At 52.8% G+C, this 115,343-nt stretch carries 93 protein-coding genes, 3 tRNA genes, 1 pseudogene and 1 riboswitch; of the genes and pseudogenes, 64 read left to right on the forward strand and 33 right to left on the reverse strand.

The genetic code is table 11. The features are described 5' to 3' along the window. Nucleotides 1-338 precede the first annotated feature (338 nt). The 3 genes from KDC22_RS09940 to KDC22_RS09950 form a co-directional block, all read right to left on the reverse strand. Nucleotides 339-641, reverse strand: coding sequence for a YtpI family protein (locus KDC22_RS09940; RefSeq protein ID WP_211722906.1), 303 nt, complete (start codon nucleotides 639-641; stop codon nucleotides 339-341). A 94-nt stretch (nucleotides 642-735) separates the two neighbouring features. Beyond that, nucleotides 736-1,239: a sporulation membrane protein YtrI gene (locus KDC22_RS09945; RefSeq protein WP_173141210.1), complete on the reverse strand. Its 504-nt coding sequence runs from the start codon at nucleotides 1,237-1,239 to the stop codon at nucleotides 736-738. Nucleotides 1,240-1,293: 54 nt separating this feature from the next. Then, nucleotides 1,294-1,614 (reverse strand): YtrH family sporulation protein, encoded by a 321-nt coding sequence (locus KDC22_RS09950; RefSeq protein WP_211722907.1) that lies wholly within the window; start codon nucleotides 1,612-1,614, stop codon nucleotides 1,294-1,296. A 144-nt stretch (nucleotides 1,615-1,758) separates the two neighbouring features. Between KDC22_RS09950 and KDC22_RS09955 the strand changes: the two genes are divergently transcribed. From KDC22_RS09955 to pyk, 6 genes are all read left to right on the forward strand, one after another. Next, nucleotides 1,759-5,517, forward strand: a complete 3,759-nt coding sequence (locus tag KDC22_RS09955) for a DNA polymerase III subunit alpha (protein ID WP_211722908.1) — start codon at nucleotides 1,759-1,761, stop codon at nucleotides 5,515-5,517. A gap of 598 nt (nucleotides 5,518-6,115) precedes the next feature. Beyond that, entirely contained in the window at nucleotides 6,116-6,616 is a 501-nt protein-coding gene (locus KDC22_RS09960; protein WP_173140393.1) for a phosphatidylglycerophosphatase A family protein, read from the forward strand. A 148-nt stretch (nucleotides 6,617-6,764) separates the two neighbouring features. Continuing rightward, nucleotides 6,765-6,953 (forward strand): hypothetical protein, encoded by a 189-nt coding sequence (locus tag KDC22_RS09965; protein WP_036700684.1) that lies wholly within the window; start codon nucleotides 6,765-6,767, stop codon nucleotides 6,951-6,953. Between the two features lie 84 nt (nucleotides 6,954-7,037). Continuing rightward, entirely contained in the window at nucleotides 7,038-7,931 is an 894-nt protein-coding gene (gene accD, locus KDC22_RS09970; RefSeq protein WP_173140391.1) for an acetyl-CoA carboxylase, carboxyltransferase subunit beta, read from the forward strand. A gap of 1 nt (nucleotide 7,932) precedes the next feature. Further along, nucleotides 7,933-8,934 carry an acetyl-CoA carboxylase carboxyltransferase subunit alpha gene (locus KDC22_RS09975; RefSeq protein WP_173140389.1) on the forward strand — a complete coding sequence of 334 codons (1,002 nt, stop codon included), beginning with the start codon at nucleotides 7,933-7,935 and terminating at the stop codon, nucleotides 8,932-8,934. 375 nt (nucleotides 8,935-9,309) lie between these two features. Beyond that, the gene (gene pyk / locus KDC22_RS09980) at nucleotides 9,310-10,734 is read left to right on the forward strand and encodes a pyruvate kinase (RefSeq protein ID WP_173140387.1); all 1,425 of its coding nucleotides are present in this window, start codon (nucleotides 9,310-9,312) and stop codon (nucleotides 10,732-10,734) included. Nucleotides 10,735-10,981: 247 nt separating this feature from the next. Here pyk and KDC22_RS09985 read toward each other — a convergent pair whose 3' ends face one another. Next, on the reverse strand, nucleotides 10,982-11,719 hold the full coding sequence (locus tag KDC22_RS09985) for a G1 family glutamic endopeptidase (RefSeq protein ID WP_246553434.1): 738 nt from the start codon (nucleotides 11,717-11,719) through the stop codon (nucleotides 10,982-10,984). Between the two features lie 100 nt (nucleotides 11,720-11,819). Here KDC22_RS09985 and KDC22_RS09990 point away from each other — a divergent pair, with 100 nt between their 5' ends. The 4 genes from KDC22_RS09990 to KDC22_RS10005 all read left to right on the forward strand — a co-directional run bounded on the left by KDC22_RS09990 (nucleotide 11,820) and on the right by KDC22_RS10005 (nucleotide 14,501). After that, the gene (locus KDC22_RS09990; protein WP_173140385.1) at nucleotides 11,820-13,001 is read left to right on the forward strand and encodes an MFS transporter; all 1,182 of its coding nucleotides are present in this window, start codon (nucleotides 11,820-11,822) and stop codon (nucleotides 12,999-13,001) included. 46 nt (nucleotides 13,002-13,047) lie between these two features. Next, nucleotides 13,048-13,560 carry an acyl-CoA thioesterase gene (locus KDC22_RS09995; protein WP_173140383.1) on the forward strand — a complete coding sequence of 171 codons (513 nt, stop codon included), beginning with the start codon at nucleotides 13,048-13,050 and terminating at the stop codon, nucleotides 13,558-13,560. Between the two features lie 28 nt (nucleotides 13,561-13,588). Next, nucleotides 13,589-13,987 carry an FxsA family protein gene (locus tag KDC22_RS10000; RefSeq protein WP_173140381.1) on the forward strand — a complete coding sequence of 133 codons (399 nt, stop codon included), beginning with the start codon at nucleotides 13,589-13,591 and terminating at the stop codon, nucleotides 13,985-13,987. 262 nt (nucleotides 13,988-14,249) lie between these two features. Beyond that, complete coding sequence (locus KDC22_RS10005; protein WP_211722909.1) at nucleotides 14,250-14,501, forward strand: hypothetical protein; 252 nt, start codon at nucleotides 14,250-14,252, stop codon at nucleotides 14,499-14,501. Between the two features lie 371 nt (nucleotides 14,502-14,872). Here KDC22_RS10005 and ytvI read toward each other — a convergent pair whose 3' ends face one another. Further along, nucleotides 14,873-15,988 (reverse strand): sporulation integral membrane protein YtvI, encoded by a 1,116-nt coding sequence (ytvI, locus tag KDC22_RS10010; RefSeq protein ID WP_211723978.1) that lies wholly within the window; start codon nucleotides 15,986-15,988, stop codon nucleotides 14,873-14,875. A gap of 387 nt (nucleotides 15,989-16,375) precedes the next feature. On the opposite strand from ytvI, the gene citZ reads away from it, so the two are divergent. The 4 genes from citZ (at nucleotide 16,376) to KDC22_RS10030 (ending at nucleotide 20,371) form a co-directional block, all read left to right on the forward strand. Beyond that, the gene (gene citZ, locus KDC22_RS10015; protein ID WP_173140377.1) at nucleotides 16,376-17,488 is read left to right on the forward strand and encodes a citrate synthase; all 1,113 of its coding nucleotides are present in this window, start codon (nucleotides 16,376-16,378) and stop codon (nucleotides 17,486-17,488) included. A 90-nt stretch (nucleotides 17,489-17,578) separates the two neighbouring features. Next, nucleotides 17,579-18,874: an NADP-dependent isocitrate dehydrogenase gene (icd, locus tag KDC22_RS10020; protein WP_211722910.1), complete on the forward strand. Its 1,296-nt coding sequence runs from the start codon at nucleotides 17,579-17,581 to the stop codon at nucleotides 18,872-18,874. 106 nt (nucleotides 18,875-18,980) lie between these two features. Next, complete coding sequence (mdh, locus tag KDC22_RS10025) at nucleotides 18,981-19,922, forward strand: malate dehydrogenase (protein ID WP_211722911.1); 942 nt, start codon at nucleotides 18,981-18,983, stop codon at nucleotides 19,920-19,922. A 23-nt stretch (nucleotides 19,923-19,945) separates the two neighbouring features. Then, nucleotides 19,946-20,371, forward strand: a complete 426-nt coding sequence (locus KDC22_RS10030; protein ID WP_173140371.1) for a hypothetical protein — start codon at nucleotides 19,946-19,948, stop codon at nucleotides 20,369-20,371. A 134-nt stretch (nucleotides 20,372-20,505) separates the two neighbouring features. Here KDC22_RS10030 and KDC22_RS10035 read toward each other — a convergent pair whose 3' ends face one another. Continuing rightward, nucleotides 20,506-21,033: a GNAT family N-acetyltransferase gene (locus KDC22_RS10035; protein ID WP_211722912.1), complete on the reverse strand. Its 528-nt coding sequence runs from the start codon at nucleotides 21,031-21,033 to the stop codon at nucleotides 20,506-20,508. A 335-nt stretch (nucleotides 21,034-21,368) separates the two neighbouring features. On the opposite strand from KDC22_RS10035, the gene KDC22_RS10040 reads away from it, so the two are divergent. The 5 genes from KDC22_RS10040 to thiH all read left to right on the forward strand — a co-directional run bounded on the left by KDC22_RS10040 (nucleotide 21,369) and on the right by thiH (nucleotide 25,392). After that, entirely contained in the window at nucleotides 21,369-22,241 is an 873-nt protein-coding gene (locus KDC22_RS10040; RefSeq protein WP_211722913.1) for an SDR family oxidoreductase, read from the forward strand. Nucleotides 22,242-22,299: 58 nt separating this feature from the next. Beyond that, nucleotides 22,300-22,402, forward strand: a riboswitch (TPP riboswitch). 95 nt (nucleotides 22,403-22,497) lie between these two features. Further along, the gene (locus tag KDC22_RS10045; RefSeq protein ID WP_211722914.1) at nucleotides 22,498-23,187 is read left to right on the forward strand and encodes a thiamine phosphate synthase; all 690 of its coding nucleotides are present in this window, start codon (nucleotides 22,498-22,500) and stop codon (nucleotides 23,185-23,187) included. Continuing rightward, nucleotides 23,184-23,387: a sulfur carrier protein ThiS gene (thiS, locus tag KDC22_RS10050; RefSeq protein WP_211722915.1), complete on the forward strand. Its 204-nt coding sequence runs from the start codon at nucleotides 23,184-23,186 to the stop codon at nucleotides 23,385-23,387. The genes KDC22_RS10045 and thiS overlap by 4 nt, the downstream gene beginning before the upstream one ends. A gap of 90 nt (nucleotides 23,388-23,477) precedes the next feature. Further along, nucleotides 23,478-24,242: a thiazole synthase gene (locus KDC22_RS10055; RefSeq protein ID WP_211723979.1), complete on the forward strand. Its 765-nt coding sequence runs from the start codon at nucleotides 23,478-23,480 to the stop codon at nucleotides 24,240-24,242. Nucleotides 24,243-24,270: 28 nt separating this feature from the next. Continuing rightward, nucleotides 24,271-25,392 (forward strand): 2-iminoacetate synthase ThiH, encoded by a 1,122-nt coding sequence (gene thiH / locus KDC22_RS10060; protein WP_211722916.1) that lies wholly within the window; start codon nucleotides 24,271-24,273, stop codon nucleotides 25,390-25,392. A gap of 538 nt (nucleotides 25,393-25,930) precedes the next feature. Here thiH and yfbR read toward each other — a convergent pair. Next, nucleotides 25,931-26,575: a 5'-deoxynucleotidase gene (gene yfbR, locus KDC22_RS10065; RefSeq protein WP_173140411.1), complete on the reverse strand. Its 645-nt coding sequence runs from the start codon at nucleotides 26,573-26,575 to the stop codon at nucleotides 25,931-25,933. Nucleotides 26,576-26,679: 104 nt separating this feature from the next. Here yfbR and KDC22_RS10070 point away from each other — a divergent pair, with 104 nt between their 5' ends. Then, nucleotides 26,680-28,383 carry a fumarate hydratase gene (locus KDC22_RS10070; protein WP_211723980.1) on the forward strand — a complete coding sequence of 568 codons (1,704 nt, stop codon included), beginning with the start codon at nucleotides 26,680-26,682 and terminating at the stop codon, nucleotides 28,381-28,383. An 84-nt stretch (nucleotides 28,384-28,467) separates the two neighbouring features. Here KDC22_RS10070 and KDC22_RS10075 read toward each other — a convergent pair whose 3' ends face one another. Beyond that, complete coding sequence (locus tag KDC22_RS10075; protein WP_211722917.1) at nucleotides 28,468-29,418, reverse strand: hypothetical protein; 951 nt, start codon at nucleotides 29,416-29,418, stop codon at nucleotides 28,468-28,470. A gap of 322 nt (nucleotides 29,419-29,740) precedes the next feature. On the opposite strand from KDC22_RS10075, the gene KDC22_RS10080 reads away from it, so the two are divergent. The 12 genes from KDC22_RS10080 (at nucleotide 29,741) to KDC22_RS10135 (ending at nucleotide 48,814) form a co-directional block, all read left to right on the forward strand. Then, complete coding sequence (locus tag KDC22_RS10080; protein ID WP_211722918.1) at nucleotides 29,741-32,740, forward strand: alpha-amylase family glycosyl hydrolase; 3,000 nt, start codon at nucleotides 29,741-29,743, stop codon at nucleotides 32,738-32,740. 84 nt (nucleotides 32,741-32,824) lie between these two features. Continuing rightward, a complete protein-coding gene (locus KDC22_RS10085; RefSeq protein ID WP_211722919.1) occupies nucleotides 32,825-36,679 on the forward strand; it encodes a carbohydrate binding domain-containing protein in 3,855 nt (1,284 codons plus the stop codon). Nucleotides 36,680-37,031: 352 nt separating this feature from the next. Next, nucleotides 37,032-38,048 (forward strand): IS4 family transposase, encoded by a 1,017-nt coding sequence (locus KDC22_RS10090; protein ID WP_211722920.1) that lies wholly within the window; start codon nucleotides 37,032-37,034, stop codon nucleotides 38,046-38,048. Nucleotides 38,049-38,772: 724 nt separating this feature from the next. Beyond that, on the forward strand, nucleotides 38,773-40,566 hold the full coding sequence (gene pnpS, locus KDC22_RS10095) for a two-component system histidine kinase PnpS (RefSeq protein WP_211722921.1): 1,794 nt from the start codon (nucleotides 38,773-38,775) through the stop codon (nucleotides 40,564-40,566). A gap of 119 nt (nucleotides 40,567-40,685) precedes the next feature. Further along, the gene (locus KDC22_RS10100; RefSeq protein WP_173140339.1) at nucleotides 40,686-41,414 is read left to right on the forward strand and encodes a response regulator transcription factor; all 729 of its coding nucleotides are present in this window, start codon (nucleotides 40,686-40,688) and stop codon (nucleotides 41,412-41,414) included. Nucleotides 41,415-41,561: 147 nt separating this feature from the next. Then, nucleotides 41,562-42,317, forward strand: a complete 756-nt coding sequence (gene pstB / locus KDC22_RS10105; protein ID WP_216857490.1) for a phosphate ABC transporter ATP-binding protein PstB — start codon at nucleotides 41,562-41,564, stop codon at nucleotides 42,315-42,317. A gap of 59 nt (nucleotides 42,318-42,376) precedes the next feature. Then, nucleotides 42,377-43,036, forward strand: a complete 660-nt coding sequence (gene phoU, locus KDC22_RS10110; RefSeq protein ID WP_173140335.1) for a phosphate signaling complex protein PhoU — start codon at nucleotides 42,377-42,379, stop codon at nucleotides 43,034-43,036. Nucleotides 43,037-43,167: 131 nt separating this feature from the next. Next, nucleotides 43,168-45,840: a DNA polymerase I gene (gene polA / locus KDC22_RS10115; RefSeq protein ID WP_211722922.1), complete on the forward strand. Its 2,673-nt coding sequence runs from the start codon at nucleotides 43,168-43,170 to the stop codon at nucleotides 45,838-45,840. A gap of 51 nt (nucleotides 45,841-45,891) precedes the next feature. Further along, a complete protein-coding gene (gene mutM, locus KDC22_RS10120; RefSeq protein WP_211722923.1) occupies nucleotides 45,892-46,743 on the forward strand; it encodes a DNA-formamidopyrimidine glycosylase in 852 nt (283 codons plus the stop codon). Nucleotides 46,744-46,919: 176 nt separating this feature from the next. Continuing rightward, a complete protein-coding gene (locus KDC22_RS10125) occupies nucleotides 46,920-47,645 on the forward strand; it encodes a manganese efflux pump (protein ID WP_173140405.1) in 726 nt (241 codons plus the stop codon). Between the two features lie 9 nt (nucleotides 47,646-47,654). Next, nucleotides 47,655-48,251 carry a dephospho-CoA kinase gene (coaE, locus tag KDC22_RS10130; protein ID WP_211722924.1) on the forward strand — a complete coding sequence of 199 codons (597 nt, stop codon included), beginning with the start codon at nucleotides 47,655-47,657 and terminating at the stop codon, nucleotides 48,249-48,251. Then, the gene (locus KDC22_RS10135; RefSeq protein ID WP_211723981.1) at nucleotides 48,251-48,814 is read left to right on the forward strand and encodes a lytic transglycosylase domain-containing protein; all 564 of its coding nucleotides are present in this window, start codon (nucleotides 48,251-48,253) and stop codon (nucleotides 48,812-48,814) included. Before coaE ends, KDC22_RS10135 begins: the two co-directional genes overlap by 1 nt. A 102-nt stretch (nucleotides 48,815-48,916) precedes the next feature. On the opposite strand, the gene KDC22_RS10140 is transcribed toward KDC22_RS10135, so the two are convergent. Continuing rightward, nucleotides 48,917-49,135 (reverse strand): alpha/beta-type small acid-soluble spore protein, encoded by a 219-nt coding sequence (locus KDC22_RS10140; RefSeq protein WP_211722925.1) that lies wholly within the window; start codon nucleotides 49,133-49,135, stop codon nucleotides 48,917-48,919. 126 nt (nucleotides 49,136-49,261) lie between these two features. Here KDC22_RS10140 and nrdR point away from each other — a divergent pair, with 126 nt between their 5' ends. From nrdR to KDC22_RS10170, 6 genes are all read left to right on the forward strand, one after another. Further along, entirely contained in the window at nucleotides 49,262-49,738 is a 477-nt protein-coding gene (gene nrdR / locus KDC22_RS10145) for a transcriptional regulator NrdR (protein ID WP_173140325.1), read from the forward strand. A gap of 248 nt (nucleotides 49,739-49,986) precedes the next feature. Then, a tRNA-Ala gene (locus KDC22_RS10150) sits at nucleotides 49,987-50,062 on the forward strand. 9 nt (nucleotides 50,063-50,071) lie between these two features. Then, nucleotides 50,072-50,144, forward strand: a tRNA-Lys gene (locus KDC22_RS10155). Between the two features lie 576 nt (nucleotides 50,145-50,720). Beyond that, the gene (gene ltrA, locus KDC22_RS10160) at nucleotides 50,721-52,013 is read left to right on the forward strand and encodes a group II intron reverse transcriptase/maturase (protein WP_211721745.1); all 1,293 of its coding nucleotides are present in this window, start codon (nucleotides 50,721-50,723) and stop codon (nucleotides 52,011-52,013) included. Between the two features lie 221 nt (nucleotides 52,014-52,234). After that, nucleotides 52,235-52,903 carry a helix-turn-helix domain-containing protein gene (locus KDC22_RS10165; protein WP_211722926.1) on the forward strand — a complete coding sequence of 223 codons (669 nt, stop codon included), beginning with the start codon at nucleotides 52,235-52,237 and terminating at the stop codon, nucleotides 52,901-52,903. Next, nucleotides 52,896-53,330 carry a hypothetical protein gene (locus KDC22_RS10170; RefSeq protein ID WP_211722927.1) on the forward strand — a complete coding sequence of 145 codons (435 nt, stop codon included), beginning with the start codon at nucleotides 52,896-52,898 and terminating at the stop codon, nucleotides 53,328-53,330. The genes KDC22_RS10165 and KDC22_RS10170 overlap by 8 nt, the downstream gene beginning before the upstream one ends. A 106-nt stretch (nucleotides 53,331-53,436) precedes the next feature. Here KDC22_RS10170 and KDC22_RS10175 read toward each other — a convergent pair whose 3' ends face one another. Beyond that, the gene (locus KDC22_RS10175; protein ID WP_211722928.1) at nucleotides 53,437-54,312 is read right to left on the reverse strand and encodes a LysR family transcriptional regulator; all 876 of its coding nucleotides are present in this window, start codon (nucleotides 54,310-54,312) and stop codon (nucleotides 53,437-53,439) included. Nucleotides 54,313-54,422: 110 nt separating this feature from the next. Between KDC22_RS10175 and KDC22_RS10180 the strand changes: the two genes are divergently transcribed. The 3 genes from KDC22_RS10180 to KDC22_RS10190 all read left to right on the forward strand — a co-directional run bounded on the left by KDC22_RS10180 (nucleotide 54,423) and on the right by KDC22_RS10190 (nucleotide 60,222). After that, on the forward strand, nucleotides 54,423-54,809 hold the full coding sequence (locus tag KDC22_RS10180; protein ID WP_211722929.1) for a tautomerase family protein: 387 nt from the start codon (nucleotides 54,423-54,425) through the stop codon (nucleotides 54,807-54,809). A 29-nt stretch (nucleotides 54,810-54,838) separates the two neighbouring features. Next, nucleotides 54,839-55,180 (forward strand): carboxymuconolactone decarboxylase family protein, encoded by a 342-nt coding sequence (locus KDC22_RS10185; RefSeq protein WP_211722930.1) that lies wholly within the window; start codon nucleotides 54,839-54,841, stop codon nucleotides 55,178-55,180. A 713-nt stretch (nucleotides 55,181-55,893) separates the two neighbouring features. Next, nucleotides 55,894-60,222, forward strand: coding sequence for an Ig-like domain-containing protein (locus KDC22_RS10190; protein WP_211722931.1), 4,329 nt, complete (start codon nucleotides 55,894-55,896; stop codon nucleotides 60,220-60,222). A gap of 71 nt (nucleotides 60,223-60,293) precedes the next feature. Here KDC22_RS10190 and KDC22_RS10195 read toward each other — a convergent pair whose 3' ends face one another. The 5 genes from KDC22_RS10195 to KDC22_RS10215 all read right to left on the reverse strand — a co-directional run bounded on the left by KDC22_RS10195 (nucleotide 60,294) and on the right by KDC22_RS10215 (nucleotide 65,805). Then, on the reverse strand, nucleotides 60,294-61,610 hold the full coding sequence (locus tag KDC22_RS10195) for a TerD family protein (RefSeq protein WP_211722932.1): 1,317 nt from the start codon (nucleotides 61,608-61,610) through the stop codon (nucleotides 60,294-60,296). 55 nt (nucleotides 61,611-61,665) lie between these two features. Continuing rightward, nucleotides 61,666-62,226 (reverse strand): hypothetical protein, encoded by a 561-nt coding sequence (locus tag KDC22_RS10200; RefSeq protein WP_211722933.1) that lies wholly within the window; start codon nucleotides 62,224-62,226, stop codon nucleotides 61,666-61,668. Nucleotides 62,227-62,452: 226 nt separating this feature from the next. After that, on the reverse strand, nucleotides 62,453-63,595 hold the full coding sequence (locus tag KDC22_RS10205) for an asparaginase (protein WP_173140297.1): 1,143 nt from the start codon (nucleotides 63,593-63,595) through the stop codon (nucleotides 62,453-62,455). Nucleotides 63,596-63,931: 336 nt separating this feature from the next. Then, nucleotides 63,932-64,699, reverse strand: a complete 768-nt coding sequence (locus KDC22_RS10210; protein ID WP_211722934.1) for an ABC transporter ATP-binding protein — start codon at nucleotides 64,697-64,699, stop codon at nucleotides 63,932-63,934. Further along, nucleotides 64,699-65,805 (reverse strand): FecCD family ABC transporter permease, encoded by a 1,107-nt coding sequence (locus KDC22_RS10215; protein WP_211722935.1) that lies wholly within the window; start codon nucleotides 65,803-65,805, stop codon nucleotides 64,699-64,701. The genes KDC22_RS10210 and KDC22_RS10215 overlap by 1 nt, the downstream gene beginning before the upstream one ends. A gap of 206 nt (nucleotides 65,806-66,011) precedes the next feature. Here KDC22_RS10215 and KDC22_RS10220 point away from each other — a divergent pair, with 206 nt between their 5' ends. Beyond that, complete coding sequence (locus KDC22_RS10220) at nucleotides 66,012-67,079, forward strand: ABC transporter substrate-binding protein (protein ID WP_211722936.1); 1,068 nt, start codon at nucleotides 66,012-66,014, stop codon at nucleotides 67,077-67,079. A gap of 42 nt (nucleotides 67,080-67,121) precedes the next feature. On the opposite strand, the gene KDC22_RS10225 is transcribed toward KDC22_RS10220, so the two are convergent. The 8 genes from KDC22_RS10225 to KDC22_RS10260 all read right to left on the reverse strand — a co-directional run bounded on the left by KDC22_RS10225 (nucleotide 67,122) and on the right by KDC22_RS10260 (nucleotide 76,607). After that, the gene (locus KDC22_RS10225) at nucleotides 67,122-68,129 is read right to left on the reverse strand and encodes an ABC transporter ATP-binding protein (RefSeq protein ID WP_246553436.1); all 1,008 of its coding nucleotides are present in this window, start codon (nucleotides 68,127-68,129) and stop codon (nucleotides 67,122-67,124) included. Further along, nucleotides 68,129-68,911: an ABC transporter permease gene (locus KDC22_RS10230; protein WP_211722937.1), complete on the reverse strand. Its 783-nt coding sequence runs from the start codon at nucleotides 68,909-68,911 to the stop codon at nucleotides 68,129-68,131. The genes KDC22_RS10225 and KDC22_RS10230 overlap by 1 nt, the downstream gene beginning before the upstream one ends. Before the next feature lie 32 nt (nucleotides 68,912-68,943). Beyond that, nucleotides 68,944-69,762, reverse strand: a complete 819-nt coding sequence (locus KDC22_RS10235; RefSeq protein ID WP_173140287.1) for an ABC transporter permease — start codon at nucleotides 69,760-69,762, stop codon at nucleotides 68,944-68,946. After that, complete coding sequence (locus KDC22_RS10240; protein ID WP_211722938.1) at nucleotides 69,762-70,955, reverse strand: serine hydrolase domain-containing protein; 1,194 nt, start codon at nucleotides 70,953-70,955, stop codon at nucleotides 69,762-69,764. Before KDC22_RS10240 ends, KDC22_RS10235 begins: the two co-directional genes overlap by 1 nt. A 206-nt stretch (nucleotides 70,956-71,161) precedes the next feature. Further along, entirely contained in the window at nucleotides 71,162-73,531 is a 2,370-nt protein-coding gene (locus KDC22_RS10245; protein WP_246553438.1) for an ABC transporter permease, read from the reverse strand. Nucleotides 73,532-73,563: 32 nt separating this feature from the next. Beyond that, nucleotides 73,564-74,328 (reverse strand): ABC transporter ATP-binding protein, encoded by a 765-nt coding sequence (locus KDC22_RS10250; RefSeq protein ID WP_173140281.1) that lies wholly within the window; start codon nucleotides 74,326-74,328, stop codon nucleotides 73,564-73,566. A 101-nt stretch (nucleotides 74,329-74,429) separates the two neighbouring features. Beyond that, entirely contained in the window at nucleotides 74,430-75,884 is a 1,455-nt protein-coding gene (locus KDC22_RS10255) for a HAMP domain-containing sensor histidine kinase (protein WP_211722940.1), read from the reverse strand. Nucleotides 75,885-75,908: 24 nt separating this feature from the next. Beyond that, nucleotides 75,909-76,607 carry a response regulator transcription factor gene (locus tag KDC22_RS10260; protein WP_173140277.1) on the reverse strand — a complete coding sequence of 233 codons (699 nt, stop codon included), beginning with the start codon at nucleotides 76,605-76,607 and terminating at the stop codon, nucleotides 75,909-75,911. 160 nt (nucleotides 76,608-76,767) lie between these two features. Between KDC22_RS10260 and KDC22_RS34005 the strand changes: the two genes are divergently transcribed. The 3 genes from KDC22_RS34005 (at nucleotide 76,768) to KDC22_RS10275 (ending at nucleotide 78,644) form a co-directional block, all read left to right on the forward strand. Further along, nucleotides 76,768-77,052, forward strand: coding sequence for a serine hydrolase (locus KDC22_RS34005; protein WP_173140395.1), 285 nt, complete (start codon nucleotides 76,768-76,770; stop codon nucleotides 77,050-77,052). Between the two features lie 53 nt (nucleotides 77,053-77,105). Then, entirely contained in the window at nucleotides 77,106-78,425 is a 1,320-nt protein-coding gene (locus tag KDC22_RS10270; RefSeq protein WP_211722941.1) for an APC family permease, read from the forward strand. Nucleotides 78,426-78,571: 146 nt separating this feature from the next. Further along, nucleotides 78,572-78,644 (forward strand) — tRNA-Lys (locus KDC22_RS10275). Nucleotides 78,645-79,020: 376 nt separating this feature from the next. Here the strand turns inward: KDC22_RS10275 and KDC22_RS10280 are convergent. After that, a complete protein-coding gene (locus KDC22_RS10280; protein ID WP_211722942.1) occupies nucleotides 79,021-79,386 on the reverse strand; it encodes a VOC family protein in 366 nt (121 codons plus the stop codon). A gap of 86 nt (nucleotides 79,387-79,472) precedes the next feature. Here KDC22_RS10280 and KDC22_RS10285 point away from each other — a divergent pair, with 86 nt between their 5' ends. From KDC22_RS10285 to KDC22_RS10300, 4 genes and pseudogenes are all read left to right on the forward strand, one after another. Beyond that, nucleotides 79,473-79,838, forward strand: coding sequence for a DUF4180 domain-containing protein (locus KDC22_RS10285; protein ID WP_173138985.1), 366 nt, complete (start codon nucleotides 79,473-79,475; stop codon nucleotides 79,836-79,838). Nucleotides 79,839-79,969: 131 nt separating this feature from the next. Further along, complete coding sequence (locus KDC22_RS10290; RefSeq protein WP_211722943.1) at nucleotides 79,970-82,900, forward strand: insulinase family protein; 2,931 nt, start codon at nucleotides 79,970-79,972, stop codon at nucleotides 82,898-82,900. A gap of 12 nt (nucleotides 82,901-82,912) precedes the next feature. Then, complete coding sequence (locus KDC22_RS10295) at nucleotides 82,913-83,578, forward strand: class I SAM-dependent methyltransferase (RefSeq protein WP_211722944.1); 666 nt, start codon at nucleotides 82,913-82,915, stop codon at nucleotides 83,576-83,578. A gap of 27 nt (nucleotides 83,579-83,605) precedes the next feature. After that, nucleotides 83,606-84,655 (forward strand): annotated as a pseudogene (locus KDC22_RS10300) (Atu2307/SP_0267 family LLM class monooxygenase). 187 nt (nucleotides 84,656-84,842) lie between these two features. Here the strand turns inward: KDC22_RS10300 and KDC22_RS10305 are convergent. Then, the gene (locus KDC22_RS10305; RefSeq protein ID WP_211722945.1) at nucleotides 84,843-85,730 is read right to left on the reverse strand and encodes a fructose bisphosphate aldolase; all 888 of its coding nucleotides are present in this window, start codon (nucleotides 85,728-85,730) and stop codon (nucleotides 84,843-84,845) included. Nucleotides 85,731-85,903: 173 nt separating this feature from the next. On the opposite strand from KDC22_RS10305, the gene KDC22_RS10310 reads away from it, so the two are divergent. The 4 genes from KDC22_RS10310 (at nucleotide 85,904) to KDC22_RS10325 (ending at nucleotide 90,677) form a co-directional block, all read left to right on the forward strand. Further along, nucleotides 85,904-86,551, forward strand: coding sequence for a hypothetical protein (locus KDC22_RS10310; protein ID WP_211722946.1), 648 nt, complete (start codon nucleotides 85,904-85,906; stop codon nucleotides 86,549-86,551). 544 nt (nucleotides 86,552-87,095) lie between these two features. After that, nucleotides 87,096-88,328: an IS110 family RNA-guided transposase gene (locus KDC22_RS10315; RefSeq protein WP_211722947.1), complete on the forward strand. Its 1,233-nt coding sequence runs from the start codon at nucleotides 87,096-87,098 to the stop codon at nucleotides 88,326-88,328. Between the two features lie 573 nt (nucleotides 88,329-88,901). After that, nucleotides 88,902-90,146, forward strand: a complete 1,245-nt coding sequence (locus KDC22_RS10320) for an RICIN domain-containing protein (protein WP_211722948.1) — start codon at nucleotides 88,902-88,904, stop codon at nucleotides 90,144-90,146. A 144-nt stretch (nucleotides 90,147-90,290) separates the two neighbouring features. Further along, a complete protein-coding gene (locus KDC22_RS10325) occupies nucleotides 90,291-90,677 on the forward strand; it encodes an iron chaperone (protein WP_211722949.1) in 387 nt (128 codons plus the stop codon). 109 nt (nucleotides 90,678-90,786) lie between these two features. Here the strand turns inward: KDC22_RS10325 and KDC22_RS10330 are convergent, their stop codons facing one another. After that, complete coding sequence (locus tag KDC22_RS10330) at nucleotides 90,787-92,478, reverse strand: M3 family oligoendopeptidase (RefSeq protein ID WP_211722950.1); 1,692 nt, start codon at nucleotides 92,476-92,478, stop codon at nucleotides 90,787-90,789. A gap of 312 nt (nucleotides 92,479-92,790) precedes the next feature. Here KDC22_RS10330 and KDC22_RS10335 point away from each other — a divergent pair, with 312 nt between their 5' ends. Together KDC22_RS10335 and KDC22_RS10340 are read left to right on the forward strand one after the other, a co-directional pair. Beyond that, the gene (locus tag KDC22_RS10335) at nucleotides 92,791-93,066 is read left to right on the forward strand and encodes a CD3324 family protein (protein ID WP_211722951.1); all 276 of its coding nucleotides are present in this window, start codon (nucleotides 92,791-92,793) and stop codon (nucleotides 93,064-93,066) included. 126 nt (nucleotides 93,067-93,192) lie between these two features. Then, nucleotides 93,193-94,515: an amidase gene (locus KDC22_RS10340; RefSeq protein ID WP_211722952.1), complete on the forward strand. Its 1,323-nt coding sequence runs from the start codon at nucleotides 93,193-93,195 to the stop codon at nucleotides 94,513-94,515. A 218-nt stretch (nucleotides 94,516-94,733) separates the two neighbouring features. Here KDC22_RS10340 and KDC22_RS10345 read toward each other — a convergent pair whose 3' ends face one another. Beyond that, nucleotides 94,734-96,002 (reverse strand): S8 family peptidase, encoded by a 1,269-nt coding sequence (locus KDC22_RS10345; RefSeq protein WP_211722953.1) that lies wholly within the window; start codon nucleotides 96,000-96,002, stop codon nucleotides 94,734-94,736. Between the two features lie 212 nt (nucleotides 96,003-96,214). Here KDC22_RS10345 and KDC22_RS10350 point away from each other — a divergent pair, with 212 nt between their 5' ends. The 4 genes from KDC22_RS10350 (at nucleotide 96,215) to KDC22_RS10365 (ending at nucleotide 101,513) form a co-directional block, all read left to right on the forward strand. Next, the gene (locus KDC22_RS10350; protein ID WP_211722954.1) at nucleotides 96,215-96,532 is read left to right on the forward strand and encodes a hypothetical protein; all 318 of its coding nucleotides are present in this window, start codon (nucleotides 96,215-96,217) and stop codon (nucleotides 96,530-96,532) included. Between the two features lie 198 nt (nucleotides 96,533-96,730). Continuing rightward, nucleotides 96,731-97,732, forward strand: a complete 1,002-nt coding sequence (locus KDC22_RS10355; protein ID WP_211722955.1) for a hypothetical protein — start codon at nucleotides 96,731-96,733, stop codon at nucleotides 97,730-97,732. 293 nt (nucleotides 97,733-98,025) lie between these two features. Continuing rightward, a complete protein-coding gene (locus KDC22_RS10360; RefSeq protein WP_211722627.1) occupies nucleotides 98,026-99,246 on the forward strand; it encodes an IS4 family transposase in 1,221 nt (406 codons plus the stop codon). Nucleotides 99,247-100,109: 863 nt separating this feature from the next. After that, complete coding sequence (locus KDC22_RS10365; protein ID WP_211723983.1) at nucleotides 100,110-101,513, forward strand: flavin-containing monooxygenase; 1,404 nt, start codon at nucleotides 100,110-100,112, stop codon at nucleotides 101,511-101,513. A gap of 215 nt (nucleotides 101,514-101,728) precedes the next feature. Here the strand turns inward: KDC22_RS10365 and KDC22_RS10370 are convergent, their stop codons facing one another. Then, on the reverse strand, nucleotides 101,729-102,817 hold the full coding sequence (locus KDC22_RS10370) for a low temperature requirement protein A (RefSeq protein ID WP_173139016.1): 1,089 nt from the start codon (nucleotides 102,815-102,817) through the stop codon (nucleotides 101,729-101,731). Nucleotides 102,818-103,004: 187 nt separating this feature from the next. On the opposite strand from KDC22_RS10370, the gene KDC22_RS10375 reads away from it, so the two are divergent. Further along, nucleotides 103,005-104,843 (forward strand): UbiD family decarboxylase, encoded by a 1,839-nt coding sequence (locus KDC22_RS10375; protein WP_211722956.1) that lies wholly within the window; start codon nucleotides 103,005-103,007, stop codon nucleotides 104,841-104,843. 317 nt (nucleotides 104,844-105,160) lie between these two features. Here the strand turns inward: KDC22_RS10375 and KDC22_RS10380 are convergent, their stop codons facing one another. Further along, nucleotides 105,161-106,558, reverse strand: a complete 1,398-nt coding sequence (locus KDC22_RS10380) for a transcriptional regulator (protein WP_211722957.1) — start codon at nucleotides 106,556-106,558, stop codon at nucleotides 105,161-105,163. A gap of 203 nt (nucleotides 106,559-106,761) precedes the next feature. Between KDC22_RS10380 and KDC22_RS10385 the strand changes: the two genes are divergently transcribed. Both KDC22_RS10385 and KDC22_RS10390 read left to right on the forward strand, forming a co-directional pair. Further along, nucleotides 106,762-106,950, forward strand: coding sequence for a hypothetical protein (locus tag KDC22_RS10385; RefSeq protein ID WP_173139022.1), 189 nt, complete (start codon nucleotides 106,762-106,764; stop codon nucleotides 106,948-106,950). A gap of 494 nt (nucleotides 106,951-107,444) precedes the next feature. Next, nucleotides 107,445-108,563 (forward strand): IS4 family transposase, encoded by a 1,119-nt coding sequence (locus KDC22_RS10390; RefSeq protein ID WP_211722958.1) that lies wholly within the window; start codon nucleotides 107,445-107,447, stop codon nucleotides 108,561-108,563. 210 nt (nucleotides 108,564-108,773) lie between these two features. Here KDC22_RS10390 and KDC22_RS10395 read toward each other — a convergent pair whose 3' ends face one another. Next, nucleotides 108,774-109,760, reverse strand: coding sequence for a zinc dependent phospholipase C family protein (locus KDC22_RS10395; protein WP_211722959.1), 987 nt, complete (start codon nucleotides 109,758-109,760; stop codon nucleotides 108,774-108,776). 222 nt (nucleotides 109,761-109,982) lie between these two features. Here KDC22_RS10395 and KDC22_RS10400 point away from each other — a divergent pair, with 222 nt between their 5' ends. After that, a complete protein-coding gene (locus tag KDC22_RS10400; protein WP_211722960.1) occupies nucleotides 109,983-110,990 on the forward strand; it encodes an AraC family transcriptional regulator in 1,008 nt (335 codons plus the stop codon). Between the two features lie 146 nt (nucleotides 110,991-111,136). After that, the gene (locus KDC22_RS10405) at nucleotides 111,137-111,931 is read left to right on the forward strand and encodes an SDR family NAD(P)-dependent oxidoreductase (protein ID WP_211722961.1); all 795 of its coding nucleotides are present in this window, start codon (nucleotides 111,137-111,139) and stop codon (nucleotides 111,929-111,931) included. An 85-nt stretch (nucleotides 111,932-112,016) separates the two neighbouring features. Here KDC22_RS10405 and KDC22_RS10410 read toward each other — a convergent pair whose 3' ends face one another. Genes KDC22_RS10410 through KDC22_RS10420 form a run of 3 tightly spaced genes read right to left on the reverse strand, consistent with a single transcriptional unit; the run spans nucleotide 112,017 to nucleotide 115,068 of the window. After that, nucleotides 112,017-112,496: a GNAT family N-acetyltransferase gene (locus KDC22_RS10410; RefSeq protein WP_211722962.1), complete on the reverse strand. Its 480-nt coding sequence runs from the start codon at nucleotides 112,494-112,496 to the stop codon at nucleotides 112,017-112,019. Continuing rightward, nucleotides 112,496-114,307: a family 20 glycosylhydrolase gene (locus tag KDC22_RS10415; RefSeq protein WP_211722963.1), complete on the reverse strand. Its 1,812-nt coding sequence runs from the start codon at nucleotides 114,305-114,307 to the stop codon at nucleotides 112,496-112,498. Before KDC22_RS10415 ends, KDC22_RS10410 begins: the two co-directional genes overlap by 1 nt. Further along, nucleotides 114,304-115,068: a sugar isomerase domain-containing protein gene (locus tag KDC22_RS10420; protein ID WP_211722964.1), complete on the reverse strand. Its 765-nt coding sequence runs from the start codon at nucleotides 115,066-115,068 to the stop codon at nucleotides 114,304-114,306. Before KDC22_RS10420 ends, KDC22_RS10415 begins: the two co-directional genes overlap by 4 nt. Nucleotides 115,069-115,343 lie beyond the last annotated feature (275 nt).

Below are 115,343 nucleotides of genomic sequence, written 5' to 3' on the forward strand. Positions count from 1 at the left end.
TTTGCGTCTATTTGCGTCCATTTTGCGTTCGGCGGCAGGCTGCAGGTCTAAGGGCCGGGGGCCAGCGCCGCTGTGGAACACCCGTAGTTGGCTTAAGAGTATTTAGTAAACAAAACAGCAAGTGGAAAAAGAGCATCTGTTGGTTCTGAATTCACCGGTTTTGGAACAGCAAGTGGAAAAAGGACATCTAATTCGCCTCCATCTGCCCCAGGCCGGTGAAATGGACGCAAGTAAATGCCTTTTTTCCAACTACTTCCTTGAAATGAACGGTTGGGCCGAATTTAAGTGTACAATTTCCACTTCTCATAGATGCTCTCAGAGAGCGGGGCAGGGAAATCTCAGCTTCCGCTCCGAATCCGGCTGTAGTAGCTGTAGCTGCGCAGTCCCGAGAAGATATTGAAGATACCCAGCAGCAGAAAAGCTGCTTCAATCACAACATTAAGCGTCGAGCCGCGGAAAATGAACATCGACATCAGGGAGAGCGTGACCAGCATTCCCCCCAGCAGCATATTCATGACCGAGCGCTTGCTTCCTTTTACAAGCGGGTCGGCGGCCCGGCGCGAAGCGATGCTGTAGACGGCGGCGCACACCATGAAGATCACGAGCAGAGCAAACAGCAGATACTTAATGAGCATAACCATGAACAGCAGCCCCTTTGCGGAAGACCGGCCAGCGGTGATTCAGCCGATATTCTGTATTCTGTGATTTGTCCACTATTGTATCATGATTCCTGGCTCAGCTGCGCTTATACGGGCTGATTTCCACCCAAATCTGCAGCACTCCCTCCATTACCAGCATCGTGCGGATTTTGACGGTGTATTCCTTCTCGCGGACCAGATAGATTTTGCTGTCCAGCAGCAGGCGCGCCAGCTTCCCGTCGGAGTCGATATCGAACATGCTGCGTCCGCGCATCGGCTCCAGATCGCCCGCCAGCTTGCTGAGGACTTCCTTGGCGGTTACAGGGTCCAGTGCAGCCGTGCCCTCCTTAACCTTGCTGTCCTCGCTGCGCACCTTAATCTCCCGGATGACGGTGGAGGTCTTATTGTATTTTTTGAGTGTGAGAATGTCATTCCGGTACTGTTCAATTTCCAGCCGCAGATCCTGATTGTTGACCCAGAGCATGTTGTAGCCCATGTGATAAATCGCGTTATACAAGGCGGCTCCCACAATCATCCCGAGGACAAATACAGCAGCAATCTGCGAGAAACGGCGGTAGCGGTCAAACGGAGGAAGTCGCATTTATCTGTTCACCCCTTGAACTATAGGCAGTATGGAATGGCTGGTGTAACAGTTCTACTTGCCGCATACCCACTTGACCAGCTCGCTGCCCATATGAGCGCCCAGGAAGGCGAACACCAGATAGAGAATCTGCTTGATCGCCGGGGAGAGATTGCCTCCCAGCATGTTGCTCTCAATGACGCGCATCGGATCGATCGTTCCGCCTACGGCGGCGGCCAGCGCCCAGATTTTGATCCGGTCGGCAATTTCCAGCATGGTGTTTGTTGGAGGCTGCAGAGAGACTGCCGCACCGATCCCGCCCAGCATCGCTCCGCCCAATACAATCCCGAAGGCGATGAAGAAATCGAGGACGGCTTTGCTTAAGAATATATTCATGACAAGCTCCTTCCTTGGATCAGGCGATAGCGTGTCGCTGCCTGTCCAGATGCTCTTAATCCATTCTATGGGCGGCTCCCCCTCTAATATGATAAAATAGTTTCATCTTATGTTTTGATTTGGAGCTGAAGGGAAGTGGGGAATATGAGCCCATTCGTGCATTTGCATGTGCACAGCGAATACAGTTTACTGGACGGGGCGGCGCGCATTACGGATCTCGTGCGCCGGGCCGGCGAATACGGCATGAAATCGCTGGCGCTGACGGATCATGGTGTGATGTACGGGGCCATCCCTTTCTATAAAGCCTGCCGGGAGCAGGGCATCAAGCCGATTATCGGCTGTGAAGCCTATTTGACCGCAGGCTCCCGCCGTGAGCGGGGAAGCCGCAAGGATCAGCCGATCTACCATCTGATTCTGCTGGTGAAGAATATGACCGGCTACAGGAACCTGATGAAGCTGATCTCCATCGGCCATCTGGAGGGCCAGCATTACAAGCCGCGGATCGACATGGAGGCGCTGGCAGCACACGCTGAAGGCATTATCTGCCTCAGCGCCTGTCTGGGAGGAGAGGTGCCGCAGCATCTGCTGCACGGGCGGGAGGACGAAGCGCGCAAGGCGGCGCTGCGGTATAAGGAGATTTTTGGCGGAGACTTCTATCTGGAGCTGCAGGATCACGGGATGCCGGAGCAGAAGCGGGTGAATCCGAAGCTGATCGCGCTGGCTGCCGAGTGCGGGATTCCGCTGGTGGCCACCAATGATGTCCACTATATGGACAAGGAGGATGCCGAGGTTCAGGATGTGCTGATCTGCATCGGCACAGGCAAGTCTGTGGACGATGAGGACCGTCTGAAGATCGGCACGGATCAGCTGTTCTTCAAAAGCGGCGAGCAGATGGCTTCGCTGTTTCCGCATGTGCCGCAGGCGATAGAGAACACGCAGCGGATTGCCGAAGCGTGTAATCTGGAGCTGACCTTCGGCCAGCATATTCTCCCGGAATATTCGCCGCTGCCGGAAGGGCTGGATGCCGCCGCTTATTTGCGTGAGCTGTGCCGCAGCGGGCTGGAGCAGCGCTACGCGGACACGCCGCTCTGGGAGTCACCGGAGCAGAAGGAGACCGCTGAGAAGCGGCTTGACTATGAGCTGGGGGTCATCGAGAGCATGGGGTTCAGCGATTACTTCCTGATTGTCTGGGATTTCATCGCTTTTTGCCACCGTAATGGCATTGTTACCGGTCCGGGCCGTGGATCCTCGGCAGGGAGTCTTACCGCTTACACGCTGAAGATTACCGATGTAGACCCGCTGAAATATAACCTGCTGTTCGAACGTTTCCTTAATCCCGAGCGGATTACGATGCCCGATATTGATATTGACTTCAGCGACGAACGCCGCGATGAGGTCATTGCTTATGTGGTTGATAAGTACGGCAAGGAGCATGTGGCCCAGATCATCACCTTCGGAACGATGGCGGCAAGAGCTGCGGTCCGGGATGTGGGCCGGGCGCTGAATCTGCCCTATAACGAGGTGGACAAAGCGGCGAAGCTGATTCCGGGCCAGCTCGGCATCAGTATTACCCGGGCGCTGGAGAGTACACCTGAGCTGAAGGCGCTGTATGAGAGTAATCCGAAGACCAGAGGCCTGCTTGACATGGCGATGAAGGTGGAGGGGATGCCGCGACATGCTTCTACACATGCTGCCGGTGTGATCATCTCCAAGGGCCCGCTGACCGATGCCGTTCCGCTTCAGGCGGGCAATGAGAGCACGGCACTGACCCAGTATTCCATGGAGCATCTGGAGAGCGTCGGGCTGCTTAAGATGGACTTCCTGGGACTGCGGACTTTGTCGATTATTGAACGCTGCATGAACTGGGTGAAGGAGATGACCGGCAGTGTTCCGGACTTCCGCTTCATCCCGGATCATGATCCGCTGACGTATGAAATGCTGGGGGCGGGTGAGACCACCGGCGTGTTCCAGCTGGAATCAGCGGGTGTCCGGCGGGTGCTGAAGGATCTGAAGCCAAGCGGATTCGAGGATATTGTCTCGGTGGTCGCTCTGTACCGTCCGGGCCCGATGGAATTCATTCCGAAGTTCATCGGGGGCAAGCACGGGGAATTCGAGGTGGTCTATCCTCACGCGGATCTGAAGCCGATTCTGGCTGATACGTACGGGATTATCGTCTATCAGGAGCAGATCATGCAGATTGCTTCCCTGATGGCCGGATTCTCGCTGGGCGAAGCGGACCTGCTGCGCCGTGCGGTATCCAAGAAGAAACGGGAGACGCTCGATCAGGAGCGCAGCCATTTCGTGGAGGGCAGTCTGAAGCAGGGCTATCAGGAGGCAGATGCCCATGCGGTCTATGACATGATTGTGCGGTTCGCCAACTACGGCTTCCCGCGCGCTCACGCTGCCGCCTATGGGGTCCTCGCTTTCCAGACCGCGTATCTTAAGGCGCATTATCCGGTGCAGTTCATGGCCGCTATGCTTACCGCCGTGATGGGTAACCACCGCAAGGTGGCGGAGTACGTACTGGAATGCCGCCGCTCCGGGATTGGCGTGCTGCCGCCTGATGTCAACGAGAGTGGTGTGCTGTTCACGCCGGTGCCGGACCAGGGGAGCGGGCATATCCGCTTCGGGCTGGGAGCGGTCAAGAATGTGGGGACGCAGGCTGTAGAGAATATTATAACCATCCGCAAGGAGCGGCCGTTCGACAGCCTGCTCGATTTCTGCCGCCGGGTCGACTTACGCGTCTGCAACAAGCGCGTGATCGAATCGCTGCTGCAGGCCGGGGCCTTCGACGGGCTGCCCGGACACCGGGCCCAGCTGCTGGCCATGCTGGATGAGACCGTGGATGCTGCGGTGAAATGGCGCAAGGAGCGCGATGAGCTGCAGATCCAGCTGTTCGATGATCTGATTGAGACGCCGAACTGGGAGATCCGTTACCCGGATATCCCGAAGTTCAGCGGGACTCAGCAGCTTGAATTGGAGCGCGAGCTGCTGGGCCTCTATCTCTCCGGCCATCCGCTGGATGACAGTGCGGCGCTGCTCGAGGAGCCGGGGATGCAGAAGCTGATGGATCTTGGCGAAGCGGCGGACGAGAGTATGACGGTGACCGCCGGTATGGTCGTATCGCTGAAGGAGATTACGACAAAAGCCGGCAAGGCGATGGCCTTTGTCGAATGGGAAGATCAGATCGAGCGCTGCGAGGTTGTCCTCTTCCCGGAGGTGTGGAAACGCAGCCGCGCCCTGATCGAGAAGGGCGCGCTGCTGGCCCTGCGCGCCAAGGTGCAGCAGGAGGATGAGGGCTTCAAGCTGCTGGCCGAGGAGGTGGCGCCGCTCACCTCGGACAGCGTGCGCGCGCTGCTGCAGCGCCGCAGCGCCGGGGGCCGGCCCGCCTACGGCGCGGGCCGCAGTTCCCCCGCAGGAGCGCCTGCGGCCGCTCCTGCAGCCCGTGCGGGCGCCGGTGGCCCCGGCGCCCGGCCCGGCGGTGCAGCTGGCGCCGCCGCTGCACCGGGCACGCGCACACCGGCGGCACAGCCGCCCGGTGCGCGAGCTGACGCGGCCGCTGCGCAGGCCGCGCCTGGGGCCCCGGCCGCGTCAGCCGCGCGGCCGGACAGCCCTGCCCCGCTGCGCGCGGGGCAGCCGGCTTCTGCTGAGCGCGCAGCAAGCTCAGCGGAGAGCACCGGGCGTGTCTTCATCAAGATCACGCCGGGCGCCGAGCTGAAGGGTCTGCTGCCGCGCCTTCAGGCGCTGCTGCAGACCCACCCGGGACCCGCAGCCACGCTGCTGTTCTACGAGCGCAACCAGAAGGTGCTGGCGCTCAGCGACAGCTACCGGATCGAGCCTTCAGAGGAGCTGTTCGCAGCCATCGAAGGTATGCTGGGAGCCGGGACCGTCCGGATCAAGTAGGAGCGGAGCTGCTGTGCGCTAAGGGTATGTATTCCTTGTGAAGCAGCGGGACGGGACTACGTATCGACTTCAGGTATCCGCTTTAGCATGCTGTGACCGCAGCCGGAGGACTGATTCGTGTAATGTACTTAAGACGACAAGCTAATAAGTTGCGGATCAATCGCTGTGGGAGCTTACACGTGATTCGCTGGGGGCAGTGCGGAGACTTCTTGGCAAGCAAGGCAGCCAGGCAAGCCCGGCAGACATGAATGTTGTACATTTTGCAGCTTTGATCCATAGATCACCGGGTGGACGGAGAAGTGTTGCATGAATTGCATGTATTCCTCCAATAAGCCGCTTGGAAGAGCCAGAATGCTGCCTTTTGTGCAACAATTGTAGACTTGCCCCGATTCATTGAGGGAAATGTTGCATGCTTGGCAGGATTCTGAGAAGTTATCAAGCTTAAACCTATTTTCTTAGATTTAAAGTTAGCACATCTCCGCCCTTTTCCGCATACATTAGGGAACCAATAGAGTGAACTTGGGAATCTGCCAGTCAACCTTCTTAAGTTCAGTTTATATAGCGGGACATGGTCCCGTGCGGAAAGGGGAGGAACAGGATGTCCTATCAAATGGCAGAGAATCTGCTGGAGCGCCGGGGAGTGTCGCTTGCTTCTATTGCGGAGATCGTCTATACTCTGCAATCGGTCTATTACCCGGATCTGACTGAGGATGAGTGCCTGACCAGCGTCAAGTCGGTGCTGAACAAAAGAGAGGTGCAGTACACGCTGATGACAGGGATTGCGCTGGATGAGCTGGCGGAGAAGAAGCTGCTGCCCCAGCCGCTTCAGGCCGTTATGGAAGCGGATGAATCGCTCTACGGGGCGGACGAGACTCTGGCCCTGGGCATCACGAGCGTGTACGGAATGATCGGCCTGACCGGTTTTGGCTATCTGGATAAAATAAAGCTTGGAATTATCGGCAAATTGAATGATGATAAGGAAAGCATTCATGTCTTTCTGGATGATCTTGTGTCCGGAATAGCGGCTGCAGCTTCAGCCCGAATCGCCCACCGGCATGAGGGTGCGAAGGTATATCCGCATGTTACGGGGACGGAATAACCGCTCTTCCGGCATTCGCTCTGTACGGCCTTCCGGTCATGCCTCCTTCCTGCCAGGCTTGCTTGCGGGAAAAAAGAAAACTGTGTTATCATAATTTCATTATATTCAGGATACGGCTGGATTCGAGATTAGGGAGGCCTTGCAGGGCATGTGGACGGTAATCTATATAGCGCCGACCGCCAAAGTGGCGGAGATGATCCAGAGGAAGCTTACGGAAGAAGGATTTCTGATCAAATGCCGTCCAATCAATATGTCCAAGCAGCAGTTTGAGATTCTGGTTCCTTCGGGAGAGCTTGAAGAAGTGCAGGAGGTCCTGAATCTGATTCTGCATCCATGAGAGTACAACTTTAGAGAGATAAGAGTATTCATGACAGCGGCAAGCTGCTATTTACGCAAATAAACGGCTGAAGAGGTGCGACCCTTGTTCAAAGATTTATTTCAGAAAAAACGGAAGTACGCGATCATTCCTTCAGAACGTCTGGAGCGAAGCGGCGGACCGGCGGAAGGCGAGCGCCCCAAACGTGAGATTCCCGAGGGCCTCATGAACAAATGCAACAAATGCGGAACGATCCAGTACAGCAAGGAACTGGAGAAGAACTTGAAAATATGCCCGTCTTGCGGCTATCATATGCGCCTGAATGCATCGGAACGGATTGCGATGACGCTGGACCCGGAAGGGTTCATTGAATTCGACAGCGAGATGGCTTCCGTTGATCCGCTGAAATTCCCCGGCTATGCCTCCAAGCTGGAACAGCAGCAGTCCAAAACTGGACAGGTTGAAGCCGTCATCACCGGCCAGGGAAGCATCGGCGGACATCCGGTTATTGTTGCCGTGATGAACTTTGAGTTCTTCACCGGCAGCATGGGGTCCGTAGTTGGCGAGAAGATTACAAGAGCGGTTGAAGAAGCTACGGAACGAAGACTTCCGATGCTGATATTCTCCACATCCGGCGGAGCCAGAATGCAGGAGAGCATTCTCAGTCTGATGCAGATGGCGAAGACAAGTGCAGCGCTGGCCCGGTTCAGTGAAGCGGGCGGCCTGTATATTTCCATAATTACTGATCCGACCACAGGCGGGGTATCGGCGAGTTTCGCCAGCCTGGGTGATATTATTATTGCCGAGCCGGGAGCGGTATTCGGCTTTGCGGGACGGATTGTCATTGAGCAGACGATCCGCCAGAAGCTGCCCGAGGATTTCCAGACGGCAGAATTCAATCTGCAGCACGGACAGCTGGATCTGGTCGTGCACCGTAAGGAAATGCGCTCCACGTTGACCAAGCTGCTGGAGCTGCATGATGTGAAAGGGGGATTTTAGGTTGGCAGGAGAGATGCCTTTTGAAATGCCTCTGGTAGAAATGCGCAAAAAAATCGCCGAATTGAAGCAGTTCGGCGAAGAGAAGGGCATAGATTTCAGCGATGAGGTAGCCCGGCTTGAGGAACGCTACAGCGAGCTGGAGAATGAAATCTATTCCAATATATCCCCGGCCCAGAAGATGCATCTGGCCCGTCATCATGTGCGCCCGACCTCGCTGGATCTGATCGGGCTTATCTTCACGGATTTCATAGAGCTGCATGGCGACCGCCTGTACGGTGATGATCTGGCTGTAGTCGGCGGGATTGCCAAGCTGAACGGCCGTCCGGTCACGGTCATCGGACAACAGCGCGGCAAAGATACGAAAGAGAACATTCTGCGCTTCTTCGGCAGTGCGCACCCGGAAGGCTTCCGCAAGTCACTGCGCCTGATGAAGCAGGCGGAGAAGTTCGGCCGTCCGATTATAACCTTTGTTGATACCAAAGGCGCTTATCCCGGCAATACCGCAGAGGAACGCGGACAATCGGAGGCGATCGCCCGCAACCTGTTCGAGATGTCGCAGCTTGCCGTACCGGTTATCTGTGTGATTATAGGCGAGGGCGGCAGCGGCGGAGCCTTGGCGATGGCCGTAGGCAACCGGGTCCTGATGCTGGAGAATGCGATTTATTCTGCGATCTCTCCCAATGGCGCGGCGTCTATTCTCTGGAAGGATGCCACCAAGGCGGAGCAGGCAGCGGAGGCCATGAAGATTACGGCGACGGATCTGCTGGAGATGCAAGTGATCGAGGAGATTATTGCTGAACCCAGAGGCGGCGCGCACCGTAATTATGAATCGACAGCGGAGGCGGTTAAGGATGCGCTCTGGCGTCACCTGGAGGAGATCTCCGTCATGGATGCAGCAGAGCTTAAGGAAGACCGTTACCTGAAATTCCGCAAGATCGGCGAGTTTTCCGAGTCGGTACTGGAGCAGGATTCCGATCAGGAAGAAGTGCAGATTGTAGAATGAACGCTAGCCTAACCTCAGGGTAAGGACTGCTTAGACGATACCGCTGGTTTGCACTTTTCGACATATCCCAGCTTATTCCAGTCCATAAGTGGAACAGGACCTATTATACATTTTTTCCCACTCTAATCATCCTGTGCTTCTTGCGGGATGATTTTTGTTTTAAGGGCAATCCTAATATTATTCGACTTTAATTTACAGCAAAAACAGGCACTAACATTGATTTTGTCTTCAACTTGCAGTAATATTCATAAGGGCGCAACAAAACGTGCATGTCTTTACATGTGATAAAGTTCCTATACAGAGAGCGAACCTTATAGTAGATTTTGTAGTTGGAAAAAGTGAGACAGAGAGAACGAAAAAACGGAGGAAAACCTAATGCGGAAAAGTAAAATTGTATGTACGATCGGACCTGCAAGTGAATCGTTGGAGAATATCAAAAAATTGATTTTGGCTGGTATGAATGTGGCCCGTCTGAATTTCTCCCACGGTGATTTTGATGAGCATGGAGCCCGGATCAACACGATCCGTCAAGCTTCCAAGGAACTTGGCAAGACTGTTGCCATCCTGCTCGATACCAAAGGACCTGAGATTCGTACAGGCAAGCTGGAAGTTGAACCGATTGAACTGGTACAGGACGAGTATCTGACATTGACTACGGAAGAGATCCTTGGCGACCAAAACCGTATCTCCATCACCTACAGCGACCTTCCTAATGATGTTCAAGTGGGATCAACCATCCTGATCGACGACGGCCTGATCGGCCTTACTGTTGTTGACATTCAAGGCACCGAAATCAAGACCCGTATTGTTAACGGCGGTACTATCAAGAGCAAGAAGGGCGTTAACGTACCAGGAGTTTCCATCTCCCTGCCGGGTATTACGGAAAAAGACACCAGCGATATCATTTTTGGGATCGGACAGGACATTGATTTTATTGCCGCTTCTTTCGTCCGCAAAGCCAGCGACGTTAAGGAAATCCGTGAATTGCTTGCGAAGCACGATGCTTCCCACATTCAGATCATCTCCAAGATCGAGAACCAGGAAGGTGTCGATAACCTGGATGAGATTCTGGCGGCTTCCGACGGCCTCATGGTTGCCCGTGGCGACCTGGGTGTAGAGATTCCAGCTGAAGATGTGCCTTTGGCGCAGAAGCTGATGATTCAGAAATGTAACATCGCCGGCAAACCGGTAATCACAGCTACCCAAATGCTGGATTCCATGCAGCGCAACCCGCGTCCTACCCGCGCTGAAGCGAGTGACGTAGCGAACGCAATCTTCGACGGAACAGATGCAATCATGCTGTCCGGTGAAACGGCTGCCGGGAAATATCCGGTAGAATCCGTACTGACCATGTCCCGCATCGCTGAGAAAGCGGAATCTGCCCTGAACCACCGTGAGATCTTCATGAAGCAGCAGATTGCTCAAGAAACTACTGTAACTGAAGCGATCAGCCAATCCGTAGCGATTTCCGCTCTGGACCTGAATGCCAAGGCGATCATTTCTTCGACAGTAACGGGCCACACGGCACGCGTGGTTTCCAAATACCGTCCGAAATCACAGATCATTGCTGTAACTACCCAGGAAAGAACAATGCGTCAGCTGGCGCTGGTATGGGGCGTAACTCCTGTATTCGGTCCTGAAGCTCATTCCACTGACGAATTGCTGGAAACTGCCCTTAACGGCGGTAAAGCTTCCGGTCTGGTCAAAGCAGGCGATCTTGTAGTGATTACTGCAGGTATCCCGCTTGGACGTTCCGGTTCCACTAACCTGGTGAAGGTAGACACGATTCCAGCCGACTAGGATTTGGAAGAATGCTCTGCAGCACGAATTGAATAGATAGATAAGAGCAGCGGTGCCTCATGCCGCTGCTCTTTGATTTTTAAATAGATGAAATTGTATGTTTTAAGTAGATATTTTGTGGATGGGTATTACTGCAGGTTGATGTAAATGCTGCTATTGTATATATTGGATTGAGGGTTTTTACGGGAAGCGGATGATCAGGCTTTTTAAGCGAATGCCGTCCTTTAAGGGGACGGCGTAGCCGTTTTTACCTGGCGGCAGTTTTTCTGGACTTTCCGGCGGGCTGGCTTTTGGGATAGAGCCGTCTGACCGAGAAGGCATCTCCGCAGGAGCGCGGGGCTGAAGGCAGTGCCAGCAGGACATTATTCTGGATCATAATGCCGCCGTCGGAGGCTTTAAGTCCGGGGCTGCGTCCGTTGATCCGGCAGCAGGTGAAGCAGACCGGAGAGATTTTGGCCAGCGGTGCAATATCGAAGCCAATCTGCGGAGCCTCCACAATCCATTCGGCGGAGCTTTGCGGCCCGTTATAGCGCTGTACGGTGCGGAATACCCAGCACTTGCTGAGGTTGCGCAGGGTGATGCACCATTTGCCGGGACTGAGCTTGACGATGGAAGCCCGCATGTGGTCACCGGGAGATACCGGCAAGGGAATAACAGTCTCCGAGGCAGGAAGGATTTCCCACCAGGCATAATAGCGGACCTTCCCGTTTACCGATTCGTGGCCGGTTCCGGTCTGAATCAGACTGCTGTTCTTGAAGCCGTCGATGCCGATCCAGGCCGAGGAGAACGTAGCTTTTACTGTTGGCTTTACATAAGGGACGATCCAGTCGGCGGATATCCGCCGGTAGGTGCCCTTTTTGCCGGAGATCGCATAACCGCTCCAATTACTGGAGGTCCAGCCGAAGCCGGAATGGGCGGCTCTACCCGTATTGAGTTTATCCGTTAGACAGGGTTTGCTCCGTTTCAATCTATTGATTTGGCCCACTTGTCCACCGCCTTAATAGGTTTTGCTCTATTAAATGCAGCACTTGGCCAGGAAGGTTGGGTATTCTGTTAAAAAGAATGAGAGAGGACTTGTAATCCCCATGGAAAAAATAACAAAGCTGCGCGGGTTCTATCTGTTTCTGGGACTGGCCGGGGGCTCCTTCGGCTCTTATCTGTCGCTGCTGCTGAAATCGAACGGACTTGAAGTCAGCCAGATCGGCGTGCTGATGGCTATAGGAACCCTGATCGCAATCTGCGTCCAGCCCTTATGGGGAATGGTGTCCGACAGATATAACCAGGCGCGGCTGGTGCTTATTCTGAGTGTAGCGGTTCCGGCTGTGCTCGCTGTAATGTACCGCTCGGAGTATTTCATTGTGCTGATGCTGGTGTATACCGTGTCCACGATCTTCTCCTCCACACAGGCGCCTATTGCCGACTCCTACGCCATAGCAGCCGCGAACAGAGCCGGAGCGACTTACGGCAGCATCCGGATGATGATGAGCATAGGCGCTGCCGTAGGGGCCATTGCGGGGGGACAGTATGTGTCCAAATTCTCCGTATCGACGATCTGGCTGCCGTTCTTGCTGCTTAACAGCATTGCGGTGGTGATCGCCTTCACCCTGCCTAAGCAGGCCGAGGAGAATCACATGATGAGCCAGTCCTTCTCCCAGGGCGTCAAAAAACTGCTGGGCAACCGCATCTTTCTGGCTTTTTTGGGCGGGAGCTTCCTGGTCAACCAGACCATGACGGCGTTTGGCACGTATTTTGTCATTGCTTTCCAGTCTGTCGGGGGATCGACCGGCACTGCCGGAATCGCCCTGTTTCTGGCGTCGATTACCAATGTGCCTTCCATGTTCTTCGCCTCCAAAGTGATCCGCAGACTGGGGATGGAGCGGACGCTGCTGCTCGGCGCAACGATCTATGTGCTGCGCTGGGGGATTCAGGTGGCCTTCCCATACCCTTCGGTAATGATCGGGGTGCAGGTGCTTCATGGCCTTTCCTTCGGCTTTTTCTATATTGCAGCGGTTGAATATGTATCGAAGATTACCTCGGCGGAGATGCAGGCGACCGGGCAAAGTGTATTCAACATCGTATTCTCCGGCTTAGCCGGCATTCTCGGGAATCTGCTGAACGGAATGCTGCTGAATCAGGGCGGTGTTGGCCTAATGAACCTGTCGTGTATGCTGAGTGCGGCAGCGGGGGCGGCCCTCTTGTTCTATGTCGCCCGAAGCTCGCGGCGCAAGCTGCCGCTGAAGTCGGCATCCGGCGGTGTCAGCGCGTAGCTGTCTGATGATTGACGATGAAACTTTGAGAGAGAGGAGCATAAATATGAATCCACATCAACCGGGGTGGACCAGCCGCTGGCACAGTACCTCCCTGCGTGTGCGTTATCAGGAGACAGATCAGATGGGCGTGGTCTATCATGCCAATTATTTGATCTGGTTTGAGTGCGGCCGGACGGAGATGTTCCGCGAGCTGGGCTTCGACTACCGGAGGCTGGAGAGCCTGGGGCTATTGTTGCCTGTAACCTCTGCAGATTTGCAATTTAAAAGCCCGGCGCGATATGATGATCTTATCACCGTGTATGCGCGGTTAACGACCTTCTCGGCTCTGAGGGTTGTCTATGAATATGAAATCCGCCGTGTGGCGGCAGGCAGTGAAGGCGAAGAGTCCGGGACCGTTAAGGCGCATCCGGCGGACAGCGGCACTCTCCCCGGCGAGCTTCTGGTCAGCGGATCGACGAGCCATGTCTGGCTGAACGGGGAATGGAAGCCTGTGCGGATCGACCGGGCACAGCCTGAGCTGTTCGTTGCTATCCTGGCTGCGTTACAGGAAGAATAGCGTTAATGGAAGAAGAAGGAGGAGCAGTATGATCAGGAACAAATGGCTGTGGGCCGCACTTTTTGCAGTCCCGGCCGTGGAATTATTCGGTTTCATCTATGTCTCAAGTCTTCTTGGAGCGCCCAAGACACTGCTGATCATGCTGGCCACTTCGGTGATCGGTTTGCTAATGATGCGGTTCGAGGGCAAAAAAGTGCTGCAGGACAGCAAAACACATATGCAGGAGGGACGGGTGCCGGGACGGACGATGCTGGACGGCTTATGTATCTTTTTTGGCGGCCTTCTGCTGATTCTGCCGGGATTCGTTACGGATCTGATCGGCTTTACCCTGGTGTTTCCGCTGACCCGGCCGCTGTACCGGGTTTTTCTGCTGAAATGGATCGAGAAGAAAATGAAAAACGGGACGTTCACCTTCTACCGCAGGTAGAGCAGGGGAGCGCTGTAAGAAACATAGGAAAGAGAAGTGTGTGAAAGCGTTCGGCTGCAGTTGCTGCGGCTGGGCGCTTTCTGTGCTTGGACCGGAGATCGCGCGGATAAGTGACGGTGAGGAGCAGAAGTGCACCCGATGCCGCTGGGTTGCTCCCTAGTCCGCCTAATCTCGTAACTTACACACATTAAGTAATTTTATTTTAAGTTTGTTGTCTGAATAGAGCGACCTCATCTTTATATGCTGAGTTCTTGCGTGAAAAATGAAAGGGATAAATCCCTCTGATCCAGCCGAAAGTGGGCTATATGAGAAAATGAAAGGGATAAATCCCTCTGGTGCCGCCGAAAGTGAGCTATATGAGAAAATGAAAGGGATAAATCCCTCTGATCCAGCCCAAAGTGAGCGATATGAGAAAATGAAAGGGATAAATCCCTCTGATCCAGCCGAAAGTGAGCTATATGAGGAAATGAAAGGGATAAATCCCTCTGGTGCAGCCGAAAGTGGGCTATATTAGAAATCGAAAGGGATAAATCCCTCTGATCCAGCCGAAAGTGGGCGACATGAGGAAATGAAAGGGATAAATCCCTCTGATTCAGCCGGAAGTGGCCGGGAGGGGAAGCGGCGGCAACAAATCGCATCCATAGGTGTGTTGATGGGATGGATAGCCCCGGCAATACTGTTACAGAAGTAAATTAGTTTTAAAAAGCGTGCCAACTCCAGTGTAGCCGCACCATTCCCAACTGTAGCCGCATAAACCCCACTGTAGCCGCCCCACGCCAATCCCGATCTTAGCCGTGCAAACCCCATTGCAATCGCACCGCGCAATCCCGCGAGCCACGCGTTACTCCGATGTACGCGCCCTCTCTTTGAAGCACGCACCCCGCCCTAATGCAGCCTGCCGCTAAGAATATAGCTGCGCAGGGCGCGGAACACACCGGCGCGGGCGAACGCATCCAGAATAACGAGCAACACCGGGCCGAGAATCAGGCCGAGCATGCCGAAGAGCTGGAGCCCGGCGAACATGCCGATCAGCATGGCGAGCGGATCGACTCCGATACTGCTGGCGAGCACCTTGGGCTCCAGCACCTGGCGGGTGATCAGAATGATGCCGTACAGCACCAACAGGCCGATCGCCAGAGCCATGTTCCCTGTCATATAGGAATATAGTGCCCAAGGCAGAATCACGATACCGACCCCCAGATAAGGAATGAGATCAACGATGCCGATGGTCAGACCGATGGCGAAGGCGGAGTGAACTCCCAGTAGCAAAAGCCCGATAATTACAATCACCGCAGTTACGGAGATCAGCACCACCTGGGCACGGAGATATCCGAACAGCGCCTTACGCAGATCCTTCCAGATCTCCGACACCGGCCTCAGCAGCGGAGCAGGGAGCAGGGAAGTCAGCCTGGCGTTATGCCGTTCCCAGCCGGTGCTGAGGAAGAAGGCGGCCAGCACGATCACAATCAGAATGGTGCCCAGGCTTGGCAGCGAGGAGATCAGCTTCAGAATGAAATTGAAGAATCCCGTGATCATCTGCGTCATGGCTTGGCCTACGGTTTCTGTTGTTCTGCTGATATTGCTGTCAATGGTGGCATGATAGCCCGGGTTATCGTGGTAAAATTGGTTGATTTGGTTAATGATATTCTGAATGCTGGCATTGCGGCTTAAGGACAGCAGCAGCTCCCGCCATTGGTCGGTATGCAGATCGAAGGTCTGGAGCAGGCCGATCAGCTCTTTTACGAGCCGCGTGATCAGGGCAGTCAGGACAAGGACCGTGCCGCCCATATAGAACAGCAGCGAGAGGGAGACGGCCAGCCAGCCGGGAAGCTTCATTCCCTTCAGGATCAGCACCAGGGGATGCATAAGATAAGCCAGCATCCAGGCGAGCAGCAGAGGATACAGGAGCGGCAGTAATACATATACAGCCAGCAGGATCATTGCGGCAGCAAGCACGACCCATAGGCCGCGCAGCATTCTTTTAAGCACAAGTGTGTCGATCTTCGGTCCCTCCCACTCTGACGGATTGCCGGGAATCACTGCTCGTCTTATGTATATTCATAGGGAATATGAAAAGACTAGAAGCGGCACAAAAGGCAGATTGCGGCCCTGTCTGTAACCTGGAAGCGTAATCATGAAACAGTTATTGCGTTCGTTTTTTTCTATCTCTCCGATAAAATCATTTGATCCCCTTCATAGCTTCCACGTTGTTCACATAACCGTCAAAATCCGGTATGATAATTAAAGGATAAACAGCAGAAATTTAGTTGCAATCTCCACAGCCAGTCCTGATGCGTTTTTTCAGAGAGTTGAAATATTTGAAAATGTAAATGTTTACATGAGCTTTGAAGCGGCACTATATACCCTTGTTGGCAAAGGAGAGAGACTATGACAGCTACTAAAGGACTTGAAGGCATTGTTGCAACGACCTCCTCGATCAGCTCTATTGTGGATGGAGTGCTCACTTACCGCGGCTATGATATTGACGACCTTGCGGATAATGCCACGTTTGAGGAGACCGCTTATTTGTTGTGGTTCGGCAGTCTGCCGACGGTGCCGGAGCTTGAAGCTCTGCGGCGTGACCTCAGCTCATATGCTCCCATCCCGGAGCAGGTGCTCACTCAGATGAAGCTGTATCCCAAAGAAGCCAACACCATGGCCGCCCTGCGCTCAGCCGTATCCAGTCTGGCCCTGTATGATGAGGCTGCTGACGACATGAGCCGCGAAGCGAACCAGACCAAGGCGCTCAAGCTTCAGGCGCAGATTCCAACCGTAGTCGCCGCACTGGCCCGCATCCGCAAAGGTCTGGAGCCGGTGGCACCCAAGGAAGGCTTAACCATCGCCGAGAACTTCCTCTACATGCTGTGGGGAGAACAGCCGGACGCTGTATCGGTGAAGGCGCTGGACACGGCGCTGGTGCTTCATGCCGACCATGAGCTGAATGCTTCGACTTTTGCAGGACGGGTAACGGTTGCTACCCTGTCTGACATCTATTCCGGCGTTACTTCGGCCATCGGCGCGCTTAAGGGACCGCTGCATGGCGGGGCGAATGAAGCCGTGATGAAGATGCTGGAGGAGATCGGCAGCCTGGATGCGGTTGAACCGTATATTCAAGGCAAGCTGGAGCGCCGTGAGAAGATTATGGGCTTCGGTCACCGGGTATACAAGAATGGCGATCCGCGCGCCAAGCATCTCATGAAGATGTCCAGCGAGCTGGGAACCATGAAGAATGACACCAGTCTGTATGATATGTCGGTCAAGGTGGAAGAGCTGATTACCAGCCAAAAGGGGCTGAAGCCGAACGTGGACTTCTATTCAGCTTCGGTCTACACACAGCTGGGGATTGAACGGGAGCTGTTCACCCCGATCTTCGCGATCAGCCGGACATCAGGCTGGACGGCCCATATTCTGGAGCAGTATGAAGATAACCGTATCATCCGTCCGCGTGCGGAATATACAGGCATGTCCGACATGAAGTATGTCCCTGTGGACGAACGATAACAGGGCAGCCCTTGCGGGCTGCTCCACCCCTTTAGTACAATGAACTATATTAATGCTTGTACATCATACTTTTAGGAGGAATTCCCACAAATGTTGAAACTGGAACAATACGATCTGCCCACAGAAGGCGAACAAATTACAATCGAAGATGGCAAGCTGCTGGTTCCGGATCATCCGATCATTCCATTCATTGAGGGTGACGGTACAGGCCGTGACATTTGGAAAGCCTCCAAGCGGGTGCTGGATGCAGCTGTAGAGAAAGCCTACGGCGGTGAAAAAAAGATTGCGTGGTACGAAGTTTTTGCCGGCGAGAAAGCCTTCAATACATATGGTGAATGGCTGCCGAACGACACGCTGGAAGCTATCCGCGAGTATATCGTGGCTATCAAAGGCCCGCTGACTACTCCCATTGGCGGAGGTATCCGTTCTCTGAACGTGGCGCTGCGCCAGGAGCTTGACTTGTATGTATGTCTGCGCCCCGTGCGTTACTTCGACGGTGTTCCTTCTCCGGTGAAGCATCCTGAGCTGGTCGATATGGTTATTTTCCGTGAGAACACAGAAGATATCTATGCCGGAATTGAGTATCAGGAAGGCTCCGCCGAAGTGAAGAAGGTTATCGAATTCCTGCAGAAGGAAATGGGCGTTAACAAGATCCGCTTCCCGGAGACATCCGGTATCGGCATCAAGCCTGTATCCGAGGAAGGCTCGAAGCGCCTTGTCCGCTCCGCAGTAGAATATGCCATCAAGCACGGACGCAAGAGCGTTACACTGGTACACAAAGGCAATATCATGAAATTCACCGAAGGGGCATTCAAGAACTGGGGCTACGAAGTGGCTGAACAGGAGTTCGGCGACAAGGTCTTCACCTGGAACCAGTATGATGTCATCAAAGAACGCGACGGTGAGGCTGCGGCTAACGCTGCCCAGAAGGAAGCTGAAGCAGCAGGCAAAGTAATCGTCAAAGACGCTATCGCAGACATCGCGCTGCAGCAGGTCTTGACACGCCCGACTGATTTCGATGTCATTGCGACGCTGAACCTGAACGGCGACTATCTCTCCGACGCGCTGGCTGCACAGATTGGCGGTATCGGTATCGCTCCGGGAGCGAACATCAACTATATTACGGGACATGCTATTTTTGAAGCTACTCACGGTACAGCACCGAAGTATGCAGACAAGGATGTTGTGAATCCGGGCTCCGTGATCCTCTCCGGCGTAATGCTGCTTGAGCATCTGGGCTGGCAGGAAGCTGCTGACCTGATCTACAAGGGAATGAGCACGGCGATTAACAATAAGACGGTTACTTATGACTTTGCCCGCCAGATGGAAGGCGCGACAGAGCTTAAATGCTCTGCTTTTGCCGACGAGATCATCAACCATCTGTAATTAGGCCAGGACGGATAGCACGACAAGTATAAGCTGCACATCTGTGTAGCTTATACTTGCGTCAGGCCGCCTCAAGGTCAGCATTATATTCGGAGGGAGGGGTACTATGGCCATCAGACGCTCAAAAATAACTGTCGTAGGTGCCGGATTCACGGGTGCAACTACAGCGCTTATGCTCGCTCAGAAGGAGCTTGGCAATGTGGTGCTGCTCGATATTCCGCAGCTTGAGAACCCGACCAAAGGCAAGGCGCTGGATATGCTGGAAGCGGGGCCTGTGCAGAAATTCGATGCTCAGATCACCGGGACCTCCAGCTATGAGGATGCAGCAGGCTCGGATATTGTCATCATTACGGCAGGAATTGCACGGAAGCCCGGCATGAGCCGTGATGATCTGGTCAACACGAATGCGGGTATCGTGAAGTCGGTCTGTGAGAATGTGAAGCGTGTTGCTCCGGAGTCCATTGTGATCATTCTGAGCAATCCGGTGGATGCTATGACGTATGTGGCGTACCATGCGCTCGGCTTTCCCAAGAACCGCGTCATCGGACAATCCGGTGTGCTGGATACGGCCCGTTACTGTACATTCATCGCTCAGGAGCTTAATGTGTCGGTGGAAGACGTACGCGGATTCGTGCTTGGCGGCCATGGAGATGATATGGTGCCGTTAGTGCGTTATTCCAGCGTAGGCGGCATTCCGATCGACACCCTGATTCCGGCAGAACGAATCGCCGAGATTGTGCAGCGTGCCCGTGTCGGCGGCGGCGAAATTGTCAGCCTGCTGGGTAATGGCAGCGCTTATTATGCTCCTGCCGCCTCGCTGGTTCAGATGACGGAAGCCATTCTCAAGGACAAGAAACGTATCCTTCCGGTCATCGCTCTGCTTGAGGGTGAATACGGCTACGATAACTTGTTCATGGGAATTCCTGCACTGCTGGGTGCGGAGGGCATCGAGAGAATTTTTGAACTGGAGCTTACGGCGGAAGAGAAGGCGGCACTGGATAAATCCGCTGATTCTGTCCGTGCAGTAACTTCTGTAGTTACCTTGTAACATTCGAATTGGAGGAGATTACGATGGGTCACATTTTCTTTTTTCTGCATATGATCGGGACACTGGCGCTCGGCTTTTATCTGGTGCTGCCGTTTATTCTGAGCGGGACAGCTAAGTTATCTGCTCCGGCCAAGGAAGGTACCCTGAGTGCTATTGGCGGGTTTAACCGTTTTGCCCAATACGGGCTTGTGATCCAGCTGCTGACCGGCGGCTACATGATGACTAAGGGCGAATATTCAGTGCCCTGGATGATCATCGTTACTGTGCTGCTGCTGGCTATGTTCGCCTTCGGCGGGATCATGAGTAAGCCTCTGCGCCTCGCTGCGGCTGGGATGAGAGAGAACCGCGATGTCTCTGCGGAGACGTCCAAAATCCGTACCATGAGTATGCTGCTGATGCTTTCGCTGGTAGTCATGATCTTTTTCATGGTGTACAACACGATTATTTAAGCTGCTGCCCGGTCAGATTATCCGGGGATAGTTATTAAATAGCTCTGGAGGCTTCGGCTTCCGGGGCTTTTTGTTGTATGGAATGTGATCGGGAGCTGTTCCCATTTGTTAGATATTCAGCATCGTTCACCCGTCTATTTCCCGGAAATCACCCGGTACTCCCGGTCCAGTATCGCGTAGAAGTATTGATTCACCCACTTGTCCTGCCAGAATAATTCCTCCCGGAATACGCCTTCGCGGACCATGCCTAACCTGTCCAGCACCCGGGATGAAGCCGTATTGAATTCATTACACATGGCAACCACTCTATGAGCCTTCCACTCTTCAAAAGCAAACTTCAAGGCTATCTGTGCAGCCTCTGTACAATATCCCTGTCCCCGGTATTCGGGAAAGAGGGAGTAGCCCAGCTCCCAGCTGTCGCGCTCTTGGACATACCAGTGGATACTCAGCTCCCCTATAGGTGTGGCCTCGGGATTATTCAGCCTGATGACGTATTGCTTGTGCCAGTCACTGTTGATTTTCTCCGCTACCTCCTTCTTGACGGCTTCCTTATCGGTTGGAATGATCTCCTCGAAGGGCCAGAGGGAGGGGCTGGTAGTGATATCAACGATGTAATCTACATCGTCTAAGGTTGCCGGGGATAAAGTGAGTCTTGCGCTCATTTTGTGTTACCTCCTAATTTAGCTTTGATCTTGATACAAACTGAATCTATTTCAAGCTTAAGATAGAACCCCAACCGGGTATAGATAATGTTCTTTTTGGCAACGTTCCTTACTTACCGTACTATCGTTCGGCTATCCGGCTCTCAGGAGAGAATGACGTAAGAGTATGGGAAGCATTGAATGAAGATTTGTTGTTTGGCTGGCTCCCGAGTGTGGTAAGTAACATAACGTAAAGCAATTCAGGCAAACTACCAGGATGCATAAACACCAGACCTTAAGCCATGCTAACAAGAATGAGTTCAACATTATTGTGAACCGCGAAAGGAGAATGGATTATGCCAGACACAAGTAATCAGCCTACCAAAACCCTGCCTCCGCAGGTACAGGATCAGCAGCCCGGAATTGAAAGTGAGATGAATCCGCTTCCGGAGTTTGAGACACCGGCTTACAAGGCAGCAGGCAAGCTGCTGGGTAAGGCTGCGCTCATTACGGGAGGCGACAGCGGGATCGGGCGTGCAGTTGCCGTTCATTTTGCCAAAGAGGGTGCAGACGTTGTGATCTCTTATCTGAACGAGCATGAGGATGCGGAAGAGACCAAACGCCAGGTGGAGCAGGAGGGCAGAAAGTGCATTCTAATCTCCGGCGACATCGGGGTGGAGGCCTTCTGTCAGGAGCTGATTAATAAAACCGTGGAGGGGCTCGGCAAGCTGGATATCCTGATCAATAACGCCGCTGAGCAGCATCCGCAGGACAAGATCGTGGACATTACAGCCGAGCAGCTGGAGCGTACGTTCCGGACGAATATATTCTCCATGTTCTATCTGACCAAGGCAGCGATGCCTCATCTCAAAAAAGGCTCCACGATCATCAACACCACCTCCATCACGGCGTATCGCGGTAGCCCGCAGCTGCTGGACTATTCGTCCACCAAGGGAGCGATTCTCAGCTTCACCCGTTCCCTGTCGATGAATCTTGCGGAACAAGGCATCCGAGTAAATGCCGTTGCACCGGGCCCGATCTGGACACCGCTAATTCCGTCAACGTTTGACGCGAAGAAGGTCAGTGAGTTCGGCGCCACCCAGCCGATGAAGCGCCCGGGACAGCCCGAAGAGCTGGCACCGGCTTATGTGTATCTGGCCTCTGACGATTCTTCTTACGTGAGCGGACAGGTTATACATGTGAACGGCGGCGAGGTCGTCAACGGATGATAGCTTTCACAGGAATAATATGCTAATATACAAAAGGCATAAACATACAATAGCATAGAACGATCACTAGGGGAGCCGCAAGGCTGAGACGGGCAGATCTGCTCGGACCCTTTGAACCTGATCTGGGTTATACCAGCGTAGGGAAGTGGAGAAACGAATAATGCAGCGGGGGTTCCGGCCAGCCGGTATCCCTGCTTATATTCCAGACTGCTTCCTTATGGGGGCGGTCTTTTTTGTGTTTGTGTGTTTATGGAGAATGGAGCGGAAGAGAGGGGCGAAGGCGTTGCACGAACTTCATGTCATCTCAGACGGGCGGCTCCATCCTGAGGCGTTGGCCGAACTGGCTGCGGCGGTACATCCTATGGTGGATTATATCCATCTCCGGGAAAAATCCCTGTCTGCCCGGGAGCTGTTGGCGGCAGCGGGGATGCTGCTCCAAGCCGGAATTCCACCGGCGAAGCTGGTTATTAATGACCGGGTCGATGTCGCGTTAGCCGTAGGGGCTGCCGGAGCCCAGTTAGCCTGGCACAGCCTGCCGCCAGCCGGAGTGCGCGGGATCGCACCAGGCCTGCGCCTGGGCAGGTCGGTACATTCCCGGGAGGAAGCGGCGGAAGCCGGGCGGCAGGGGGCGGACTTCTGCCTGTATGGGCATGTGTTCCCGACTGCCTGTAAACCCGGGCAGCAGGAACGGGGCCTGGAGCAGCTGGCGGAGGCCGTCCGCTGGAGCCGAATTCCGCTGATTGCGCTCGGAGGAATTACACCGGACAATGCCGGGGCTGTTCTCGCTAAGGGAGCTGCGGGAATTGCTGTCATGTCCGGGATCTGCGGGGCCCCGGACCCTGCGGCTGCGGCCCGGGCCTACAGGGCAGCCGTTCATCAGGCTGCGGCGCAGGCTGAAGCACTGAATATAGTTCCAGCACCGGGTGAAGGAGGTGAACAGGCATGAATTTGACCGTGAACGGGACCGTGCAGCGGTATGAAGAGAGCTGCCGGACGCTGGCTGATCTGCTGGCCCGGCCGGAGTGGGCCGGTAAGCTGGTGATTGTCGAACTGAACGGTGAGCTTGCCGGCAGAGAGGCTTACGGGGATACGCTGCTGAACGAAGGGGACCGGGTGGAGCTGGTTCATTTTGTAGGCGGAGGTTAGGGATAGCGGGCAGAGGAGAAGCGAACGAGCAAGCAGGCAGGCAGATTGGCGGTTTAGATACAGGCGATAACTTATCCAGGAGGCGGTATGATGCAAGACCCTTTGATGATTGGCGGAGTGACTTTAACCAGTAGACTGTTCATAGGCACCGGAAAATACAGCCGAAACACCCTTATTCCCGAGGTCATTGCGCGTTCAGGCTCGCAGGTTATTACAGTGGCCCTGCGCCGGGTAGACCCGCAGAGCAAGGACAATATTGTCAGCCATATTCCTTCCCATATGACCTTGCTGCCTAACACCTCCGGTGCGCGTACCGCAGAAGAAGCGGTGCGGATTGCCCGCCTGGCAAGGTCGGCCGGCCTGGGCAATTGGGTGAAGATCGAGGTGATCAATGATCAAAAATATTTGCTGCCCGATAATATCGAGACGATCAGGGCTACGGAGATTCTGGCCGCAGAGGGCTTCGTGGTTCTTCCTTACATGAGCCCGGATCTGTCAGCCGCGCTCCGGCTGAAGGCGGCCGGGGCCGCAGCCGTTATGCCGCTGGGAGCGCCGATCGGCTCTAACCGGGGACTGCAGACGAAGGAGCTGATCCGCATTCTGATCTCGGAAACAGATCTGCCTGTCATTGTGGATGCCGGAATCGGCAGGCCATCAGAGGCAGCGGAGGCGATGGAGATGGGCGCAGCGGGTGTTCTGCTGAACACTGCCATTGCCACCGCGAAGGACCCTCTGCTGATGGCAGAGGCCTTCTGCGAGGCCGTATCCGCCGGACGCAAGGCCTACCTGGCCGGACTGGGGCCGGTGGAGGAGACCGCCGCGGCCTCTTCGCCGCTGACCGGATTTCTGGCCTGATGGATGGAATGGGGAGGGGGAGAAGGGCATGAGCTTTTATGAAACGATGACCCGGCTGGAGCAGCTTCCTTACGGGATGCTGTGGAACCGCTATACGGCGGAGGATGTGAAGCGCGCGCTTCGTGCAGAGCGGGTCGATGAAGAAGGGCTGATGGCTTTGCTGTCACCGGCAGCGGAGCCTTATCTGGAAGAGATGGCACAGAAGGCGCAGAGATTGACACGTGCACATTTCGGTCATGTGATGCAATTATTTACACCGATGTATCTCGCTGATTACTGTGTGAATCATTGTACCTATTGCAGCTTCAGCTCCATTTATGATTTTCCGCGCAAAAAACTCACGCTGGAAGAGGTTGCCCGCGAAGCGGAGACGATCGCGGCCACAGGCCTGCGCCATATTCTGATCCTCACCGGGGAATCCCGCATGGACAGCCCGGCCAGCTACGTAAGGGATTGCGCCGAGGTGCTTCGCGGTTATTTCTCTTCCGTCAGCATTGAAGTGAACCCGCTCTCTACGGAAGAATATGCTGAACTGAGAGGGGCAGGCGTAGACGGTCTGACGCTCTACCAGGAGGTCTATCACCAGGAGACTTACCGCGAGCTGCATGTGAAGGGTCCGAAGCGGGTGTACCGCAACCGTCTGGACGCGCCGGAGCGGGGCTGCCTTGCCGGCTTCCGTTGGGTCAATATCGGAGCCTTGCTCGGCATGTACGAATGGCGCCAGGAGGCTCTGGCCACTGCGCTGCACGCCAGGTACTTGCAGGATAAGTACCCGGAATGCGAAATCGGATTCTCCATTCCAAGGTTCCGGCCGTACCTGGGGGAATTCAATCCCGCAAGTGATGTGACTGACCGTGCACTGGTGCAGATTATCCTGGCGTACCGTCTGTTTCTGCCGCGTTCCGGGATTTCACTGTCCACCCGGGAGCCGGCGGCTCTGCGCGATCATTTGGTCCATCTCGGCATCACGAAGATGTCGGCAGGAGTATCCACCGAGGTGGGCGGACATTCCTTGGAGGGCGGAACCCCGCAGTTCGAAATCTCGGACAACCGCAGTGTGGAGGAGATCGCCGGGATGCTGCGCTTGCAAGGGCTGGAGCCAGTGTTCAAGGACTGGGACATCCTGTCCGAGCCGGTTTGCTTGACTTAGCCGAAAAGAATTGGATGGATGTAGTCTGGAGTAACGGACTGGATTGACCAGACTGACGAAACTGACCGGACGCAAATAACCCGCCGTGAGGCGGGTTATTTGCATAATCTAAAGATTACAGGGCTTCTCGCGCCGACTTCTCCTTCTATCGTGAAGACGTATGGCCGGATGTAAGCGAAAAACGGAACACATTGTGCTGACGCGAAGATAGATGGCCGGATGTGTGCGAAAAACCAAACACATTGTGCTGCGCGAAGGTGCATGGGCCGGATGTGTGCGGAAAACCGAACACAATTGGATTGGGAGCGCCACGTAGGCGTTGCGTTTATCGCAGGTTGTGCCAGAAGTATTTTCACAGAATAACCGAACACAATAGTAATGAAGAGCATTAGCGGTGCTCCTCATGGCTAACACGGGATGCAGCCAGAAAGCAGGCGGATGAAGCAAATGTGGTGCCACTTGCGTAAGAGGGGCACAAGGCATCAGCATTGTTCACTGTAAGGATATCAGCCCACGCAAAGCAAATGCTGTATTCCATTCACTCTACAGAATCGGGCTGTCCGGCGGACTGTCCCCGGCTCACGCTTGAAGACAGCTCGTCCAGGGACATCTCGAAGCCCGGTGCCATGTGGGCAAGGAAATACTCCATCTCCGGCATTGCCAGAGCATGCAGCCTGTCTGCGGTCTGCTCTTTGGCGGCGGCAAATTCGCGGTTGCCTGCGGCGACTTCCCAGACGCATTTGAGGTAAGCGTCCAGCACATCCGCTGCCTTGACGTAGCGGAGCAGTCCGGCATCTTCGGAGCCGGGCGGGCTGGTCTGCGGCTGCAGGAGCGGCGCGTAGACTGCGCTCAGCTCCGGCGGGATCATGGCGGCCAGCCGGTCGGCAGCCACCTGCTCCATCTCGCGGAAGCTGGACAGCAGCTGCGGGTTGTTATGCTTCACCGGCGTAGCGATGTCGCCAGTGAAGACCTCGGTGGCGTCGTGGAACAGCGCCATCGCGGATGCGCGGTCGGCGTTCAGCGAACGGCCGAAGCAGGCATTGCCGATGGTGCACAGCATGTGCGCCAGAAGGGCGACCTGGAACGAATGCTGCGCTACGTTCTCCGGGGCGGTGCTGCGCATGAGGCTCCAGCGCTGGATATATTGCAGCCGGTAGAGATATGCTGAAAAATGGAAGTTCAATTTTGAAGTAACCCCTTTCATGAGCGTCCTAATATGATATTATAGTAACTAATTGTACCAGAGTTAGGGCAGCTTGAACCAGATGGAGAGGAGACTGAATGAAGATGCAGCATTTTGAAGAGAGCATTTATAATCTGATCGTAGAGACCTCCACGAATTTGCCGGGGGATGTGCGCCGGGCGGTTGCCAAAGGCCGGGCGCTGGAAGACCGCGCAACCCGCTCCGGGCTGGCACTAACCACCATCGCCCAGAATATTGGCATGGCTGAGCATCAGGTATCGCCGATCTGCCAGGATACAGGGATGCCGACTTTTATTATTCATACGCCGGTGGGCGTGAATCAGATAGAGATGAAGAAGGATATTCATAGTGCGATTATCCGCGCTACGAAGAACGGTAAGCTGCGGCCCAACTCCGTAGATTCGCTTACCGGCGAGAACAGCGGGGACAATCTGGGGGCAGGCACTCCGGTGATTCATTTTGAGCAGTGGGAGGAAGAAGGCATAGATGTCCGGCTGATCCTGAAGGGCGGCGGCTGCGAGAATAAGAATATTCAGTACAGTCTCCCGGCAGAGCTGGAGGGACTCGGCAAAGCCGGACGCGATCTTGACGGTATCCGCAAATGTATTCTGCATGCCGTATACCAGGCGCAGGGCCAGGGCTGTAGTGCGGGCTTCATTGGAGTAGGCATTGGCGGCGACCGTACCACCGGCTACGAGCTGGCTAAGAAGCAGCTGTTCCGCAAGGTAGAGGATGTGAACCCCAACGGGGATCTGGGCAAGCTGGAAGATTACATTATGGAGAATGCCAATAAGCTGGGGATCGGCACGATGGGCTTCGGCGGTGAGGTTACGCTGCTGGGCTGCAAAATCGGGGTCATGAACCGGCTCCCGGCCAGCTTCTTCGTCTCGGTGGCCTACAATTGCTGGGCCTTCCGCCGCCAGGGGATTCTGGTTCATCCGGCCACCGGAGACATTAAGGAATGGCTCTATGAGAGCGGCACCGGAATATCGGTGGAAGGAGAACAGGCGCCGCAGCCTGTAGCGGAACCGGTGGGTATAGCTGCCGCAGACCGGGCAGCCTCCGGTATTGTTCCAGAGGATGCGACGATTCCTGCGGCACCGGCCATTGTATCCGGTACGGGTGAAGCAGCTTCCGAACCGGCTGTTCCGGGACATGGAGCGGCCTCCGAACCGGCTGCGGCAGCTTCCACCGGCTCAGGCGGCTCGCGTGAAGTCCGCCTGAGCACACCGATCAGCGAGGAGGACATCCGCAGCCTGCGTGTCGGTGATGTGGTGATCCTCTCCGGAGAGATGCATACCGGCCGCGATGCGCTGCACAAATATCTGATGGATCACGACACCCCGGTGGATCTGAACGGGGCCGTCATCTATCACTGCGGTCCGGTTATGCTGAAGGATGACGAGGGCTGGCATGTGAAGGCGGCCGGACCGACAACCAGCATCCGCGAGGAGCCGTATCAGGGAGATATTATTAAGAAGTTCGGTATCCGTGCCGTAATCGGCAAAGGCGGTATGGGCCCCAAGACCCTCAAGGCATTAGGCGAACACGGCGGCGTCTATCTCAATGCTATTGGCGGAGCGGCGCAGTATTATGCAGAATGTATCAAGAAGGTTAATGCGGTAGACTTCATGGAATTCGGCATACCCGAGGCGATGTGGCATTTACAGGTGGAAGGGTTCGCAGCAATTGTGACCATGGATGCCCATGGTAACAGCCTGCATGCCGATGTGGAGAAAGATTCCGCCGCCAAGCTGGCCCAGTTCCGGGAGCCGGTGTTTAAGTAACAGGACCTCAAACAAACCAAGAAACAGCGTCAGTCATGGACGAGTAAAGTCCATAGACTGACGCTGTTTTTAAATATAAGAGGTTTATTGAATTAGCGTATACCGGAATTTTTCAATATAGGATTCTTTCTTATGCTCGACACGTTGTAAATGGTCATAGAAGCTGTGGGTGAATTTAAACACGTGACCATAATCCCAATCCTGCCCGCTATAGTCCTTTTCCCAAAACTTAATGTCGGTCGGCAGTACGTCCGCACGCTCAGCCGGCTTCAGGGGCAAATGATCGACAGGTGAAACCAGCTTGATGGGTTCTCCAGGTACAAGGTTACGGCTGTGGCGCAGAACTTTAATCAATTTCATCAGAGGCGGTAATCCTCTTTGGAAAAAGGAGATATGGCCAAGGTCATACAGGATGTTTAACGCGTGGGAGAAAGTCAGCATATGACCCATCAGATCATGATGTGCTTCTGCCCGGTAAATGACAGGGAAATCAGCTAGTTCTTCCAAGACAAGCGAAGAAAGCTCACCGGGATTCGATATAACCGGAAAGCCGTCCTCGTTAGTAACCTCCATCCTCTTCACCTCGGAAGCAGAGAACCCAATCCATGACCGCCCCGGAATTGTCCGCTCAAACGAGCGGATAAGATCGGTTATTCCTGCAAGATCCTCCGCACTTCCCCAGCTCTTAAGTTCATGAATGGCCAGCAGACACGATGCGCTGTAAATCACATTATGACCGACCCAGTGTAACTGATCAATCGTTGTATCAAGGGCCTCAAGTATGGCAGTTACAGCAATTTGCTCGTCACAAGCGGCACGATGCTGTATGCCGTTCTCCCCAAGAACCCTTTGGATCATCGCTTCGGTCTGTAAAGCTACAAGTCGGGCAAGCTCTGGAGCCGGATTATTCGTTCTAACAAAAAAATAACTGCCGATAGCGGCAGCACCAAAGTGAGCCTGCCAAATATCCCCTGTTTCTTTTTTACATGAAGAGATGATTCTTAATCCGTCCCTCAGAATGGATGGGTTCATCATAAATCTCAGTCCCCTTATACGCAGCATTTCCTTTTATCAGTCTAACATTATATTTTCTGGAGGCAACAGCTTCCTGAAAAGCACAAACAGGTATAAAGCTGTGCTGAATAATGATTTTTCTATGTATTGCAGAGTCGGCAGCCCATATAGGATGCGGCTTGTCGAAGTTATAAATTATATGTCTTGACAGCGCATACAGGGACATGTTAATTTTTAGTGGGGAAACCGGTTTCCCTGTAATGCAAAGATTGGAGCTATTGACGGCAGCTTATTCCTTGCTGAAAGTGTGTTGCATCCGTTTTTTATGAGAGGGAGATGAGGAATGAAAAGTAAACGTACACGTTGGCTAGTTCCCGTTCTAATCACATCTATTGTACTGTCGATCACGATGAGCATGTTCGTTCTGCCCCCAGCCAAGGCTGAAGCAGCAAGTATTGGTACAGTAACCGAGAATGACACCATCTATCAGATTATGGTTGACCGCTTCCATGACGGAAACACTTCCAATAATGCCACAGGAGCAGCCATCCGCTACGGGGAGAACTCTGAGGAGGATTTCCGTTACATGAAGGGCGGCGACTGGCAGGGGATCATTGACAAGCTCCCGTATATTCATAATATGGGCTATACTGCGATCTGGATCTCACCGGTAGCCGAGCCGCAGATGACCAACCGCGAGAACAACGGCACAGGTAAGAACACGGCCTACCACGGCTATAATGTAAAAGATCCCAATGCGGCCAATCCTTACTTCGGCACTAAAGAGAAGCTGAAGGAGCTGGTAGATTCTGCACATGCACTCGGGATCAAGGTAATTATTGATGTCGTTCCCAACCACATCGGTGATTACATGCTCGGCACTCAGGCCTATTATGATATCCCGTCCCTGCAGCCGGCTGCTCCGTTCAATAATCCGGCCTGGTATCACCATAACGGGGATATTAACTGGTCACTTGCCGATGGACGGTACGATCAGTGGGCCCAGGATTATCTGGAGAACCATGATCTGGGCGGTCTGGATGATATCGACTTCGATGTTCCTGCCGCCAAGCAGGCCATCTTCAGCTCCATTAAAGGCTGGTTCGACTATACGGGGGCAGACGGTGCCCGTGTAGATGCGGCCAAGCTGATCAAGCCGACAGATATCGGCGAACTTCAGAACCTGCTGGGCGTGAATACCTTCGGGGAGAACTTTGACGGCAATGCCGAATTCGTCTCCCGCTGGGTCGGCACCAATAAGGAGTGGGGGATGCTGGACTTCCCGCTGTTCTTCTCCGTGCTGAACAGCTTCGCGTACGGGCAGTCTTTTGACGCGAATATTAAAGGTACCCTGGCTCAAGACTCCTACTACGGCGGCAATGCCAACCATATGGTTACCTTCATCGACAATCATGACCGCAACCGCTTCCTGACAGAAGCCGGGGGCAGTGTAGAGAAGCTGCAGAATGCTTTGTCCTTTATTTTCACCGTGCGCGGAACGCCTGTGGTCTTCCAGGGAACGGAGCAGAACAAGGGCAACGGCAACGGACAGATCATGACGGGCGGCATCGCTGATACTTGGAACCGCTGGTCGATGGTGAAGCGGGATACAAGCGGTAATGTGCTGGAGAATTATTTCAATGAGAATGCAAGTACCTTCAAGCATGTAGCCAAGCTGAACGAGATCCGCAAGAACAATCCGGCCCTGCGCACCGGCACCCAGCGTGAGATGTGGTCCGCCCAGAATCTGTACGCGTTCTCGCGGCGGATTGACAGTGGCACGAATGTCGGCCAGGAGGTCATCTCCGCATTCAGTAATGCATCCGGCGGATCACAGACGGTAACGCTGCCGCTGCGCGCCGAAAGCACGCTTACCGCAGGTACGGTTCTGATTAACCAGTTGAACCCCTCCGATACTGTAACGGTGCAGGCAGGCGGTGTCACCGGTAAGCAAATTACAGTTACCCTGGGCGCCAATTCGGCCAAAATCTACTCCAAGACTCAGTCCATCGTTGATACGAAGGCTCCGACTGTTCCGGAGAATGTAACGGCTACGGTCCAGAATGCCTCCAGTGCACTTGTGTCCTGGTCGGCCTCCACGGATAATGTCGGAGTTACAGGGTATGAGATTTACCGCAATGGAGTCAAGATCGGAACCTCTGCGACTACATCGTATACCGATAGCGGATTATCCGGCAGCACTAATTATTCTTATACGGTAAAAGCGTATGACGCAGCCGCCAATCTGTCGGCACTTAGCGCAGCGGCACTGATTGTCACACCAGCCGGGAACAGTGTAACGATATACTACAAGCAGGGTTACACCAATCCGTACATTCATTACCGCCCGGTGGGCGGGACTTGGACGACATCACCGGGTGTGGCCATTCCGGCCGCCGAGGTAGCAGGCTATAACAAAATCACCATTAACATCGGCGCAGCCACCCAGCTCGAAGCCTGCTTCAATAACGGCAGCGGCACCTGGGATAGCAATGGCGGCAGCAATTATCTGTTCGGCACCGGCACCTGGACCTACACGCCTACAGGCAATATCCAGGCAGGTGGCCCGGTAACGCCAACGGCATCGCCGACTGCTACGCCAACCGTAGCACCAACAGCGACACCAACCGTGGCGCCGACCGCAACACCGACCGTAGCGCCAACGGCGACACCTACTGTAGCACCGACCGCAACACCAACGGTAGCGCCTACGGCAACACCTGTGCCAACCGCCACTCCGGCGGGTAACACTGCGACAATCTATTACAAGAATACGGCGTTCAGCAACTCCTATATCCATTACAAGCTGGATGGGGCAACGGTCTGGACGACTTCACCGGGCGTGCAGATGCAGGCCTCGGACTTCAGCGGCTACAAGTCCATTACCGTTCCGCTGGGCAGCGCCACAGGTCTGACCGCAGCTTTCAATAACGGCAGCGGCACCTGGGATAGCAATGGCGGCAACAATTATCATTTTGGCACCGGCAGCTCCAGTCTGGTGGGGGGGAGCTTGACCTCCGGCGAACCTCAGGCAGACAGCGTGACCTTCCGCGTCAGCGTTCCGGGGTCCACTCCGGCGAATGCACCTGTCTATCTGACCGGATCGTTCAACAGCTGGAATGCGGCAGACTCAGCTTACCTGCTGACTCGTGGCAGTGATGGTGTCTATTCTGTCACCTTGAATCTTCCGGCAGGCACCGCCGTGACGTATAAGCTGACGCGCGGAAGCTGGGGCACGGTAGAGACTACATCCAGCGGCGCAGAAATTGCCAATCGGACGCTTACGCCGGCAGGCGGAGCGCAGACAGTGACAGTAAGTGTACAGCGCTGGAAGGATCAGTAAGCAGCTAGAGGGGGCGCAGGATGAATGTCCGGCGCCCCCGTTTTTTAACGAAGAAGAATGAACCTGATGAGAAGGAGTTGACCAATGACCAAGAAATCTACCTCCCTGCGCAAAATTACAGCCCTGCTTCTGGGCGGGCTTCTGAGCATTCCGGCAGTATTGTCTCCTGTCTCGGCAGATATTGCTGCTACGCATGTCTACCATAATCATATGCCGAATTTCTGGGCCTACTATGACCTAAACACTTACAATTCAACACCTGTAGGCAGCCCGATCCGCTATACCTACGATGGAGAAGTCATCCAGCTAAAGCAGAATCCGCCCTCAGGATATCCTTATTATCTGCCGAATGGATCTCCGATGCCCCACGATGACCTAGTCTCCTATTATTCGCATCACGCCAAGACCGGTGCGTATTTAACCTGGCCCTGGAGTGTAGCGAATGCGCTGAACAGTAATCATCCCCAGGCGCAAATGCATGTTACCATGTCGGGGTCTGTAGTGAACAATGTGAACAGCATTATTCAACAAGGAAATGTAAGCGGATACAATAATCCGGCCTGGGGAACTCCGTGGAAGAATGCCGTGAATCAGCTCAAAACCACGGGCGGCGACAACATGCTCGACCTGATTCATTTCTCCGGGCATCATTCGATGGGACCGCTGGTCGGCAACGATTATTTGCTCAAGGATATGATCTATCATGGAGCATCAATGGCCCAGCCGTATTTCCTTGGCAGCAGCTATAAGTCATCGAAGGGATTTTTCCCGACAGAGCTGGGGTTCTCGGAGCGGATCATCCCGGTGCTGAACAAGCTCGGCATCCAGTGGTCCGTGATCGGCAACAACCATTTCTCCCGCACACTTAAGGATTATCCGCTGCTGGACAGTCCCGGCACAGATACGATGGTCTCACCGCCTAACCGCAGTGATCTGCAGAATGTCAGTACGGCCGGGGCCTGGGTGAGTGAACCGATGTTCAATGAGCAGCAGGTGGTCTACAACAAATACCCTTTTGCTTCCACGGCCCATTGGGTCCGTTATGTGGACCCGGCAACCGGGGCTGAGTCCAGGGTGGTCGGCGTACCAGTCGCCCAGGCGCAGTCCTGGGAGGAAGGATACCTGGGCCAGGTAAAAGCAGATGTGCTTAAGCCGTATGAGAATCTGGTCGCGCAGAAGCAGATTTTTGTCGTGGCCCATGACGGGGATAATTCTTCGGGCCGGGCCGGCTCCGAGGAGACTTGGCGTAATGCCGGGAATGTCACCTATGCAAGCAGCGGTGTGACCGGAATGGGGATTGATGAGTATCTGCGCAGCAATACACCAGCAGCTAGCGATGTGGTTCATGTACAGGACGGCTCCTGGATCGATACCCGGGATTCGTCCTCTGATCCGACCTGGTACCACTGGCATCTGCCGTTCGGAATCTGGAAGGGACAGTTCACGGCCTTCAATCAGGTGAATGGAACCGCGTACGCTCCGAAGAAGAATCTGGCGGGTGTCCAGGAAGGTATGACCGTCTCCTTCGAGAAGGGCTATCATTATCTTGAGCGGAACTTTGCCCTGCTCCAGGCTTCTCTGAATTATGCCAAGACGGCTGAGCAGATCTGGCTGGATGAGCATCCGAATTATTGGAAGCCGGGGAATCCGCTGGACCGGGAGGTGACCTACGAGGGCAACCAGTTGAATCCTTGGATGCTCTCCTATCCTGTGAAGGGGAACGCCGCGAATGATTACGCAGGAGGTGCCAATCCCGCTGAGCTGGCCTGGTATTTCCTGCTTCCTGCGATGGACTCGGGATTCGGCTATTATGATGAGAATGTGGATGACAGTGTGAAGCCGGCGTTGTCCTTCAATCAATCGCTCTATTTCTCCAAGCCCTATGTATCACAGAAGCAGGCCAAAGATAAAACCGGCCCTTCCGTCTGGTGGCCGCAGCGCTACCCGTACAATCCGGGCAGTGCCAATGTCAGCAAGGCAGAAGGCTGGACTCTTCAGCATTACAATAATGCTTTTGCCATTTATACGTATGCGTTCGATACGAGCGGGATCAGTGAGATTAAGGTTAAGGTCCGGGCTCACCGCGATAAGACGGCAGATGCAGCGGATAATACCTTCAAAGTATATGATCCCGCTGCTTTGGCTGCAGCCGGTGTACCCGGCATTGATCCCGTCAAAGTCGGTGCGTGGACGGAATACCCGATGAATGTCCGTGACCTGAGCGCGGATATTAACGGTGTAGACTGGCAGCCAAGCAGCAAGACGATCATGCAGAAGGTTCCGGCCACGGATATCGGGAATCTGTATTTCTCCTACATCTCCGATTACCGCAATCAGCTGTTAGACTACTATATTGAAGCCAAGGATGCCAAAGGCAACGTCACCAAAAGCGATATCCAGCAGGTCTATGTCGGTGCCGGAAAATATACGCTGGCGAACGGCAAGTATACGGAAAGTATGCAAGGCACTATTGAAGGAACGCATCCGTTCATCACCGATGTGCCCGCTGTCCCGGATACCGAAGCTCCGACTGTCCCGGCCAATCTTCAGGTTACGGTGGTTAATGCTTCCTCTATCGGGCTAGCATGGGATGCCGCTACAGATAATATCCGTGTTACAGGCTATGAGATCTACCGCAATGGTGGCAAAATTGGAACAACTGCCTCTACCTCATATACAGACAGCGGCTTGTCAGCCAGCACTGCATACGAATACAGAATTAAAGCCTATGATGCGTCCGGCAACCTCTCCGGCTTCAGTGCCGCAGCAGCTGCCACCACCCCGGCAGGCAATAATGTTACGATCTACTATAAGCAGGGTTATTCCACTCCTTACATCCATTACCGCCCGGCTGGGGGGACATGGACGAGTGCACCAGGCGTAGTGATTCCGGCATCGGAAGTGGCAGGCTATAACAAAATCACCATCAACACCGGCGCAGCTACCCAGCTCGAAGCCTGCTTCAATAACGGCAGCGGGACCTGGGACAGCAACGGCGGCAGCAATTACCTGTTCGGCACCGGCATCTGGACCTATAGCGGGGCAGGTAAAATTCTGCCGGGCGCTCCGGCTGCGCCAACGGCGACACCGACCGTGACGCCTGGGGCGACGCCAACGGCGACGGTGATACCAACGCCAACGGTGATGCCGAGCCCAACGCCCACGGTGGCACCAACTGTAGCGCCAACGGCATCACCGACCGCAACGCCTATTGCAACTCCAACAGCTACACCAACTGTATCGCCGACCGCAACACCGACTGTAGCTCCAACGGTAGCGCCAACAGCTACACCGAGCGTAGCGCCAACGGCAACACCTGTGCCAACCGCCACTCCGGCGGGCAACACTGCGACAATCTATTACAAGAATACGGCGTTCAGCAACTCTTATATCCATTACAAGCTAGATGGGGCAACGGTCTGGACGACTTCGCCGGGCGTGCAGATGCAGGCCTCGGACTTCACCGGCTACAAGTCCATTACCGTTCCGCTGGGCAGCGCCACAGGTCTGACCGCAGCTTTCAATAACGGCAGCGGCACCTGGGATAGCAATGGCGGCAACAATTATCATTTTGGTACCGGCAGCTCCAGTCTGGCAGGGGGGAGCTTAACCACGGGTGAACCTCAGGCAGACAGCGTGACCTTCCGGGTAAGCATTCCGGGGTCCACTCCGTCGAATGCCCCGGTCTATCTGACGGGATCATTCAACAGCTGGAATGCGGCAGATCCAGCCTACCTGCTGACACGCGGCAGCGATGGAATCTATTCGGTCACCTTGAATCTTCCGGCAGGCACCGCCGTGACGTATAAGCTGACGCGCGGAAGCTGGGGCACGGTAGAGACTACATCCAGCGGCGCGGAACTTGCCAACCGGACGCTTACGCCGGCAGGCGGAGCGCAGACAGTGACACTAAGTGTGCAGCGCTGGAAGGATCAGTAACGTTCAGTATAGTGGCGCAATTAAGTCTGAGTAGTACCGGTCAACTGCTGGGGAGTTAGCGGAAGAAAGATGATTTCTAAAGACTCCCCGACGGATGGAATGATGCTGGCAAGAAGGAGCTCAAGTAAGCCTGCGGCCATAAATGTTGCATTTGTTGCAGCTTCGATCCCTAGATGCCTGGGTGTGCGGGAGGATTGTTGCATGGATTGCAGGAATTATTCCGCAGATCCGCCTAGAGATAGTGAAAAGCTGCTTTTTTAAGCGTGTTGATTTCCCAAAAAAAGGGACAAAAAAGGCCGCCATTTCGGGTAATGGTAAGTACGACCAAACCAAACCGAAATGAGGCGACCTCATGAATAATAATACCCCATTCTTGGCCGTGTTCAAACAAGTATTAACTCCGGAAGAAGTTGAAATGGTGACCGGACAGACCGAGGACTATACGGATACAGCAACCAAAATGACGGTCGGGTTACTCCTCGACTACTTTGTCCAAGCCAGCTACCACAAATGGGACGGCTTTCGGCAAAGTGCCCGCTTAGGCCCAAGCGTTGACTTGCCTGAGATTCATTACTCCACGTTTTCTGGCAAAGCCGGTGAAGTTCCTTACGATATTTTCAAACGTTTGTTTCAAATGCTCGTCCAGAAATGTAACCGGCAAACCCAGCGGCACCTGAATCTGCCTAAAGATCTTCTGCTTATTGACTCTACGACGATTACGGCGGCAAACTCCCGCATGTCTTGGGCTCCGTATAAAAAATTCAGAGGAGGCATTAAGCTGCATGTGGCTCTTTCGCATGGACAGCATTCACCCGTGAATGTGGTCGAATCGTTTGCCCGGCGCAATGACGCTCCATTTGGAGAAGTCTTGGCCGATAAGGACTACCTTTTAGTCCAGGATCGAGCGTATGGAAAAATCGGTCGATTGGATCAATATGTGCAGCAAGGTCAGTCCTTTGTGATTCGTCTGAAGGACAATCTCCATTTGGTGATGCCGCGAAAGCTTCAGCGACCGGCGGAGGGAGATAGCAAAATTGTACGCGATATCACCTGTTATATCGGTCAAGGGAAACACCAATCCGCCCAGCGCCACCGCGTCGTTGAATTTGAAAATGACCGGGGTGAAGTCGTAAGGGTCGTGACCGATTTGAGGAAAGAGTCCGCTCATGTGATTGCTGAAATTTACAAAGCACGCTGGGAGATTGAAGTCTTTTTCCGCTGGGTGAAACAGCATTTGAATGTCCCTTGTCTCTTTGGAACCACCGAAAATGCGGTATATAGCCAATTGTTTGTGGCCCTTGCCACATATGTGCTTTTGAAGTACATTTTTGATGAAATTCATCGAAGGTACCGGTCTTCACTCAACTGACTCTTTGGGAATTTATGCAGTACTGGCGTATATTTAATCTTCCGCTGGAGTGGCAGGTTCAGTTTAGTCTGCTCAGGCGTAAAGGTCATCTAGGCGCTTTTGTCATCCCATAATATGGGTAATCAACACGCCTGCTTTTTGTGCAACACTTTTGGTTTTGGGCCGAGCTAATGAGGAGAATGTTGCATATTGGGCAGGATTTCAGAAGTAACCGGATCTCTCCCGCGAATAGCGAATAAACCAGTAGATGATACGCTGAAAGTTAGTGGGAGACCAAAGAGTCATTGGTTATAAGTATATACAGAATTGCTCTTTATTTAAGTGGCATGATACTGCCCTTTAATAAAGGGCGATTTCTTTTTTAATTCATTATATGGACTGGGTTTAGGGTTAAGGGTTTAAGGTTTTCCGTAACTCCCACTCTAAAACAGCGGAGCGGACGGACTGATTGTGGAGAAGCGCAGCGTTCGCCTTTGTGTCCGGATTTTCACCGCTAAGGTAAAAATAATAAAATCTGGACTGGGCAGCGATCGGAACAACAGGCCGTTTGCGGAGTGTCCACAGTGAGTTCTAACGTTACTGCTACTCCAGGCCCTCTTCATTTTACGCTCGCATGACAATCACCTTACACTCCGTTGATAATCACCGCCGGAACTGGTATTTTGACGAGAATGAAGGTAGAGTGTTCTCAAGGACATAATGACAAGGAAGAGGACTACTGCTGATGAAACCATTCCGCATTCGACTTACCATCATACTTATGGCTTTGATAGGGATATCAATGACCGGGGCCGGAATAACCATGGCTCAGTTGTTCAAGGACTCACATATTTCCGTACTGGAAGAGAACATGTCCCGGGAAATAAAGCTGCTCTCCGGCACCTTTTCATTCCTCAACACCAACAGTCCGGACGCCTTGAATTACTATACCGAACAGGCAGAGAAGATCTCTTCATTGACCGGATCACGGATCACCTTCATTACCAAGCAGGGCCGGGTGATTGGCGACTCGGAGAAAAATCCGCTGGATATGGACAATCATTCCACCCGTGAAGAGGAGCTGCTTGCCGCGAAGGAAGGGATTGGCCGGGCGATCCGCTACAGCGATACACTGGACCGCGAGATGCTGTATGTTGCCGGTGCGGTTGTGTCTGATCAGGGGTTCGACGGATATATCCGGCTGTCCATGGGTCTGGATACCGTATCGGAAGGATTGAACCGGGCGTGGATGATCATGGCAGGGGGACTTGTGCTGCTCTTTATCGCGGCCACCCTGGTGAGCTACAAGGTAGCCTCCAGTATGACTTCACCGCTGGAGCAGATCACCAGAGTGGCCCGGCGGATTACCGATTTGGACTATGACGCCCGCGTGCCTATGAAGCGCAAGGATGAGATCGGCCAGCTGGCAACGGCAATCAACGCGATGGCCGACAGCCTGCAAGCCCAGCTCAAGACGATCCGCGATAATGAGGACCTTTTGCAGAGCGTACTTGATAACATGACCGGCGGAATTGTGATGATCAACGCAGAAGGGGAGATCGCCTTGCTTAACCGGGCGGCCGAACGCTTGCTCGATGTGAAGCACAGCGAGATGACCGGGCATTCTTATAAGGAGATCAAGCATCATTATGAGCTTACCCGGCTGATTGATGACGGGGTATCCGCAGGCGAGCCCATTCATGAGGAGCGCAGCATCTATAACCCGGTGGAGCGGATTGTACGTGTGGACGGGGTGCCGATGATACAGGACGGCTGCTCCCGGGGAATGCTGTTCCTGTTGCAGGAGGTTACGGAGATCCGCCGTCTGGAGAAAATGCGCAGCGAATTCGTCGCCAATGTCTCCCACGAGCTGAAGACCCCTGTCGCTGCCGTAAAAGGCTTCGCCGAGACCCTGCTGGGCGGGGGGGTTACGGATGAGAAGACAGCGCGTTCGTTCCTGCAGATCATATACGACGAGAATGAACGGCTGAACCGCCTGATCGGCGACATCCTGGAGCTGTCCAAAATCGAATCCAAACGCGTTCAACTGGAATGCTCTCCGGTCCATCTCATCGAATTCTTCGATTCTGTCCTGGAGACACTTAGTAAGGTAGCGGAGAAGAAGAAAATTACACTCAGCTCTGATGTGCCAGCCGAGCTGTTCATTGAGGGAGATGAGGACAAGCTGCGCCAGATCTTCATGAATCTGCTCTCCAATGCAATCAACTATACCCAGGACGGCGGGAATGTAAGAGTCACCGCCATGAACATTCAGAAGCCGGATGGAACAGAGAGCGTACGCTTTACCGTAAGTGATACGGGGATGGGAATTCCGCGCAAGGATCTGCCGCGGATCTTTGAACGCTTTTACCGGGTGGACAAAGCCCGCTCCAGAAGCTCCGGCGGAACCGGTCTCGGGTTATCCATTGTCAAGCATCTGGTAGAGCTGCACCGCGGCTCCATTAATGTAGAGAGCGATCTTGGCATCGGCAGCTCGTTTATCCTGGAACTGCCGCTATTGCAGGAAGATCATCAATAGGGATCATAGGGATCAGCTTAATTTAATTCGTATTTTTACACTAAGTTAACATTGTGGTGCTATGATGTGCATATGTGCAGTTTTGTAAATTAATAACCTATGAAAAGACGGGGGAACCTATGGCACAACGATTGCTTGTCATTGAAGACGAACCGACACTGGCCCGGCTGCTGTCGTATAACCTGACACAGGAAGGCTATGAAGTGACGGTGGAGGATCATGGAACGGCAGGATACGACCGTGCGACTAGAGAACCTTTTGACCTGATCGTACTGGATCTTATGCTGCCCGGCATGAACGGCATTGACATTCTGGATAAATTGCGCGGACAAGGCATACGGACACCGGTCATTGTACTGACGGCCAAGAATGCCGAAGAGGATGTCGTGCGGGGACTGAAATCCGGGGCCGATGACTATATTACCAAGCCATTTGGCGTATCCGAGCTGCTGGCCCGTGTCAGCGCCGTGCTGCGGCGGATCTCCGGCATTGCCGAGGAAGCCCCGCCGGAGACGGCCGTGTCTTCATCGACGATTATTCTGGGACAACTTGAGATCTACCCCGAGCGTTATGAGGTCTCCCTGGGCGGACAGAGCATCAATCTGCGTCCCAAGGAATTTGAAGTGCTGCTGTATCTGGCCCGGAAGCCGGGCGTAGTCCTGACGCGGGATGATCTGATGAATGCAGTCTGGGGCTTTGACTATATCGGGGGGCAGCGTACCGTAGATGTGCATGTCAGCTCGCTGCGTAAGAAGCTTGAGCTTGATCCTGAATCCGTGCATATTGATTCCATTCGCGGCGTAGGATATAAGCTGGTTGTGAACAAGAAGAGAACACCGGTCACTTAAAAAGATAATATATAAGCTTCATATGATAATTGATCCTTCTGTTTCTCACTTTGATTTTACATTGTGTTAACAATTCTCTGGAGCTCTATTTACACTGAAGGCTTATCATGGGGAACGAAGATGATGAGAAGGAGACAACAGAAACCAATGAAATCCATCATTGACATAGAGAAGCTTGATCTCTACTATGAGTCGTTTCACGCACTGAAGAATGTGGATCTGCAAATCCCAGAGAAGCAGGTAACTGCTTTTATCGGCCCTTCCGGCTGCGGGAAATCCACCCTGCTGCGTACCCTTAACCGTATGAACGACATGATTCCCGGAACACGTATTGAAGGCAAAGTGAACATCGGCGGCAAAAATATTTACAGCGACGAGGTTGAAGTGGAGAGTCTGCGCAAGCAGGTAGGGATGGTGTTCCAGCAGCCCAATCCTTTTCCCAAGTCGATCTATGACAATGTGGCTTATGGTCCGCGCCTCCATGGGGTGAAGGGCAAAGCCGAGCTGGATGTCATTGTGGAGCAAAGCCTGCGCCAATCCGCGCTCTGGGAGGAAGTGAAGGATTTCCTCAAGAAGTCTGCACTCAGCCTGTCCGGCGGCCAGCAGCAGCGTCTCTGTATTGCCAGAGCCCTTGCAGTACAGCCGGATATTCTGCTGATGGATGAGGCGACCTCCGCACTTGACCCGGTGTCCACGCTGAAGATTGAGGAGCTGGTACAGGAGCTGCGGGATAAGTATACGATTGTGATGGTCACGCATAATATGCATCAGGCTGCACGCGTATCGGGCCGCACCGTATTTTTCCTGAACGGCGTAATTGTGGAGGCTGCGGATACAGAACTGCTGTTTTCGAACCCGAAGGACTCCCGCACAGAAGATTATATCTCCGGCCGTTTCGGCTAAGTGAGGCTTAGGTTCATGCTTGGATGACCATATGTTTTGGAGGAGGATCGTTTACCCATATGATTCGCAGAAAAGAATTCGATAAAGATCTGGAAGAGCTGCGCACGCTGCTGCACCAGATGGGCGAGCATGTAACGGATGCCCTGGATGGTGCGGTATTGGCACTGCAGACTCTGGATACCGTAAGGGCCCAGGAGATTGTCAAAGCCGATCTGCGGCTGAATGCCATGGAAGACCGGATTATGGAGATCGGCTCACGCCTGATCATTACCCAGCAGCCGGTAGCGAAGGATCTGCGCCGCATTATTGTGGCCTTCAAAATCTCCAGTGACCTCGAGCGTATGGGGGATCTGGCACTGGATGTAGCCAAGGTGACAATGCGCATCCAGGGGCAGCAGCTGATCAAGCCGCTGGTGGATATTCCGCGGATGGCTGAGCTTGTCACTGTAATGACCACGGAAGCCATTCAGTCTTATCTGGACGAGAACACGGATCTGGCCTACAAAATGGCGCAGGATGACGATCAGGTAGACGGGTTGTACAGTGCGATGATCAATGAACTGTATGCCTATATGGTTGAGAAGCCGGAGTCCCTGAATCAGGCCATGCTGCTGACCCTGGTGGGCCGTTATATCGAGCGGATCGCCGACCACGCAACCAATATTGGCGAGAGCGTTGTCTATCTTGTTACAGGCAAACGCCCGGATCTGAATCAATAAAAGCACAGCTTACGACAACAAGCCTTCCTTTCCCCGGGGGCTTGTTTTTTTTGCGCTACACGATTTCAACTTGGTGCAGGGCATATGGTACTATATATAAGAAGTAAGAAAGACAAAGGCGAGGTGCTAGTGTGGACAAGCTGATACTGATTGATGGAAATAATATCATTTACCGGGCGTTTTTTGCGATGCCCCCGCTGACGAATACGGCGGGCCAGCAGACGAATGCGGTATACGGATTTACGACCATGCTCCTGCGTTTAATCGACGAATACAAACCGAGTCATATGATTGTTGCCTTCGACGCCGGGAAGATTACCTTCCGGCATGAAGGCTATGAAGATTATAAAGGCGGACGTCAGAAGACACCGCCGGAGCTGTCCGAGCAGTTCCCGCTGCTGAAAGAATTACTGAAGGGCCTGGGGGTTCCGCAGTTTGAGATCGGCGGCTATGAGGCCGATGACATTATCGGCACGATCTCCCGGGAGGCCGATGCCGCCGGGCGTCAGGTCATGATTGTGTCCGGGGACAAGGACATGCTGCAGCTGGCTTCCGAGCATACCACGGTGGCCCTGGTGCGCAAGGGCGTTACAGAAGTGGAGCTGTACGGTCCGCAGCAAATCCGGGACAAATATGATCTCACCCCGGAGCAGATTATTGATCTGAAGGGGCTGATGGGCGATGCCAGCGACAATATTCCCGGAGTTCCGGGAGTAGGGGAGAAGACGGCGCTTAAGCTGCTCCAGCAATTCGGATCGGTGGAAGGGGTACTGGCTGGAACCGGTGAGCTGAAGGGGAAAATGAAGGAGAAGCTGGAGGAGCACGCAGACAGCGCCATCATGAGCAAGAAACTGGCGACGATCTATAGGGAGGTTCCACTTGAACATGCCTGGGAGGATATGGTCTTCAGCGGAATCCATACGGATACGGCCGGTCCGGCCCTTGCCAAGCTGGAATTCAAATCCCTGCTCGAACGTCTGTCCCTGAGCGCTTATTCCCATGCAGCAGGCAGCAGCGGTTCAGATCCCGCAGAGGTGGAAGCAGCAACGCTTACCATCACGATTGTGGACGAAGCGGGGCTGGCTGGCCTGATTGCCGCCTTGCCGGACATCTCTGCGCTGCATGTGGAGTCGAATGGTGAGAATCCGCACCGTGCGGAGGTCATTGGCCTCGGGCTGTCTTCGCCGGAGCAGCATTATTTCGTGCCGTTTGATCTGCTGAAGAGTCCCGCGGCGAAGCCGCTGCGGGATTGGCTCGGCGATGAGCAGGCGCCGAAGAGCGGGTATGACCTGCACCGTGCCGATCTGGCGCTGCATTGGCACGGGATTGCTTTTGCCGGAGCGGCGAATGATGTTCAGCTTGCTGCCTATCTGCTGGACCCGACGGAAGCGAGCCAGAACCTGAATGATCTCACCAGCAAATACGGCCTGCCCCGTCTGTCGCCGGATGAAGATGTGTTTGGCAAAGGGGCTAAATATAGAATACCGGAGCTTGAGATTCTTGGGAACCATGTCGCCCGCAAGAGTGCAACCGTGCTTGGGATCGTGCAGAAGCAGCAGGAGGAGCTGGACAAGACGGGAATGACCGGACTGTTCCAGGATCTGGAGATGCCGCTCTCGCGGATTCTTGCCGATATGGAGAAGCAGGGAATTGCCGTCAACAGAGACGACCTCCTGGAGCTGGGCAAAGAATTCGAAGCTCAGATCGCCAGGCTGGTGGCCGAGATCTATTCCATCTGCGGTACGGAGTTCAATCTCAATTCACCGAAGCAGCTGGGCGAAATCCTGTTCGTGAAGCTTGGCCTGCCTGTGGTGAAGAAGACAAAAACTGGGTATTCCACCGATGCCGAGGTGCTGGAGAAGCTTGCGCCTTACCATGACGCCGTGCGTCTGATTCTGCAATACCGTTCCATTGCCAAGCTGCAATCTACCTATGTGGAAGGCCTGCTGAAGGAAATCTCGCCGGAGACCGGCAAGGTGCATACCTTCTACCGGCAGACCATTGCCGCAACGGGCCGGTTGAGCAGCCAATTCCCGAACCTGCAGAATATTCCGATCCGGCTGGAAGAGGGCCGCAAGATTCGCAAGGTGTTCGTGCCTTCCGAACCGGGCTGGTCAATTCTGGCAGCGGATTACTCGCAGATCGAGCTGCGTGTGCTGGCGCATATCTCGGGTGATGAGCGGATGAAGGAAGCTTTTGTAGAGGATATGGACATTCATACCAAGACAGCCATGGATGTCTTCGGAGTCACAGCGGACAGTGTCGACAGCAATATGCGCCGCTCCGCCAAGGCGGTTAACTTCGGCATTGTGTATGGCATCAGCGATTACGGCCTGTCACAGAACCTGAATATTCCGCGCAAGGAAGCGTCCCGGTTCATCGAACAATATTTCGAAGTGTTCAAGGGCGTCCGCCGTTATATGGATGATATTGTCGTGGAGGCCCGCAAGCAGGGGTATGTCACTACACTGCTGGAGCGCCGCCGTTATCTGCCGGAGATCAATGCGAAGAATTTCAATCTGCGTTCATTCGCTGAACGTACGGCGATGAATACGCCGATTCAGGGAACGGCTGCCGATATCATTAAGCTGGCCATGGTTCACATGGACAAGGCGCTGCATGAGCGCGGTCTTAAGAGCCGGATGCTGCTGCAGGTGCACGATGAGCTGGTGTTCGAGGTGCCGGAGGATGAACTGGAGCAGATGAAGCTGCTCCTGCCGGAGGTGATGGCGGGTGCGCTGGAGCTATCCGTTCCGCTGAAGGCGGAGGTAAGTTTTGGCAGCAACTGGTACGAAGCGAAATAGGGTCCCCGCATCCGCTGTATATCCGGTATAATGGAAGGGAGGTGAGCCATTATGCCGGAACTGCCGGAAGTCGAAACAGTCAGAAGAACACTTAATGATTTAATTACAGGCAAGCAGATAGAGCATGTCACGGTCCGGCTGCCGCGGATTATACAGCGCCCGGATGATATTCAGGCCTTTGCCCATATGCTGGCAGGCCATACAGTAGTAACGGTTGAGCGCAGAGGCAAGTTCCTGCGGTTCGTGTTCGATGGTCTTGTGATGGTCTCCCATCTGCGGATGGAAGGCCGTTACGGGATGTACCGTAAGGACGAGGTGCTGGACAAGCATACGCATGTTATTTTCCATTTCACGGATGGTACGGAGCTGCGTTATACCGATGTCCGCCAGTTCGGAACGATGCATCTGTTCCAGCCGGGCGAGGATCTGCTGCTGAAGCCGCTGAACAAGCTGGGACAGGAGCCGCTGGACGCGGGGTTCACGCTGGACCGGTTCAAGGAGATAGTCTCGAAGCGCAGCACCAAGATCAAGCCGCTGCTGCTGAATCAGGAATATATCGTCGGGATCGGCAATATTTATGTAGATGAGTCCCTGCACCGTGCAGGAATTCACCCTGAGGAAGCTGCGAAGTCACTCTCGGAAGAACAGCTCGCCAGGCTGCATCATGCCATTGTCGCAACGCTGACAGAAGCAGTGAATGCGGGAGGTTCCTCAGTGAAGTCGTATGTCAACGGCCAGGGAGAGAGCGGGAACTATCAGGATCAGCACCGCATATACGGACGTAAAGATCAGCCTTGTGTGACCTGCGGCACGCTGATTGAGAAGAGTGTTGTCGGCGGCCGGGGTACGCATTATTGTCCAAGCTGCCAGCCTCTACCCGTGCTGATTCAACAGCCGCGGTGAAGCCTGCGAAGCTCCATTCTGAGTAAGTTACACCTTAAGTTATCCATGTTACATCAAATGGCAGGCACTCACTGCCCGTCCCGCCCATATAATGTGTGAAGATTGCTGATTATGGCGAAGCGGAGCGCGGATCGTATGATCCGTCAGGCTCCGGTTCTTCACGGGAGGGATTGCGGGTGCTTAGCCCATTGTTGTCACTGCTGCTGCTTGCGTTTGCTCTAAGTTTAGACGGATTTGGTGTTGGCATTACATATGGACTGCGTAAAATGAAAATCCCCTTGCTCTCCATTATGATTATCTCGCTCTGTTCGGGAGTGGTCATCTATGGTTCGATGCAGGTCGGCGTACTGCTGGCCAAGGTGGTCTCGCCGAATGCCGCTTCCAGTATCGGAGCGGTTATTCTGGTCTTAATGGGCTGCTGGTCCTTGTTCCAGATGCTGACCCAGAAGGAACAAGAGCAGGAAGAATCAGCGCCCGGGGCGGCAGAGGGAACTTCCGGCCGGGAAGCCATGCAGGAGACTGCTGCCGCTGCGGCTCTTGCAGATTCAGAGCTGCCAAAGCCGGCCGTGTTCTCTCTGGAGCTGCGGCATCTGGGTGTGGTCATCCAGATCCTCCGCACACCGTCTTCGGCCGATATGGATGCTTCCGGGAGTATCTCCTCCATGGAAGCCATGATCCTCGGCATAGCGTTGTCGCTGGATGCCTTCGGCGCCGGTCTCGGTGCTGCGCTGCTTGGATTCGGTGCATTATCAACCTCGCTGATGATCGCCTTGTTCAGCGGAACCTTTCTGCTGCTGGGGATGAAGACCGGACTGAGATTGTCCGGCAGCTACTGGATGAAGCATGCGGCTGTTCTGCCGGCGATATTATTAATAGCAATGGGTATAATGAAGTTATTATGAGGTGAGTACATGATTATAGGCTTAACCGGAGGAATTGCTTCGGGCAAAAGCACCGTGTCTGCAATGTTTGTCCGGAAGGGAGCCGCTCTGGTGGATGCGGATGTCATCGCCAGAGAGGTTATGCTTCCGGGGCATCCGGTATTGGCCGCTGCTGTGCAGGCATTTGGAGAGCGGATTCTGCAGCCTGACGATTCACTGGACAGGGCGGTGCTGGGTGAGATCGTTTTCCGGGATCCGGAGGCGCTTAAGACCTTGAACAACCTGACCCATCCGGCGATCCGCAGGCAAATTAAGGACCGGATGTATACGCTGGAGCAGGAAGATCCGCAGCGATTGGTGATTGTGGATATTCCGCTGCTCTATGAGTCCGAGCTGGATTCATTATTTGATCAGATCATTGTGGTGTATGTTCCCAGGAGGGTGCAGCTGGCCCGCCTCATGGAGCGGAACGGAATGAAGCTTGAACAGGCGGAGGACCGGCTTAGATCCCAGATGGACATTGAGCTGAAACGCAGGAAAGCCAGTCATGTGATCGACAATAGCGGCAATCTCGAAGCTACGGAGCGGCAGGTTGCCGGTCTGTGGGACAAGCTGGGTCTGCTATGATGAAGTGGCTGCGCAAAAAAAGAGTACTGCTGTTGCTATTCGTAGGCTTCACTGCCATTCTGTTCCTGGGTACCCACTGGATGTCGTGGTTTTATCCGATCCATTATAAAGAAGAGATCCGCCAGCACAGCCTTACTTATGAGATGGACCCGTTCCTTGTAGCGTCAATCATTCGAGTAGAGACCAATTATAAGACCGGACGCGAATCCAAAAAGGGAGCGCTCGGGCTCATGCAGCTCATGCCGGATACCGCCAAATGGGCACTGGAAAAGGCCAAGCTTCCCAAGGTGTCGCTCGAGCGGCTCAAGGAGGAGCCGTCGTCGAACATTGAGCTGGGTACCTGGTATTTGTCTACGCTGTCCAAGCAGTTTGACGGCAACCGCATAGCAGTCATAGCCGCATACAACGCCGGACCAGGCAAAGTGCAGAGCTGGCTGGATGATGGACAATGGGACGGAACGGAGGCTTCGGTGAAGGACATTCCGTTTGGCGAGACCCGGCACTATGTGCAGCGTGTGATTTATTATTACGACCAGTACACAGAGCTTTACAGCGAGTTCTGAGGCGCTCTGCCCCTTAATTATTTGCTGCACGTTAAAAAGAAGCATCAAACGGCCCGGAGGCCGTTCGATACTTCTTAGGCAAGCTTATGTCGTTTGGGCAGGTTATTTGAACTGACCTGCCAGTTGCTGTTCAGCCAGGGTTACAAGACGTTTAGTGATGTAACCACCGATCGAACCGTTTTCGTAAGAAGTTTTATTGCCTTGGTATCCGTCTGGGGAGAGGGTAATACCGAGTTCTTGGGCAACTTCAAATTTCAGTTGTTCCAAGGCACCGCGTGAATTTGGAGCTACCAGGTTGTTGGAGCTGTTGTTTTGGCTCATTGCTGTTCACCTCCTATCGGTTGGTAACAGTATTATGTGCCGGACATGCCATATTCATAACAACAAATAAACGGTGATTTCTGGAAATTAACAATCCATTCTTAAGATGAGGAAGTGAAGAAGCTTATGAAATGCCCTTACTGCGATCACACCAATACCAAAGTGCTTGATTCGCGTCCAGCCAACGAGAATAAGTCGATCCGCCGCAGGCGTGAATGCGAGCTGTGCAGCCGCCGGTTCACCACCTTCGAGATGATTGAAGAGACCCCCCTGATTGTGATCAAAAAAGACGGCAGCCGTGAAGAGTTCAGCCGGGATAAAATCCTCCGCGGCCTTATCCGCGCCTGCGAGAAACGTCCCGTTCCTGTAGAGCGTCTGGAGGTCATTGTATCCGAGGTCGAGAAAAGTCTGCGCGGCATTGCCCTGGCCGAGATCGAGAGCCGCCAGATCGGCGAGCTGGTCATGGAGCAGCTATACCCTGTAGACGAGGTGGCCTACGTGCGCTTCGCGTCCGTGTACCGCCAGTTCAAGGACATCAACATGTTCATGAAGGAACTCAAGGGACTGCTCTCCAAGAACACGGAGGAGCTGGACGGCTTGTAAGCGCATAAGAAGCTGGGTCATGCTGGTAGCGGCTTGAATGGGACTTGCCTTGAGTTTAGGGGTCAAGTCCCTGTGTAGAGTGCCGTCCCAAGTTACCATCAAATTAATTTCATAAAATGGTTGACACTAACGATGAATTTCTGTATTATATAGAAGTCGCCTACGAAACATATTGATTTATAAGTGACTAGAACACACTGCTCTAATTGGATTTTAGAATACATAATGTCATTCTAAATCAAGCTTGTGGGGCCATAGCTCAGCTGGGAGAGCGCATCGCTGGCAGCGATGAGGTCAGGGGTTCGATCCCCCTTGGCTCCACCAATTTCATACGGACTCTTAGCTCAGTTGGTAGAGCAGTAGACTCTTAATCTATTTGTCCAGGGTTCGAGCCCCTGAGAGTCCATCACAGAAGAACGGCAGATGCCGTTCTTTTTTTGTTTTCTGGCGTGCCCAGAGGCACGCATTATCTAGTTGGTGAAAGTCCAACCAAAGGAGGGACCAAGCTACCTTTGTAGCTAGGATGCTTGCACATGGCGAAATCTGTGTGTAAAAGCGCATCGACAAAAGTACTGGTCAGAGACCGGGCGAGCAACAATTCAGGCCGCAACATCAAGTGAATCCTGCCGCGTCGTCAAAAAGGCCCTGCAAAGGGGAACAGAGGGAGCCGAGTCCCGCTATTATGGACGAAGGCCAAGGAAACTGTGCAGAACTTGGAACAGCAGTGAAGAATCCTCCGGCGTAATGGGAACGGCATGGATTGAAAGATAATGCAGTGAACTGGGGAGACCCTCCCCCACACGGAAAATTTTTTTTTTTTAGGAACCCGTAAAGAGACGCTCTATAAGTCCAGAAGACGAAGTGAACCGTCTGTGGGAAGGGAGTCCGAGGGGCTTATAGTACCGAAGAACCTAAGGACAACATAACCTTAGGGAGGGAAGGAGCCCTGCTTTGTTTACGCTTTTGGAGGAGGTACGAGTGAGTGAATGCCAAACGGCTAACGACACCCAAGGAAAAAGTTCAAGAACTCCAAGAAAAGCTAGGTCATGCGGCCAAGGAGAACAACAAGCGTAAATTCCACGCCTTGTACGACAAAGTCTACCGGTGGGATGTGCTATGCGAAGCCTGGAAACGGGTGAAAGCGAATAAGGGAGCTGCGGGAGTGGATGCCGTAACGCTCGTTGAAATCGAGAAACAAGGAGTCACGAGATTTCTCAAAAGCTGTGAGCGAGAATTGAAAGAAGGCAGCTACCATCCGCAGCCCGTACGGCGGCACTATATCCCGAAGAAAGACGGGAAGCCAAGACCACTAGGCATCCCTACGGTACGAGACCGAGTCCTACAGATGGCAACCAAACTGGTGATTGAACCCATCTTTGAAGCAGATTTTAAAGAAGTCTCCTTCGGATTTCGCCCGAAGCGAGGTGCAAAAGGAGCACTGGAACGAATCCGGAAAGCCTGCAACCGCAAAGGAAATTGGGTAGTCGACGTCGATATCCAAGGTTACTTCGACAATATAAATCAAGAGAAACTCATGAAATTGGTACAGATGCGTATCAATGACAGACGGATTTTGAAGCTTATACGGAAGTGGCTTCATGCGGGAGTGATGGAAGAAGGAAAGGTACGGCGCTCCGATCTAGGGACACCCCAAGGTGGTGTCATCTCGCCACTGCTGGCGAATATCTATTTGAACTACTTTGACCGGTTATGGGAGAAACACGGAAGTGGGCTGGGAGAACTGACGAGGTATGCAGACGACTTCGTTGTGGTCTGTAAAACCAAAAAGGATGCAGAACATGCGTATGAACTCATCCGCACCATTATGGAACGTCTAGAACTCACGCTGCATCCGACCAAAACCCGCATTGTAGGTCTGTGGACAGGAGACGAAGGCTTCGACTTCTTAGGAATGCACCACCGAAAAACGAAAGCAGAAACCTCTCAAGGGAAGGTGTACTATACCACTCAGCAGTGGCTAACGAAGAGGGCAGAGGAACGCATCCGAGGCGTGGTCAAAGACAGATTAGCACCGCCTGGCATGCGCTGGAAATCGTTTGAGGAACACGTGGAATGGCTCAACCCAAAGATTCAGGGATGGAGAAATTACTATTACACGAACTACAGCCAAAAGAGGTTAGCGAAGCTGGATTGGTATATTCTGCAGCGATTTACCCGGTGGTATGCAAAGAAGAGACAACGGAGGAGATGGATGAGCTCATTCCCGGAGGTCAAGTATATGGCCAATAAGTGTGGACTAAAAACGCTATTGTAATCTGCATGCCCATGAATGACAAACATCGGAAAGCCGTATGAGGGAAAACCTCACGTACGGTTTGATGAGGAGGGGCTGGGTTGTACCAGCCCTTTACTCTAGTTGAAGAGTATTTTCATGGTCAATGGGATAATCTATACGTAAATGTTGATTTAACGTTGATTTATTGAGAACTATTTTTATTTTAATGTCATTTTTCATGGTAAAATGGGGGAGAGGTGATGAGTATGGCGATACAGGATATTTTGGAAGTACGGGAACGTCAAGCGACATATGCGAGCAATATTTTTTCTTCGCGCCAATTACGAGAAAATATTATTACCTACCAAATGCTGTGTGATGCTGTAGAGGCTTCAGGAATCAAGATTCAACGGTTATCCGATGATGAATTACTTGTCCCTGAGAAATTTCGGGTCGGCCAGCAGGACATCGTATACCAACTTACTCAAGTTCAGCATTCATCACAGGCTGTCTCCTCCAAGGTCAAGCATTATCCTACCAGGGAAGTAGCGCGTATGCTGGGAGTATCTCATCAGACGATTTCCCGCTGGATTGCCCAGGGACGGTTCGACGGTGTTACTCGCACAGAGCCAGGAAAACATGTTGATATTCCTGCCAATTCGATTTTGGAGTATCCGAGTGGTGAGACTGTAAGAATTAGTGAGGTAGCGGAGTCCTATCAAGCACGTATGCAAACTGCTGTAGAGACAGAGTCTGAAGATGAATTACAGTTTATAGCTCAAAAGCTTAGTGCTTACGAAGAAAAGTATGGACCTATTGAACGTTTCATGCATAAGAGTGAATCCGGGGAACTCGTTACTTCTGATGAAGATATTGATTTGGATGTATGGACCTATTTGCTAAAAAGAAAAGAGAGCCTGCTTGGCTGAGTTCACACAGGAAGTTTTCACCTCAAATCCAGGAAACATCAAAAACGTACATCCGGAAATCGTTTTAGATGTCACGCAAGATCATCCGTCTGCGTATAATCCGAAGTTCACCATCAAACTTAATGGATTGAATTCTTATTTGAAATGTGAAGAACACGGCGATAAGCGAGGCAATCTACAGGCTTTTTTCTACAATTGGTATAACAAGGATCATTCATTAATTATGAAGTTTCATAATCATACCCATGAGAATTACCCCGATGCGGCTGAGGAGATTACCGAGTTCGATCCCGTTCACCTTCAATTTCCGTTACTTGGGGTAACTGATTATGAGGGGAAAGTCAGGGATCATAGCATCTATCAATCGCTGGATGATGTACTGAACTTTTTGCGTCATTTGCAATGGATCGAAGCGAGGAAAGCTTGAAATGAGAAGCTAAACCAATGCACATTTTTCAATGAAGAAAACATTATTATCCAACAGACAACCATCTGCAGTTGCAAAGGGTTGTCTGTTTTCTTTGTATATATTTCTAAAAGTGGAGCAGCTCCTCTTTTACAATTTGCATCAAAAGCTTCTTGGATGAAGATAGATACTCATCGTTGCGTGATTGCAGCAGGCCTACCGGAATGGCGGTGTCCTTCAGCGTGACCTGGAGTCTCACCACATTCGGCGGTAATGGCGTAGATTCGAGGACGGCTCCTATGGAAGGGATCTGCCGGACGAAGCCCGCAATGGCTGAGATTTGACTTACGGTATGCAGAAAAGGAGTATCGGTATAACGGGAGAAATGCTTCGCTAATTGGGAATAATACAAACAGGTAGCTCCCCCGGAAAAGATTGGATAACCAAATAGTTCCTCAAAGGCGATCTCGTCTCTTACGGCCAAAGGATGGTTGTTCCCTGCGATAAAGGCGATCCGCTCATGGTACAACGGTTCAAAGTGAACCGAAGAGAGATCAGCAGGCTCTCCGCAAATGGCGAAATCCAATTGATTCTGAAGCAGGGCATGCGAGAGCGAAGCGGTGTTACCGATCACAAAATGGCAGGATACATTAGGCTTATGCTCCATGAAACGCAGCAGCGACTTGGGCAGTACCTGCTCCGTCAACGATTCCAGCCCTCCGACTCTAAGCGTTCCGATCTCCTCTTGTTGCAGAGCCTTTGCCTGGTCCGCAACATAGTTCCAATGTCGAATCAGACTGTCGATCTCAGCGGCAAATATTCGGCCTGAAGCTGTAAGCTCGGAGTCCCAGCCCCGTTTGAACAGCTTGATGCCCAGTTCCTTCTCCAGACGTTGAACCTGATTGGTGATTGTAGACTGTGCGTAGTTCAGTTTGGCAGCGGCTCGTGAGAAGTTTCCTTCTTGCAGGATAGTTTGAAATGTAGTGAGCTCTTTTAGGTCCATAGCAGATATCTCCATCGGATAATTTGAATTTATTTATCATATAATTCAATTATACAGAACAAGATGCGGAGAGTACAATGAGGTTACACCATAGAAGGAGTGAAGTGAACATGCCCTTTGTCAGAGTCAGTTACTTGGAGGACAAATATGATGACCAGCAGCTACCCGTCATTAGCCGTGAAATTATGAGCGCTCTCGTGGAGCATTTTAACGTGCCGCCAGATGATTTTTTTCAGGTATTCCATGCCCATAAAGCAAGCGAATTTTATTACAGTCCGAGTTACTTAAACATAGAGCGGAGTGACGGGCTGCTCTTTATTCAAATTACGCTCAAATCCGGGCGAAGCAAGGAACAGAAAAGAAGCTTTTACAGCAAGCTGGCTGAGACGATGTCTAGCACACTGGGCATCAGGAAAGAAGACGTCTTCGTCGTGCTGGTCGATACAGAATTCGAGGATTGGACGTTTGGCAATGGCATTACTCAAATGATTGAATGAATGTCATTGAAAGATATGGAGGTGTTGGAATGAAGCATCCGAAAATTGCATCGAATGCGCTCGAAGCCTTTGGGGAGATTGCTCCTTCGTTCGCCCGCTATTCGGAGGAAGTGCTCTTCGGGGAGGTATGGAGAGGGGAGCAATTATCGCTGCGGGAACGCAGTCTCTTGACGATCTCGGCACTAGTCGCCGGTGGACTTACCGAGCAGTTGCCCTTTCATATCCGTCTGGCTCTGGAGAACGGTCTATCCGAAGAAGAATTGATTGAGGCTATAACTCATCTTGCCTTTTATGCAGGCTGGCCGCGTGCCGCATCCGCGATACTGGTTGCCAAGGGGGTTTTTGAGGAAGCCAGAAACAATAAGCGTTAAGCGTTAAAGTTAAAGAGGAAGGGTCAATTAAGATTAACAATTACGCATGTGAGCGAAAGCTCCGTGCGTTTTTTGTTTAGACAATTTTTTTGAAAAAACGTTAGAAAATCCAGACGTTTTCGTTTTTTTGAGAAAATTACCCTATTTAGGTCCTGTTGAAACGGTTTTTGTCGAGAATTGTTAAGAGTTTGTTTAGAGCTGTCTGATAGAATGAACCGCAGATATGAAAAATTTCTATGTGGAATTATTGAATAAGGGGGAGCGATACATTGTTTATGGGCAGGAGATTGAAAAGGTATTTCTCGTTGTTACTCGTGATCAGTTTGGTTTGGACTGGAGCTTTTCCTGTATATGCTGGTTCAACAGATACAGATCCGGCAATTTGGGACAGGCTCAGTCCCGTGCCAAACGGCACTAATCTAAATGCAGTAGCTGTAGGCACCGGGATAGTTATGGTAGGTCAAGGAGGAAGCATTGGTACGTTAAGCAGCTCTATGTCCTGGACAGACCGTATGTCAGGTGTAGAAGATCACTTGAACGATATTATTTATACAGGCACAAGTGGCGGATATGTTGCTGTAGGCGACAATGGGACAGTCCTAACGTCCGCAAATAATGTGGACTGGACATCCCAAACTACGGGCACAGATGAAAAGCTGAATGCAATCGCATATGGCGATGGGAAATTGGTCGCAGTCGGCAATTCTGGTAGCATGCTTACTTCTGTTGACAGCGGAATCAATTGGGTTAAAACATCCGTTCCAGGCGTTACTGTTAATCTTAACGCTATTGCCTATGGCAACAACAAGTTTGTAGCAGTTGGCAATAACGGTACAGTGTTAACGTACACGATAGATAAGGGTTGGGAAAAGGTAAACCGCAAAATAACCGATAACTCAAACCTGAACTTGAACGGAATCACCTTTGGCGGCGGTATATTCGTAGCGGTTGGTGCATCAGGAATCATTGTAATCTCACCAGAGAGTTCGAAAGGCGTGGAGAGGCTCCTTGAATCGAAAGTGAATCTGAATGGAGCGGCTTTCGGAAACGGCGTATTTATGGCTGCAGGAGACGGAGGGAAGGTGTTCTCCACTGCTGATATGGGGCAGAATTGGCTGCCTGAGACTACAGGCACGACTGCTAAGCTTAACGGCATCGGGTTCAATCCCAGTCACAAACGTTTTATTGCAGTTGGCGTCTCGGGCGTGATGATTGTGTCTAATATGGTTCCCGACATTCCGCGGGTTATGGGTCTGACTCCAGGCAATGATGAGACCGATGTGGCAATCAATGCAGATCTGGTATTGACCTTCAATCAGAAGGTGACGGCTGCCAGTGGGGAAGCTGGTATTCAAATATTCAAGGCTGCGGATCTGTCCACTCCGGTTGAAACGATTCCGGCGGATGACACCAGCAGAGTGACAGTAGATCCCGCTACCAATTTGGTAACCATTAATCCCGGCCAGGATCTGAAAGTAGATACTAAATATGTCGTTACAGTGGACGCAAATGCGTTCATCAATGAGAGCGAAAACGGAAACGCAGCGATTGCAGCGGGTGACTGGAGCTTTACGACAGTTGCTGGAGCAGCAGATACGACAGCTCCAACCGTAAGTGATTATTCCCCTGTGCAGGGTGCGACAGGAGTGGCTATTGACGCGGATCTGACACTTACGTTCGATGAGAATGTAACGAAAGATAGCGGCAGTATTCTACTTTACGAAAGTACAGATGAAATTTATCCGGTAGCGGTAATTCAAGTTGATTCTGACGATGTTGCAGTTCTTAATAATGTGGCAACCATTGATCTGTCTGATAAATTAGAGCATGGTACAACCTACTTTGTGAATATCGGAGACGGAGCATTCAAAGATCTGTCAGACAACTATTATGCCGGTATCGCAGACAATGACACCTGGCAGTTCACAACAACTGATGCGCCGGATACTGCACCACCGGTGGTGAGCGGTTATTCCCCTAAGGATGGAGCTAAGGAGGTAGCCACTGGCGCCAACCTGACGCTTACCTTCAGTGAGGATGTTATTAAAGGTGAAGGCGACATTGAGATTTACAGCAGTGTTGCGGACAGCAATGAACTGGCTGTGACTATTCCTGTCTCTTCCGACAGTGTGACCACGGATGGCAACGTGGTAACGATCAATCCTGAGGTTGACCTGGATTACAGCACAAGCTACTATGTACAGATTGTGAACGGTGCATTTAGCGATATGTCCGGTAACAATTATGCAGGAATCACGAACAATACAACCTGGCGGTTCACAACAACCAGCCAGCCGGATACGACGGCACCAATCGTAAGCACATACTCGCCTAAGAATGGGGCAACAGAGGTAGCTATTGGAGCGAATCTTGAGCTTGCTTTCAGCGAGAATGTAATGGCAGGGGAAGGCAGTATTGTGATCTATAACAGTGCGACTGACCAACCGGCAGCTACAATATCAGCTCAGGACGTAAACATCCTGAATAATGTAGTAACGATTAATCCGGCCCACAATCTCGAATATGGTTCAAGCTACTATGTGCGGGTTACGGAAGATGCATTTGCAGATCCATCCGGCAACTACTTTGCTGGTATCCCGGATAGCACCACCTGGCAGTTTACAACAACTGCTGCGCCGGATACAACCGCACCCATATTAAACGATTATATGCCTATTAATGGTGCAGTACGTGTAGCTACAGACGCTAATCTTACTCTTACGTTCAGCGAGAATGTAATGGCAGGGGAAGGCAATATTGTGATTTACAATAGTGCGAATAATGCACCATCAGCTATGATTCCTGCTGCTTCCGGGAATGTAACCATCCTGAACAATGTAGTGACGATTAATCCTGCGGATGATCTGAAGTATGGCACTAGTTACTATGTGCGGATTGGAGCCGGGGCATTTACAGATAACGCAGGCAACAGCTATGCCGGTATCGCAGACAGCACCGCCTGGAACTTCACAACAACCGATGTACCGGATAGAACCTCACCAACAGTGAGCACCTATTCTCCGGAGCCATGGGCAACAGAAGTAGCCATTAACGCTAATCTGGTCCTTACCTTCAGCGAGAATGTGCTGGCGGCGGCCGGGAACATTGAGATCTTCCGCAGCACAGATGAACTTCATCCGGTCATAACGATTCCTGCGAATTCAGATAGGGTAACGATTTGGAATCATGTAGTAACGATTAATCCGGCTGACAATTTGGAGCAGGGGACAAGCTACTTTGTACGTATTACAGAAGGCGCGTTTACAGACACCGCAGGCAACAGCTTCGCGGGCATCGCAGGCATCACTGCCTGGCGGTTTGTAACAACCAGCGGCCCGGATACAGCTGCGCCACTAGTAACAGCATACCGTCCGGCAGCCAATGCAACTGATGTACCTACAACCGCAGCGCTCTCGCTGATTTTTAACGAGAATGTATTAGCCGGGGCTGCCGATATTGAACTTGTAAATGCAGTGAATGATGAGCCCGTAACGAAGATTACAGCAGGTAACCGGGCGCTAGTCACCATTACGAACGATACCGTCAGCATTAATACTAGCGGCGGTCTGCTTAAGCAAGGCGTCAGCTATTATGTGCTGATTCAGCCGGGTGCATTTACAGATGAATCAGGCAACGGCTATGCAGGGATTGCGGATAAAACACTCTGGAGCTTCTCCACCGTTCCTGTACCGGTCACGCCTACAGATCCTCCTCCACCGGGCGGCGGTTCAGGGCCGGGACCAGTAGCGCCGGGTCCGGTAGCAACACCAAGCCCCCAGACGGAAACTATTAATGCGAACGTTGAAAATGGTGCCACCCAAGGCTCCACAGTATCCTCGGTTGTCATTAGCCGTACGAAGGATGCTAACGGTGTGAAAAAGGATGCCATCTCGTTCACACTAGAGCAGGCCATCCGGGCGATCAATGAACTTAAGGCTGCCGGTTCCGGTATTGCCAGAATCATCGTACCGGATAAGAATGATGAGGTTGCGGAGACCCGGTTGACCATTCCGGCAGCTTCCGGTAAGCAGCTTGCCGATAACCAGATCACACTGGATATCTTCACGGTTAATGCGGAAGTGAAGGTACCGGCCAGCTCTCTGGCTGGATTCGGTACAGATATTTATTTCAACCTGGTTCCATTGAGAACGCAGCAGCAGAGTACAGAGGCTGAAGCCCGTGCAAAAGCACAGGTGCAAAGTGTATCCCGCGGTGCAGCGGTCACTCTGGTGGGCCGTCCGGTAACGATAGAGACCAACCTGCAGAGCCGCCCGGTTACGCTGGTGTTGCCGCTTAACAACACTTCGTTAACAGCGGAGCAGCTCAAGGCGCTGGCGGTATTCATTGAGCATAGCGACGGCACCAAAGAACTGGTCAAGGGTGAAATTGTACCGTTCGGCCAGGCAGGCAAATCCGGGATTCAATTCAGTATCAATAAATTCAGTACATTTACCGTTGTTCTGGCAGAAGATTCTGCGGTACAAGTGAAGGCTTATATGACGGGGTATGCCGACGGTACCTTCAGACCCGGCAACAGCATCACCCGGGCGGAAGCCGCCAGCATCATCGCCCGCACCTTCAGCCAGTCCGCAGTCACTTCTGGCGTATCTTACGCTGATCTCGCTACCGGACATTGGGCGGCGAATGCAATTGATCAAGTGACCAGAAGCGGCATTATGAAAGGTTATGGAGACGGCAGCTTTAAGCCTAACCAGACGATTACAAGAGCCGAAATGGCGACCCTGTTATCCCGCTTGATTCCAGGCGCCCAGGGCAACGCAGCCAGCTTCAGTGATGTGGCCGGACACTGGGCCCAGGCAGCCATTAATAGAATGTCACAAGCAGGCATCATTACAGGCTATGAAGATGGCACCTTCCGTCCGAACCAGACGTTAACACGCGCGGAAGCCGTAACCATCGTTAACCGTGCTCTTGGCATCGCTCCGCTGACGGGTGCGGTCCAGAAATGGAATGATGTGCCGGCGAGTTATTGGGCATTCGGCAATATCCAGGCAGCATCTGTGGATTATACTGTAGAATAGCCTTAACACAAACAGCCCTTCCTACCGTCTTCTGACGGGGAAGGGCTGTTTGTTGATGATAGGGCCGTATATTATTTACTTCCAGCCTCCCACCTTAGATTCCAGTGATAACGCTGATCCAGCTCCTCATGTCCGGCAAAATACTCTACCAGCCGCTCCACGCTGAAGGTCTCATCCTGCTGGTTGCGGAGCATGGCAATGGCGCACATACCCTTATTGTTGTTATGCTCATCCAGTCGGACTTCGATTTCCGGCCCGCTCTGCTGCTTGATGGTTACAATGGCGTCAGCCTCCGCCCAGTTCGTGACCCCTTCATAGATGAAGGCGAAGATCACCACCCGGCTGATCTCGGAGAGATAATGACCGTTAATCCGCAGATTCTCACCCGTGGCGATCGACCCGGTACGGTCATCCCCGTCCAGAGAGATGTAAGGCGGCCGGTTCAGGCTGCCGAAGGATTCGCCGAGCGCCTGGACCGTGCCTTTCAGTCCGTTTTTTAATTCAAACAAACAACCCAGATCCAGATCGACACCTTTGCTTCCGAACCAGCCCGGGGTTTTCTTCTGGAACCAGTTGAGATTAATCAGGATCTCGCCCAGAGAGCCCATCCCTTTCTGGAGGCTGATCACCTCCCCGTGCTTCTTGAGCTGGATGGTGCCCGGATTCAAAGGAGGAGCTGGAGGTGAGACTGGTGCTGCTGGTGAAGCAGGAGGCAAACTGTCGGCAGACTTGGGCCGTGACCGCAGCTCCGGTAGAACAAGGCGGGACGGCTGTGCTTGAATTACCCGTTCGGCGGGTGGGGCGGGCAGCGGGATGTCATTGACCTGTATCCCATAACTGTTGCACAAGGCAGCCAAGCCTCCGGCATACCCGGAACCTACAGCGCTGAATTTCCATTCGTTCCGGTATCTGTAGATTTCTCCGGCGACAATGGCGGTCTCCACAGTGTAAGCATTACCCAGCGTATAACGCACAAGCTCTGTTCCATCCGCAGCGTTGATCATCCGTATATAGGCATCCTGTAACAGCGAGAAATTCTGCTGCCGCTTCTCGGCCTCATAAATCGTAAGCGCAAATGCAATCCGCTCATAGGCTGCAGGAATTTGACTAAGCTCTACAACGATTTGTATGTTGTCGGTCAGCCCTGCGTAAGCCGCTTGATCGGACAGGACTACAGTTACAGATTGGTTCGGTGTTGAAGGATTGCCGTAGTAAATAAGGTCCTCATCTGCAGAGACCGTCTGGGCCGGTGTAAGTAAAAAGGCAGAGCCATCAAACTCCACCTCAGGCCGTGTATTGTGCCAGCCCATGCCTACGATGATCCGGGTAAGGCCGGGGGCGTCTTTGGTTAAGCTGCATTTTTGTCCCTTGATTAGCTCAAGTGTCATTAGAACCAGCCTTTCAATAGATTAGTAGAGTCTCCGTCCATACGTGAGGAGGTTATCATCTGCCGCGCCGCCCGAAGTCCAGGCTTGGACCATTCAGGCTGGATAACTGGTCCAGGGTCTGTTCGTAGATACGGACAATATCCTGCACCTTCTGGAACTCCGGATCTGAGGGGCCGAGATTATCCATGAACATCCGCTGCAGGATTTCTCTATAGAAGGAGATGCGGTTATCGACAAGGCTGCATTCGTAATCAATGACCTCTTCAATGGAGTGCTGCTGCACGAAGTCCATCAGGTCGTCGGCCGGGTTCCCCTGAACCTCCCGCTCATTGCGCGCAGCAATCGGAGTGTTCACATTATCTAGGTTAACGGTGGAACGGATGTCGGTGAAGAGAATGCCTTCTTTGGCCAGCATCACCTGAAAAGGCTTGTGCTTGAACAACTCCTGTGCGACAAGCGTGCACATCGCCGGATTCCTCAGCAGGATGCCGTCAAAAGGATGAAGCACCCAGCCTCGGTCATCCCGGTACAGGCTGAACGTGAAGTATTCGCCGCCATACTCATATTTCAGATTAATGTCAGTCTCTGAAGTAAGCTCATATTGAAATCCATCCATGCAAATGTACGCCTCCTGCTTCTACTTTTAGGTTTCTACTAGCATAGCAGAAGTTGGGGAATGTTGGAGAGAGGATTTTTTCCTAAATTGAGGCTGAAATATAAGCATGTGGCCTGAGATCTGACGGGCAGGCAGAACACGAGAAAGCGGAGGCCGGCGGCCTCCGCTTGTCTTTGGTATCATTATGGGATGGATGATACGTGGAACTTCCTCAAGCCGCGGCTTCCTATTTGCTCATATCGAAATCCGGCATGCCGATGGTAGAGAACCACTGGCGGATCTGCTCCTGATCCTTGGAGAAGGTGAGGCCCAGCTGAAGCAGGATTCTTGCCTTCTGCGGGAGTAAATCGCCTGCGCCGATGATTCCTTTGGCCCCGGTGTCATATACCGCCCCTGAGCCTGCACGCGTAGCGTTTACGAACAGGACGCCCTTCTCAATTGCCGCTGTGCGGGCGGCTTGCTGCGCGGTGGAGATGCCTCCGGCACCGTGACCCGCAGTTACAATTCCCTTAACCCCTTCATCCGCCAAGGCAGTGATGGGAGTCGCGGAGGCTTCGGTGTAGCTGTACACAACGTCAACCTTAGCCAGATCCTCCGGCTGGATCGTGCTGAGATCAAATGGAGTTTTCCACTTCTCGGTTCCGGCATCCTTGACGCGGGCTGGCGCACGAACCGCGCGAATCCGGTTCTCATCTACCGTCCCCAGAGCGCCGTACCGGCCCCCGTCGAAGGTATCCAGGCGCAGAGCATCGGTCTTGGTAACTTCTCTTGCGGCGAAAAATTCATCGTTCATCATCAACACTGTTCCGTAATAGGCCGTTTTCTTGCTTGCGGCCAGCCTGATCGCATTCAGCAGATTGGCTTCCCCGTCGAAGGAGATAGTATTAGATTGTCTCATGGAGCCGGTGAAGACAACGGGCTTCGGACTGCGGACGGTGAGGTCGGTCCAGTAGGCCAGCTCTTCCATGATGTTAGTGCCGGTGGTAACCACTACGGCATCGACAGCAGGATTGCTCAGTTCCTTATCCACAGCAATCGTAAGATTGTATAAGTCCTTGGAGGTGGTTTGCGCCGAGCTGATATTGCTTAGCTCCGTGCTGGTGACATTAGCTACTTTGGATAGCTCAGGCTGTAATCTTTGGATAATATCCTTAATCGGTACCTTGGGTGTGCCGTAAGTCTGAAACAGCTCTCTGGAAGGTGAAGTGGAGGTGATCGTTCCGCCGACGCCTACCACTACGACATTAGGAATGATCTTCCCGGGTACGCTGACCTCGGCGGCCTTCGTGAGGGAAGGGAATGACAACAGGGTGAAGAGAACAAGCAGGGCGGTGAAGAGATTTAGACTTCTTTTGGGAATGAAATTCATAAGTGACCTCCTTTTAATTTAAATTCAATGTAATTATAGATGACATAAATCATAAATGTCAAAATGATAATTTTACTTATATGTAAAATAAATCTATATTTATGCAATTATAATGTATAAATATTAAAAATATTTATTTTTAATGTTATTTTATATAACATTAAATTGCATTTGGTTCCAAGTAGATGTGAATTAAGCTATACGCAAAAAAAGCCGCCTTCCTGCTGAATCCCTCCGTAAAACTAATTCGGATGGGACAGAGCGTGGAAGACGGTCTTAGCTTCACAAGCTGCTGGAATGAAGGTGACAGTGAAGCTGTATGTCACCTGGGCCAAGCTAACGGGTCTGCAGATAGGCAATTCCCAGCGCCCCGGTTACCGGGTTGCGGTAGGTCTCGCAGGAGACATCGAACACCTCGCCGATTAGTTCCTTTGTTAAGATATCTTCGGGCTTCCCGCAGGCGGCCACCCGGCCTTCTTTCATGACATACAGGTAATCGCAGTATTCTGCTGCAAGGGTGAGATCATGGAGAGCAGCGAGAATGCCGATGTCCAGCCTTTTGACAATATTCAGAATTTGCAGCTGATATTTAATATCCAGATGGTTGGTCGGCTCATCCAGAATCATGAATTCAGGCTGCTGGGCGAGAACCCGCGCGAGAATGACACGCTGCTTCTCGCCGCCGGATAAGGAATTATAGCTGCGGTCAGCATGTCCCTCCAGATTGACCTTACGAAGAGCGGCAGCGATTAGTTCAGCGTCCTCCTGATTGTCGGTCTCCAGCATCCCCTTGTGGGGAGTCCGGCCCATCGCAATCATCTCCCGCACCGTGAAGTCGAAGCTTAGCTCGTTGAACTGGCCGACTACGCCCAGCTTCTGGGCCACGGCCTTCGGGCCAGCCTTCAGCACATTGAGTTCGGACAGGAAGACATCCCCCTGGCGCGGCTTGATGACTTTATAGATACTTTTGAGCAGCGTAGACTTGCCGCAGCCATTCGGGCCGATCAGGCCTACGAATTGTTTGTTGCTCACTCTCAGAGATACATCCTGCACGATGTTCGCCTCTCCGAAGGATACACTCAGATGTTCGACATTCAGGTTCATCAGCTTTTCCCTCCAAATGCATAACCTTTTCTGATCAGCATGTACATGAACATCGGTGCGCCAATCAAGGCGGTAATGATCCCGATCGGCAGCTCTACATTCGGCACAATGGTCCGGGCAATAACGTCAGTCCAGATCATGAAGATGGCACCGAACAGGATGGAGGCCGGCAGCAGCCTGCGGTGGTCGGAGCCGACCAGCCCGCGGACCAGATGGGGGATAATGAGTCCCACGAAGCCGATCATTCCGCAGCTGGCGACCATTACCCCGGTAATCAGCGCGGTGAGGATCATGTAGACTCTGCGGTATGCCCCCAGATGAATCCCCAGGGTGACCGCAGCTTCATCCCCGAGCAGCATCGCGTTCAGGACGCGGAATTGCGACAGAAACAGGATAACAGCGAGCAGGATCGTGATCGCAATCAGCGGGAGCTTGTCCCAGCTTGAGGCAGCCAGGCTGCCCATCGTCCAGAAGGTGACGGTCTTGATGCCTTCTGCGTTGCTTGCGAAATATACAATAAAGTTGGCAAAGGCGGTACATAAGGCGTTAATCACCATCCCGGCGAGAACCAGCTTGACGGAGGTCATTTTGCCGCCTGCGCTGGCCAGCATGAGTACAAGCAGCGACGCGCCAACTGCTCCCGCGAAGGCCCAGAAGGCAACGCCGGTCTGGCCGAGCAGGCCCATGGAGCCGAAGCCGATCAGAATGGCAAAGGTTGCGCCCAGTGAAGCGCCGGAGGAGATGCCTAGTATGTATGGATCAGCCAGAGGGTTCTGCACAGCGGCCTGCATAATCGTTCCGCACAGCGTAAGTCCGGCGCCGATGAACAGGGCCATCAGGACACGGGGGAAGCGGATTTTCCAGATAATATCGACAAAAGAGCCGGACGTCAGCTCCTGAACATCTCCGATCTGGAGGCCGGTAATGTGGTGAAGCAGAATCCGGTAGGATTGGGAGACCGGAATATCCACCTGCCCGAAGGAGACCGCGGCCCCGGCGGACAGCAGGGTAAGGATGAACAGGACGCCTATCACTGCCATAAATCCGTAACGTGTATGAAGGACAGATGGCTTCGGGGGTGAGGGTATGGCTAGATCGGTTTGCATGACAATAAGCAGGCTCCTTTTAGTTTAAATATTAAGTTATTTTTAAATATAAGCCACATTGAGAATGATTGTCAATGATAATAATTCTCATTGACATACAGCCCGACTTTCTATATTCTACGGTTGTATCCCCTGCATACCTACCCGTCTTCATGCAATTCCTGGCAGGATACACAAACGTACATACAGAAAAGGGGACCAAGAGAATGAAGAAAATATTCAAAAGATACGCGTCACCGCTGGTGATGCTGGTCATGGCGTTCATGTTGGCGGCTTGTTCATCAGGCACAGGCAATACGAAGGAGGCAGCGGGAACAGCTGCGCCTGCATCCAGCAGCCCGGCACCGGCGGAGACTGCACAGCCTGCCAAAACTGTATATCCGCTGACGATCGAGAATCACACGAACAGCGGGGAAGGCACCGAATGGAAGGCGAAGCCGCAGATCTTCGACAAGGCTCCTGACAAGGTGGTGGCGAATACCCAGGGCGCAGCCGAGCTGCTGATTAAGCTGGGTCTTACCGACAAGATGGTCGGAGTAGCGGCCCTTTACGGTGCCGGTGATCCGGCGGTTCAGGAGGAATTCAAGAAGATTCCTGTGATCTCCCAGGAGTATGCCAGCAAAGAGCTGGTTGTAGGCAGAGGCCCGGATCTGGTGCTGGGGCGCGGCGGCCTGTTCGCAGATGCGGATTGGGGAGTGGGGACGGTAGAGGGACTCAATGAGCTGGGAATCAGAACCTTCGTGCAGAGCACTAGTCTGGCCGGGGCTACGCTTGACAGCCTGTACAAGGATATTGAACAGCTGGGTCAAATCTTCGATGTGCAGGAACGGGCTGCGGCATATATCGCTGAGTTGAAGGAGCGAGCGCAGAAGCTGAAGGATGGAGCGGCAGCAACAGGAGCCAAGACCTTTGCTTACGTATCTGACGCGGGCAACGGGGCGATTGCTGTCTATAGCGGCAATGTCGATACTTTTGCGGGAGATGTGCTGGGGCTGCTGGGACTGACTAACAGCTACGCTGATGTTACCGGTGAGATCAGCAAGGAGCAATTAATCGCTACCAATCCGGATGTCATGCTGATCTCGGTGTATACAGGCGGTGTAGACCCTGAACAGACGCTCAAGGCCTTCTATGCCGATCCGTCGCTGCAGAGCCTCAAGGCCATCCAGAACAAGGCGATTTATAAGATTGACTTCAACCAGTTCTGGGGCTATAGCTACTCCATCTTTGACGGGGCCGAGAAGCTTGCGTCAGAACTGGCAGCTGCGAAGTAGCTCTCTATCATTCCATTAAAAAAGCAGCCTGAGCTGTCACGATCAGAGTGACGGTTCAGGCTGTTTCTTGGTCTCATAAATATTCATAACCACCTGCTGGATAGGCAGTTCCTTAACTGAAATGTCCGAGAAGCTATGCTTCCGGGAGATATTCTCGATGAATTCACTGATGGAGATCTGAGCCGTGTCCACCTCCAGCGTAATCTGGAAGTCGGAGGGGCGCTCAACCACGCTGGTGCAGGCGTTGTCGAAGACGGTGCCCTGCACAGACTCTGCGAAAGTAAAGCTTACCCGCTTCTTCTCCCCCAGGAACAGCTTCAGCCGCTGCAGCGAATCATCAAAGACCTTCTCGCCATGGTTAATGACAATCACCCGGTGGGCTAACTCCTCTACATCCTCCAGATCATGAGTAGTGAGGATACAGGTCATGTTCTGCTGCTTGTTCATCTGGCGGATGAACTCGCGGATTTTGACCTTGGCGATCACATCCAGCCCGATGGTCGGCTCATCCAGGAACAGGATCTCCGGCTGGTGCAGCATAGCCATGACGAATTCACATTTCATGCGTTCACCAAGGGACAGTACCCGGGTAGGCTTCTCCATCACTCCGGCGATATCCAGCAGCACCGTCAGCTCTTCCAGACGGTTGTTGAAGTCCGGAGTGGAGATCCCGTAGATAGCCTTGTTCATCTTGAAGCTGTCGATGGGGGGAATATCCCAGATGAGCTGGGATTTCTGGCCGAAGACGGCTCCGATGGTGCGGACATAATGTTTTCGGTCCCGGGCAGGCGAATAACCGAGCACCTCAATCTCTCCGCTTGTCGGGTAGAGTGCGCCGCAGAGCATTTTGATCGCGGTAGATTTGCCCGCCCCGTTGGGACCCAGCATGCCGCAAATTTCCCCCTGCTCAATGGCAAAGCTGATATCGTTCACGGCCTGGACCGAGATTTCTTCCCGCCGGAAGAAGCTCCTGAAGGTCTGTCCCATGCCTGCGCCCCGCTTATAGGTTGTATAAGTCTTCGTTAAGTGCTTCACATCAATGACTGACATCAGCCGCCAACTCCCTCGTATAATCTGATCATGTGCCGGTATACCCAAATGCCTGCCCCCATGAATACCAAGCAAGGCAGAACCGCCGCGAAATCGCTGGCCTGTACCCGGCCAAGCAGCGCAGAGGCCGGGAGGAAACCGACCATCCCCACAGGAATGATCATCGTAGCCACGGCCTGCACCGCCTTAGGGAAGATCGGCAGCGGATACTTGCCGACATGCAGGACGCTGTCCGCAAGCTCGGAAATCCGCGAATTGCCCACCCATTTGAAGGACATCGCCGCCATCATCAGCGCTAATCCGGCCAGCACAGCCGTCCCGGCCAAGAACATGCCTGTGAATTGCAGCCAGGATAAGGCCGAAATAGCGCCTACCTGCATAACCGAGAAGATGAATAATGCCGCCCCGCCCAGGAACAGTCCGGCACTTTCGGTAGAGAAGGTGGTAGCTACAATGTAGAACAGCGGATTCAGCGGCTTGAGCAGAATAACCTCGAAGCTGCCCTCACGCACATGAGACATGGTTGTCCACAGCACGCCTCCGAAGACAAGACTGGAGAGGCCGCTGGACATCGTGAAGATAGACTGGATCAACAGCACCTCGAATAAGCTCCAGCCGGGAAAGCTTGTGCCTGCCCGGTAGATCAGCACCGTCACCAGCGGAAACAGAATGTTGCCGATGAGCGTGATCAGACTGCTGACGATGAAGTTCATCCGGTAGGCCGCTGCCGACTGTATAGCGGAGTACATGCATTGTTTATATACATCGACATATCTTTTCATATTATCAAGAAAGTTCCTTTCCCTCTGGGTATTCATGCGCCGACAGCGGTAAACTGCTTCATCGCCCGGCGGCGAACAAGCTCACAGAGCCCGAACATCACCAGCACGGCCACCCCTTGCATAGCTACAGCTTCAGGAATAGATAACTCCAGGCCCCCAAGCGAATAATGGCCGGTGAACACCATGGCAGGCATATAAGCAATGTACTGAAAAGGCAGGAACAGCTGGGTGACCTGAAGCCAGTGCGGGAAGAAATCAAGCGGAATGAGCGCGCCCGAGAAAATCCCCGACACCAGCATAAAGGCGCTGCGTATTCCGCCTGACTGCACCAGCCAGAAGGAAGTCAGGCCGATTGTGTAGTTTACATAGAAATTCATCAGAAAGGCAAGCATCACTGACACCAGGGTCCAGGGGAAGCTTGCCGGCCGCATATCTATGCCGAATATAAGAATAAAGATCAATAGACAAGGCAGAAATTCAAACAGGAAGCCGAGTGCCCGGTGCCCGAGCTTCTGGTACAAGGCGAAGGAACGATGATGCACCGGGCGCAGATGGAAGGTGAGGAATTTGCCGGTGCGTACCAGCATTGACAGGTTCCAGTCGGCAAAATCCATAATCAGATAACCGATCAGCGCGGTGGCCCCGAAGTAGCGGATCATCTGGTGGAGATCCATACCGCCCAGTGTAGCTTGCCCGCCATAGACCGCTGTCCAGATGAAATACTGCACCATGAAATATACAGGGCCGACGATGACGGACACCAGGGAATGGGTGCGGTAGGCACTCCATTCCTTGTAGGTTACCTCCGCTACCGAGCGGCAGATGAGCCAGTTATGCTTGAAGCGGTTCATTAGATCAGTCCTGACCAGATGATATTGGTTACATTGAACAGACCTTCCGCATACCAATTATCATCCGTGAACGGCACGAACCATACCGCAGTAAGCTGCTCGGCAGGGTCGATAACCATGCAGCAGGCCCCGGCCCCTTCATGAAAATAACTGCCCTCGGAATAAAAGAACGCGGGACCCTGGCGCATATCCAGTCCAATGCCATAGCTCCGGTCTTTGACATCATTGCCCCAGCAGTAATCGGGTACGCCGTAGAGGGTGCGGGTCGTGAGCTTCTCAACGGCTTTGCGGCCGACAATCCGGGTATCGCCCAGAGTTCCCATACCCAGCAGCATGTTGGCGAACCGGATGAGATCGGCCGGGGTAGAGATCAGCCCGCCACCTGTGCTGGATACGGTCTCCCACAGCTTCTCTGCCGGAGGGACTTCAGGCTGTATGCCATGGACCAGGTCATGAAGCTGCTTTTCTTTACTTTCGTTTCTTATAATGAAGCGTGCAGCCAGCTCGGGCGTAGGCTCCCACATCGTGTCCTTCATGCCGAGCGGCTGCAGAATCTGCTCTTCTATGTACTGTTCGGCGGGTATGCCAGTGACCTTCTTAATGATCTCACCGAGGATACAGAAGCCGAAGGAGCAGTATTGCCATTCCTCGCCAACCTTTTTATTAACCCCGCAGCTCAGCGCGGCTGTGATCCAGTCCGGCTCGCCATCCTCAGGCTTATACTTGTCGAAGTACTCACCGATCAGCTGCCAATAAGACTTGTGATAAGGGATCATGCTACCCGCGCAGTCGGGGAACAGGCCGGAGGTATGGGTCAGCAGGCTGTAGATATCAATTTTGCTAAAAGGCTCCACGTTAAACGGTTCCAGAAAGGTTCCAACGGGAAGGTCCAGCCGGAGAATGCCATCCTCCACAAGCTTGGCTATCGCCACTGAGGTAATGGCTTTAGTAATGGAGGCGATTCTATGAACCGTTGTCGGCAAAAGCGGCTCCGTCCGTTCCTCGCGGAACGAGAGCGGGCCGATGGCACCGTGCATGAACGTCTTGCCGTATCTTGATACGCAGTAAGAGGCGGCCTGGATCTTCTTGTCGTCGATCAGATTCTGGAAATGGTTGTGCAAAACATGGATTCGTGAAACGTCATAACCTACCTCTGCCGGTGAGCAGTCGGTAGTTCCTGGAGTGTGATGCATAGTATGCCTCCTTAAAATTAGTAGTGCCGTGCATGGCCCGGGCAAAAAACAAGCGCCTTCCCTGCGGCAAGCACGTGCTTTTCCGCAGGTCAATGGCAGCCGGCACGATTAAGTATATTTCCAGGGATTGGATGCTGCAATAGAGAGTTTGTTTATAACCAAAGTTTGCCTGCCCGGCAGGCTGTTCCGGGCAAGTGTCTTCTCCGTCACTCCGTCACAAGAATCCGGGCTGAATGGCTGCGGATGATTCTGGAGGCAAACCAGCAGCCGCAGCCGGCTACAATAATGCTAAGCAAGGCGAGCAGGGAAATACCTGTCCATTGCATGAGCAGCGGCAGCTTAACGATCCCGTAAGAGGATAGCAGGCCTCTCAGTATGCCTGGCAGAAGATAGACTCCGCAGAATATCCCCAGAATGGCTCCCGCTGCTGCAAGCGCTGCAATTCCCAAGGTTAAAGCGCTGCGGATTGTATTTGAAGTCAGTCCTATTGATTTATAGATCCCGTAAGTTTTGATCTCCTTGCGGATGTGGATACGGCTGGTGCTGTAGATAATGAGGCAGGTAATGAGCAGGAACAGCAGGCCTAACAGGCTCATTGGAATGATAAGTACTGCTGTAGCTTCCTTGAACACGGAATCCAGCATGGTCTGCTGCTTGACCGCCTGAATATCTGAACCGTATGCATCATTAAGCTGTTGCACAATATCATCGGAATCGGCACTGTCTTTTAAGTTCAAATAACCTGTCTCCGCAGAGAGATTGCGAACCACCTCTGAGGTTACTCTGGCCTGATTGGACATGTTGGCAATGGACTGATAGATGCCGGTCACTGTGAAGGAATGCTTCTCCTTCTCAATATAGAGTTCAACAACGTCACCGATTTCTTTGTTAAGCTTCCGCGAGATGTTAATGCCGATGGAGATTTCATTACGGTTGTGCGGATTGCGGCCGCTGATGGAAGCGAGGCCTATTTCATCCATACTTCCTTCGACAACCGTCAGTGGAATGTTGACCGATTGCGGACGGCTGCCTGCCGGGTCTGAGGCTTGTGTCCGGCTGGCCGGTGCAACACCAATCGCATATCCTGCCCAATTCAGATTGAGCACTCTGCTGTCAGATGCGATATCAGCTGTAAGACTGCTGTGGTCGAATTCCGCTGCATTCGTGACCATGACAACCACATCCGAGGAATCATACCCCCATAGCGGTGAGGTCTCCTGCATCTGATAAATACTGTTCAGCAGAACCAGCCCAAAGACCAGCACTGCCGATGTTACGGTGGTCAGTACGAGCATAAGGAGGGAGCCTTTCAGATTCTTGGTCACATTTCGCAGTCCGATGACTACAGGCACCGGCCAGTGTTCGAATTCCTTCCCGCGTCTGCGTTCTTCCCCCCACCGTCTGTTGATGCGGCTATGGGCTGCCTCAGACATGCCGTAACGGATGGCCTGCATGGGCTGGATGGAACGGGCTTTGCCTGCATATACCCACACAACCAGAAGAATCAGCAGCAGAATCCCGGCCCCTACCATCAATTCTGTATCTGAACTGTAGATATGGACAGAGGAATGATCTGTTTTTAAGAAGGACAGGGACAGCTCAATAATGACTCCGGATAACAAACGGCTGAGCAATAGCCCGGGTATAATAGTAATTAGCGAAAGGAAGCCGTACTGGAGGATATACGTGAAGATAATCTTCCTTGACGACAGGCCGAGAGACTTGAATATCCCGATCGTTTTGTAGTTGGACAGGATAGCATCTGAAATGGTGAAGCCGATTGTATACAGGGCGACCAGCATCATTACAAGTCCCAGAAAGGTCATGACGAAGCCGATGATTTTATTCATGATGAAATAGAAGGCGGAAATCTCCTCATAGGTGGTTCTCTCTTCCATAAAAGGAGTACCCAAAAACTCCTCAAACTGTTCCCAGTAAGCGGCACTCTGGCTGTAGTCATCGAAACGGATACCCATGAGATAGGAGTTATTCACTGAAACAGTGCTCAGATCCTGCTGATAATCCGCAGGGTTCATCCAGATGCGTGCAGTTGTTGAGAAGGGACCTCCCAGCGGCAGGTCGATGACGACAGCTGAAACGCTTAGCTGCAGAGGTTCATCCCCTGCTTTGAACTGAAGCGTATCCCCGGCAGCAACATTATATTTGTAGGCGAGCGAGGTGGGAATCCAGACCGTTCCCGGCTCCGGATGTGCGGCTTCCTGGCCTTGGGCGAACACGAGCTCATCCGTGCCAAAAGGCTGATCCGGCGTGCTCATCATGTATAAGGACAGATTAGGGATATCTTCTCCATTATGAATAATCCCGGCCATAGACTTGTAGGTCATCACAGAGGATACCGTTATTCCCTGCTGGCCTGCCCACCATTCCTGCACCCTTTGCGGATCATGCAAGCCTTTGGTCAGCTTTAACAGCTCATGGGAGCCCCTGGTTTCCCGGTGCAAGTCCTCATACAGATTCTCTGAGCTCGTGATCACGGTAATCGCCGTATTGATCAGCAGCGTGGACAGCAGGAGAAGCAGCCCGATCAGAGCATTCTGAACCTTGCGTCTTCTCAAATTCCCAAGGCAAATAGACCCTATTGCAGACATCAGACATTACCCCTCTCGGAGATATAAGAGAAGATGAGCGATTCTCTGTCCTGCAGCTGATCCGGCGTAAAGGAGCTGAATTCCAGCATGCCGCCTACTTTACCGTCACGGATAAAGATCAGGCGGTTACCCCGGCAGGCGGCTTTGATATCATGGGTGACCATCACAATGGACTGGCCCCCGGCATTCATCTCTGTCAGGATATCAAGTACAGCCACTCCCTGATCATAGTTCAGGCTGCCTGTCGGCTCATCGGCAAAAATAATCTCCGGCGTGTTGATGATTGCCCGCGCAATCGCAGCCCGTTGCTGCTGTCCCCCGGATACCTCCGCAGGCAGACGGAAGCGCTGGCCTTCAATGCTCATTGCCTGCATGATCGACAGAACCTTCTGCTTCACCTCCCGCTTGGGCGTTCCGGCCACATAACCGGGCAAGGCAATATTCTCAAATAGCGTCAGGTCTGGTACGAGATTGCTGCTCTGATAGATGTAGCCGATCTTACCGGCCCTGAAGCTGGCCAATTCCTTGTCAGAGAATGTGTCCATGCGCTGCTGATGGAAATAAACCTCCCCTGCCGTCACGGAATCAAGGCCGCTGAGCAGGTACAGCAGGGTCGATTTGCCTGATCCGGAATCTCCCATAATGACCGTGAAGTCGCCTTGATAGATATTAAGGTCAATATTGCGGATGGCATGAAATTGCTCACTGCCTGTGGAATAGGTTTTACAGAGATTTTTAGTCTGAATAATGGTAGCTTTCGTCATGTATTGGACCCTCCAGTAGTGCTTTTTTTTTCAATTATAGTAGAGGGATCTTGCAATAAGCTTATCAGGATATTAATAAAGTACTACAGGCGGATTCCGATTTAGCATAAAGGCAAAGTGAGATAGAACTCCGTTCCCTGATGCTTGAGGCTCTTGAAGGAAATGCTCCCCTGATGGGCTTCGATAATGTGCTTGCAGATAGACAGCCCGAGGCCGGTCCCTTCTGTGAACCCTTTGGCATATTGTGAGGGGGCGCGTCCCTGGAAATACCGCTCGAAGATAAACGGCATATCCTGCTCCAGAATTCCTTCTCCCGTGTCGGATATAGTCAACTGGAGCTGATTGTGCTGCCTGGAAATCTCTATGCGGATGGAGTCATTAGCTGAAGTGTGCTTTAGGGCATTCGCGATCAGATTGGACAGAAGCTGCTCCATCCGGACGGGATCTATGCGGATCAGTACATTGGGAATCTCTGAAGGTTCAATAAATTCTACGCCGCTTGTCCGGATATAGGGCCCCATGGGCTTAAGAATATTCTCGAAAATCTCTCTGCTGTAGCACTCCACCGGGTTCACGGAGATTTGGCCCAAATCCCTTAAAGCATGAACCAGCAGGTCCTCGACCAATCCTGCCATTTTGTTGGTTTGCGTCTGAATAATATTCATATATTCCATTACGGACGGCAGATCAGGGCACACTCCATCCTGAATAGCGTCGATATAGGCTTTGACCGCTGTGAGCGGTGTCTTCAGATCATGTGAAATATTAGTAATTAATTCCTTCTGTGCTTTATCCTGAGCTTCTCTCTGCAGGCTGAGCTCCATGATTTCGCCTCTCATCTGATCGAATACCGCGTAGAGCTCTCCGATCTCATCCTGCCGGGTATGCTCTGCCTTCTGTTCATAGTTTCCTTTAAGGATAGCTTCGGAATGATCCTTGAGCTGGTTGATTGGCTGCAGCAGATGGCGGTTCACTTTGTTTCTGAGCTGAAGCAGGAGAAGCAGGAGGAAGAGGAGGGAGGCAGCCGTCAATACCGTTGCCGTAACCGGAAAAGAAGAAGCCTGGCGGTAAGCAACATCAGATGCAGACAGGGTAAAGATTGCATTTCCGGCCTGCCTGCCAGAGTCAGGGTCGATGACCGGAAAAGCGAGTCTGAAGGCGTTCCCGTCTGTCCTGGCGCTGTATACATCGTAGTGAAGCTCATGCTTAAGATTCAGCTTGTCCTTGCCGGACGGAAGAGGGTTAGCAGAATGGAACAGAACCGTGCCGTCGAGACCTGCATACAGCAGACTCAGATTCTGCTGCTGACTCCAGGTCCGCAGTTCTTCCCGGATACCGGACGGATCTATAGCCTGCTCCAGCTCTTCATGATGCTCTTCCAGCAGGTACATGAGTTCACTTACCTGGACACGTGCCTGGTTCACCACATAAGAGGGCTGGGCATCCTGCTCCTGGTGCGCCAGCGTATAGATGATCCATGCTCCGCTGGCGATGAATATAATGATACATATGACTGCTGAGGCGAACCAGGCCTTGAACCAGCGGCTCCAATACATAGTTCTGCTGCTCCATTCTATAATTTAATCAAGCGTGAATTTATAACCGACTCCCCATACAGTCCGGATGTAGACCGGGTTCGATGGGTCCGCTTCGAGCTTCTCACGCAGCCGGCGGATGTACACGGTGATGGTATTCTCGTCGCCTTGGGAGGTATATCCCCAGATCTGATCGAGCAGCTGGCTCTTGGAGAATACCTGGTTTTTATGCCCGGCCAAATAATACAGCAGTTCGAATTCCTTGGCGGACAGGGAGATTTCCTGACCGTTCAGTGTGGTTTTATAGGCTTTTTTATCAATGGTGATAGCACCCAGGGAGAGCAGGTCCTCCTGAGCGGGAAGGCTGGTTAAACCGTCACTTCTGCGGAGATGAGCCTGAATTCTGGCGACTAATTCGCTGATGGAGAAGGGCTTGGTCATATAATCATCCGCACCGAAGCCGAGCCCGAGTACTTTATCTGTATCACTGCCGCGGGCGCTCAGAATAAGGATCGGATGATGGGTTCTCTCGCGGAGTTGCCTGCACAGTTCAATGCCGCTTATATCCGGCAGCATAATATCCAGAATAATGAAGTCAGGCGACAGGGAATCCACCAGCCGGAGTCCATCCATTCCATTGTCTGCAATATGTACATCATAGCCTTGAAGGCTAATATAATCCTTGAGAATCCGGGATATATCCTGTTCATCCTCAATGATAAGTATCCGTTTAGGCTGATTCATCATATATTCTCCTGTTGGTTTAATTTTCTTTATTATTCTACCATAACAAAGATATAACGTCCGGGCCTATAAGGAAGGGGAGTTCCTGAGAGAGACTTAATGGCCCTCATGATGCGAAGGAAGTCGAGGCGTTTCTGGATGGTTTTTTGCGGGAGAGGATATTAAGGCGAAAGCCGGTGCTGCCGAAGTCTCGGCCGTTCAGGACGGGGAGGTCCTCATCTCTAAGGGGGATGGTGTAACCGGCAGAACACCGGGATCGGGGGTAGACGCGAACAGAGATACCTTCAGGATCGGCTCGGTATCCAAAGTATTCACGGCGGCAGCCATTATGCAGCTGGTCGATCAAGGGAAGCTCTCCCTCCGCAATAGAGTCTATGGGAAGAGGGGCGATTTATTCGCTCCTTTTTGGCGTGCATATAAATCTCATTGCCTGTTAACTTTGTAATGGTATATCCTACAATATGTTGAAGAATGTATCGGAGCAAATAGGAGAGGACAATGAATGACATCATGAAGACGAAGCCGTTAACCAAAAGTGTAACCTTCCTGCAAGCCCTGGCCCTGGTGGTCGGGATGATTATCGGATCGGGGATTTTCCTGAAGCCCGGGATTGTATTGAATAACGCCGGAAGCCCATGGATGAGTATCCTGGCCTGGGGAGCTGGGGGGATCATCACACTGGCTTCGGCGCTGAGTGTGGCGGAGATCGCTGCGGCTATTCCGAAGTCGGGAGGGCTATATACCTATTTAAGCGAATTGTACGGCGGGGTGTTCGGCTATCTGCTGGGCTGGGTGCAGGCAGTGATCTCTTACCCGGCTTCTGTAGCGGCCTTGGCGATTGCGTTTGCTACCTACTCCGGTTATTTTGTGCCGCTGAATTCCTGGCAGCAGAAGCTGCTCGCTGTGGGTATTCTGGCCTTTATTCTGCTGATGAATGTCATAGCGACGAAGTTCGGCGGTATCATTCAGACGGTGGCAACGGTGGGTAAGCTGATTCCGGTAGCGGGAATTGTGGGCGTAGGTCTGTTCTCGGATCTGGCTCCCGGCTTCGGCGGCATCGGTGCATCGGCTGCGGGAGCAGGCTTCGGGGCTGCGGTGCTCGGCACACTCTGGGCCTATGACGGCTGGATCAGCGTTACCAATATGGCGGGGGAGATCAAAGATCCGGCCAAAACGCTGCCAAAGGTGATTTCGATCGGGGTTATTTTTGTGATTGCCGTGTATGTATTGTTCAATATTGCGGTATTCAAGGCGCTGCCCTACGACCAGATCGTATCGTCCCGGACACCGGGTGCAGATGCGGCGGAGGCGCTGTTCGGCAGCGGCGGCGGAGCGTTCATCACGGCTGGTATTATTGTCTCCGTGCTGGGTGCGCTGAACGGGTATCTGATGACCGCCGCGCGGGTGCCGCAGGCGATGGGCGAGAGGAACCAAATTCCCTTTTCGCGGGTACTCAGCAGTATTCATCCGAAGTTTCAGACACCGGCCAATGCGCTTATGTTTCAGAGTGTGCTGGCGGTGATCTATATCTTCTCGGGAACCTTCAATACGCTGACCGACCTGCTGGTATTCGTGCTGTGGATCTTCTTCACCATGGGTGTGTTCGGCGTATTCATCCTGCGTTCCAAGATGCCGCCCGCCAAAGGCCGCTACCGCGTGCCGCTCTATCCGCTCACTCCGGTCCTTGGCGTAGCAGGAGGCCTCTATATTCTGGCCAGCACGATCATCAGTGATCCGCTGCGCTCGCTTATAGGCATTGGAATCACACTGGCCGGACTCCCGGTGTACGTTGTGATGGTCAGGAGGAATAAGGAGTAGACGGCGTTTGACGGCCAAGTGTGAAAAATAATAATAAACAGTTGACAGCGCCTGATCTAAAAAGTATACTATGAAAGTAACTTTTGAGCGGGCGCAGTCAGCTTAGAGATTATCGTCTAGTAGATGTACAGACATAGACAATATACGGACTCTTAGCTCAGTTGGTAGAGCAGTAGACTCTTAATCTATTTGTCCAGGGTTCGAGCCCCTGAGAGTCCATTCCCTTAAGAAACGGCAGAGATGCCGTTTTTTTGCTGTTTGCGTGATTATACTACATAAGGATAAGTCCCTCTGTTCCTGCCGTATGCGATTGAAGGAGAGTAATGAGGAGCATAAGTGCACCTGAATTCAGCGGACGCAGGCCAAAATGAGCCAATGAGGAGCATAAGTGCACCTGAATTCAGCGGACGCAGGCTAAATGAGCGAATGAGGAGCATAAGTGCACCTTAATTTAGCGGACGCAGGCCAACTGAGCGAATGGGGAGCATAAGTGCACCTTAATTCAGCGGACGCAGGCTAAATGAGCCAATGAGGAGCATAAGTGCACCTTAATTTAGCGGACGCGGGCCAGATGAGCAAATGAGGAGCATTATTGCTACAGATGCTCCGCAAGCTGCACCTCGAACCCATCCGGGTCCAGGATATACAAGAAACGCAGGCTGGGATTCGGCGAGACGGGGCCGCGGGCTACCGGGATTCCTTCGTTACTCAGCTCAGCCATAGCCTCATCCAGCGATCCGACCTCGAACCCTACGGAGACCCCGCATTCCGGCTTCAGCGCCGGGTCACTGCCCTGTATCAGCTCCAGCTTCGGCTGCCCCTCTGTGCCCAGCATGACAATCTGCCTTCCTCTGCTCTCGAATCTGCGTTCCACCGGAAGTCCCAGAATTCTGTGATAGAACTCAAGGGAAGCCTCCAGGTCGCGCACTCGTAGTGTGATCCAATTCATACGGAGCTTCATGATTCTCATCCTTTGCTGTAAAATTCAATTAACGCCGATGTAGGCTATCTGCACATTTTACCACATTAGATCAGGAGGGTATAACAATGAAGATTACAACTATAGAAGCCGGGGGAAAAGCTATTGCTGTTGTGAGCGGCAGCGAGGCTATAGTGGGTGATGTCCAGAGTGCGCTGGATCTCATGGCAACGGTTCGATATGAAACGGATTGTGACCGGATGGTGTTTCATAAGGCCCTGCTGAGCGAAGAGTTCTTCGACCTCAAAACACGGCTGGCCGGCGAGATTCTGCAGAAGTTCATCAACTATCAGGTGAAAGCGGCGGTGGTAGGTGATTTCAGCAGCTATACCAGCCGCAGCCTGCGTGATTTCATCTATGAATGCAATAACGGGAAGGATATATTTTTCGTAGCGGATGAGCAGCAGGCAGTGGAGAGATTAAGCCGGGTCTAGGATTCCGCAGCAGCAGAAGCAGAGTCAGTCAGCCGGCAGACGGGCCGCTAAGCAGGCTGTAGTGGAACCCGAAACCCCGGATATGATAAGCTCATGAAATCAGGGCAGCCCTGAACCAAGGAGGGAAAGTTATGAGCAGCTTAATTACAGGTGAAATCTATTCCGGGTTTCAAGTCATACGTGAAGAATATATCCGCGAAATTGAATCCTCCGTATATACGATGGAGCATCAGCAGAGCGGTGCACGGCTGTTATATGTGCAGAACCAGGATGACAACAAGGTGTTCAGTGTCAGCTTTCGGACTCCGCCTGCGGACAGCACGGGAGTGTTTCACATCCTGGAGCATTCGGTCCTGTGCGGCTCGGACAAATTCCCTGTGAAGGAACCGTTTGTAGAGCTGCTGAAAGGCTCGATGAAAACATTCCTGAACGCTTTTACCTTTGGGGACAAAACGATGTATCCGGTCGCCAGCCAGAATGATCAGGATTTTGCCAACCTGATGGAGGTTTATCTGGACAGCGTCTTCCGGCCGAGCATTTACAGCCAGCCGGAGATTTTTGAGCAGGAGGGCTGGCATTACGAACTGCCGCATTCCGGGGATGAGCTGATCTACAAGGGCGTTGTCTACAATGAGATGAAGGGCTCCTATTCCTCGCCGGTTACAGTATTGATCGACCGGATCAAAAAGTCGCTCTACCCCGACACGATATACCATCATTCCTCCGGGGGAGATCCGAAGGATATTCCTGCCTTGACCTATGAGCAGTTTCTGGAGGCGCACCGGAATTACTACCATCCGTCGAACAGTTATTTCTATCTCTATGGCAGCTTGGATATTGAAGCGAGACTGCAATTTATCCATGAGGAATATCTCAGCCGCTATACCCGCAAGGAGATGGATACGTCCATTGCCCTGCAGCAGCCGACCGGCATTACCGAGCTTACGGCGGAGTATCCCATTCTGGAGACCGAGACTCCTGCGGACAAGACGTATGTGAGCCTCAATTACGTAATGGGGACCTCTCTGGACCGGGAGCTGAATCTGGCTTTTGCTATTCTGAAAAGTATGCTGATGGACAGCAACGCGGCACCGCTGAAACAAGCTTTGCTAGAGAGCGGTCTGGGCAAGGATGTCGTTGCCTTTTATTCGGATAGTATGGTTCAGCCTATGCTCGGCATTGCATTGACGCATTCCAATTCCTCTGCCAAAGAGGAATTCGTGAACCTGGTGAGAGCAACGTTAACCCGCCTTGCAGCCGAAGGTCTGGATGAGAAGCTGGTGCTGGCTGCGGTGAACAGCAAGGAATTTGAACTGCGGGAGGCCGACTTCAGCCAGTATCCCAAGGGTCTGACCTACGGTATGGAAGCCATGAAGGCCTGGCTGTATGATGGCTCTCCGTCCACGTATCTGGAGTATGAGGATGCAATTACGGCAATCCGCGAGCAAAGCTCGGGGCGCTATTTCGAGCGGCTGATTGAGACCTACCTGCTGAACAGCGGTCACTGTAGTGTCGTTGTGCTGAAGCCCTCTCAGATCCTTGCGGCAGAGCAGGCAGCGGCGGCCCGAAGCCGTCTGGCTGAATATAAAGCATCCCTGACTCCGGCACAGCTTGATCAGCTCGTGCTGAGCACACAGAAGCTGCTGGCCCGCCAGAATACTCCGGACGCCGCCGTGGAGCTGGAGAAGCTTCCGAAGCTGACCCTCCAGGACATTAATCCCAATGCCCCGGCCGGGGTGCCCACGCAGGAGCATGTGCTGGAAGGAATCAAGGTGCTGCACCATGAAGTGGCTGCGGGAACCATTGCCTACATCAAGCTGTATTGGGATACCAGTGTGCTGACGGCAGAACAGATTCCTTATCTGGAGCTTCTGGCCAGAGTGCTTGGACAACTGGAGACGGAAACCTACAGTATTGAGGAGCTGACCAGTGAGATCGGGATTTCGACCGGGGGCATCCGTTTTCAGAATGAGGTGTTTGGCGCCGGTAAGACCGGGGAAGGAAGCTATCAGGCCAAGTTCAGCGCACGCATCAAAGTCATGCAGGGCAACATTGGCGGTTCACTGAAGCTGCTGCACGAGCTGCTCTATGGCAGCAATCTGGATCATCTGTCCAAGCTCCAGGAGATTGTGCGCCGGGAAGCTTCCGGCATGGAGGCGATGCTGACCCAGAAGGGCAACGAAATCGCAGCCAGCCGTGTGCTGTCGTATTTCTCGGACAGAGGGATGTATGAGGAGCAGCTGAACGGCGTGGCGTATTACCGCTTCATCAAAGAGCTTGCCCGTGACATTGACCGGCAGGCCGATCAACTGGCGGAGACGCTGAAGGAAATCTGCGGGGTTCTGTTCAATAAGCAGAATGTCATATTGTCCGTAACCGGAACCCCGGCTGCTTATGCGGAATTCACCGCACATATGGCGGAGCTGGACCTGCGGAACCGTCCGGTTGCGTCCATGCCGTTATTGTCTGCACAGAACCAGGCGGTCAATGAAGGCTTCATGTCGGCCAGCCAGGTGCAGTATGTCATCAAAGGGTATGACTATACGAAGCTGGGTTACGCCTATTCCGGCAAGCTGCAGGTCCTCAAAAAAATCCTCAGCCTGACCTACCTATGGAATGCAGTGCGGGTTAAGGGCGGGGCGTATGGCGGAAATCTGCTCCTTCGCCGGGACGGAGTACTCATCTTCACTTCCTACCGTGATCCGAACCTGGAAGGGACGCTGGAGATTTATGACCGGGCTTATCAGTTTGCCGCTGAATTCGCAGCGGATGAAGCGGAGATGGAGAGGGCAATCATTGGCACCCTGGCGATGCTTGACCAGCCGCTGAGTCCCGGCGCGCAAGGCCGTCAGGCGGACCGGCATTATTTCGAACAGATTAGCGCTGAAGATCTTCAGCAGGAACGTAATGAGATTCTATCGGCCACAGCCGAAGATATAAGAAGTTATGCGCGTCTGCTTCAGGCGGTAACGCAGCAGAATTACTTCTGTGTCGTTGGCAATGAAGCCAAGCTGAAATCGGCCTCCGGCCTATTCGGCAGCCTGGAGGAACTGGTGAAGTAAGGAGGGGCAGGTATGCAGACAACTATTCATCAGTTTAACAGGGTTGCGGAAGAATACGATTTTGTGAACACGTTACTCAATGACTATTCTTTTTTCATGAACAACCTTCCCGTGCAAACCGGGCGAGCCCTCGATGTCGGCTGCGGTTCCGGAATATTAGTGAATGAACTGTCCGCTCATTTCGGCGAGGTAATCGGTATTGATATTTCAGACGAGATGCTGGAGATCGCCACAGTGAAGCGTCAGCCTTCCAATACTACCTATTTGAATATGGATGCCGAAAATCTCGTATTGGATGGAAAGTTCGACTTCATCGTGAGCAGAACCACCTTCCACCATCTGAACGATATACCAAAGGTGATCCGCCAGCTGCAGACCCTGCTGAATGACGGCGGAAAGCTTGTAATTCTGGATAATGTATCGGAAAGAGAAACTCCGCCGGCATACGTGTACGTTGCGGGGGCGGTAATTGAGTTCATTCCCCATATCCGCAAATTCGGATTCAGGAACGCCGTCCGCATATTTAACCACCAAACCTCGAGATCTTGGCTCGAACATGTAACATCCGATAAGTATAAATCAGAACAACAATATCACGAGTTATACGGAAGGCTATTACCTGATTGCCGTTTGCAAAAAATGGGCTGGGCTATGGGCATCGTATGGGAAAAACAGTAGAATTACTGACTTCTAGGAGGAACACAAGTGGAACTTGGAATAAGCACCTTTGTCGAGACAACGCCTGATGTAGATACGGGGGAGACCTAGAGCCATGCTGATCGGCTGCGCGAAGTGGTGAAGGAGATCGTACTCGCGGATCAGGTGGGACTGGATGTATACGGCGTAGGTGAGCATCACCGGCCTGATTTTGCAGCTTCATCGCCTGCGGTGCTGATGGCTGCTGCGGCACCGCTGACGACCCGAATCCGGCTGACCAGTGCAGTCATGATTCTGTCCTCAGCCGATCCGGTACGGGTATTCCAGGATTTCGCCACACTGGACGGATTATCTGACGGCCGTGCCGAGATTATGGTGGGGCGCGGCTCGTTCGTCGAATCGTTTCCGTTATTCGGCTATGATCTGAAGGACTATGAAGAGCTGTTTGACGAGAAGCTGGAGCTGCTGCTGAAGCTGCGTGAATCCGGCCAAGTGACCTGGAGCGGCAAGCACCGTCCGGCGATAACCCATCGGGGAATCTATCCGCGCCCGCAGCAGAACCCGCTGCCTGTATGGATTGCGAGTGCCGGAAGTCCGGAATCTGCGGTCCGTGCCGGCACCTTGGGTCTGCCTTTTGCCCTGGCGATTATCGGCAATGTGAATCCTTCCGATTATGCCAGGCATGTGCAGCTATATAAGGAAGCAGCGGCCAAGGCCGGTCATGATGTGTCACAGCTCCCGATTGCTTCCCACTCTCATGGCTTTGTGGCAGAGAGCAATGAGCTGGCGCTGGAGAAGTTCTTCCCGTCCACTCATGCGCGGACCAATGTCCGGGCTGTGGAGAAAGGTCTGCCTCCGTATAGCCGTGCGGATTATGACGCAGCGAGCAGTATGGACGGGGCCTTGTACATAGGAGATCCGGAGACTGTTGCCCGTAAAATCATCCACCTGTATCAGCATGTGGGGATTACGCGGTTTCTGCTCCATGTTCCGCATGGCTCCATGCCCCATGCCGAGGTTATGCAGGCGATCCGCCTCTTCGGAACCGAGGTAGCGCCAAGGGTGCGGGAGGAAGTCGCCCGTTTGAAAAAAGCCTGACTGCTGTTGCCGCAGGATAGCTCACGTTAATCCCGGAATCCTGCCTGAAATACAACATCTTCCTGAGTAGCCTGGGCTTAACCGGACATTGTTGTCTAAAATGCAGAGTGGTTATACAACAAAGAGACCCCGAGCCATTAGGCCCGGGGTCTTGGTCTACCAGTGAAGAGCTGGAAGGGTAGCGGGGTTAAGTAATCGAAGCCTCATATATGGCCTGGATAGACGCCGCAAGGGTGCTGTTAAATTCCTCGTCTGTCTGCTGGTCGCTGAGGCCCTGGGACAAAGCACGCGAGAAGCTGGCAATAAGTCCATGCTGGCGGGCCAGCTTCTCATTGGCTTCAGCCTGGGTATATCCCCCGGACAGGGCAACGATCCGGACCACATGGGGATCAGCGGCGAGCTCTCTGTAGAAATCATCTTCACTCGGGAGAGACAGCTTAAGCATGACCTTGACACCTTCCTCCAGAGCGGATAACTGGGTGACCAGTTCACGCTTCAGGAGCTGCTCGGACGCCTCTTTATCCTTGCTTAGGATATCTACTTCCGGTTCAATAATCGGAACGAGCCCGGACGCGGCTATCTGCCGGGCAAGCTCGAACTGCTGCTGCACGGCTTGCCGGATACCCTCCGGGTTAGCCTCATGAATGACGGAGCGCATCTTGGTGCCGAAGATGTGCTTGCTGACCGCCCGCTTCAGCAGGTCGCTGAGGCCGGGAATGGGCTTCATGAGCTGAACCCCAAGTTCAGGCTCAGCCAGTCCCTGATCTATTTTGAGATAAGGCACAATGCCCTTCTGCTCCCACAAGTAATCGGCGGTTAATTGGCCGTCTATGAAACGGTCCATCGTGTTCTCAAACAGGATCGCACCAAGAATATGCTCCGAGTTGAAAGCTGGACTCTGAATAATGCGTGTTCTCATTCCGTGGACCATCGCGTACATCTCTTCATCACCTGAATAGCGGTCTTCCTTAATGCCGTATTGCAGCAGCGCCTTGGGTGTACTTCCACCACTCTGGTCCAGAGCAGCTATAAAGCCTTGGCCCGTGTGAATTCTCTCCAATTGTTCGGTATTCATGGATTGTGGTCATTCCCTTCTGCAAGCTGAGATGGTGACTTCATCTGTCTAGTATAGCACTTCCGCATCAGGACATACATCCGGCCCGGCAGAGCTTTCCATTTGAGTTGAGAGATATGGTATGTTACCTTGTTCAATAGGATGGTATGATAGAAAGTGGGGTGAATTTAATTATGACAAATGATACAACCAACGAGACTACGAATGAGACAACGAACGAGGAAGCAGAAGCTGCCGAGAAAGTCATGACCGAAGAGAATTGGAATGAGCTGCTTAAGGCTGTTTTTCATAACGGCATTGTAGCTCTAAAAATGAGCTTCAGTGATGTGGAGGGTCAGGTTCTGAACCTCGACACCTACGGCCCGGTATTTGTGTACCGCGTGAAGGATAATGAGAACGCTGACTACTACTGCGGATTCTTCCTTCGTGAGCTGGCTGGCAGATTCCAGTCCGGCAACAGCCCGGAGATCTGGATGGCTTCCTTCTTCCACGAGATGATGAAGACCAAGGGTGGCAACACTATGCCTAAGCCTCTCGCCAGCGAAGAGGAAGCTAAGGCGGTTGTCGATAATGTGCTCGTTCCGATGTGCATCTCAGCGGTAACGGAGGAGTTCGCACCGGAGCAGGTACACGCCGGCCTGGCCTGGAACGAGGAGCATGGACCGGTCTTTGAAGCAGGCTTCCCTGCGGTCACTGAAGGGAATAACGTATGCGCGATTCCGCTCCATCTGTTATTGACGCATTTGCAGCTCAACCGTGATCCTTCGGAGCTGCTCGTCCAAGGCATGTATAAGATCCGTGAAGAGCACGGAATGGAGTAGTACGGCAATAATGGCTTCACCTTTGCAAAAGCATAAACCGCCTCCGTTAGAGAGCGGTTTTTTGCTGTGCTCAGGCTGACAAGGAAGCGCAGCATCAGGTTTTAAAATGTAGATGGGCTTGATGAGGCCTGAAGGACTAAAAGAGTGAAGTCATTGGGAGAATGTATGCTAAAAACCGAACACAATTGGACTGGGTGCGCCACGTAAGCCGAATGTAATCGGAAAACCGAACACAATTGGACTGGGTGAACCGCGTAGGCCGAATGTAATCGAAAAACAGGCATGACAAGACAGAGGCCTTGTCACCCCCAGGAATGAAAATAAGTGGGTGGCATCCGTCGCATCCATTCTAAAAGATGCTGTAGTCGTCAACACTACATATACAAATCAAAGGGCGGACGCGGTTACTGGGATACACCCCGTGCGAAAAACCGTTCTATTGCGCTTTTCGAGCATCGCCTATTGTAACCCCCAAAAAGTACGTGTATTAAATTACACTCACTCGAGCGCATGATTTGTAAGTTGACGATGGAGGATGGTTGAAATGGATGCTGTACGTATGTGTTGCGCCGGTCTAGACGTACACCAGGAAACCGTTGTGGCCTGCGTGTTGAAAGGACCGATCGAACAGAAACCACAATGTCACCTGAAAACCTTTGGGACGACAACCCGAGAATTGCTAGGCCTGCAAGATTGGCTGAATGAACACGGCTGCCTTGAAGTGGTGATGGAGAGTACCGGCGTGTTATGGAAACCGGTATGGAACATCTTAGAGGGCAGTTGTGATCTTGTCTTGGCCAACGCCCAGCGGGTAAAGAATATGCCGGGTCGAAAAAGTGACATGCAAGATGCGCGCTGGTTAGCGCAATTGCACCGTTGCGGGCTCATTGAAGGCAGTATGGTGCCAGAACAGGACATCCGGGATTTGCGAGATTTGACCCGTTACCGGAGTAAGATGGTGCAGGCGGTGACGGCGGAGAAAAACCGCATTCACAAAATCCTGCAGGATGCCAACATCAAGCTAACCACCTTTATGTCCGATCTATATGGGGTTTCGGGACGGGGCCTGCTCCAGAAGATCATGGACGGCGAGGTCGTAGACGAAGTGACCGTTAAAAACCTGGTCAAAACCCGTTTAAAAAAGAAAGTTCCGCAGTTGCTAGACGCGCTCAATGGCAAGTTGCGCCGTCATCATCGGGAGATGATTCGAGACCACTGGGACCACTTGGTCTATTTGGAGAAACGGATCACGGAACTGGAAGCTCGAATCGAGGCGAAGGCAGAACCCTACCTGGAGAGGATTGAACAAATTGACTCCATTCCAGGAATTGAGCGGACATCTGCCGTGACCATCTTTGCAGAAGTGGGGCCGCATGTCGCGGAAATGTTCCCGAGCGATGCGCAGTTTGCTTCATGGGCGGGGGTGTGTCCAGGGAACAACGAAAGCGCTGGAAAGCGAAAAAAGTCAAAAACGATGCAAGGGAACAAGCATCTGAAAGGGGCCTTGTGCCAGGCGGCTTGGGCGAACTCTCGCTCCTCGAACCGGATCGGCCAATTCTTTCGACGAATTCGTAAGAGACGGGGAGATAAAAAAGCAAACGTCGCCACCGCGCATTTGCTGATTCGAATCCTCCATGCCCTGATGCGGGAGAAAAGGTCATACCAAGAAATAGACGTCTCACTAGGCGATGAGACGTCCAAGAAAAACCCGTTGGATCGGTACGTGCAATATATCCAGCAGTTAGGATATAGCGTGCAATTAAATCCTATCCAATAGTCTCCCCTTTTTCAAAAAAAACGAAACGTTATTTTGGGGCGGTGGGTCTTTTTTTGTCAAAATCCTGTCTGCGGCGCATTTTCCGATACTTTTATTTTCGTATTAAACCGAACACAATTGGACTGGACGCGCCGCGTAGACCGAATGTAATCGGAAAACCGAACACAATTGGACTGGGAGCGCCGCGTAAGCCGAATGTAATCGGAAAACCGAACACAATTGGACTGAACGCGCCGCGTAGGCCATGCGTTTATCGCAGGTTGTGCCAGAAGTATTTTCACAGAAAACCGAACACAATATTAAGAGGTCTCGTCTTACAGCTCCTATTCACCAATTGAACTCTAATGCTCTACAGTGTCTTCCGAAGGTCAGCTCGCCCATTTATGCCGGGTTCGCTGAATTGTCAAAATTGCAGTTCTTACCGGGAGCAAAAACGATATATATGGGATGTAGCGCATGAGGGCGTTATCAGAGGCCATAATCGAAACCGGTTGGGTAAGGTTTCAACTGCACGAATGGACATGTGCATTGAAATAAGGCTGGCAATTCTGAATAGCAAAGAGGAGGACAACGATGTTGAGAAGAGGTAAAGTCTTAAGTCTGTGCCTGTTGTTCACGTTATTAATCGCACTGGTGCCTGTGGGGAGCGCAAGCGCAGCTCCAACCTGGAATCTGGCCTGGAGCGATGAGTTCGATGGCACATCCCTGAACACCGCCAATTGGACGGCAGAGACCGGCACAGGCAGCGGAGGCTGGGGCAACAATGAATTGCAATTCTACACCAACCGGGAGCAGAATCTGAAGGTTACCGGCGGCAATCTGGTCATTACAGCGCAGAAGGAAAACTATAGCGGCATGAACTATACCTCGGCCCGGATCAAGACCCAGGGACTGAAGAATTTCACGTACGGCAAAATAGAAGCAAGAATCAAGCTCCCCTCCGGCCAGGGGCTATGGCCTGCCTTCTGGATGCTCGGCTCCAATATCACCACCCCGCCCGGCTGGCCGGCCTGCGGAGAGATAGATATCATGGAGCGGGTGAACAATAACGCTGTCGTTAACGGTACGGTACACTGGGATGCCGGCGGTCATGCCGAATACGGGCAGGTAACAGGCAATCTGGATTTCTCCCAGTATCATACGTACAGCGTGGAATGGGATTCCAAGTATATCAAATGGTTTGTGGACGGCACCCAGTTCAATCAATTCTATATTGAGAACGGAACCGGCAATACAGAGGAATTCCAGAAACCGTTCTTCCTGCTGCTGAACCTTGCGGTAGGCGGGAATTGGCCGGGCGCGCCGAACGGCGCAACCAGCTTCCCGGCGCAAATGCTGGTAGATTATGTGCGCGTGTATCAGGAGGGTGCCCCTTCGAGCGGCATCGTCAGCGGCGGAGTCTATACTTTAATGTCCAAAGCAAGCGGCAAGGTGCTGGATGTGAAGGATGTCTCTACAGCAGACGGAGCCAAAGTGCACCAGTGGACCAACTACACAGCCACGAATCAGCAATTCCGGGTGGATAGCACAGGGGACGGCTTCTATAAGCTTACTGCGATACACAGCGGTAAAGTGCTGGATGTTCCTAACGCCTCTACAGCAAGCGGAGTCCAATTGCAGCAGGCCAATGACAATGGCAGCAATGCCCAGCGGTGGAGTATCGTCGATGTGGGCGGAGGGTATTATAAGCTGATCTCCAAAGCCAGCGGGCTGGCTCTGGATGTCGCTAACTCTTCTCCAGAGGATGGTGCCGCCGTGCAGCAATGGACGGACAACGGCACCGATGCCCAGAAGTGGAAGCTGACCAAGGTTAATTAGCAAGGGATTCCAAGCTACTAAAGGCCGGGGAATGTCACGAATGGACCGCAGCTTATGCGGTCTATTTGAATTGTGAAAAGCTATGTGCTACATATAGGTTAGGAATGAATATCCACAAATGTACTTAAGGGAGATGAAGCTGAAGTGGAAGAGAATAAAGTGACCTATGCATCTGTCGATCAATATATTGCATCCTGTGCGCCAGAGGTTCAGGAGATCCTGCAGACCTTACGCAAGGTCATCCGGGAGGCCGCACCCGAGGCAGAGGAGAAGATCAGCTACCAGATGCCTACCTGGTTCCTGCATAAGAATCTGGTGCATTTCGCCGCCTTCAAGAATCACATCGGATTCTATCCGGACCCCAGCGGAATTGAAGCCTTCAAGGAGGAATTATCGCGGTATAAAGGAGCCAAAGGTTCGGTGCAGTTCCCGATAGGCGAGCCGCTTCCTTATGAACTCATTACGAGAATCGTCCAATTCAGAGTGGCAGAGAATCAGCAGCAGGCAGCGGAGAAGCGGGGGAAGAAATAAATATCCCGCGGCAGGCTCTCCAGGAATTCCGCTCAATGAAGGCTGGGCGATGACCTGAAGTTCTGCCGCGGGACAAGCATTAACCTGTGGTGAAAAGGTGGCCGGCCGCTTACAGCGCCTTATCGTCGATGCTGTTCAGCCAGCCTTCAATGTCTCCGATTACGGAGCTGACGCAGCCATCCTCGAACGGGGAGATTAATCCGGCAAGCTTCACCAGACCGGTGAAGGACTGGCTTCCTCCGGCCTGGCAGAGGCGCAGATAATCGGACCATGCGGATTTGAAATCCTCATTCGAGCGTTTCCAGAACTGGAAGGCGCAGAGCTGGGCCAGCGTGTAGTCAATATAGTAGAACGGAGAACGGAAGATATGGGCCTGCTTTTGCCAGAATCCGCCCTGCTCCAGGTACACATTGCCGTCATAATCGCGGTGTGGCAGATATTTCTGCTCAATGTCCCGCCAGGCCTGTTTGCGTTCCTGCGGAGTGGCCTCCGGATGCTCATAGACGAAATGCTGGAATTCATCGACGGACACGCCGTAGGGGATAAACTCCAGACTGTCAGCGAGGTGGTTGAAGCGGTATTTGTCCGCATCCTTCTTGAAGAACAGATCCATCCACGGCCAGGCGAAGAACTCCATGCTCATCGAATGAATCTCAGCGGCTTCCGAGGTCGGGAATACATATTCAGGCACGCCTGAATCCCGGCTGGAATACGCCTGGAAGGCATGGCCGACCTCATGGGTCAGCACATCAATATCCCCGGAGGTACCGTTAAAGTTGGAGAAGATAAAAGGCGCTTGGTAATCGCTGAAGTACGTACAATAGCCGCCGAATTCCTTGCCTTGTTGACTGACCAGATCCATCAGCCCGTTCTCCTGCATGAAGGTGAAGAATTCACCGGTCTCCGGGGACAGCTCCTGGTACATCTTCGCCCCGTTCGCCACGATCCAGTCCGGATCACCCTTAGGCTTCGCATTGCCGGAATTGAAGTTAATCCCCTCATCATAAAATTTCAGCTCATTAAGGCCCAGGCGCTCACGCTGGCGCTTCTTCAGCTTGCCGGCAACGGGAACGATATGCTCCAGCACCTGCTTGCGGAAATTCGCCACCATAGCCGCATTGTAATCGGTACGTCCCATCCGGTCATAGCCCAGCTCCACGAAGCTCTTGTATCCCAGCTTGGCCGCTATGCTGGCACGGACCTTAACGAGTTCATCATAAATCCGGTCAAGCTCCGGTTCATGCCCGGACATGAAGCCGTATCGCGCGGCAAAGGCTCCTTTGCGCACTTCACGGTCTGTGGAGGAGTCGAACGGCGTTAGCTGGGACAGGGTGCGTTCTTCACCTTCAAACATGATTTTAGCGGAAGCGATCAGTTGCGAGTATTCTGAGGACAGCTTATTCTCCAGCTGCAGGTCTCCAATCACCTCAGGACTGAAGGTGCGCAGTGAGATTTCGGCCAAGCGCAAGAGCTGTGTACCCCATTCCTGCTCAAACTCTGCTCTATACCTGGAGTTAACAAGTGCTCTGTAATAGTCGGTTATGTACTCCTGTACTACCGGACCGATCTCGTCCATGTAATCTTGTTCAGCCTTATAGAAGGCATCCTCGGTGTTGATCGAGTGGCGGACGCTGACAAGGGTTGACATGGTATCAAAGCTACTGCGCAGCTCATTCATCGCTTTTACGGCAGCCTTTTGTTCTTCCAGATTGCCTGTCTTCAGACCTTTGAGCAAATTTGTGAAATCGGTTTTGAACTGCTCTACATCCGGACGTTCGTAACGGTACTCTGTGAATTTCATAGGATATCAACACCCTTTCTTTGCCATATACATCCCATTATATAATCGACTTCAGCAAAAAACTAATCTGGGTTGAACTAATATGGAAATCAATCTAGAATAGAGTTAATCTTTGACACTGCCCGGGAGGTGAGGAACGATGTTTGAGATGAATCACTATGTAAACGGCACGCTCCATGCAAAGCCTGTGAAATAACTAAGGCGAAAGCTTGGCATGGAGCGGATTTCATTCGCCTGAAGTAACAGATGGATACAGTTATTACACAGGCTTTGCCCTTAAAAGTTCAATATATTTTAAGGAGCGAGCCAGCTATGAAATGTGTAAATGCAGCAACGTTATTGCCCGACCACCTGCTGAAGGAGATTCAGCAATACATTCAAGGTGAAGCCTTGTACATCCCTACCTGTCCTAGCAAACGCCGCAAATGGGGCGAAAGCTCAGGCGCAGCCGGTTATTACAGAGTCCGGAACCAGGAGATCCGTAAAGGCTTCCGTGAAGGTGCACATATGGACCAATTGTGCGAGCAATATGGGCTATCTATAGACAGCATCCGCAAAATCGTATATGCCAAGAACCCGCAGAGCTGATCTGCGGGTTCTTGCTGTGGAAGGGACGACCCGGAGAACGTTGTGTATGCGGCTGCCATCCTGTTACCTTTTGCACTCTGAGCCGTAATAAGCCTAGTATTATACATAATCTTCCATGGAGCTGATATGATGCTGATTCACAAGGTATCCCTGACAGAAATGATGAACCGTATCCATGACCCCGGATATTCACTAGGGAATGTGCTTAACCTGTACCTGGAGCGCCTAGGGCAGCTTGAACCGCACATCCATGCGTTTGTCCCTGAGAGTGATGCCAAGTTACGTCTTGGCTTGGAGCAAGAGGAGCTGCTGCGTTCGTACAGCGGAGAGGGAATGAAGCCGCCCTTATTCGGCATTCCTGTTGCGGTCAAGGATCTGCTGCATGTAGATGGGCTGCCTACCCGTGCCGGTTCGCAGTTGTCTGCTGACCTGCTGAAAGGTGCACAGGGATCATTGGTAACTAAGCTGCGTGCCTTGGGGGCGCTGATTGCCGGAAAAACGGTTACCGAGGAATTTGCCTACAACGGGCCTATTGCTACACGTAATCCGCATCATACCGGGCATACTCCCGGAGGATCAAGTGCCGGTTCAGCAGCGGCGGTTGCTGCGGGACTCTGTCCTCTGGCGGTCGGCACACAAACCTTGCGTTCGGTGATCGCTCCCGCTTCCTTCTGCGGTGTGGTCGGCTTCAAGCCCAGCTATGGCCGGGTTCCGCTGGATGGGGTGCTGCTGCTCTCGCCCTCTTTTGACACGATAGGATTCTTCACGCAAGACTTGGCTGATATGGAGGCGGCAGCAGCCCTGCTTGTCCCGGACTGGACAGCCCATTCGGTTGAAGACCCCCGTAGACCGGTGCTGGGCATTCCCAAGGGCGTATATATGGAGCTGATGAGCGGTGAAGTCAAAGCTGTATTCGAGGCTCAGATCGCCGGGCTTGAACGGCTTGGATATGAAGTACGCTACGTCAAAATGCCATGGGAAGATGAACTCATCTACGGAAATGCCATGCTGCGCTTCATTGAGGGCGAGCTGGCGCGGGGACATGAGCACATGTTCGCGGAGCATCGGGCAGAATACGGTGTTCCGGTACAGGAGGCTATCCTTCGGGGCCAGCAGATCCCGGAAGAGGAGCTGGAGCAATGCCGCCGCTTGCAGGGAACACTGCGGCGCGACCTGAAGGACCTTATGGCTCAAGAGGGGATTGACCTGTGGGTGTCTCCTGCTCAAGGAGGAACGGCTCCGAAGGTAGAGGAACACAATACAGGCTGGTCAGGGATGCCTGCGGTCTGGGGATTCGCCGGATGTCCGTCGGTTAGCTTGCCTGCGGCAACGATCGGGGAGTTGCCGCTCGGCTTCCAGTGCATCGGCTCCTATGGGGAAGATGAGGCGCTGTTGGCTTGGGCCCGGGAGATAGGGCCGCACCTCAATTATAAGGGGACAGGGGCGTAAAGCTGAATAAAGGTGCAGAGGCATAGAGCTGAATAGCGATGGAGAGGTAAAGCTGAATAGCGGTGATACCACTTTAAGCAGATTGGGGGTGCGGGGCTTCCATTCTGCTTAAAGTTTTTTGAAATATAAGTTTATATACTTCGCATGATAACTTATCCTTCTATTTCCAGATGAAACGGTGCTGTCCTTGAAAGGATGGCAAATCCGCTTCCACTAGTTTATTTCGAGCGGCAGCGGCGCTTCAGAAACCGCATGTCGATCTCCCCGCTGCCGCCGGTATTTGGCTTCAGGCGGAGGGGGAAGGCATTGCGCTTCAGTAAGGTCTTGACCTGGCTCGGCGATAGGCAAGGGCGGAGCTGGAGCAGCTGCGCGGCGGCACCGGAGACGATGGGCGTGGAGATACTGGTGCCGGATAGCTTGAAGTATCGCTTGCCGACCTTATTGTGCGGCGATTCGCGGACTAGCTGCGAGCCGGGGGCGCGCAGGGATATTATCGCATCACCGGGGGCGACCAGATCAGGCTTCACCTTGCCTCCGGGGGCAGGCCCGCGGCTGGAATACACACTGATACGGTCATCCTTCTGCGTCAGCGTCCGGCGGTCATTCACGGCTCCGACCGTGATGGCGGAGGGACTGATCCCGGGGGACTCCACGGTTCTGCGTCCGGGGCCGCTGTTGCCCGCGGCAATGACTACGGTGAGTCCGGCCTTGACCGCCTTCTCCACCGCTTGGACGAGCAGATCATCCTCGGCTAACGGGCTTACCGGTCCGCCGAAGGACATGGACAGGATGCGCAGCTTCAGCTTTTTGCGCCGGTCGATGCACCATTCAATGGCCTTGATGATGGTGGAGTCATAGCCGTCTCCGTTCTTGTCAAGTACCTTGATGCCGATAATTCCGGCTTCAGGTGCAGGTCCCCGGTATTTGCCTTTGCTGGACCAGCCGTTTCCGGCGGCATCCCCGGTGATATGTGTGCCATGTCCGTTATCATCATACGGGCATTTCCGGTGATTGATATAATCCTTGAAGGCAAGGATGCGGTTCACAGGCCGGGTCAGATCGGGATGCGGATACACCCCGGTATCGAGCACGGCAATGTTGATTCCTTTGCCGGTAAGCCCTCTTGAGCGTTTGACGGCTGTGGCTCCAATGGAGGGAGTGGCAATATTCAGGGAAGCTTTTTTGATTCCGTCGAGATAGACTTTGCGGACCCCGTCCCAGCTGCATATCTGCTCAAGACCTTTCAGCGAAACCTGTGAGGCGACGGCCTGGTGCAGCCGCAGATGATGTTTGACCGGGAGTGGATGTTTTCCCAAATGGCTCCTCAGTGCCCGCAATTCCGCTGGAGTAAGGGGTTGACGGAACTGGATGATAACCGGTATAGCAGCAGTTGTGGCAGCAGACGTATAGGCTCTGCGGATTCTATGCTTCAGGGGACGATTGAGCTTGGCGGCATGACGCCTGACCCATGACTTCTTACTCATCATTATGTGATCACCTCTATGGAAGCATTGTATGCGGCCATATGTCCGTCGGGTACGAAACTATGAATGAGGACAGCACTACATTTATCGGAATAACAGGCAAAAACTCGTTTCAGCCGGTTCTTCTCTTGCATTTACTACTCTATCCCAACAGAAAGTGGTGAAGCAAAATGAAAGAATCAGAGAAAAGAGCATTGATGGCAAAACGTCTCCTGATGGCTAAAAAAGCAAAAGCATCGGCGGTAGTAAGACCCAAGAGACGGAGAATCAGACAGGTTCTCAATAATTTCATCGTGCTTGCGGTCAATAACAACAACGTACCTTATGAAACGCAAGACTGGAAGGCTACATTAACCAGAAGCTCCGGAACCGTAATTACCGCCCAGTTCGATGAATTCGGAGTAGCCCAATTCAATACCATCAGCACTCTGACCAGTGTGAGCTATACGCTTAGAATTATTGATGCGGATAACAACCAGCGTACGCAGAAATTCGTACCCGCCAACCGTGAGTTTTTTGTAGCACGCTTCTAAACTAGCAGGGCAGCGCGTTCTCTATCATCCGGGGCGCGCTGCGTCATTACATATATCTATTGGAAAGTATTTATTAGAAAATACCTATTAGATTAGAAAGTAGAAAGGTTGCCTTGTCCACCTGGCAGAAGTGTGAAATTATAGAAGGAATGAGATTGAACTATCCGGATGATAGGTCCGCTGAATGGAGGCAACTAGATGTATAACTGGATTCATAATTATACGAAGCTGGAATACCTTACGGAGGAAGAACCCTATGACTTCGGCTTCGCGGCGGAGAACCGGCCGCGAATTCACAGGCTGGAGCCACAGCCGCAGCCTGCTATAATGTCAGCGCTGGCCCAATATTTCATTGCTGCCAGCGCTTTACTGTCAGAGAATACGTATACTTCGATCCCTATGCGAAGTGGGGAAGCCGCGGAGCGGGTGCTGGAAGAAGTAAGTCCGCATTTCGCCGAAGCCCGGCAGCATACCGGTGCCGGAGGGGAAAGTGAGCTGGTTCTGCAGAAGCTGAAGCCAAGCTCGGGTGAACTGTTCCGGGTCACAACTACCTGTGTGATGCCGTTGATCAACGATTTGTACCGGCATCAGGATACAAGCGGATGGCAGAATACCAGGAAGCGGACAGTGGTGAAGTATCCGGTTAACGTTCAGGCGTTAGCTCCTTATGAGGCTGAGGGGATAGCGGAGTTGCAGGCGTTGCTGCGGAAGCTGTATTTTGAACCGCCGGGTGATGACTTTGGGCTGATGCCTCTGGGCTGGCAGTTCGATGATCAGCTTCAGCATTCTGTTGTGCTGCGCTTCCTGGCCGGATTCGCACCGTACCTGACGCTAAGAGTAAATGAAGAGACTCTGGAAGTGATTAGCATAGACCTCTCCGCGCAGGAATTCACGCATCCGGTTCTGCTATACGATGAAGAGCCGCAGCCACCGCGGAGAAATGGCAATGTTCTCTATCTGGACCTGGGCAGCAAGCTCGTTCATGTGATCGATCTGAGCAAGCAGGGCAGACTTGAGCGCTGGGCAGATCTGCATGAAGAGGCACGGGTGTACCTGATGCCGCCCGAAGGGGCGTTCGCGGACTTTGATCATCTTACCGCCAGGCCGATACCAGCCGGGGTGAGCTTATTCTATGATACCGATACAGTCACAAGGATGGTGGAAACCGTCAATCGGGAGCTGGAGACCTTTAAAGAGTAAATATGAGCGATACTGTTCCAGGGACATACGGGGAAATCGGAGGGATAAATCCCATTGATGCGGCTGAATGTCGGGTGAAAGGGGAAATCAAAGGGATAAATCCCATTGATGCGGCTGAAAGTTGGCTGTACAGGAGAATTAAAGGGATAAATCCCACTGATGGAGCTGAAAGTTGGGTGTACAGGCAGTAATTTTGCAAACAACCTAACATTTAATGGGACTCCAAAAAATTGCACAAAAAAAGAGATTCCTTTATCGTAGAAGTTGTTACGACACCCACGAAAGGAGATCTCTTGCTTTATAAGTTAGCGGAAAAAGGATTGTTGTGTCAAGTCACTTCATGGTTAGAAACGAAAGGGCGCTTGTTGTTCGGTGACCGCTACGCTAAAAAACTGAAGTGGGGCAGTACCGCCTTTCTCTTTTTAGAAGCCATATTAAGTCGTCGGCCCGGGGTACAAAATATAGCAGACAATCTGTTGCGGACGCCGTGCTATCAGGAGCGGACCGGGGTGACTTCCATTCACCCTTCGTCTCTGAACCGGAAGCTAAGCCAATTACCACCTGAACAAATGCGAGAACTCTACCACTCCCGCCTCCAGCACTTACTTGAAAAAGAAGGGCCGCCTCTGCCCAAACACTTACAGAAACTCGGTCCTTTAGCAGCGGTCGATTCCTCCACACTAACCTTGGGAAGGCTTCGCGGGGAGTGGGCGTTTCAGCAGACAGGGACCAATGCGGTGAGAATGCACACCTGCTTGCAGTTAACCGGCGAAACCAGCGCCATTCCTACTGCTTCGGTGCTTTCCACAGGAACGGTGGCGGACTTGGATTCGGAAGTACTGGAGCACCTGGTGCTAAAGAAAGAAGTCACTCATTTGCTGGACCGAGGCTACCTCCACTATGCGCAATTTATGGATTGGGAGCGCAGAGGAATCAAGTTCGTAGCCCGTCTGAAGCACAACAGCAAGGTGAAGGTTCTGCGGACGCGGAAAGTCACGAAGCCCTTTCTGAAACGGGATGCCACGGTGGAAATCGCTTCGCCGGAAACCGGGGAAACGGGTGTTTTTCGGCTAGTGGAGTACACCTATGTGGACAAGAAAGGAAAGTCTCACCTGGCTCGCGTCCTGACGAATCGCTGGGATGTGACGGCGGCAGAGGTGGCGGAGTTGTACCGGTATCGCTGGAAGGTGGAACTCTTTTTTAAGTTCATGAAGTCTAACCTCCACCTCAAAAAACTGTACAGCAGTCGTACACCGACAGCTGTATGGAACCAGATCTATTTAAATCTGATTGCCTATGTGCTGTGTGAGCACCTTCGTTTGCGTCATGCCCCCCACCAGCGAATCGGACGACTATTAGCAGTGTTCCGGTTGTATTTGACTGGAGAATACGCAGATTTTCTAAACCATCTAAACCAGGTAAAGACGCGAACCAGCAAGGGGCGAAGGAAAAAGGGCGGAAGGCCAAGGATCCATCCCAAGCGACTGAAAAAAGACCGTATTCTCTTTTACTAACTGAACGGGAAGCAAACAACTGAAGCTAGACCAATCCAAAAAAACGGGTGTTGTTAAACGCTAAATTGGGGAAGGCTTTTTTTTGTCTTTTGAGCTCGCACCAAGCAAAATCCCCCTCAGACTCGCCTCATATAAAGGTGGAAAGATATACATTTCCAGTAATCTGCCCCCTGTAGATATACCGTGTTAACTTTTATGCAAAATTACTGGTGTACAGGGAAATCAAAGGGATAAATCCCACTGATGCGGCTGAAAGTTGGGTGTACAGGGAAATCAAAGGGATAAATCCCACTGATATTACAGGAAGCGGCCGAACGAGCTAAATGAGGAGCATTAGTGCACCTGAATTCCCCGGGTACGAGCCAAATGAGCGCATAAGGAGCATAAGTGCACCTGAATTCCCTGGGTACGAGCCAAATGAGCGCATGAGGAGCATAAGTACACCTGAATTCCCCGGGTACGAGCCAAATGAGCGCATGAGGAGCATAAGTACACCTGAATTCTCTGGGTACGAGCCAAATGAGCGCATAAGGAGCATTAGTGCACCTGAATACCACCCGATGAGGACCCTCTATCAGGGTGATTACATCTCTAATGACAGATAACCTTCCACGATCGAGCTATCTAGACTGATCTACTCATCATCAACCCTTCATTAGTCAACAGTTTAGGCTGGAATTAGATGGAATGTAGGTGGAATGTACAATCTAATCCGCAGATTTTAGTGATAATGACAATAAACCTTCCATGGATATTCAAAAGCAGGCACATCCCAGATATAATATGGCTATATATATGAAATGGACTGTGGAACAGAGTGTGTGCTGCAGCCTTAAGACGCCATCCGAAAGGTCTGAGGAATGATGAGCCTGGAAGCCTTGAACGAACGTGTGAAGACGGATCTGTCCTATCTTGCCTACGGCGGCGCGGATTGGGTACGCCCTTGGGAGCATTCCGAAGGCCATGTCTATGATGTGATTATTGTGGGCGGGGGGCAAAGTGGGCTTGGAGCGGCCTTCGGCTTATTGCGCGAGCGGATATCGAACCTCCTGGTTATTGATGAGAACCGTGACGGGCTGGAGGGGCCTTGGGAGACCTACGCCCGGATGGTGACTCTGCGTACGCCCAAGCATCTGACGTCCATCGACTTGGGTATCCCGTCGCTTACCTTCCGTTCCTGGTGGGAGGCCCGGAATGGGGCCGCTGCCTGGGATGAGGTGGACAAAATCCCGCGCGGGGAGTGGATGAATTATCTGCGCTGGTACCGGCAGATCCTGAAGCTGCCGGTGATCAACGAGGTGCGGCTGCTGCTGATTGAACCCGGTGAAGACGGGATATACCGTCTTCAGGTCTCGGGAGCGGGCGCTCCGTCCGGGCCCCTGCTGGCCCGCAAGGTAGTACTGGCGACCGGCATTCAAGGCGGCGGACAGTGGCATGTCCCGCCGATGATCGCAGACAGTCTGCCAGAGCATCTGTATGCACATACCTCGCAGCCGATTGATTTCACTGCCCTTCGCGGCAAGCGTATAGGAATTCTTGGCGGCGGGGCCTCTGCCTTCGACAATGCTAATTTTGCGTTAAGTGAAGGGGCGGCTGAGGTGCAGGTATTCGTCCGCCGTGAGCAGCTTCCGGGTGTTAATCCGATCCGCCAGATGGAGGTCTCGGGCATGATTGAACGGTTTCACGCCCTCGCGGACGAGGATAAGTATGCGGTGATCTCGCATTTCTTCCATTATAATCAGCCTCCAACCCGTGACACCTTTACGCGTGCTGCGGCATGGCCCGGTTTCCGGCTGCATCTCGGTTCACCGTGGCTTCAGGTAGAAGCTTCCGGCGAAGGAGCGGTAGTGACCACGCCCCAAGGCCGGTTCAGCTTCGACTATCTGATTGTCAGCACCGGGCTGCTCAGTGATCCTGCGCTGCGGCCGGAGCTCCAGCAGGTTGAAGCGCATATTGCCCGCTGGAGCGACCGCTACCAGGCACCTGCCGGGGCAAGAAATGCGCTGCTGGATGCCCATCCGTATCTTAGCCCCGGGTTTGCGCTTCAGAGCCGGGATGAGACGGGCCGTAAGCTGCTGCATGGATTATTTGTTTTCAATTATTCCGCTCTGGTCAGCTGCGGGTTATCGGCATCGGCCATCTCCGGGCTAAGGAATGCGATTCCGAAGCTTGCCTGCGGCGTGGCCGATCAGTTGTTCATGGATGACCGGAGGCAGATCCTGCAAGCCTATTATGACTACGATGAGATTGAATTTACGGGACAATAAGTCGCGAAAAGGCTGTACCCGGGTCCAACTAGACCTCAGGTACAGCCTTTATTTAAAGAAAGAATTTATATATGCTTCGCGCAATAAGTCTTGTCCCGCTGAAACGGATGCCATCCTTCAATAAGGACGACACAGCCGTTTCTCCTTGGAAATATAGAATATATAGGTTATACCTGATAACTTATACTTCCACTTGGTTTCAAATCATTAAAAGGTCAGGCCGTAATCCTGGCATACAGCGCGAAGAACAACGCCATCTCGCCCATGATGATTACATTGGGTACCTGGATCATCAGATCCACCCCATAGAAGCAGGCCAGAATGGCGGTAAGCAGCACCAGAGTCTTCATTCCCAGCCGGTGCTGCTTCTGTCTGTAGACATGGAAGACAAGGGTAGTAGAAGCAAAGTAGAGCAGCGCCGAGCCGAACAGCAGATTCAGCATCAGGTCATAATGAAGGGTATTCAGGAAAAGCAGCTGGATCGACGCAGCAAGCATACATAGCGACAGATAGATGAACAGATGTCCGTAGATGATCGTCTGCCCGGCAGTGTGGATGTGCATATCGACTTTTTTCTCCAGGTTGTCATAATACTGCCACCATACCGCGATAATCAGCACGAAGGTAAGCGCAGCGAAGCCGACCGATTGTCCGGTCCATGTACTGGATTGTAGGACGGCAAGAATGCTGACTACAGATTCGCCCAGCAGAATTAGCGTGAACAGGGAGAACCGCTCCAGCAGGTGATGGGTATTGGCAGGGGTCTTCACAAGAATCCGCCGGCCGGTCAGCGGGAGAAGCACGTCCAGCACAATCCCGGCATACAGCACCGCGTAACGGAGCCATGAGTCGAAGAACAGGGAGCAGGCTGAGAGAGTAAGCCCGATCCAGAAGCGTGATCCCAAATAACGGGCGGTGCTTCGCAGATGACCGGTTTCTCTGGCGTGGCTGTAATGGTACTGGACAGCGGTCATGATCCGTAGTCCGAGGTACCCGATCAGAAACGGCAGATAGTTGGCGTCGAAATCTACAGACAGGCTGGCGGTCATAATTAAGACGAAGAACAACTGGATAATCAGAAAAATCCGGTGTGTCACCGTATCCTGACCATAGCGGTTGACGAAAAGCGTCTGGCCCACCCAGGCCCACCAGATCGGAATGAAGATCAGGACGAATTTGCCCAGTGTCTCCAGAGAGAGCGTCTCGTCTTCAACATGCAGCAGCACATGACTGGCCTTGGATACTGCAGCGACAAACAGCAGATCGTAGAAGAGTTCCAGCCAGGTTACTTTTTTGATAATCATTCCGCGGGATCTCCTTTGCTGTATTGTTTATCCGGATCAATCCGGTCTACAAGTATAATAAAGTCTCGGCACGGCACCTGGCAAGAATATTGGTGAAACCGGAGAGGGGGGCGGCGGCAATTGACCTGGCGGGCGCACTCATTGATAATAAAGAGGTTCATAATTTTTGTGGGATCGGGGTAGAAGCATGTCATATCGCAATATGGAAGAATGTATTATTGACTTGGAGAAGCACGGGCATTTAATTCGCATCCATGAAGAAGTGGACCCGCATCTGGAGATGGCGGCGATCCATATGAAGGTCTATGAAGCGGGCGGACCCGCGCTGCTGTTCGAGAACGTCAGAGGCTCGAAGTACCGCGCGGTATCGAATCTGTTCGGAACCATCGAGCGCAGCAAGTTCATCTTCCGCGATACCTGGGAATCGTCCCAGGCTGTTATCGCACTGCGCAGCAATCCCATGAAGGCGCTTAAGCAGCCTTTCAGATATATTGGCACCGCCCTTGCCGCCAGAAAAGCATTGCCGCTGAAGAAAGGCAGCAGTGTGCCTGCCGGCTTCGAGGAGATTCAGATCTCCGACCTTCCGCAGATTAAGCACTGGCAGGGGGACGGAGGAGCGTTCGTCACACTTCCCCAGGTTTATTCCGAAGATCCGGACAAGCCGGGCATCATGAACTCCAATCTCGGGATGTACCGCATCCAGCTTAGCGGCAATGAGTACGAGATCAATAAGGAAGTAGGCGTACATTACCAGATTCACCGCGGCATCGGCATCCACCAGTCCCAGGCCAACAAACGGGGCGAGCCGCTCAAGGTCAGCTGCTTCATCGGCGGCCCTCCGGCGCATACGCTCTCGGCGGTGATGCCGCTGCCCGAAGGCTTAAGCGAGATGACATTCGCCGGTCTGCTGGCCGGGCGCCATTTCCGCTATACCTATGCAGATGGCTTCTGCATCAGCAGCGATGCCGACTTCGTGATCACCGGAGAGATCCATCCCGGGGAGACGAAGCCCGAAGGGCCGTTCGGGGACCATCTGGGCTATTACAGTCTGACCCATCCGTTTCCGGTGATGAGAGTGCATAAGGTCTACGCCAAAAAAGGCGCGATCTTCCCCTTCACGGTCGTCGGCCGTCCGCCGCAGGAGGATACGGCCTTCGGGGAACTCATCCATGAGCTGACCGGCGGAGCCATCCGTTCGGAGATTCCCGGCGTGAAGGAAGTCCATGCGGTAGATGCCTCGGGAGTGCATCCGCTGCTATTCGCTATCGGCAGTGAACGTTATACGCCTTATCAGCAGCTGAAGCAGCCGGCAGAGCTGCTGACCATTGCCAACCGGATTCTCGGAACCGGACAGCTCAGTCTGGCGAAATATCTGTTCATCACCGCAGAAGAGGACCAGCCGGTCAGCACGCATGATATTCCCGGATTCCTGACCTATATTCTGGAGCGGATCAATCTGCACCGCGATATTCACTTCCAGACGAATACCACGATAGATACGCTGGATTATTCCGGTACCGGAATCAACAGCGGAAGCAAGGTGGTATTCGCAGCGGTAGGAGAGCGGAAACGGAGCTTGTGCACGGAGGTGCCCGAGGTTCTTCAGCGGCTGCAGCAGAGCTGGGGACCGGCGTCGATGATTATGCCGGGCATTGTTGCTGTGCAGGGTAAGCCATTCGAGGATTACGCCTCAGCAGCGCAGGAAATCTCCGGCCTGAGCGCAGATATAGCGGCGGCGGGGCCGCTGGATTCCTGCCCGATGATTATTCTGTGCGATGACAGCACGTTCATGTCGGAGCATCTGAATAATTTCCTGTGGGCGACCTTTACGCGGAGCAATCCTTCGCATGATATCCATGGGGTGAACAGCAGGGTGGAGCATAAGCACTGGGCCTGCGATAATGTTATTATTGATGCCCGGGTGAAGCCGCATCAGGCTCCGCCGTTGATCCCGGACCCTGAGGTACAGAAGAATATCCAGCGGGTGTTTGCGCAAGGAGCCAGCTTGGGCGGTCTGCGGAGATAGGATAGGGCCAGTTACGGGAAAGATACAACCTTATATTCTCTCAAAAAAGACGCTCCCGGATGTCGATGTCGGGGGCGTCCCTTTTTAGAAATATAAGAATTTATATGTTTCACATAATAACTTATCCTTATATTTCTCGCTGAAACGAATACCGTCCTTATAAAAGGACGGCAAAGCCGTTTCCGCTTGGTGCAACGGTCATTACGGCTACTCAGCCATTTCCCGTCCCGTGTCCCATAGGCTGAAACACAGATTGTGCTGTAGCATCTGTTACAGATTCATAACCCTCAAGAGGGAGAATGGCTATAACTGCCAAGCTACACGAAACTAGAAGCATGATCAATTTTCTTGTCATTGGATTCTTGCACCTCTCCAATCAGAAGTTTGTATTGCTCCGTCTGATCTTCACTGGCCTGCTGCCGGAATTGTTCAAACAGATTAACACATTTAATGATTATGCTCTCACTCTTGATTTTAGCAGAGGTTTCTAGACTTTGAAGCAGGAATCCAATGCCCTCCTGACGTTGATGACGTAAGAAATACAAGGCTAGTTCAGCTAGAAAGGTAGAATATTGGTCAGCCAGAATCTGCTGATTGTGCAGCAGCCCGAAGTCTCTCAGATTGGTCCGGTAGGGAATATAGGAAGGGAACTGCTCCAGGATCTCGTCTACATTCCAGGAGAAGCGGTTAGCTGAGATCATAATATGGTACAGGGCCACGAAGATCTCATTGGCATGGGGAGCGATATATGCCACATATTCAGGCAGCACCCCATAATCGCCGGACATCATGCGGTAGAGAAGCGTATTGGCTGTACCCCACTCCTGAAATTGCTCCAGGATCCGCCGGTCTTCTTCCCCGTTCTCCAGAATCCAGCTCTTATCCATATACAGAGATACGTATTTCAACGCCGATTCATAATCCCTGTGCTCTTCACATACACTTGCACGCATGAGATGCGAATACAGTACATAGAAAAAAAGCGGCTTCTCCGGAGATTTGTCATGCTTGTCCTTGCGCTCTGAACGATGCAGATGGCGGTAGCTTAGCCTAGCTAGACGGTACATTTCCTGGGCCAGCTCATCGACCTTGTCCCACTTGTGCAGCGAGTAATAGACATGCATCAGATGCTTCAGCCCCTCCAGCTGATCCGTCACCTCCAGCCGGTCAATATAACATTCGAACAGCAGGGCGGCCTGCAAATTGAGAGTTTGGCTATCGCCCACAGCAATGCGGAACAGACGGTACTGGCAGATGGCCAGACGCTCGGAATGCTGATACTTTTCGCTGGTGCTTACATTCTTGTACAGGACAGCGGCCGCCTCCCACTGATGCTCATGAAACAAGCCCTCGGCCACTTCGAACAGCATGGGAGCATAGATCAGGTTGTCCAGCAGATTCTTGACTACAAGCTCAATACAGTCCAGCCGCCCCAGCTCTGCTGAATTCAGGATGAAGGGCCGCAGACGCCGCCAGGTCGGTGCTGAATATAAGAAGCACTCATCGACATACATACTATAGAAATAGTCCTCAGGCAATCCCATTCCCCGGGTGATCAACTTCAGATGATTCATAGCAATAGGCTGCTGGCCGCTAAGCAGACGGCTTAAGGTGCCGGAATTAATGCCGGACTGTATGGAGAATTGATTAATGGACATTTGCTGAGTATACAGATAAGCCTCTAGATGACTGCGAATCGTTGTTGCTGGCTTCAAGGAATCACCGCCTAATCGAATTCCATTTTTTAGGTTATTGTCATAGTTGTATAATATAAGTCATTGCACCGGTGGTCAATAGTGTGATGGGTAGAAACGGTGAACAATAGCAAAAAGCATTCCCGCACAAACCAGGGCTACATTGTTTAAGCAGGAACGAATCGGGTATACAAGTGATATCAGGAATGAAGGAGGGTTAAGATATGAATAAAGATCTGCCGCCAGAGGTTCCGCCGAAGGTTGTTCCCGATGTGAAGCCGGATATCCTCCCGGAACCGGTTGTCACTCCGCCGGAGATTGTACCTGAGGAGCATCCCGAGATCGTCCCGCCGGAGAAGCCGGATATGGTGCCGCCGGCCCCGCCCGAGATTACTCCTCCCGCTCCGCTGTAATCATCTGCGGAATAACAGAATAGGGGATAGATTGTGCTGAGCGCCCGGGCAACCGGGCGTTTTGTGGAAATAGGAGGATGAATTTCAGGTGAAACCTATAATTTATCCTTCTATTTTTCTCTGTTTGGGGGAGTAGCCGGGCGGGAAGCCGAAAAACCGGGGGGAATAAATAAATTGAACTTAAAAATATACTGACAGGAAAAAGGGTGCGCCTTATATAGCAGTTGGATTTTCTACACTTATTAGGGAGCGAAAGGCCCTTGCGGTAACAGGAGTTGGACAAACAGCACTTAAATAAGCAGATTTCATCCCAAGTAGCAAAAACCAATGTGAGTAGATGCCATTTTTCCACTTGCTGCCGTACATCGGACAGAAATCGCAGGATTAAGATACATAATTCTAAGCCTGTTGATTACCCAAAATAAGGTAGCAAAAAGGCCGCTGATTCGTTAAAGTGTTTGTACCCCTACAAACATACGAAACGAGGCGACCTCATGAAAAAGTCTACTTCAATATCAAATATTCTGCAATTGCTGATTCCCGAGGAACAAATAAAACCGATCTTAAAAGAATTAAAGTATGTTGACGTTGCGCGTAAGTTTACCGTGTATGATTTATTTTTGTTTTTAGCTGAAGCCGCATTCCAGCAGTGGGACGGATACCGAGACGGCGCACAACGGATGTCCCTTTACGGGCAACGTGCGGTGAATTACTCAACGCTTTCTAAAAAGGCCAAAGGGGTTGATTTTCAATTATTTAAGCGTTTGCTGACGCTCATGATCGGGCTGTGTAATCGGAAAACGAAGCGTACGCTCGGTATCCCAAAAGAGCTGTTAATCGTGGATTCTACCACCATTTCCGTCGGTGTCGGTCGGCTACCTTGGGCACCCCTCAAAGGCCAAAAAGCAGGTGTGAAGCTGCATGTCGGATTAGTTGGGGACTCGAATGAATTACACAAAGTGACGGAGACCACGGCCGAACAGCATGATTTAACCAGCTGCGCCTCCCTGCTGGACAGCCTATATATTTTGGTGGGAGACCGCGCTTACGGGAAGCACGAGCTGTTTGATCGCTATCAAGAACAGAAAGAGCGGCAATATTTTGTCATTCGGCTTAAAGATAATACCACGCTCGTCAATCCGATCCCGCGCCTGCGAAATCGCCCTTTTGAGGGAAGTGTCGAGCAGGATTTGACGTGCCAATTAGGAAAGGTTAAGGCACTCACCAAGAATCGGTTTCGGGTGGTGATTCTTAAAGATCCTAAAGGGAATCCCGTCCTTCTTGCGACAAACTTGCACTGGCACTCCCCAGAAGCCATAGCAGACATCTATAAGAAACGTTGGCAGATTGAAGTTTTTTTTCGTTGGATCAAGCAGCATTTGAACATCCCTAAGTTGTTTGGAACCACAGAAAATGCAGTGTATGGGCAGCTGTACGTAGCTTTATTGGTTTATGTGTTGCTAAAGTTTCTGTTTGAGCAGGGGAATACTAAGGTGCATGTTAGCGCTAGATTAACGTTCGCCGAGTTTGATCGGTTATTTACGCTGCAAAGACTACCTGTGGAGTGGAAGATTTATTTAGCCCATGCTATTGATTTAATTACCAGAATATAGGTAATCAACAGGCTTAACATAATTCCACTTACTGGCCGCTGGCCGCTGGTCGCTGGCAACTGGTCGCTGGCAACTGGCCGCTGGCAACTAGCCGCTGGCAACTAGCTGCTGGCGTTGGCCTCCAATCGGATAGATCCATCCTTCGGATTCAGCCGGAAAAAGAGGTGAGGCGTGAAGCCAGACTCCTGACTGGCTGCCGGTTCACCGCGTTCAACCGCTCGGGATACTTGTCCAAATGGGTTCGGCGTATTGGTTCTGCAGGTTCATGCTGCAGTCCTTGCCGGTATCGTAAGAACGGTTGCCCAGTGCCAGTGTGAACTGCCCGAGCTTACGGCTTGCCGCGGCGGAGTCCTCCGTAGAGTCCAGCCAATCGGCAAGCGCGCCGAGTACAGTCCGCCCCTCTGCAAGAGCCTCGTCCCACAGCTCCCACACAGATTCCGTCCGCACCTCGGAATATAGTGCGGGATGCCGCCACCGGGAGTGCCGCTCATTGAGATAATCCAGCCGTTCCTCGCGGGCAGTGAGCTTCCGTGAGAACAGCCGGCGGGTCCGGCCCCAGGTAAGAGCCTTCTTCCAGCCCTGCGGATCATAGAGGCATTTCTGAGCCAGCACCATATCGCGGTATGAGCTCTGCCAGATCTCTGAGGGCAGTCTCTCCATAGCCTCCGGGTAATGCTTAAGGGCCGTAGCGTGAAGAATGCGATGAACCGGCTCAGGCAGCCGGGCACCTGTGTCAATTGTGGCCCAGGCAGCGTGCTGCCAGGTGTTCATCCCGTGCAGCCGCTTCATATACAAAGTATCCAGGTCAATCTCAAACCGCTGATGGGCACGGTACTTATAGCCTGCCTTCCAGTTAATATAGGGATGGAGGCTACGGTCCAGAAGATGATGGGTCAGGAAACCGAGGAAATAGAGCTGGGCCTGAGCCGCTTCCGTTCCTTCAAGTCTCCGGGCAGCCTCCCAGAAATCAACAAGTACAGGCCCGCAGCTCTGCGTATGCATCTGGTCTCCGAGATGAAGTGCCCCGGTATCTCTTCTCCATGGAAGAAAGCTGTGATACAGCAGGAAATCCGGACCCTGACAGCCGAGATTATAGAGCCGCTGCTGTTGTTCCAGCAGCTGGAGACACGGGAAACGGCTGCTGAATTCTACGGCCAGCTGCTGGCCGAATTCAATATGCATCCAGATATTAGGCATGATTGATCCTCCTACTAGTTATGATGAACACCGTACAGTGATGACTGAATCCATTGTAATCCCTATATGTTAAAACAAAATAAGAAATATGTGTGAAATTAGGCAGAGAAGTACCATTGCTGTACATTAAGGTAGACATGATTACGGGCACAAGAGTATTCTTATAAGGCCTTAAGACAACCATAACACTGTAATATGCAACTGGCAAAAGGAGGCCCACCTATGAAGTCCCGTCCCTCTGAACGCGTTAAAATGCCTCCGGGATTCTGGACAGGGATAAGCCGCCTGGGGATTGCTGCAACCGACGTAGCCCGCATGGCACAGCTCCCTGTAACCATAACAACAGAAGCCACAGTTACCACTGACCAATATTTCGCCATCTGGCAGGCGTACTCCGAGCTTGCCGGGGACCTTGCATCAGGCATCACCAGGCTTGCGGCCGCCTTTGACACCGCGCAGTATCCGCCCGCCGTATTAGCGACTTATCACGCCCGCGACTACCGCGATGCCCTGCACCGCATGGTCAGGTACAAACAGATGTGTCCGCCCGAAAGCCTGCGGATGACGGAAGAGAACGGGCTGTGTACCATTGAACTGGAGTGGGGGGATACTGGGCAGCCCGGTCCGCCGGTGCTGGCGGGGATCACGCTGGCTTTTCTCTTGGAGCTGGGAAGAAAGGGGACCGGGCAGCCCTTGAAGGCGCAGGCCGCCGAATTTGTCCACTCCATGGGCGATGAACAAGTGCTCGAAGCTTATTTCGGCTGCACGATTCGAACAGGCGGGAAGTATAACCGGTTGACGCTGCTGTCAAGCCAGCTGGACCTTCCCTTTGTTTCGTATAACGAAGAACTGCTGGAGATCCTTGCTCCCGCACTGGACCGCTCACTTGATGAACAGCTTGGCAGCTTCTCTGTATCCGGGAGGGTCAGGGTGATTATTGCACACAGTCTCGCAGGCGGAAGCCCCGACCTCCAGACGGTTGCGAAGGAGCTTGCTATGAGCGAGCGGACCTTGCAGCGCCGGCTGACTGGCGAGAATACGACCTTCAAGCAGCTTTTGACACAAGTCAGACATGAGCAGGCAGGGAGGTACTTGGCCAATCCTTCGCTTGAGCTTAACGAGGTGGCATATCTCATCGGGTATGATGATCAGAACTCTTTCTTCCGTGGCTTCCGCCACTGGGAAGGGGTTACGCCTTCACAGTGGCGTGCGGAACACCTGAATAGTTGAACACCGGAATGCCGCTGAGGGGAGCTGTATTTTTTGGCGTGTCCGGCAAGAAGCTTGGCGTAAGGTGCTAGTTACTGAACGATCCCAACGAGATAATATAATCACTATCCGCAACACAACAAGGAATGAATAAGGAGAAGTGCATTATGGAGATGGGATTACACAACACAACAGCACTAGTTACAGGATCAACGAAGGGTATAGGAAAAGCTATCGCCATAGAGCTTGCCAAAGAAGGCGTCAACGTCTTGGTCAATGGCCGGAATAGGGAAGAGGTAGAACAGACTGTCCGAGAATTGAAGCTGAATTACCCGGCCACCACTCCTCAGAATGCTGCCGCCGATATGGCTGATCCTGAACAAAGACAAGCCGTATTCGCCCAATTCCCCAGCGTCGATATTCTGATCAACAGTATGGGCATTTATGAATTGATGCAGTATGAGGAAGTGGACGATGACATCTGGGAGAAGTATTTCCGGACGAATGTGCTTGCTGCAAACGGATTAACGAAATTATATTTACCTGGAATGTTGAGCAGGAATTATGGCCGTGTGATCTTCATTGCCAGCGAAGAGGCGGTCAAGCCCTCAGGACAAATGCCACAATATGCGATGACCAAATCCATGCTGCTGTCCCTGTCCAAAAGTATATCTAAAGGGACAGCAGGAACAGAAGTTACTGTGAATACCATCATGCCCGGCCCTACACTCTCAGAAAAGGTGCATCACATCATTGAGGGTATGTATCCTGACGAAAATTTAACTTTTGCCGAAAAAGAGCAGAAATTCATGGCAGCCAATCTGCCGCAATCTGAATTACAGCGCTTCATCAAGCCGGTGGAAATCGGCAGGCTGGCTGCCTTTGTATGCAGTCCTTATGCGGCAGCCTTTAAAGGTTCCCCTATCCGCATGGATGGAGGGATGGTGCCGACTATATATTGATGGATGTACATGCTCAACAAAAACAGCGGCACCCCGGGACGGTTAAGCCCCGGGGTGCCGCTGTTGTGCTGTATCAGGGCCGGATTCAGCCCAGTTTGATCAAGTCGCGGAATACCCCGGGAAAAGAGTCAGGGATCGCTATCGCACCGACGGTCTTCTCATAGAAGGCCAGTGCGTCCTCGACCCAGCCTATGATGGCGTAGCCGTAGCCGTTCTGGTGCATCGCGGACAGGCATTCCAGCAGCAGGGCCTTCCCGATGCCCAGCCCCCGGTACTCGTCCAGTACGCCGGTTGGGCCGAAGAAGTTCTTCACTACAACCTCGTGACAGGCGAAGCCGATCACCTCGCCCTGCTTCACGGCGATATAGCAGTGGACGGGCAGATGGGCGAAGGCTACCTCGCATTCATTCCGCCAGCTCTCCGTGAAATGGAGGCCGACAAAATCGACAATGGCCTGCTTATCTCCGGTCATCGCCCGTTTAATAACAATGCCTTGTCCCCGCAGACGCTCCAGCAGCGCCCCGTTGTCCGGCAGATCATATAGCTTCACAAGCATATCAGGCATCAGCTATCCCCCGCTTTCTGTTCTATGATCTCAAGATCGGTAATCATGGCATGCAGGTCCGCTTCAAATAGTTCCGGCCGGTAGAACCGGGAGCGGATGAACAGCTCCGCCATCTGCGGCGGAAGCAGCTCGGCAAGCACACGCTCCATCCGCTGCTTGGCTCTTAGCAGATCTCCGTATCCGCTCCTGTATTTGTCCCGGAGGAAGGTCAGCACTTCCTCACTGCCCGGTGACATCGCGCCCCGGAAGAGGAAGGTATGCAGCGGGGATCGGCGCTGCGCCGGAATCTCATACTGGATCATGGCGTCGATCAGCTCAGCGGTCAAGCGGTTCTTTCTCACCTCCGGCAGCAGTTGCGGGATCAGGGCATAATAGTCGGTTACTGCATAATCCGCCCATTCTTCCCCGCTTAGGAGAGTGGCGGGCAGTCCGTGGAAGCGGTGCAGAAACCGGACCAGGAAGGTAGAGAGATCTGCCCCGGCATTCCAGCTCTGCTCTGCGGCTAGGAAGGCCGGATAACGCGAGGTCTCGAACAGCCCGTAAGGACTGCCCAGCGAGAACGGGCAACCCCAATTCGTATGAATAATGCCGCTGAGCTGCTCGGAACGGGCGAGCTCAATCCAGTCCAGCACATTCTTGACCCGGTTATGGATGACCGGATAATTCTGGTCCCCGTTATCATCCCAGCAGCGGACAGAGGAAGCGCCGAGCGTCTCGATGCCCGCATCCCGCAGCTTATGAAGAATCAGCCGGGCATCGGCCTTCATCCGGTGACCGCCATAGATCCAGACGACGACCACAATCCGTTTGTCCAGCGCCGCAATCTCTTCCGCAGTAGCGTGCATGATCATATCATGCCAGATCATCGGCTGCTTGCCCAGGCTGACCGTCTTCTCCGCCAATTGATTGACGAAGCGGATGAACGAAGCCTCCGGGGTAAGCCCGGACCGTTTGCAGTCCTCGCAGGTGCCAAGGGTCCAGACCTCATCGCAGCCCAGGTGAAGATAGTCGCTGTGGGGATGAAGGGCAGCCACTTCTTCCAGAATGCCGGCCATCATCTCGAAGGAGCCTGGGCGGTGCGGACACAGCTCCGAGACCGTCTCCGGGACCTCGCGCAGGCCGATATAAGCCGGATGCTTCAGAATATATTCCAGATGGCCGAAGGACTGCTGCTTCGGAATCACAGTGACGAAGTGGTCATGTGCCGTCTTCAGCAGCCGCTGATGTTCTTCTTCCGTGAAGGCAAGCTCAGGATGGCGCAGGAAGCCCAGCTTACGGAAGGGCAGCTTGTCTTCATATTCGATGACCAGTGTATTGATCTTATAATCGGCCAGCTCCGCGATATACTCCAGAATATGCTCATAGGTCGGATAGACCGTGCGCAGATCGAGATAATCGCTGCGCAGCTTCAGCTCCGCCCAGTCGGCAATGGTTAGGGCGGGCACTCTGTCGCCGCCTGTATGGAGCAGTTGTTCCAGCGTCTTCAGCCCGTAGAACAAGCCGGACGCGCTGAGCGCATACAGCTCAATCCGGTCCTTGTCTGTAATCAGCACGTAGCCGTCATGCTTGCCCTCAACCCGCCGGGCCATCAGCAGGTTGAGCGAGGTACCCTCTGTGACTAGGGAGAATACACCGCTGCCGTCATGCGTAGTACGCACCGTCACCTCTGTGAATATCCTTTGCGCTGCCGTGAGCAGCCGGACATCCTTCACGGGGAGCTGAAGCTGCACCGTCCAGCCGCGAATACCGCTGACCGGCTCCGTTCCCCGGCTCTGCACCACCTGAGGCTCTGGAATCAGCTGAAGGTTCATAGCCAGCGGACCCGGCCCTTGAAGCGTTCAATGAAGCGGTTATTCCACTCATCCCCGCCGGGAGCGTTGCCGCTGCGCCAGACCGGCACCTCGATCCCTTTGGCCCCGAGACAGGCCGCTGTAGTCATCATCAGGGAATTGAGCAGAAAAGCGTTGGCGAAGGTGGAGGTCGAACCCATCTTCGGTTCAATCCCGTCAATATGCAGCGCAGCATCACCGGGCTTCACCTTGCTGTCCAGGACATAGTCGCACAGCTCGTACAGATTCTCCCCTGAAGGGTGGCGGGCAATATGACCCTTGGGCGTAGCTTCGGCATGGCCGACCGAGGTAACGGCAATCGTGGTCACTCCCCGGCGCCGTGCTTCCAGGGCAGCATCGACACAGGCCGTGTTAATGCCGTAAGCATTGGCAAGGATCAGAATATCACCTTGTCCCAGCCGGTTGTCTTCAATAACAAGCGTTCCGTAGCCGGGAGTGCGTTCCACCGCCATCGAGCGCAGGGCGCCGTTCGAGATCATCGTGCCTTCATCTAATATGGCGCTGATATGCATCAGCCCGCCGGCGCGGAAGAAAACCTCGGTTGCATTCATATTAGAATGGCCGCCCGGACCGTAGAGGTAGACCAGCCTGTCCTCCGCAATATGATCCGCGAGCAGCTCTGCGACTTCCAGCAGCTTCTCCTTCGGTTCGCTCCGTATCTCATTCAGCAGCTCTACAATACTTTCCATATAAGCGGACATAATATCTGACTTAACGTTCATCTGGATTCCTCCTAAAAGTTTGGTAAGCATAAGCTTGTGCTTGCCTTGAAGATAACAAAGCGGGGAAACCAAGTAAATCAACTATTTTGCGCAAATCCGTACCGTTTTTGACTGATTTAGCCGGTCGACTTTGCTCCTAACGGACTGTTCCTTTGCCCAAGTGGAGTCCTTCATCTGGAATAAGCGCGCCTCAGTCCGATATGCCGGGCCAGACGCTCTAATGGACAACTCCCGTCTTCGGCAGGTAAAAATTTTTCTGAACGGGTCAGGATCGT

This window comes from Paenibacillus tritici, assembly GCF_018207515.1.
GTDB lineage: Bacteria > Bacillota > Bacilli > Paenibacillales > Paenibacillaceae > Paenibacillus_AQ > Paenibacillus_AQ tritici.

What these genes read in the sequence shown, in the direction of transcription:
- KDC22_RS09940 (WP_211722906.1), bottom strand. Translation starts at nt 641, where the DNA reads ATGGTTATGCTCATTAAGTATCTGCTGTTTGCTCTGCTCGTGATCTTC.
- KDC22_RS09945 (WP_173141210.1), bottom strand. Translation starts at nt 1,239, where the DNA reads ATGCGACTTCCTCCGTTTGACCGCTACCGCCGTTTCTCGCAGATTGCT.
- KDC22_RS09950 (WP_211722907.1), bottom strand. Translation starts at nt 1,614, where the DNA reads ATGAATATATTCTTAAGCAAAGCCGTCCTCGATTTCTTCATCGCCTTC.
- KDC22_RS09955 (WP_211722908.1), top strand. Translation starts at nt 1,759, where the DNA reads ATGAGCCCATTCGTGCATTTGCATGTGCACAGCGAATACAGTTTACTG.
- KDC22_RS09960 (WP_173140393.1), top strand. Translation starts at nt 6,116, where the DNA reads ATGTCCTATCAAATGGCAGAGAATCTGCTGGAGCGCCGGGGAGTGTCG.
- KDC22_RS09965 (WP_036700684.1), top strand. Translation starts at nt 6,765, where the DNA reads ATGTGGACGGTAATCTATATAGCGCCGACCGCCAAAGTGGCGGAGATG.
- pyk (WP_173140387.1), top strand. Translation starts at nt 9,310, where the DNA reads ATGCGGAAAAGTAAAATTGTATGTACGATCGGACCTGCAAGTGAATCG.
- KDC22_RS09990 (WP_173140385.1), top strand. Translation starts at nt 11,820, where the DNA reads ATGGAAAAAATAACAAAGCTGCGCGGGTTCTATCTGTTTCTGGGACTG.
- KDC22_RS09995 (WP_173140383.1), top strand. Translation starts at nt 13,048, where the DNA reads ATGAATCCACATCAACCGGGGTGGACCAGCCGCTGGCACAGTACCTCC.
- KDC22_RS10000 (WP_173140381.1), top strand. Translation starts at nt 13,589, where the DNA reads ATGATCAGGAACAAATGGCTGTGGGCCGCACTTTTTGCAGTCCCGGCC.
- KDC22_RS10005 (WP_211722909.1), top strand. Translation starts at nt 14,250, where the DNA reads ATGAAAGGGATAAATCCCTCTGATCCAGCCGAAAGTGGGCTATATGAG.
- citZ (WP_173140377.1), top strand. Translation starts at nt 16,376, where the DNA reads ATGACAGCTACTAAAGGACTTGAAGGCATTGTTGCAACGACCTCCTCG.
- icd (WP_211722910.1), top strand. Translation starts at nt 17,579, where the DNA reads ATGTTGAAACTGGAACAATACGATCTGCCCACAGAAGGCGAACAAATT.
- mdh (WP_211722911.1), top strand. Translation starts at nt 18,981, where the DNA reads ATGGCCATCAGACGCTCAAAAATAACTGTCGTAGGTGCCGGATTCACG.
- KDC22_RS10030 (WP_173140371.1), top strand. Translation starts at nt 19,946, where the DNA reads ATGGGTCACATTTTCTTTTTTCTGCATATGATCGGGACACTGGCGCTC.
- KDC22_RS10035 (WP_211722912.1), bottom strand. Translation starts at nt 21,033, where the DNA reads ATGAGCGCAAGACTCACTTTATCCCCGGCAACCTTAGACGATGTAGAT.
- KDC22_RS10040 (WP_211722913.1), top strand. Translation starts at nt 21,369, where the DNA reads ATGCCAGACACAAGTAATCAGCCTACCAAAACCCTGCCTCCGCAGGTA.
- KDC22_RS10045 (WP_211722914.1), top strand. Translation starts at nt 22,498, where the DNA reads ATGGAGCGGAAGAGAGGGGCGAAGGCGTTGCACGAACTTCATGTCATC.
- thiS (WP_211722915.1), top strand. Translation starts at nt 23,184, where the DNA reads ATGAATTTGACCGTGAACGGGACCGTGCAGCGGTATGAAGAGAGCTGC.
- KDC22_RS10055 (WP_211723979.1), top strand. Translation starts at nt 23,478, where the DNA reads ATGCAAGACCCTTTGATGATTGGCGGAGTGACTTTAACCAGTAGACTG.
- thiH (WP_211722916.1), top strand. Translation starts at nt 24,271, where the DNA reads ATGAGCTTTTATGAAACGATGACCCGGCTGGAGCAGCTTCCTTACGGG.
- KDC22_RS10070 (WP_211723980.1), top strand. Translation starts at nt 26,680, where the DNA reads ATGCAGCATTTTGAAGAGAGCATTTATAATCTGATCGTAGAGACCTCC.
- KDC22_RS10075 (WP_211722917.1), bottom strand. Translation starts at nt 29,418, where the DNA reads ATGATGAACCCATCCATTCTGAGGGACGGATTAAGAATCATCTCTTCA.
- KDC22_RS10080 (WP_211722918.1), top strand. Translation starts at nt 29,741, where the DNA reads ATGAAAAGTAAACGTACACGTTGGCTAGTTCCCGTTCTAATCACATCT.
- KDC22_RS10085 (WP_211722919.1), top strand. Translation starts at nt 32,825, where the DNA reads ATGACCAAGAAATCTACCTCCCTGCGCAAAATTACAGCCCTGCTTCTG.
- KDC22_RS10090 (WP_211722920.1), top strand. Translation starts at nt 37,032, where the DNA reads ATGAATAATAATACCCCATTCTTGGCCGTGTTCAAACAAGTATTAACT.
- pnpS (WP_211722921.1), top strand. Translation starts at nt 38,773, where the DNA reads ATGAAACCATTCCGCATTCGACTTACCATCATACTTATGGCTTTGATA.
- KDC22_RS10100 (WP_173140339.1), top strand. Translation starts at nt 40,686, where the DNA reads ATGGCACAACGATTGCTTGTCATTGAAGACGAACCGACACTGGCCCGG.
- pstB (WP_216857490.1), top strand. Translation starts at nt 41,562, where the DNA reads ATGAAATCCATCATTGACATAGAGAAGCTTGATCTCTACTATGAGTCG.
- phoU (WP_173140335.1), top strand. Translation starts at nt 42,377, where the DNA reads ATGATTCGCAGAAAAGAATTCGATAAAGATCTGGAAGAGCTGCGCACG.
- mutM (WP_211722923.1), top strand. Translation starts at nt 45,892, where the DNA reads ATGCCGGAACTGCCGGAAGTCGAAACAGTCAGAAGAACACTTAATGAT.
- coaE (WP_211722924.1), top strand. Translation starts at nt 47,655, where the DNA reads ATGATTATAGGCTTAACCGGAGGAATTGCTTCGGGCAAAAGCACCGTG.
- KDC22_RS10135 (WP_211723981.1), top strand. Translation starts at nt 48,251, where the DNA reads ATGAAGTGGCTGCGCAAAAAAAGAGTACTGCTGTTGCTATTCGTAGGC.
- KDC22_RS10140 (WP_211722925.1), bottom strand. Translation starts at nt 49,135, where the DNA reads ATGAGCCAAAACAACAGCTCCAACAACCTGGTAGCTCCAAATTCACGC.
- nrdR (WP_173140325.1), top strand. Translation starts at nt 49,262, where the DNA reads ATGAAATGCCCTTACTGCGATCACACCAATACCAAAGTGCTTGATTCG.
- KDC22_RS10165 (WP_211722926.1), top strand. Translation starts at nt 52,235, where the DNA reads ATGAGTATGGCGATACAGGATATTTTGGAAGTACGGGAACGTCAAGCG.
- KDC22_RS10175 (WP_211722928.1), bottom strand. Translation starts at nt 54,312, where the DNA reads ATGGACCTAAAAGAGCTCACTACATTTCAAACTATCCTGCAAGAAGGA.
- KDC22_RS10180 (WP_211722929.1), top strand. Translation starts at nt 54,423, where the DNA reads ATGCCCTTTGTCAGAGTCAGTTACTTGGAGGACAAATATGATGACCAG.
- KDC22_RS10185 (WP_211722930.1), top strand. Translation starts at nt 54,839, where the DNA reads ATGAAGCATCCGAAAATTGCATCGAATGCGCTCGAAGCCTTTGGGGAG.
- KDC22_RS10190 (WP_211722931.1), top strand. Translation starts at nt 55,894, where the DNA reads ATGCTTACTTCTGTTGACAGCGGAATCAATTGGGTTAAAACATCCGTT.
- KDC22_RS10195 (WP_211722932.1), bottom strand. Translation starts at nt 61,610, where the DNA reads ATGACACTTGAGCTAATCAAGGGACAAAAATGCAGCTTAACCAAAGAC.
- KDC22_RS10200 (WP_211722933.1), bottom strand. Translation starts at nt 62,226, where the DNA reads ATGGATGGATTTCAATATGAGCTTACTTCAGAGACTGACATTAATCTG.
- KDC22_RS10205 (WP_173140297.1), bottom strand. Translation starts at nt 63,595, where the DNA reads ATGAATTTCATTCCCAAAAGAAGTCTAAATCTCTTCACCGCCCTGCTT.
- KDC22_RS10210 (WP_211722934.1), bottom strand. Translation starts at nt 64,699, where the DNA reads ATGAACCTGAATGTCGAACATCTGAGTGTATCCTTCGGAGAGGCGAAC.
- KDC22_RS10215 (WP_211722935.1), bottom strand. Translation starts at nt 65,805, where the DNA reads ATGCAAACCGATCTAGCCATACCCTCACCCCCGAAGCCATCTGTCCTT.
- KDC22_RS10220 (WP_211722936.1), top strand. Translation starts at nt 66,012, where the DNA reads ATGAAGAAAATATTCAAAAGATACGCGTCACCGCTGGTGATGCTGGTC.
- KDC22_RS10225 (WP_246553436.1), bottom strand. Translation starts at nt 68,129, where the DNA reads ATGTCAGTCATTGATGTGAAGCACTTAACGAAGACTTATACAACCTAT.
- KDC22_RS10230 (WP_211722937.1), bottom strand. Translation starts at nt 68,911, where the DNA reads ATGAAAAGATATGTCGATGTATATAAACAATGCATGTACTCCGCTATA.
- KDC22_RS10235 (WP_173140287.1), bottom strand. Translation starts at nt 69,762, where the DNA reads ATGAACCGCTTCAAGCATAACTGGCTCATCTGCCGCTCGGTAGCGGAG.
- KDC22_RS10240 (WP_211722938.1), bottom strand. Translation starts at nt 70,955, where the DNA reads ATGCATCACACTCCAGGAACTACCGACTGCTCACCGGCAGAGGTAGGT.
- KDC22_RS10250 (WP_173140281.1), bottom strand. Translation starts at nt 74,328, where the DNA reads ATGACGAAAGCTACCATTATTCAGACTAAAAATCTCTGTAAAACCTAT.
- KDC22_RS10255 (WP_211722940.1), bottom strand. Translation starts at nt 75,884, where the DNA reads ATGTATTGGAGCCGCTGGTTCAAGGCCTGGTTCGCCTCAGCAGTCATA.
- KDC22_RS10260 (WP_173140277.1), bottom strand. Translation starts at nt 76,607, where the DNA reads ATGAATCAGCCTAAACGGATACTTATCATTGAGGATGAACAGGATATA.
- KDC22_RS10270 (WP_211722941.1), top strand. Translation starts at nt 77,106, where the DNA reads ATGAATGACATCATGAAGACGAAGCCGTTAACCAAAAGTGTAACCTTC.
- KDC22_RS10280 (WP_211722942.1), bottom strand. Translation starts at nt 79,386, where the DNA reads ATGAAGCTCCGTATGAATTGGATCACACTACGAGTGCGCGACCTGGAG.
- KDC22_RS10285 (WP_173138985.1), top strand. Translation starts at nt 79,473, where the DNA reads ATGAAGATTACAACTATAGAAGCCGGGGGAAAAGCTATTGCTGTTGTG.
- KDC22_RS10290 (WP_211722943.1), top strand. Translation starts at nt 79,970, where the DNA reads ATGAGCAGCTTAATTACAGGTGAAATCTATTCCGGGTTTCAAGTCATA.
- KDC22_RS10295 (WP_211722944.1), top strand. Translation starts at nt 82,913, where the DNA reads ATGCAGACAACTATTCATCAGTTTAACAGGGTTGCGGAAGAATACGAT.
- KDC22_RS10305 (WP_211722945.1), bottom strand. Translation starts at nt 85,730, where the DNA reads ATGAATACCGAACAATTGGAGAGAATTCACACGGGCCAAGGCTTTATA.
- KDC22_RS10310 (WP_211722946.1), top strand. Translation starts at nt 85,904, where the DNA reads ATGACAAATGATACAACCAACGAGACTACGAATGAGACAACGAACGAG.
- KDC22_RS10315 (WP_211722947.1), top strand. Translation starts at nt 87,096, where the DNA reads ATGGATGCTGTACGTATGTGTTGCGCCGGTCTAGACGTACACCAGGAA.
- KDC22_RS10320 (WP_211722948.1), top strand. Translation starts at nt 88,902, where the DNA reads ATGTTGAGAAGAGGTAAAGTCTTAAGTCTGTGCCTGTTGTTCACGTTA.
- KDC22_RS10330 (WP_211722950.1), bottom strand. Translation starts at nt 92,478, where the DNA reads ATGAAATTCACAGAGTACCGTTACGAACGTCCGGATGTAGAGCAGTTC.
- KDC22_RS10335 (WP_211722951.1), top strand. Translation starts at nt 92,791, where the DNA reads ATGAAATGTGTAAATGCAGCAACGTTATTGCCCGACCACCTGCTGAAG.
- KDC22_RS10340 (WP_211722952.1), top strand. Translation starts at nt 93,193, where the DNA reads ATGATGCTGATTCACAAGGTATCCCTGACAGAAATGATGAACCGTATC.
- KDC22_RS10345 (WP_211722953.1), bottom strand. Translation starts at nt 96,002, where the DNA reads ATGATGAGTAAGAAGTCATGGGTCAGGCGTCATGCCGCCAAGCTCAAT.
- KDC22_RS10350 (WP_211722954.1), top strand. Translation starts at nt 96,215, where the DNA reads ATGGCTAAAAAAGCAAAAGCATCGGCGGTAGTAAGACCCAAGAGACGG.
- KDC22_RS10355 (WP_211722955.1), top strand. Translation starts at nt 96,731, where the DNA reads ATGTATAACTGGATTCATAATTATACGAAGCTGGAATACCTTACGGAG.
- KDC22_RS10365 (WP_211723983.1), top strand. Translation starts at nt 100,110, where the DNA reads ATGAGCCTGGAAGCCTTGAACGAACGTGTGAAGACGGATCTGTCCTAT.
- KDC22_RS10370 (WP_173139016.1), bottom strand. Translation starts at nt 102,817, where the DNA reads ATGATTATCAAAAAAGTAACCTGGCTGGAACTCTTCTACGATCTGCTG.
- KDC22_RS10375 (WP_211722956.1), top strand. Translation starts at nt 103,005, where the DNA reads ATGTCATATCGCAATATGGAAGAATGTATTATTGACTTGGAGAAGCAC.
- KDC22_RS10385 (WP_173139022.1), top strand. Translation starts at nt 106,762, where the DNA reads ATGAATAAAGATCTGCCGCCAGAGGTTCCGCCGAAGGTTGTTCCCGAT.
- KDC22_RS10390 (WP_211722958.1), top strand. Translation starts at nt 107,445, where the DNA reads ATGAAAAAGTCTACTTCAATATCAAATATTCTGCAATTGCTGATTCCC.
- KDC22_RS10395 (WP_211722959.1), bottom strand. Translation starts at nt 109,760, where the DNA reads ATGCCTAATATCTGGATGCATATTGAATTCGGCCAGCAGCTGGCCGTA.
- KDC22_RS10400 (WP_211722960.1), top strand. Translation starts at nt 109,983, where the DNA reads ATGAAGTCCCGTCCCTCTGAACGCGTTAAAATGCCTCCGGGATTCTGG.
- KDC22_RS10405 (WP_211722961.1), top strand. Translation starts at nt 111,137, where the DNA reads ATGGAGATGGGATTACACAACACAACAGCACTAGTTACAGGATCAACG.
- KDC22_RS10410 (WP_211722962.1), bottom strand. Translation starts at nt 112,496, where the DNA reads ATGCCTGATATGCTTGTGAAGCTATATGATCTGCCGGACAACGGGGCG.
- KDC22_RS10415 (WP_211722963.1), bottom strand. Translation starts at nt 114,307, where the DNA reads ATGAACCTTCAGCTGATTCCAGAGCCTCAGGTGGTGCAGAGCCGGGGA.
- KDC22_RS10420 (WP_211722964.1), bottom strand. Translation starts at nt 115,068, where the DNA reads ATGAACGTTAAGTCAGATATTATGTCCGCTTATATGGAAAGTATTGTA.